General features: G+C 70.9%; 121 protein-coding genes and 4 pseudogenes (2 of these 125 only partly in view). 78 read left to right on the forward strand and 47 right to left on the reverse strand.

The features are described from left to right. Together nusA and rimP are read right to left on the reverse strand one after the other, a co-directional pair. Window positions 1-322 carry the start of a transcription termination factor NusA gene (nusA, locus tag FEF34_RS09700; RefSeq protein WP_138052799.1) on the reverse strand. The gene continues 674 nt to the left of window position 1, outside the view, so only the first 322 of its 996 coding nucleotides appear in the window; its start codon is at window positions 320-322; its stop codon lies beyond the left edge, outside the window. 2 nt (window positions 323-324) lie between these two features. Next, window positions 325-849, reverse strand: a complete 525-nt coding sequence (gene rimP, locus FEF34_RS09705) for a ribosome maturation factor RimP (protein WP_138052800.1) — start codon at window positions 847-849, stop codon at window positions 325-327. A 188-nt stretch (window positions 850-1,037) separates the two neighbouring features. Here rimP and FEF34_RS09710 point away from each other — a divergent pair, with 188 nt between their 5' ends. The 3 genes from FEF34_RS09710 to FEF34_RS09720 are packed head-to-tail and all read left to right on the forward strand — an operon-like array spanning window position 1,038 to window position 2,943. After that, window positions 1,038-1,625, forward strand: a complete 588-nt coding sequence (locus FEF34_RS09710) for a hypothetical protein (RefSeq protein WP_138052801.1) — start codon at window positions 1,038-1,040, stop codon at window positions 1,623-1,625. Further along, window positions 1,625-2,053, forward strand: a complete 429-nt coding sequence (locus tag FEF34_RS09715) for a DUF4439 domain-containing protein (RefSeq protein ID WP_138052802.1) — start codon at window positions 1,625-1,627, stop codon at window positions 2,051-2,053. Before FEF34_RS09710 ends, FEF34_RS09715 begins: the two co-directional genes overlap by 1 nt. Window positions 2,054-2,070: 17 nt before the next feature. Further along, a complete protein-coding gene (locus FEF34_RS09720; RefSeq protein WP_138052803.1) occupies window positions 2,071-2,943 on the forward strand; it encodes an aminoglycoside phosphotransferase family protein in 873 nt (290 codons plus the stop codon). Window positions 2,944-3,101: 158 nt separating this feature from the next. On the opposite strand, the gene FEF34_RS09725 is transcribed toward FEF34_RS09720, so the two are convergent. The 8 genes from FEF34_RS09725 to FEF34_RS09760 all read right to left on the reverse strand — a co-directional run bounded on the left by FEF34_RS09725 (window position 3,102) and on the right by FEF34_RS09760 (window position 13,759). After that, window positions 3,102-4,796, reverse strand: a complete 1,695-nt coding sequence (locus FEF34_RS09725) for a proline--tRNA ligase (RefSeq protein WP_138052804.1) — start codon at window positions 4,794-4,796, stop codon at window positions 3,102-3,104. Between the two features lie 125 nt (window positions 4,797-4,921). Further along, window positions 4,922-5,464 (reverse strand): GNAT family N-acetyltransferase, encoded by a 543-nt coding sequence (locus FEF34_RS09730; RefSeq protein WP_138052805.1) that lies wholly within the window; start codon window positions 5,462-5,464, stop codon window positions 4,922-4,924. 28 nt (window positions 5,465-5,492) lie between these two features. Continuing rightward, window positions 5,493-6,353 carry a GNAT family N-acetyltransferase gene (locus tag FEF34_RS09735; protein ID WP_138052806.1) on the reverse strand — a complete coding sequence of 287 codons (861 nt, stop codon included), beginning with the start codon at window positions 6,351-6,353 and terminating at the stop codon, window positions 5,493-5,495. A 167-nt stretch (window positions 6,354-6,520) separates the two neighbouring features. Beyond that, on the reverse strand, window positions 6,521-7,675 hold the full coding sequence (ispG, locus tag FEF34_RS09740; RefSeq protein WP_138052807.1) for a flavodoxin-dependent (E)-4-hydroxy-3-methylbut-2-enyl-diphosphate synthase: 1,155 nt from the start codon (window positions 7,673-7,675) through the stop codon (window positions 6,521-6,523). 194 nt (window positions 7,676-7,869) lie between these two features. Further along, a complete protein-coding gene (locus tag FEF34_RS09745) occupies window positions 7,870-9,171 on the reverse strand; it encodes a M50 family metallopeptidase (RefSeq protein WP_138052808.1) in 1,302 nt (433 codons plus the stop codon). Beyond that, the gene (gene dxr, locus FEF34_RS09750; RefSeq protein WP_138052809.1) at window positions 9,168-10,430 is read right to left on the reverse strand and encodes a 1-deoxy-D-xylulose-5-phosphate reductoisomerase; all 1,263 of its coding nucleotides are present in this window, start codon (window positions 10,428-10,430) and stop codon (window positions 9,168-9,170) included. Before dxr ends, FEF34_RS09745 begins: the two co-directional genes overlap by 4 nt. Window positions 10,431-10,549: 119 nt before the next feature. Then, entirely contained in the window at window positions 10,550-12,532 is a 1,983-nt protein-coding gene (locus tag FEF34_RS09755) for an acyl-CoA dehydrogenase family protein (protein WP_138052810.1), read from the reverse strand. 351 nt (window positions 12,533-12,883) lie between these two features. Further along, a complete protein-coding gene (locus tag FEF34_RS09760) occupies window positions 12,884-13,759 on the reverse strand; it encodes a LysR family transcriptional regulator (RefSeq protein ID WP_138052811.1) in 876 nt (291 codons plus the stop codon). A gap of 262 nt (window positions 13,760-14,021) precedes the next feature. Here FEF34_RS09760 and FEF34_RS09765 point away from each other — a divergent pair, with 262 nt between their 5' ends. Next, window positions 14,022-14,663 (forward strand): mycothiol-dependent nitroreductase Rv2466c family protein, encoded by a 642-nt coding sequence (locus FEF34_RS09765; protein WP_138052812.1) that lies wholly within the window; start codon window positions 14,022-14,024, stop codon window positions 14,661-14,663. A 58-nt stretch (window positions 14,664-14,721) separates the two neighbouring features. Beyond that, complete coding sequence (locus tag FEF34_RS09770) at window positions 14,722-15,729, forward strand: EamA family transporter (protein WP_138052813.1); 1,008 nt, start codon at window positions 14,722-14,724, stop codon at window positions 15,727-15,729. 126 nt (window positions 15,730-15,855) lie between these two features. Here FEF34_RS09770 and FEF34_RS09775 read toward each other — a convergent pair whose 3' ends face one another. The 4 genes from FEF34_RS09775 to FEF34_RS09790 form a co-directional block, all read right to left on the reverse strand. Beyond that, window positions 15,856-17,301 (reverse strand): aldehyde dehydrogenase family protein, encoded by a 1,446-nt coding sequence (locus FEF34_RS09775; protein ID WP_138052814.1) that lies wholly within the window; start codon window positions 17,299-17,301, stop codon window positions 15,856-15,858. Between the two features lie 300 nt (window positions 17,302-17,601). Next, window positions 17,602-18,762 carry an EamA family transporter gene (locus FEF34_RS09780; RefSeq protein WP_234042349.1) on the reverse strand — a complete coding sequence of 387 codons (1,161 nt, stop codon included), beginning with the start codon at window positions 18,760-18,762 and terminating at the stop codon, window positions 17,602-17,604. A gap of 459 nt (window positions 18,763-19,221) precedes the next feature. Continuing rightward, window positions 19,222-20,793 (reverse strand): PucR family transcriptional regulator, encoded by a 1,572-nt coding sequence (locus FEF34_RS09785; protein ID WP_138052815.1) that lies wholly within the window; start codon window positions 20,791-20,793, stop codon window positions 19,222-19,224. 102 nt (window positions 20,794-20,895) lie between these two features. After that, a complete protein-coding gene (locus FEF34_RS09790) occupies window positions 20,896-22,992 on the reverse strand; it encodes a type IV secretory system conjugative DNA transfer family protein (RefSeq protein ID WP_138052816.1) in 2,097 nt (698 codons plus the stop codon). A 540-nt stretch (window positions 22,993-23,532) separates the two neighbouring features. Between FEF34_RS09790 and gabT the strand changes: the two genes are divergently transcribed. Both gabT and FEF34_RS44195 read left to right on the forward strand, forming a co-directional pair. Further along, window positions 23,533-24,867, forward strand: coding sequence for a 4-aminobutyrate--2-oxoglutarate transaminase (gene gabT, locus FEF34_RS09795; protein ID WP_138052817.1), 1,335 nt, complete (start codon window positions 23,533-23,535; stop codon window positions 24,865-24,867). A gap of 448 nt (window positions 24,868-25,315) precedes the next feature. Next, window positions 25,316-25,852, forward strand: coding sequence for a phosphatase PAP2 family protein (locus tag FEF34_RS44195; protein ID WP_407698269.1), 537 nt, complete (start codon window positions 25,316-25,318; stop codon window positions 25,850-25,852). A gap of 173 nt (window positions 25,853-26,025) precedes the next feature. Here the strand turns inward: FEF34_RS44195 and FEF34_RS09810 are convergent, their stop codons facing one another. The 7 genes from FEF34_RS09810 to FEF34_RS09840 all read right to left on the reverse strand — a co-directional run bounded on the left by FEF34_RS09810 (window position 26,026) and on the right by FEF34_RS09840 (window position 33,971). Further along, complete coding sequence (locus FEF34_RS09810) at window positions 26,026-26,517, reverse strand: bifunctional DNA primase/polymerase (protein WP_138052819.1); 492 nt, start codon at window positions 26,515-26,517, stop codon at window positions 26,026-26,028. A gap of 259 nt (window positions 26,518-26,776) precedes the next feature. Continuing rightward, window positions 26,777-28,189: an NAD(P)/FAD-dependent oxidoreductase gene (locus FEF34_RS09815; protein WP_138052820.1), complete on the reverse strand. Its 1,413-nt coding sequence runs from the start codon at window positions 28,187-28,189 to the stop codon at window positions 26,777-26,779. A 20-nt stretch (window positions 28,190-28,209) separates the two neighbouring features. Then, on the reverse strand, window positions 28,210-29,022 hold the full coding sequence (locus FEF34_RS09820; RefSeq protein WP_138052821.1) for an ABC transporter permease: 813 nt from the start codon (window positions 29,020-29,022) through the stop codon (window positions 28,210-28,212). Continuing rightward, a complete protein-coding gene (locus FEF34_RS09825) occupies window positions 29,022-29,957 on the reverse strand; it encodes an ABC transporter permease (protein ID WP_138052822.1) in 936 nt (311 codons plus the stop codon). The genes FEF34_RS09820 and FEF34_RS09825 overlap by 1 nt, the downstream gene beginning before the upstream one ends. Then, window positions 29,954-31,105, reverse strand: coding sequence for an ABC transporter ATP-binding protein (locus FEF34_RS09830; RefSeq protein WP_138052823.1), 1,152 nt, complete (start codon window positions 31,103-31,105; stop codon window positions 29,954-29,956). Before FEF34_RS09830 ends, FEF34_RS09825 begins: the two co-directional genes overlap by 4 nt. A gap of 47 nt (window positions 31,106-31,152) precedes the next feature. Next, the gene (locus FEF34_RS09835) at window positions 31,153-32,403 is read right to left on the reverse strand and encodes an ABC transporter substrate-binding protein (RefSeq protein ID WP_138052824.1); all 1,251 of its coding nucleotides are present in this window, start codon (window positions 32,401-32,403) and stop codon (window positions 31,153-31,155) included. Between the two features lie 53 nt (window positions 32,404-32,456). Then, complete coding sequence (locus tag FEF34_RS09840; RefSeq protein WP_138052825.1) at window positions 32,457-33,971, reverse strand: gamma-aminobutyraldehyde dehydrogenase; 1,515 nt, start codon at window positions 33,969-33,971, stop codon at window positions 32,457-32,459. 175 nt (window positions 33,972-34,146) lie between these two features. Between FEF34_RS09840 and FEF34_RS09845 the strand changes: the two genes are divergently transcribed. Beyond that, a complete protein-coding gene (locus tag FEF34_RS09845; RefSeq protein WP_138052826.1) occupies window positions 34,147-34,719 on the forward strand; it encodes an NADAR family protein in 573 nt (190 codons plus the stop codon). A 95-nt stretch (window positions 34,720-34,814) separates the two neighbouring features. Here the strand turns inward: FEF34_RS09845 and FEF34_RS09850 are convergent, their stop codons facing one another. Continuing rightward, window positions 34,815-35,546: a DUF4190 domain-containing protein gene (locus tag FEF34_RS09850; protein WP_138052827.1), complete on the reverse strand. Its 732-nt coding sequence runs from the start codon at window positions 35,544-35,546 to the stop codon at window positions 34,815-34,817. A 106-nt stretch (window positions 35,547-35,652) separates the two neighbouring features. Here FEF34_RS09850 and FEF34_RS09855 point away from each other — a divergent pair, with 106 nt between their 5' ends. The 5 genes from FEF34_RS09855 to FEF34_RS09875 all read left to right on the forward strand — a co-directional run bounded on the left by FEF34_RS09855 (window position 35,653) and on the right by FEF34_RS09875 (window position 39,416). Next, window positions 35,653-36,678, forward strand: coding sequence for an adenosine deaminase (locus FEF34_RS09855; RefSeq protein WP_138052828.1), 1,026 nt, complete (start codon window positions 35,653-35,655; stop codon window positions 36,676-36,678). Window positions 36,679-36,688: 10 nt separating this feature from the next. Further along, a complete protein-coding gene (locus FEF34_RS09860; protein ID WP_138052829.1) occupies window positions 36,689-37,396 on the forward strand; it encodes a glycerophosphodiester phosphodiesterase in 708 nt (235 codons plus the stop codon). Continuing rightward, window positions 37,393-38,193 carry an SAM-dependent methyltransferase gene (locus FEF34_RS09865; protein ID WP_138052830.1) on the forward strand — a complete coding sequence of 267 codons (801 nt, stop codon included), beginning with the start codon at window positions 37,393-37,395 and terminating at the stop codon, window positions 38,191-38,193. The genes FEF34_RS09860 and FEF34_RS09865 overlap by 4 nt, the downstream gene beginning before the upstream one ends. A gap of 282 nt (window positions 38,194-38,475) precedes the next feature. Then, window positions 38,476-38,838 carry a DUF1304 domain-containing protein gene (locus FEF34_RS09870; RefSeq protein WP_138052831.1) on the forward strand — a complete coding sequence of 121 codons (363 nt, stop codon included), beginning with the start codon at window positions 38,476-38,478 and terminating at the stop codon, window positions 38,836-38,838. Next, entirely contained in the window at window positions 38,835-39,416 is a 582-nt protein-coding gene (locus FEF34_RS09875; protein ID WP_138052832.1) for a TetR/AcrR family transcriptional regulator, read from the forward strand. Before FEF34_RS09870 ends, FEF34_RS09875 begins: the two co-directional genes overlap by 4 nt. 132 nt (window positions 39,417-39,548) lie before the next feature. On the opposite strand, the gene FEF34_RS09880 is transcribed toward FEF34_RS09875, so the two are convergent. Beyond that, a complete protein-coding gene (locus FEF34_RS09880; RefSeq protein ID WP_138052833.1) occupies window positions 39,549-40,988 on the reverse strand; it encodes a gamma-aminobutyraldehyde dehydrogenase in 1,440 nt (479 codons plus the stop codon). A 190-nt stretch (window positions 40,989-41,178) separates the two neighbouring features. Here FEF34_RS09880 and FEF34_RS09885 point away from each other — a divergent pair, with 190 nt between their 5' ends. From FEF34_RS09885 to FEF34_RS09905, 5 genes and pseudogenes are all read left to right on the forward strand, one after another. Then, entirely contained in the window at window positions 41,179-41,673 is a 495-nt protein-coding gene (locus tag FEF34_RS09885) for an Lrp/AsnC family transcriptional regulator (RefSeq protein WP_171052889.1), read from the forward strand. Further along, window positions 41,658-43,046 carry an aspartate aminotransferase family protein gene (locus FEF34_RS09890; RefSeq protein ID WP_407698270.1) on the forward strand — a complete coding sequence of 463 codons (1,389 nt, stop codon included), beginning with the start codon at window positions 41,658-41,660 and terminating at the stop codon, window positions 43,044-43,046. Before FEF34_RS09885 ends, FEF34_RS09890 begins: the two co-directional genes overlap by 16 nt. 197 nt (window positions 43,047-43,243) lie before the next feature. Further along, window positions 43,244-43,972, forward strand: coding sequence for an ABC transporter ATP-binding protein (locus FEF34_RS09895; RefSeq protein ID WP_138052836.1), 729 nt, complete (start codon window positions 43,244-43,246; stop codon window positions 43,970-43,972). Continuing rightward, complete coding sequence (locus FEF34_RS42765; RefSeq protein WP_138052837.1) at window positions 43,954-45,090, forward strand: hypothetical protein; 1,137 nt, start codon at window positions 43,954-43,956, stop codon at window positions 45,088-45,090. The genes FEF34_RS09895 and FEF34_RS42765 overlap by 19 nt, the downstream gene beginning before the upstream one ends. A gap of 44 nt (window positions 45,091-45,134) precedes the next feature. Beyond that, a pseudogene (locus FEF34_RS09905) lies at window positions 45,135-46,258 on the forward strand (LOG family protein). Between the two features lie 161 nt (window positions 46,259-46,419). Here the strand turns inward: FEF34_RS09905 and FEF34_RS09910 are convergent. From FEF34_RS09910 to FEF34_RS09920, 3 genes are all read right to left on the reverse strand, one after another. After that, window positions 46,420-47,451, reverse strand: coding sequence for an ABC transporter ATP-binding protein (locus FEF34_RS09910; RefSeq protein ID WP_138052838.1), 1,032 nt, complete (start codon window positions 47,449-47,451; stop codon window positions 46,420-46,422). Beyond that, window positions 47,451-49,094 carry an ABC transporter permease gene (locus FEF34_RS09915; RefSeq protein WP_171052890.1) on the reverse strand — a complete coding sequence of 548 codons (1,644 nt, stop codon included), beginning with the start codon at window positions 49,092-49,094 and terminating at the stop codon, window positions 47,451-47,453. The genes FEF34_RS09910 and FEF34_RS09915 overlap by 1 nt, the downstream gene beginning before the upstream one ends. 92 nt (window positions 49,095-49,186) lie before the next feature. Further along, entirely contained in the window at window positions 49,187-50,284 is a 1,098-nt protein-coding gene (locus tag FEF34_RS09920; RefSeq protein WP_138052840.1) for a thiamine ABC transporter substrate-binding protein, read from the reverse strand. 356 nt (window positions 50,285-50,640) lie between these two features. Between FEF34_RS09920 and FEF34_RS09925 the strand changes: the two are divergent. Next, window positions 50,641-51,641: pseudogene (locus FEF34_RS09925) on the forward strand (IS5 family transposase). Window positions 51,642-51,969: 328 nt separating this feature from the next. After that, the gene (locus FEF34_RS09930; RefSeq protein WP_138052842.1) at window positions 51,970-52,923 is read left to right on the forward strand and encodes an IS481 family transposase; all 954 of its coding nucleotides are present in this window, start codon (window positions 51,970-51,972) and stop codon (window positions 52,921-52,923) included. On the opposite strand, the gene rlmN is transcribed toward FEF34_RS09930, so the two are convergent. The 3 genes from rlmN to FEF34_RS42770 form a co-directional block, all read right to left on the reverse strand. Beyond that, window positions 52,920-54,026, reverse strand: coding sequence for a 23S rRNA (adenine(2503)-C(2))-methyltransferase RlmN (gene rlmN, locus FEF34_RS09935; RefSeq protein WP_138052843.1), 1,107 nt, complete (start codon window positions 54,024-54,026; stop codon window positions 52,920-52,922). The genes FEF34_RS09930 and rlmN overlap by 4 nt on opposite strands. 125 nt (window positions 54,027-54,151) lie before the next feature. Then, window positions 54,152-54,469 carry a S1 domain-containing protein gene (locus tag FEF34_RS41985; RefSeq protein WP_199800654.1) on the reverse strand — a complete coding sequence of 106 codons (318 nt, stop codon included), beginning with the start codon at window positions 54,467-54,469 and terminating at the stop codon, window positions 54,152-54,154. 168 nt (window positions 54,470-54,637) lie between these two features. After that, window positions 54,638-55,180 carry a hypothetical protein gene (locus FEF34_RS42770; RefSeq protein WP_138052844.1) on the reverse strand — a complete coding sequence of 181 codons (543 nt, stop codon included), beginning with the start codon at window positions 55,178-55,180 and terminating at the stop codon, window positions 54,638-54,640. A 219-nt stretch (window positions 55,181-55,399) separates the two neighbouring features. Between FEF34_RS42770 and FEF34_RS09950 the strand changes: the two genes are divergently transcribed. After that, complete coding sequence (locus FEF34_RS09950; RefSeq protein ID WP_138052845.1) at window positions 55,400-56,356, forward strand: hypothetical protein; 957 nt, start codon at window positions 55,400-55,402, stop codon at window positions 56,354-56,356. A gap of 895 nt (window positions 56,357-57,251) precedes the next feature. Here the strand turns inward: FEF34_RS09950 and FEF34_RS09955 are convergent. The 4 genes from FEF34_RS09955 to FEF34_RS09970 all read right to left on the reverse strand — a co-directional run bounded on the left by FEF34_RS09955 (window position 57,252) and on the right by FEF34_RS09970 (window position 60,594). Further along, complete coding sequence (locus FEF34_RS09955; protein ID WP_138052846.1) at window positions 57,252-57,824, reverse strand: hypothetical protein; 573 nt, start codon at window positions 57,822-57,824, stop codon at window positions 57,252-57,254. Window positions 57,825-58,271: 447 nt separating this feature from the next. Continuing rightward, the gene (locus FEF34_RS09960; RefSeq protein WP_138052847.1) at window positions 58,272-58,757 is read right to left on the reverse strand and encodes an NUDIX domain-containing protein; all 486 of its coding nucleotides are present in this window, start codon (window positions 58,755-58,757) and stop codon (window positions 58,272-58,274) included. A gap of 19 nt (window positions 58,758-58,776) precedes the next feature. Further along, window positions 58,777-60,000: a helix-turn-helix domain-containing protein gene (locus FEF34_RS09965; RefSeq protein WP_171052891.1), complete on the reverse strand. Its 1,224-nt coding sequence runs from the start codon at window positions 59,998-60,000 to the stop codon at window positions 58,777-58,779. 225 nt (window positions 60,001-60,225) lie between these two features. Then, window positions 60,226-60,594, reverse strand: a complete 369-nt coding sequence (locus tag FEF34_RS09970; protein ID WP_138052849.1) for a winged helix-turn-helix domain-containing protein — start codon at window positions 60,592-60,594, stop codon at window positions 60,226-60,228. 144 nt (window positions 60,595-60,738) lie between these two features. Here FEF34_RS09970 and FEF34_RS09975 point away from each other — a divergent pair, with 144 nt between their 5' ends. From FEF34_RS09975 to FEF34_RS10025, 11 genes are all read left to right on the forward strand, one after another. Then, on the forward strand, window positions 60,739-61,095 hold the full coding sequence (locus tag FEF34_RS09975) for an SCO3933 family regulatory protein (protein WP_138052850.1): 357 nt from the start codon (window positions 60,739-60,741) through the stop codon (window positions 61,093-61,095). Between the two features lie 2 nt (window positions 61,096-61,097). Further along, window positions 61,098-62,456: an FtsK/SpoIIIE domain-containing protein gene (locus FEF34_RS09980; protein WP_138052851.1), complete on the forward strand. Its 1,359-nt coding sequence runs from the start codon at window positions 61,098-61,100 to the stop codon at window positions 62,454-62,456. 91 nt (window positions 62,457-62,547) lie between these two features. Continuing rightward, window positions 62,548-63,228, forward strand: a complete 681-nt coding sequence (locus FEF34_RS09985) for a DUF2637 domain-containing protein (protein WP_138052852.1) — start codon at window positions 62,548-62,550, stop codon at window positions 63,226-63,228. 18 nt (window positions 63,229-63,246) lie between these two features. Beyond that, complete coding sequence (locus FEF34_RS09990; protein WP_134407181.1) at window positions 63,247-63,441, forward strand: mobile element transfer protein; 195 nt, start codon at window positions 63,247-63,249, stop codon at window positions 63,439-63,441. A gap of 16 nt (window positions 63,442-63,457) precedes the next feature. Further along, window positions 63,458-63,616, forward strand: coding sequence for a hypothetical protein (locus FEF34_RS09995; protein ID WP_017947661.1), 159 nt, complete (start codon window positions 63,458-63,460; stop codon window positions 63,614-63,616). A 24-nt stretch (window positions 63,617-63,640) separates the two neighbouring features. After that, complete coding sequence (locus tag FEF34_RS10000) at window positions 63,641-63,958, forward strand: SpdD-like protein (protein ID WP_138052853.1); 318 nt, start codon at window positions 63,641-63,643, stop codon at window positions 63,956-63,958. Between the two features lie 91 nt (window positions 63,959-64,049). Continuing rightward, on the forward strand, window positions 64,050-64,238 hold the full coding sequence (locus tag FEF34_RS10005; protein ID WP_138052854.1) for a hypothetical protein: 189 nt from the start codon (window positions 64,050-64,052) through the stop codon (window positions 64,236-64,238). Beyond that, on the forward strand, window positions 64,235-64,465 hold the full coding sequence (locus tag FEF34_RS10010; RefSeq protein WP_138052855.1) for a hypothetical protein: 231 nt from the start codon (window positions 64,235-64,237) through the stop codon (window positions 64,463-64,465). The genes FEF34_RS10005 and FEF34_RS10010 overlap by 4 nt, the downstream gene beginning before the upstream one ends. After that, complete coding sequence (gene repSA, locus FEF34_RS10015) at window positions 64,462-65,838, forward strand: replication initiator protein RepSA (RefSeq protein ID WP_138052856.1); 1,377 nt, start codon at window positions 64,462-64,464, stop codon at window positions 65,836-65,838. The genes FEF34_RS10010 and repSA overlap by 4 nt, the downstream gene beginning before the upstream one ends. 2 nt (window positions 65,839-65,840) lie before the next feature. Further along, window positions 65,841-66,038: a helix-turn-helix transcriptional regulator gene (locus FEF34_RS10020; RefSeq protein WP_138052857.1), complete on the forward strand. Its 198-nt coding sequence runs from the start codon at window positions 65,841-65,843 to the stop codon at window positions 66,036-66,038. Continuing rightward, window positions 66,038-67,300 (forward strand): tyrosine-type recombinase/integrase, encoded by a 1,263-nt coding sequence (locus FEF34_RS10025; protein WP_138052858.1) that lies wholly within the window; start codon window positions 66,038-66,040, stop codon window positions 67,298-67,300. The genes FEF34_RS10020 and FEF34_RS10025 overlap by 1 nt, the downstream gene beginning before the upstream one ends. Window positions 67,301-67,534: 234 nt before the next feature. Here FEF34_RS10025 and FEF34_RS10030 read toward each other — a convergent pair whose 3' ends face one another. Both FEF34_RS10030 and FEF34_RS10035 read right to left on the reverse strand, forming a co-directional pair. Further along, a complete protein-coding gene (locus FEF34_RS10030; protein ID WP_138052859.1) occupies window positions 67,535-68,284 on the reverse strand; it encodes a hypothetical protein in 750 nt (249 codons plus the stop codon). Window positions 68,285-68,961: 677 nt separating this feature from the next. Continuing rightward, window positions 68,962-69,492 carry a hypothetical protein gene (locus tag FEF34_RS10035; RefSeq protein WP_138052860.1) on the reverse strand — a complete coding sequence of 177 codons (531 nt, stop codon included), beginning with the start codon at window positions 69,490-69,492 and terminating at the stop codon, window positions 68,962-68,964. A 179-nt stretch (window positions 69,493-69,671) separates the two neighbouring features. Here FEF34_RS10035 and FEF34_RS10040 point away from each other — a divergent pair, with 179 nt between their 5' ends. Further along, window positions 69,672-70,895, forward strand: a complete 1,224-nt coding sequence (locus tag FEF34_RS10040; RefSeq protein ID WP_138051393.1) for an IS30 family transposase — start codon at window positions 69,672-69,674, stop codon at window positions 70,893-70,895. A 106-nt stretch (window positions 70,896-71,001) separates the two neighbouring features. Here the strand turns inward: FEF34_RS10040 and FEF34_RS10045 are convergent, their stop codons facing one another. From FEF34_RS10045 to rpsB, 5 genes are all read right to left on the reverse strand, one after another. Continuing rightward, entirely contained in the window at window positions 71,002-72,114 is a 1,113-nt protein-coding gene (locus FEF34_RS10045; protein ID WP_138052861.1) for a phosphatidate cytidylyltransferase, read from the reverse strand. Further along, window positions 72,114-72,671, reverse strand: a complete 558-nt coding sequence (frr, locus tag FEF34_RS10050; RefSeq protein ID WP_026165253.1) for a ribosome recycling factor — start codon at window positions 72,669-72,671, stop codon at window positions 72,114-72,116. The genes FEF34_RS10045 and frr overlap by 1 nt, the downstream gene beginning before the upstream one ends. Before the next feature lie 184 nt (window positions 72,672-72,855). After that, window positions 72,856-73,638, reverse strand: a complete 783-nt coding sequence (gene pyrH / locus FEF34_RS10055) for a UMP kinase (RefSeq protein WP_138052862.1) — start codon at window positions 73,636-73,638, stop codon at window positions 72,856-72,858. Between the two features lie 158 nt (window positions 73,639-73,796). Then, window positions 73,797-74,633 (reverse strand): translation elongation factor Ts, encoded by an 837-nt coding sequence (gene tsf, locus FEF34_RS10060; RefSeq protein ID WP_138052863.1) that lies wholly within the window; start codon window positions 74,631-74,633, stop codon window positions 73,797-73,799. 102 nt (window positions 74,634-74,735) lie between these two features. Further along, on the reverse strand, window positions 74,736-75,632 hold the full coding sequence (gene rpsB / locus FEF34_RS10065; protein WP_138052864.1) for a 30S ribosomal protein S2: 897 nt from the start codon (window positions 75,630-75,632) through the stop codon (window positions 74,736-74,738). Window positions 75,633-75,850: 218 nt separating this feature from the next. Between rpsB and FEF34_RS41990 the strand changes: the two are divergent. Next, window positions 75,851-76,423, forward strand: a pseudogene (locus tag FEF34_RS41990) (murein hydrolase activator EnvC family protein); the annotation flags it as partial. Window positions 76,424-77,355: 932 nt separating this feature from the next. Here FEF34_RS41990 and FEF34_RS10075 read toward each other — a convergent pair. From FEF34_RS10075 to FEF34_RS10100, 6 genes and pseudogenes are all read right to left on the reverse strand, one after another. Then, window positions 77,356-77,916, reverse strand: a complete 561-nt coding sequence (locus FEF34_RS10075) for a TetR/AcrR family transcriptional regulator (RefSeq protein ID WP_138057389.1) — start codon at window positions 77,914-77,916, stop codon at window positions 77,356-77,358. 121 nt (window positions 77,917-78,037) lie between these two features. Beyond that, on the reverse strand, window positions 78,038-78,874 hold the full coding sequence (gene whiG / locus FEF34_RS10080; RefSeq protein ID WP_138052866.1) for an RNA polymerase sigma factor WhiG: 837 nt from the start codon (window positions 78,872-78,874) through the stop codon (window positions 78,038-78,040). Between the two features lie 255 nt (window positions 78,875-79,129). After that, entirely contained in the window at window positions 79,130-80,296 is a 1,167-nt protein-coding gene (dprA, locus tag FEF34_RS10085) for a DNA-processing protein DprA (RefSeq protein ID WP_138052867.1), read from the reverse strand. A 58-nt stretch (window positions 80,297-80,354) separates the two neighbouring features. Next, window positions 80,355-81,743, reverse strand: a pseudogene (locus FEF34_RS10090) (YifB family Mg chelatase-like AAA ATPase); the annotation flags it as partial. A gap of 47 nt (window positions 81,744-81,790) precedes the next feature. After that, window positions 81,791-82,246, reverse strand: coding sequence for a hypothetical protein (locus tag FEF34_RS10095; protein WP_138052868.1), 456 nt, complete (start codon window positions 82,244-82,246; stop codon window positions 81,791-81,793). Between the two features lie 168 nt (window positions 82,247-82,414). Continuing rightward, window positions 82,415-82,834 (reverse strand): XRE family transcriptional regulator, encoded by a 420-nt coding sequence (locus tag FEF34_RS10100; RefSeq protein WP_138052869.1) that lies wholly within the window; start codon window positions 82,832-82,834, stop codon window positions 82,415-82,417. A 263-nt stretch (window positions 82,835-83,097) separates the two neighbouring features. Between FEF34_RS10100 and FEF34_RS10105 the strand changes: the two genes are divergently transcribed. The 21 genes from FEF34_RS10105 to FEF34_RS10205 all read left to right on the forward strand — a co-directional run bounded on the left by FEF34_RS10105 (window position 83,098) and on the right by FEF34_RS10205 (window position 95,677). After that, a complete protein-coding gene (locus tag FEF34_RS10105; RefSeq protein ID WP_138052870.1) occupies window positions 83,098-83,391 on the forward strand; it encodes a helix-turn-helix domain-containing protein in 294 nt (97 codons plus the stop codon). 264 nt (window positions 83,392-83,655) lie between these two features. Next, window positions 83,656-84,045, forward strand: a complete 390-nt coding sequence (locus tag FEF34_RS10110) for a hypothetical protein (RefSeq protein WP_138052871.1) — start codon at window positions 83,656-83,658, stop codon at window positions 84,043-84,045. After that, on the forward strand, window positions 84,042-85,046 hold the full coding sequence (locus FEF34_RS10115; RefSeq protein WP_138052872.1) for a hypothetical protein: 1,005 nt from the start codon (window positions 84,042-84,044) through the stop codon (window positions 85,044-85,046). Before FEF34_RS10110 ends, FEF34_RS10115 begins: the two co-directional genes overlap by 4 nt. A gap of 78 nt (window positions 85,047-85,124) precedes the next feature. Further along, on the forward strand, window positions 85,125-85,481 hold the full coding sequence (locus FEF34_RS10120; protein ID WP_138052873.1) for a hypothetical protein: 357 nt from the start codon (window positions 85,125-85,127) through the stop codon (window positions 85,479-85,481). Beyond that, window positions 85,478-86,110: a hypothetical protein gene (locus FEF34_RS41995; protein ID WP_199800655.1), complete on the forward strand. Its 633-nt coding sequence runs from the start codon at window positions 85,478-85,480 to the stop codon at window positions 86,108-86,110. The genes FEF34_RS10120 and FEF34_RS41995 overlap by 4 nt, the downstream gene beginning before the upstream one ends. Further along, complete coding sequence (locus FEF34_RS10130) at window positions 86,107-87,147, forward strand: YqaJ viral recombinase family nuclease (protein ID WP_138052874.1); 1,041 nt, start codon at window positions 86,107-86,109, stop codon at window positions 87,145-87,147. The genes FEF34_RS41995 and FEF34_RS10130 overlap by 4 nt, the downstream gene beginning before the upstream one ends. A gap of 1 nt (window position 87,148) precedes the next feature. Next, a complete protein-coding gene (locus tag FEF34_RS10135) occupies window positions 87,149-87,925 on the forward strand; it encodes an ERF family protein (protein WP_138052875.1) in 777 nt (258 codons plus the stop codon). After that, on the forward strand, window positions 87,922-88,674 hold the full coding sequence (locus FEF34_RS10140) for an exonuclease domain-containing protein (protein WP_138052876.1): 753 nt from the start codon (window positions 87,922-87,924) through the stop codon (window positions 88,672-88,674). The genes FEF34_RS10135 and FEF34_RS10140 overlap by 4 nt, the downstream gene beginning before the upstream one ends. Further along, on the forward strand, window positions 88,671-89,063 hold the full coding sequence (locus FEF34_RS10145; RefSeq protein WP_138052877.1) for a hypothetical protein: 393 nt from the start codon (window positions 88,671-88,673) through the stop codon (window positions 89,061-89,063). Before FEF34_RS10140 ends, FEF34_RS10145 begins: the two co-directional genes overlap by 4 nt. Continuing rightward, on the forward strand, window positions 89,060-89,314 hold the full coding sequence (locus FEF34_RS10150; RefSeq protein ID WP_138052878.1) for a hypothetical protein: 255 nt from the start codon (window positions 89,060-89,062) through the stop codon (window positions 89,312-89,314). The genes FEF34_RS10145 and FEF34_RS10150 overlap by 4 nt, the downstream gene beginning before the upstream one ends. After that, window positions 89,311-89,880: a RuvC family protein gene (locus FEF34_RS10155; protein WP_234042351.1), complete on the forward strand. Its 570-nt coding sequence runs from the start codon at window positions 89,311-89,313 to the stop codon at window positions 89,878-89,880. Before FEF34_RS10150 ends, FEF34_RS10155 begins: the two co-directional genes overlap by 4 nt. After that, complete coding sequence (locus FEF34_RS10160; protein WP_138052879.1) at window positions 89,877-90,131, forward strand: WhiB family transcriptional regulator; 255 nt, start codon at window positions 89,877-89,879, stop codon at window positions 90,129-90,131. The genes FEF34_RS10155 and FEF34_RS10160 overlap by 4 nt, the downstream gene beginning before the upstream one ends. Beyond that, on the forward strand, window positions 90,128-90,391 hold the full coding sequence (locus FEF34_RS10165; protein ID WP_138052880.1) for a hypothetical protein: 264 nt from the start codon (window positions 90,128-90,130) through the stop codon (window positions 90,389-90,391). The genes FEF34_RS10160 and FEF34_RS10165 overlap by 4 nt, the downstream gene beginning before the upstream one ends. After that, on the forward strand, window positions 90,388-90,771 hold the full coding sequence (locus FEF34_RS10170) for a hypothetical protein (RefSeq protein ID WP_138052881.1): 384 nt from the start codon (window positions 90,388-90,390) through the stop codon (window positions 90,769-90,771). The genes FEF34_RS10165 and FEF34_RS10170 overlap by 4 nt, the downstream gene beginning before the upstream one ends. Next, window positions 90,771-91,073: a hypothetical protein gene (locus FEF34_RS10175; protein ID WP_138052882.1), complete on the forward strand. Its 303-nt coding sequence runs from the start codon at window positions 90,771-90,773 to the stop codon at window positions 91,071-91,073. The genes FEF34_RS10170 and FEF34_RS10175 overlap by 1 nt, the downstream gene beginning before the upstream one ends. Window positions 91,074-91,084: 11 nt before the next feature. Continuing rightward, the gene (locus tag FEF34_RS10180; RefSeq protein ID WP_138052883.1) at window positions 91,085-92,893 is read left to right on the forward strand and encodes an AAA family ATPase; all 1,809 of its coding nucleotides are present in this window, start codon (window positions 91,085-91,087) and stop codon (window positions 92,891-92,893) included. Between the two features lie 65 nt (window positions 92,894-92,958). Continuing rightward, on the forward strand, window positions 92,959-93,618 hold the full coding sequence (locus FEF34_RS42000) for a hypothetical protein (protein ID WP_199800656.1): 660 nt from the start codon (window positions 92,959-92,961) through the stop codon (window positions 93,616-93,618). Window positions 93,619-93,709: 91 nt separating this feature from the next. Next, window positions 93,710-94,057, forward strand: a complete 348-nt coding sequence (locus FEF34_RS10190; protein ID WP_138052884.1) for a hypothetical protein — start codon at window positions 93,710-93,712, stop codon at window positions 94,055-94,057. Then, window positions 94,050-94,412 (forward strand): hypothetical protein, encoded by a 363-nt coding sequence (locus FEF34_RS10195; protein ID WP_138052885.1) that lies wholly within the window; start codon window positions 94,050-94,052, stop codon window positions 94,410-94,412. The genes FEF34_RS10190 and FEF34_RS10195 overlap by 8 nt, the downstream gene beginning before the upstream one ends. A gap of 3 nt (window positions 94,413-94,415) precedes the next feature. Then, on the forward strand, window positions 94,416-94,835 hold the full coding sequence (locus FEF34_RS10200; RefSeq protein ID WP_138052886.1) for a hypothetical protein: 420 nt from the start codon (window positions 94,416-94,418) through the stop codon (window positions 94,833-94,835). A gap of 89 nt (window positions 94,836-94,924) precedes the next feature. Beyond that, window positions 94,925-95,677, forward strand: a complete 753-nt coding sequence (locus FEF34_RS10205; RefSeq protein ID WP_138052887.1) for a hypothetical protein — start codon at window positions 94,925-94,927, stop codon at window positions 95,675-95,677. 52 nt (window positions 95,678-95,729) lie between these two features. On the opposite strand, the gene FEF34_RS10210 is transcribed toward FEF34_RS10205, so the two are convergent. Further along, window positions 95,730-95,954: a hypothetical protein gene (locus tag FEF34_RS10210; RefSeq protein ID WP_138052888.1), complete on the reverse strand. Its 225-nt coding sequence runs from the start codon at window positions 95,952-95,954 to the stop codon at window positions 95,730-95,732. A 126-nt stretch (window positions 95,955-96,080) separates the two neighbouring features. On the opposite strand from FEF34_RS10210, the gene FEF34_RS10215 reads away from it, so the two are divergent. From FEF34_RS10215 to FEF34_RS10305, 23 genes are all read left to right on the forward strand, one after another. Further along, a complete protein-coding gene (locus FEF34_RS10215) occupies window positions 96,081-96,260 on the forward strand; it encodes a hypothetical protein (RefSeq protein WP_138052889.1) in 180 nt (59 codons plus the stop codon). Between the two features lie 153 nt (window positions 96,261-96,413). Continuing rightward, on the forward strand, window positions 96,414-96,728 hold the full coding sequence (locus tag FEF34_RS10220) for a hypothetical protein (protein ID WP_138052890.1): 315 nt from the start codon (window positions 96,414-96,416) through the stop codon (window positions 96,726-96,728). Further along, window positions 96,728-96,880: a hypothetical protein gene (locus FEF34_RS41155; protein WP_171052892.1), complete on the forward strand. Its 153-nt coding sequence runs from the start codon at window positions 96,728-96,730 to the stop codon at window positions 96,878-96,880. Before FEF34_RS10220 ends, FEF34_RS41155 begins: the two co-directional genes overlap by 1 nt. Window positions 96,881-96,950: 70 nt before the next feature. After that, a complete protein-coding gene (locus tag FEF34_RS10225; protein ID WP_138052891.1) occupies window positions 96,951-97,808 on the forward strand; it encodes a protein transporter Sec31 in 858 nt (285 codons plus the stop codon). Then, complete coding sequence (locus tag FEF34_RS41160) at window positions 97,808-97,981, forward strand: hypothetical protein (RefSeq protein ID WP_171052893.1); 174 nt, start codon at window positions 97,808-97,810, stop codon at window positions 97,979-97,981. The genes FEF34_RS10225 and FEF34_RS41160 overlap by 1 nt, the downstream gene beginning before the upstream one ends. Beyond that, window positions 97,978-98,478 (forward strand): hypothetical protein, encoded by a 501-nt coding sequence (locus FEF34_RS10230; RefSeq protein WP_138052892.1) that lies wholly within the window; start codon window positions 97,978-97,980, stop codon window positions 98,476-98,478. The genes FEF34_RS41160 and FEF34_RS10230 overlap by 4 nt, the downstream gene beginning before the upstream one ends. Next, window positions 98,475-99,080: a hypothetical protein gene (locus FEF34_RS10235; RefSeq protein WP_138052893.1), complete on the forward strand. Its 606-nt coding sequence runs from the start codon at window positions 98,475-98,477 to the stop codon at window positions 99,078-99,080. The genes FEF34_RS10230 and FEF34_RS10235 overlap by 4 nt, the downstream gene beginning before the upstream one ends. A gap of 79 nt (window positions 99,081-99,159) precedes the next feature. After that, window positions 99,160-99,297 (forward strand): hypothetical protein, encoded by a 138-nt coding sequence (locus FEF34_RS41165; RefSeq protein ID WP_171052894.1) that lies wholly within the window; start codon window positions 99,160-99,162, stop codon window positions 99,295-99,297. A gap of 298 nt (window positions 99,298-99,595) precedes the next feature. After that, entirely contained in the window at window positions 99,596-100,150 is a 555-nt protein-coding gene (locus FEF34_RS10240) for a helix-turn-helix domain-containing protein (protein WP_171052895.1), read from the forward strand. Next, window positions 100,140-101,435, forward strand: a complete 1,296-nt coding sequence (locus tag FEF34_RS10245; protein ID WP_138052895.1) for a PBSX family phage terminase large subunit — start codon at window positions 100,140-100,142, stop codon at window positions 101,433-101,435. Before FEF34_RS10240 ends, FEF34_RS10245 begins: the two co-directional genes overlap by 11 nt. Continuing rightward, window positions 101,422-102,984, forward strand: coding sequence for a phage capsid protein (locus FEF34_RS10250; protein WP_199800657.1), 1,563 nt, complete (start codon window positions 101,422-101,424; stop codon window positions 102,982-102,984). The genes FEF34_RS10245 and FEF34_RS10250 overlap by 14 nt, the downstream gene beginning before the upstream one ends. A gap of 3 nt (window positions 102,985-102,987) precedes the next feature. After that, window positions 102,988-104,130, forward strand: a complete 1,143-nt coding sequence (locus tag FEF34_RS10255; protein WP_138052896.1) for a phage minor capsid protein — start codon at window positions 102,988-102,990, stop codon at window positions 104,128-104,130. A gap of 16 nt (window positions 104,131-104,146) precedes the next feature. After that, entirely contained in the window at window positions 104,147-105,214 is a 1,068-nt protein-coding gene (locus FEF34_RS10260) for a hypothetical protein (protein WP_138052897.1), read from the forward strand. Window positions 105,215-105,227: 13 nt separating this feature from the next. Beyond that, window positions 105,228-105,386 (forward strand): Rmf/CrpP fold protein, encoded by a 159-nt coding sequence (locus FEF34_RS41170; RefSeq protein ID WP_171052896.1) that lies wholly within the window; start codon window positions 105,228-105,230, stop codon window positions 105,384-105,386. A gap of 99 nt (window positions 105,387-105,485) precedes the next feature. Then, window positions 105,486-106,286 (forward strand): hypothetical protein, encoded by an 801-nt coding sequence (locus FEF34_RS10265; protein ID WP_138052898.1) that lies wholly within the window; start codon window positions 105,486-105,488, stop codon window positions 106,284-106,286. 16 nt (window positions 106,287-106,302) lie between these two features. Next, entirely contained in the window at window positions 106,303-107,367 is a 1,065-nt protein-coding gene (locus tag FEF34_RS10270; RefSeq protein WP_138052899.1) for a major capsid protein, read from the forward strand. A gap of 2 nt (window positions 107,368-107,369) precedes the next feature. Beyond that, window positions 107,370-107,747: a hypothetical protein gene (locus FEF34_RS10275; protein WP_138052900.1), complete on the forward strand. Its 378-nt coding sequence runs from the start codon at window positions 107,370-107,372 to the stop codon at window positions 107,745-107,747. Continuing rightward, window positions 107,744-108,331 (forward strand): hypothetical protein, encoded by a 588-nt coding sequence (locus FEF34_RS10280; protein ID WP_138052901.1) that lies wholly within the window; start codon window positions 107,744-107,746, stop codon window positions 108,329-108,331. The genes FEF34_RS10275 and FEF34_RS10280 overlap by 4 nt, the downstream gene beginning before the upstream one ends. A gap of 10 nt (window positions 108,332-108,341) precedes the next feature. After that, complete coding sequence (locus tag FEF34_RS10285) at window positions 108,342-108,851, forward strand: hypothetical protein (RefSeq protein WP_138052902.1); 510 nt, start codon at window positions 108,342-108,344, stop codon at window positions 108,849-108,851. Window positions 108,852-108,865: 14 nt separating this feature from the next. Beyond that, window positions 108,866-109,270, forward strand: a complete 405-nt coding sequence (locus tag FEF34_RS10290) for a hypothetical protein (RefSeq protein ID WP_138052903.1) — start codon at window positions 108,866-108,868, stop codon at window positions 109,268-109,270. Next, a complete protein-coding gene (locus FEF34_RS10295; RefSeq protein ID WP_234042352.1) occupies window positions 109,267-109,581 on the forward strand; it encodes a hypothetical protein in 315 nt (104 codons plus the stop codon). The genes FEF34_RS10290 and FEF34_RS10295 overlap by 4 nt, the downstream gene beginning before the upstream one ends. Continuing rightward, a complete protein-coding gene (locus tag FEF34_RS10300; RefSeq protein ID WP_234042353.1) occupies window positions 109,578-109,928 on the forward strand; it encodes a minor capsid protein in 351 nt (116 codons plus the stop codon). Before FEF34_RS10295 ends, FEF34_RS10300 begins: the two co-directional genes overlap by 4 nt. A gap of 15 nt (window positions 109,929-109,943) precedes the next feature. Continuing rightward, window positions 109,944-110,259, forward strand: the 5' portion of a protein-coding gene (locus tag FEF34_RS10305; protein WP_234042354.1) for a minor capsid protein. 122 nt of this gene lie beyond the right edge of the window; the window shows 316 of its 438 coding nt (coding positions 1-316); its start codon is at window positions 109,944-109,946; its stop codon lies off the right edge, out of view.

The raw sequence follows: 110,259 nt of genomic DNA on the forward strand, positions 1-110,259 counted from the left end.
CGAAGGTGACGTCGTTCTCGGCGTCGCGCAGCCGCTGCTGGATGACCTGGCGGGCGGTGGACGCCGCGATCCTGCCGAAGTCGTGCGGGGTGTCGTCGAACTCCCGGGGCTCCTGGCCCTCGTCGAGTTCCGACGGGTCCTCCTTCGCCCACACCGTCACGTGCCCGGTCTGCCGGTTCAGCTCGACCCGGGCGTGCCGACGGCTGCCCTCGGTGCGGTGGTACGCGATGAGGAGGGCCGACTCGATGGCGTCGACCAGCAGGTCGAAGGCAATCTCCTTCTCCTGTGCCAAGCCCCTCAGGAGCTTCACGTCGATGTCCACGGCTACGCCTCCTCTTCTTTCTGAATGCCGTTCTTGTCCTTGCGGTTGAACTCGAGCTCCACACGCGCCTTGGCGATCTCGCCGAAGGCGAGCCTGCGGGCGGTGGGCCTGCGCCCCTTGACGCCCGGCACCTCCAGGTCGAGACCTTCGTCGTCGACGTCGAGGATCCGCGCGACCAGCTCCTCGCCCGGCTTCCCGTCCGGGGTGGTCAGCTGGAACCGGGCGAGCCGGCCCTTGGCGCGCACGTAGTGGCGGTGTTCGCTGAGCGGGCGCTCCGCTCCGGGGGAGGTCACTTCGAGCTGGTACTCGCCCTCGCCCATGGCGTCGCTCTCGTCGAGCCTGTCGGAGATGACACGGCTGAGCTCGGCACAGGCGTCGAGATCGACGCCTTCCTCCGAATCCACGACGACGCGGAGCACACGGCGGCGGCCGGCCCGGGACAGTTCGATCTCTTCCAGATCCAGGTCCGCGGCGCTGACGAGCGGTTCGAGCAGTCCGCGCAGCCTCTCGCTCTGGGTGGTGCTCATCCGGGTGACTCCTCGGCCGCGTGTGCTGTTGTGGGTTTCGTCGTGTGTCAGCACAAAGGGTATCCGGTCGCGGGGGGTGTTGCCGTCCACCCACCGATGACCCGCAGGTACGCTCGCCTGCGGTGATCACATCAAGGCGTCGTCCACCCGATCGGGTGAATACGTCCCAGGGCCCGAGGAGAGACCAGGTGGAGCGCACGGGAACGACGCGCAGACGTGCCCTCTTGGCCACCGGGGCGGCCGCCGCCGCGGTGCTGACCGGGTGCTCGACGGACGAGCCCCGGGCACGGCGCGCCACGCCCCGGAGCGAGTCGGCGGAGACCGTGCTGCGCCGGCGCAGCGCCGAGCTGAGCGGCGCCCTGCTGCTGCGGTACGACGCGGTGCTGACGGCTCATCCGGCACTGGCGGCCCGACTGTCGCCGCTGCGGGCCGAGGTGGTGCGGCATGTCGAGGCGCTGGCGCCCACCGGGTCACGGCCGCGGCCCGGGACCCCGCCGGCACCGTCGGTGTCCCGGCCTCCGTCGCCCTCCGCCCCCGCACCGTCCGCTTCCGGGCCCGCGCGGCCCGGCCCGTCGTCCACGGCGAGCCCCGCGGCGCCCCCGGTACCCGCCGACGCCGGGGCGGCCGTTCGCGAACTCGCCGCGGCCGAGCGGACCACCGCCGACGGGCACACCGCCGCGCTGAGCGGCGCCCCGCCGGAGTACGCACGGCTGCTGGCCTCGGTCGCCGCGGCAGGTGCGGTCCACGCCTATCTGCTGACGGAAGGGTCCCGTTGATGAGCGACGCGCTGGCCGCGGCACAGGCCGCCCTCGCGGCCGAGCACGCCGCCGTCTACGGCTACGGCGTGGTCGGCGGCCGGGTCGGCGAGGCCCGCCGGGCCGAGGCCGTCGCGGCGTACGCCGCGCACCGGGCCCGCCGAAACGCCCTGGAGCGCACGGTCCGTGATCTCGGCGGGAAGCCCCCCGCCGCGCAGGCCGCCTACGCACTGCCCTTCGCGGTACCCGACACGGCGGCCGCGGTCCGGCTGGCCGCCGTTCTGGAGGACCGGGTCGCGGGCGTCTACTCCGATCTGGTGCGGGCCGCCGGGGGCCCGCTGCGCCACGACGCCGCGGCCGCGCTGCGCGAGGCGGCGGTGCGGTCGGTGCGGTGGCGCGGTACCGGCGTAGCCTTTCCCGGGCTTGCCGAGCGAGCCGCGGCGCAGTGAAAGGGAACAACGCACGCATGGGTTTCGAACCGCCCCGGCGTCTGGTGCGGGCGCTCGGAGACAACGACTGGACCGGGCAGCTGCCGAAGCTCGTCGAGGAGACCGCCGTCCGCGACGGGCTGGAGATCGAGCGGGTGATGGTGCCCGGCGGCCGGAGCAGTCTCGTCGTCCTCGTGCGGCGGCGGGACGGCACGCCCGCCGCCCTCAAGCTCGTGCCGCCGTTCGCGGGGCCGGCCCTGGAGCGGGCGGCACTCGCGCACTGGAACGGATTCGGCGCGGTGCGGCTGCTGGGCGGTTCCGGAGGCGCGCTGCTGCTGGAGCGGCTGCATCCCGAGCTGTCCGTGCGCTCGCTCCCGGAGGCCAAGGCACTGCTCGAGGCCGCAGGCACGATGCGCCGGCTGTGGGTGGAGCCGCCGTCCGGCCATGGCTTTGAGACAGTGGCCGAGCGCACGGCCCGTCAGGTGTCCGCGCTGCCGGAACGCGCCGCCGCAGCACCGCAGTCGCTGGTGGACGAGGCGCTGGCCGCGCGTGCGGAACTGCTCGCGCACTCCCCCGAGTCGCTGCTGCTGCACGGGAACTTCCGCCAGAGCAAGGTGCTCGCGGGCGACCGCACGCCCTGGCTGGCGGTCGGGCCGGAGCCGTTGGTCGGCGAGCGGGCGTACGACCTGGCGCGGCTGGCCAGGGACCGGGTGGAGGACCTGGTCGCCGCGGCCGCCGGCGCTTCCGCGACCCGCCGCCGGGTGAACCGGCTCGCGGACTCGCTGGACGTCGACCGGGACCGGCTGCGCGGCTGGACGCTGTTCCGCGCGGTGGAGTCGGGCACGCGGGCGATCGCCGAGGGGCGGCACGCCGAGGGTGAGCTGTCGCTGGAGTTCGCCGGCTGGCTGTGAGCCCACGGCGCCTCGCCGGCGGTCGTGCGGGCGGGCCGGCGACCCGCCGCCGTCCACGCCGGGCACCAGAGGGCACAGCGGCGGACGAGGCCGGGGGGCCGGGCCGGTGCGCACCGGCCCGGCCCCCCGGCCTCGTCGTCGGCGCAAGCGCCGCCGCGTCAGTCGGTGAGGCGCGCGACGGCCTCCTCGACCGTCAGCTCCTCGCGCTCGCCCGTGCGGCGGTCCTTCAGCTCCACGACGCCCTCGCCGGAGCGGCGGCCCGCCACCAGGATCCTGGGGACGCCGATCAGCTCCGCGTCGGTGAACTTCACGCCCGGGGAGACACCGGCCCGGTCGTCCACGAGCACCCGCAGGCCCGCCGCGCCGAGCTTCCCGGCCACGTCGAGTGCGAGCTCGGTCTGCAGCGCCTTGCCTGCCGCGACGACGTGGACGTCCGCCGGGGCGATCTCGCCGGGCCAGCACAGGCCCTGCTCGTCGGCGTGCTGCTCGGCGAGGGCGGCCACGGCGCGGGAGACGCCGATGCCGTAGGAGCCCATGGTCACGCGGACCGGCTTGCCGTTCTGGCCCAGGACGTCGAGCTGGAAGGCGTCCGTGTACTTGCGGCCCAGCTGGAAGATGTGGCCGATCTCGATGGCGCGGTCGAGCTTCAGTCCGGTGCCGCAGGCAGGGCACGGGTCGCCGTCCTCGACGACGACCACGTCCAGGTAGTCGTCGACCTCGAAGTCACGGCCGGCGACGACGTCGCGGGCGTGCTTGTCCTGCTTGTTGGCGCCGGTGATCCAGGCGGTGCCCGGGGCGACGCGCGGGTCGGCGATGTAGCGGACCTTCTCCAGGCCCTGCGGGCCGACGTATCCACGCACCAGGTCGGGACGGCCGACGAAGTCCTCGGCGGTGACCAGCTCGACGGCCGCCGGGGCCAGGTGGTCCGTGAGCTTGCCGAGGTCGACCTCGCGGTCCCCGGGCACACCGACGGCGACGATCTCACCGTCGACCTTCACGAGGAGGTTCTTGAGCGTGGCGGAGGCGGGCACGCCGAGGTGGTCGGCGAGCGTCTCGATGGTCGGGGTGTCCGGGGTGTCCAGTTCCTCGACGGGGCCGTGCTCGCCGGTGACCGGCTTCAGGTCGAAGGTGACGGCCTCGGTGTTCGCCGCGTAGTCGCAGGAGGGGCAGTGGACGAAGGTGTCCTCACCGGCGGCGGCCGGGGCGAGGAACTCCTCGGAGGCCGAGCCGCCCATGGCGCCGGAGACGGCGGAGACGATGCGGTGCTCCAGACCGAGGCGCTGGAAGATCTTGATGTACGCCTCGCGGTGCAGCCGGTACGACTCCGCCAGCCCCTCGTCGGTGGTGTCGAAGGAGTACGAGTCCTTCATCTGGAACTCGCGGCCGCGCAGGATGCCGGAGCGCGGACGGGCCTCGTCGCGGTACTTCGTCTGGATCTGGTACAGGATGACCGGGAGGTCCTTGTACGAGGTGCACTGGTCCTTCACCAGCAGGGTGAAGATCTCCTCGTGGGTGGGCCCGAGCAGGTAGTCCGCACCCTTGCGGTCCTGGAGGCGGAACAGCTCGGCGCCGTACTCCTCCCAGCGCCCGGTAGCCTCGTACGGCTCCTTGGGCAGCAGCGCGGGCAGCAGCACCTCCTGGGCGCCGATGGCGTCCATCTCCTCGCGGACGACCCGGGCGACGTTCTCCAGGACTCGCATGCCGAGGGGCAGCCAGCTCCAGATGCCCGCCGCGTTCCGGCGGACGTAGCCGGCACGGACCAGCAGCTTGTGGCTGAGCGTCTCGGCGTCCGCCGGGTCGTCGCGCAGTGTCTTGACCATCAGACGGGACATGCGCTGGACCTGGGCTGCCATGGATTGTCTCCTGCGTACAAGTGCGTACAAGAAAGGGTGATGTCCAGGAGGTTAGCCGGGCGGTGCCAGCGGGCGGAAATCAGTCCCGTTCCGCACACCCGTCGCGCGTGCGTGCGGTACGGCCATCAGGCGCCGCGCAGCAGTGGCAGCGGGGCCCCCATCACCGCGTACGGCTTCGGAGCGCTGGGGAAGACGACCTGGCGCGCCAGGTCCTGGTAGCCGAGGGCGCGGTACAGGCCGCGTGCCCGGCTCTCGGTGTCGATCGCGGACAGGATGGAGCGGGGCTGGGCGGCGCCGTCGGTGATGGTGGTGATCAGCCGGCGGCCGATGCCCCTCCCCTGGTAGGCCGGGTGGACATGGAGCTCGGTGATCACGAAGGAATCGTCCAGCCAGTCGTCGGAACCGTTGCTGCGCAGATACGGCTCCACGACCGTGGACCACCAGTGGGTGCGGTCGTTTGGCATCCCGTACACGAACCCCACCAGTCGGCCCGCGGGAGTCGTCGCGCCGAGGGCGTGGGCCCCGGGGCTGAGCAGGTGCCGGAGCACGATGTGGCGGCGGATACCGATCTCCTCCGCGGTGAGGCCGAAGGCGAGGGCCTGCACGGAGAGGGCGTCGTCCACGCGTGCGGCGAGGTTGACCGGCGCGACCTCGACATCGTGTTCCATGCGGGAACCCTACTTCTCCGCCTGCCGCTCAGAACAGCACGCTCATGAACGCACCGACCTCGCGGAATCCCACCCGTCGGTACGCCGCGCGGGCCGCGGTGTTGTAGTCGTTCACGTACAGGCTGACGAGCGGTGCGACATCGGCGAGGGCGTAGCTGATCACGGCCGCCATCCCGGTCTCGGACAGGCCGCGTCCGCGGTACTCGGGGGCGACCCAGACGCCCTGGATCTGGCACGCCAGCGGTGTGGCGGCGCCGATCTCGGCCTTGAAGACGACCTTGCCGTCGTCGATCCTGGCGAAGGAGCGGCCCGTGCCCACGAGTTCGGCGATCCGGGCCTGGTAGAGCAGTCCGCCGTCACCGGCCATCGGGGAGACGCCGACCTCCTCGGTGAACATGGCCACGCACGCGGGCATGATCACCTCCATCTCGTCCTTGCGGATGCGCCGCACGTACGGGTCGGGCTCGATGTCCCGGGGCAGGGACTCGGTGACCATGAGCGGCTGGTGGGCGCGGACTTCGCGGGCCGGGCCCCAGCTGGGCTCCAGCAGCTTCCACAGCGCGGAGGTGGTCTCGGCCGGCCCCACGATGGACGAGCAGCGGCGGCCGGCCCTGCGGGCACGGTCGGCGAAGGCGCGGACGGCCTCGGGGGTGGCGCAGATGGGGACGAGATTGGCGCCGGAGTAGCAGAGCGAGCGGAGCCGTCCGTCCGCGTACCAGCCCCACATCTCGCCGCCGAGGCGCCAGGGGTCGAGTCCTGCGACCTGGACCCGGGCGGTGACGAACGCGTTGGCGACCGGGTCGCTCTCCAGGACCGCGAGGGTGGCCCCCAGGTCGTCGGGATCGAGGACCCGGGTGGTCGTCTGCGTCAACACGAGAGGGCCCTCCATCACTCCTTGAGGGCAACGACAGGTGCCGCTCGGTCGGCCGGCTCCTGGGCGTAAACGTGGTGGTGTACGGCCTGCCGGTCTGTGCACTGTACCCGGATACCCGGGAGCGGGCCCCTCACGCGAATGGGCCGGGCCGCCTGCGCGGACCCGGCCCTTGCGGCGGTCGGTCAGCCGACGGAGACCTCGGGCTCCCCGGAGGCCACGCCGTCCTTCTCCATCTGCTCGGCGATCTTCATCGCCTCCTCGATCAGGGTCTCGACGATCTTCGACTCCGGGACCGTCTTGATCACCTCGCCCTTGACGAAGATCTGGCCCTTGCCGTTGCCGGAGGCCACACCCAGGTCGGCTTCACGGGCCTCGCCGGGGCCGTTCACGACGCAGCCCATGACGGCGACGCGCAGGGGCACCTCCATGCCCTCGAGGCCCGCGGTGACCTGGTCGGCCAGCTTGTAGACGTCGACCTGGGCGCGGCCGCAGGACGGGCAGGAGACGATCTCCAGCCGGCGCTGGCGCAGGTTCAGCGACTCCAGGATCTGGATGCCGACCTTGACCTCCTCGGCCGGGGGCGCGGACAGCGACACGCGGATGGTGTCGCCGATGCCCTCGCTGAGCAGCGCGCCGAAGGCGACGGCGGACTTGATGGTGCCCTGGAAGGCCGGGCCGGCCTCCGTCACGCCGAGGTGGAGCGGGTAGTCGCACTGCGCGGCCAGCTGCCGGTAGGCGTTGACCATGACGACCGGGTCGTTGTGCTTGACCGAGATCTTGATGTCGCGGAAGTCGTGCTCCTCGAAGAGCGAGGCCTCCCACAGCGCCGACTCGACGAGCGCCTCGGGGGTGGCCTTGCCGTACTTCTGGAGCAGCCGCCGGTCGAGCGAGCCCGCGTTCACACCGATGCGGATGGGAGTGCCGGCGTCCCTGGCCGCCTTGGCGATCTCCTTGACCTTGTCGTCGAACTGCTTGATGTTGCCGGGGTTGACGCGGACCGCGGCACAGCCCGCGTCGATGGCCGCGAAGACGTACTTCGGCTGGAAGTGGATGTCCGCGATCACCGGGATCTGCGACTTCCGAGCGATGGTGGAGAGTGCGTCGGCGTCGTCCTGCGTAGGGCACGCGACGCGGACGATCTGGCAGCCGGACGCGGTGAGCTCGGCGATCTGCTGCAGCGTGGCACCGACGTCGGAGGTCCGCGTCGTCGTCATCGACTGCACCGACACGGGTGCGTCGCCACCGACGGCGACCGAGCCGACCTGGATCTTGCGGCTGGCCCTCCGGTCGGCGAGCTTGGTCGGAACGGACGGCATCCCGAGAGAAATCGCGGTCATCTGCTGTGCAACCCCAAGGTGTGGATCGAGGCCCCGACAGGGCGGGCTCCAGCCTTCGACATTACGCCACGGGTCCGCGGCCCAGCACACCGCGGCGGCAAACCACCCGAAGGGACGCGGCCGGACGCCATACGGTGTCCGGCCGCGGTTTCCGCCCGGGGTCCGGGTGGTGTCCCCCGGGCGAACACGAGCCCTCAGGAGATCTTCACCGGGTTCACGATGTCCGCCACCAGCACGAGCAGCGTGAAGCAGATGAAGATCCCCGCGACCACGTAGGCGACGGGCATCAGCTTCGCCACGTCGAAGGGGCCGGGGTCGGGCCGGCGGAACAGCCGGGCGGTGTTGCGGCGCACGGACTCCCACAGCGCTCCCGCGATGTGCCCGCCGTCCAGCGGCAGCAGCGGCAGCATGTTGAACAGGAACAGCGAGAGGTTGAAGCCGGCGAGCAGCATCAGGAACGTGGCGACGATGCTCTGGGTGGGGGCGTCGAGGTTGAGCACCTCGCCGCTGATCCGGGCCGCGCCGACCACCCCGACCGGGGAGTCGTCCTTGCGCTCGCCGTCACCGAAGGCCGCCGCCCAGAGGTCCGGCACCTTGGCCGGGAGCGAGACGATCGCCTGGGCGCCGTTCTCGAACATGTCGCCCATGCGGTCCAGGGACTGCCCGAAGGTCTGCGGCACGATCTCCGTCCTCGCCGCGAAGCCGAGGTAGCCGGCCGGCACGAACTCGCCGGGGACGACCTGACCGTCGGCGTCCTTCTTGGCCACCATGTTCTTCAGCAGGGTGGCCTGGAGGACCTTCTCCTCGCCGCCGCGGTCGACCGTGATGGTGGCGGGGCCGATGGTGTCGCGGATGCGGCTGGACAGCTCTCCCCAGTCGGTGACCGGCACCCCGTTGAAGGCGACGATCCGGTCGTCCTTGAGCAGTCCCGCGGCCGAGGCGGGGGATTCGGGGTCCGTGGACCTGCAGGTGCTGCGCTCCTCGCTCTGCGGGATGACGCACTGCTGGACACCGGCGACCTGGGTGGTCTGGGTGGCGAAGCCGAACGACATCGAGACGCCGAGGAAGATCGCCACGGCGAGCACCAGGTTCATAAAGGGGCCCGCGAACATCACGATGACGCGCTTCCACGGCTTGCGCGTGTAGAAGAGCCGGGTCTCGTCGCCGGGCTTGAGCTCCTCGAAGGCCGCCGTGCGGGCGTCCTCGATCATGCCCCGCCAGGGGGAGGTGGAGCGGGCCTCGACCCGGCCGTCCGGGCCCGGCGGGAACATCCCGATCATGCGGATGTAGCCGCCGGCCGGGATGGCCTTGATCCCGTACTCGGTCTCCCCCTTGTGGCGCGACCAGATCGTGGGGCCGAAGCCGACCATGTACTGGGGCACGCGGATACCGAAGAGCTTGGCGGTCGAGAGGTGGCCGAGCTCATGCCAGGCGATGGAGAAGAGCAGTCCGACGGCGAAGAGCGCTATGCCGAGGACCGTCAACAGAATCGTCATGCGCGAGCCTCCGCTGTCGCCTTCTCTTCCAGTGCGGCCAGTTCCCGGGCGCGGGCGCGCGCCCAGGTCTCCGCCTCCAGGACGTCCGTGACCGTCAGCGAGGTTCCCCTCCCGGGGGTGCCGTGCTCGCCGACGACTGCAGTGACCGTATCCATGATTCCGTTGAACGGCAGCCGTCCCGCCAGGAAAGCGTCCACGCACTCCTCGTTCGCGGCGTTGAACACCGCGGGGGCGGTGCCTCCTTGATCACCGACCTGCCGGGCGAGTGCCACGGACGGAAAGGCCTCGTCGTCGAGCGGGAAGAACTCCCAGGTGGAGGCCGTCGACCAGTCGAAGGCGGGAGCGGCGCCCGGCACCCGCTCCGGCCAGCCGATGCCGATGGCGATGGGGCCGCGCATGTCCGGCGGCGTGGCCTGGGCGAGCGTGGACCCGTCCGTGAACTCCACCATCGAGTGAACGTAGGACTGGGGGTGGACCACGACCTCGATGCGCTCGAACGGGATGTCGTAGAGGAGGTGGGCCTCGATGACCTCCAGGCCCTTGTTGACCAGGGTGGCGCTGTTGACCGTGATCACCGGCCCCATCGCCCAGGTGGGATGGGCGAGGGCGTCCTCGGGGGTGACCCGGGAGAGCTCGGCCCGGGTGCGGCCGCGGAAGGGGCCGCCGGAGGCGGTGACGACGAGCTTGCGGACGTCGGCGCGGGTGCCGGCGGCGAGGGCCTGGAACAGCGCGGCGTGCTCGGAGTCGACGGGGATGATCTGGCCGGGCTTCGCGAGCGCCTTCACCAGGGGACCGCCGACGATGAGCGACTCCTTGTTGGCCAGCGCGAGGGTGCGGCCCGCTTCGAGTGCGGCGAGGGTGGGGGCGAGGCCGATGGACCCGGTGATGCCGTTGAGGACGGTGTGGCACTCGGAGGCGGCGAGCTGGGTCGCCGCCTCCGGCCCGGCCAGGATCTCGGGGAGCGGCTCGCCCGTTCCGTACCGTGCCCGCAGGGCGTCCCGGAGCGCGGGGACGGCGTTCTCGCGGGCGACGGCGACCGCCCGCACCCGCAGGCGGTGCGCCTGCTCGGCGAGCAGGTCGACCCGCCCGCCGGCGGCGGAGAGCGCGGTGACGCGGAAGCGGCCGGGATTGCGCTGGACCAGGTCGATGGCCTGCGTGCCGATGGACCCGGTGGAGCCGAGGACGACGATGTCCCGGCGGCCTTCGGACGGATCGAAGGCGATGTGCGGGTCGGCGAGTGGGGCTGGGCTGTCGCTCATGCCCCCATTGTGTCCGCTGCCGACGCGGGCCCCGACAGCGCGTCCCCTGCGCGCCGCCGGTGCGGGCGCCGCCCGGAGGGGGCGGGCCCGCAGCGGCGGCCGCACGACGGCCCGGCCGGTCAGCGGAACGGGCGGTGGACGTTCTCCCGCGTCGCCGGGCCGGGGGTCGCGTCCGCGATCCAGGGACCGTCGCCGCTCGGGTCGAGGACGCCCTCCTCGAGCCAGGTGTAGGAGCCGGCGAGGACGTCCTTGACCACGGACCGGTCGACGTCGTCGGTGTTGGTCCACAACCGTCCGAAGAGCTCCTCGACCCGGATGCGGGACTGCCGGCAGAAGGCGTCCGCCAGCCGGTACGCCTCCCGGCCGTGCTCCCCGGTCCTGCGCAGCAGTTCGGCTCGTACGCAGGCGGCGCTCATCGCGAACAGCTCCGCGCCGATGTCGACGATCCGGCCGAGGAAGCCCTGCTTGGTCTCCATCCGGCCCTGCCAGCGGGACATGGCGTAGAACGTGGAGCGGGCGAGCTTGCGCGACGTGCGCTCCACGTACCGCAGGTGCACGGAGAGGTCCGTGTGCCCGCGCGGGTGGAACTCGGCGTACGAGCGGGGCAGCTGGCCCGGGCCCGCGACCAGCCTGGGCAGCCAGCGGGCGTAGAACGCCGTGGCCGCCGCGCCCGCCCTGGCCTTGTCGCCGAGCGACTTGTCGGGGTCGATGATGTCGCCCGCCACGGAGAGGTGCGCGTCCACCGCCTCGCGCGCGATCAGCAGATGCATGATCTCGGTGGAGCCCTCGAAGATGCGGTTGATGCGCAGGTCACGCAGCAACTGCTCGGTGGGGACGGCCCGTTCGCCACGGGCGGCGAGGGAATCCGCGGTCTCGAAGCCGCGTCCGCCGCGGATCTGGACGAGCTCGTCGGCGATGAGCCAGGACATCTCGGAGCCGTAGAGCTTGGCGAGGGCGGCCTCGATGCGGATGTCGTTGCGGTCCTCGTCGGCCATCTGGGACGCCAGGTCGACGACGGCCTCCATGGCGAAGGTGGTCGCCGCGATGAAGGAGATCTTCGCACCTACGGCCTCGTGCTTGGCGACCGGCTTGCCCCACTGCTCGCGGACCGCGGACCATTCGCGGGCGATCTTCAGGCACCACTTCCCGGCACCGACGCACATCGCGGGCAGTGACAGACGTCCGGTGTTCAGGGTGGTCAGGGCGATCTTCAGTCCGGCGCCCTCGGGGCCGATGCGGTTCGCGGCGGGCACCCGCACCTGGTGGAAGCGGGTCACGCCGTTCTCGATGCCGCGCAGGCCCATGAAGGCGTTGCGGTTCTCGACCGTGATTCCCTCGGCGCCCGCCTCGACGACGAAGGCGGTGATGCCGCCCTTGTGGCCCTCGGACTTGGGAACCCGGGCCATGACGACGAGGAGGTCGGCGACGACTCCGTTGGTCGTCCACAGCTTCACGCCGTCGAGCACGTAGTCGTCGCCGTCGGGCACGGCCGTGGTGGCCAGGCGCGCCGGGTCGGAGCCGACGTCCGGCTCGGTGAGCAGGAACGCCGAGATGTCGGTGCGGGCCAGGCGCGGCAGGAACGTCTCCTTCTGCTCCTGGGTGCCGAATATCTTCAGCGGCTGCGGTACGCCGATCGACTGATGCGCGGACAGCAGCGCGCCGATGGCGGGGCTCACGGAGCCGACCAGGGCCAGGGCCTTGTTGTAGTACACCTGGGTGATGCCGAGGCCCCCGTACTTGGTGTCGATCTTCATGCCGAGGGCGCCGAGCTCCTTGAGGCCCTCGATCACCTCGTCGGGAATCCGGGCCTGGCGTTCGATGAGCGCGCCGTCGATCTTCGTCTCGCAGAAGTCGCGCAGTCTGGCGAGGAACTCCTCGCCGCGCTGCACGTCCTCGGAGGCCGGCAGCGGATGGGGGTGGATCAGGTCGAGCCGGAAACGTCCGAGGAACAGCTCCTTGGCGAAGCTGGGCTTGCGCCAGCTCTGCTCGCGCGCGGCCTCGGCGACCTGGCGTGCCTCACGCTCGGTGACCTTTGGTGCCCCTGTGGCCTCGGGGGACACAGTGACCTTCGGGGTGTCCTGCGGAGTGGATGGTGCGGACATGAGGGACTCACCTCGCCGCTGTCGGAGGGCGGCCGGACCGGAATTACCGACCGGTGCTACTCGTCCGTATCTACCCGATTGCCGGCCACCCCACCAGTCCTGCGGGGCACCCGGGTGGATCGTGACCCGCTACCACAGATGGACGGCCGGAGCCTCCGCACCGTGAATTGCTCACAGTGGGCCTGACCTGCGGCTCCTCTCCGGTGCCGCGTCAGCCGAGGTTGAGCCGTCGAGGAGCGGCGTCCGGTGGACGGGATTCCCTCCGGCCCTCCGGGCCGGGGGGAAGGGTCGCAGGGCCAGGGTTCGACCTGGTGGTGGGGCTGCTCGGTCGATGCGGCAACGCCGCGTCGTTCACTCCCCCCCGATGCCCAACAACTCCAGGAAGGCCGCGGCCGCCGGGCTGCGACGCTCCCGGCCCCAGATCACGTACTCGACGCGGGCCGGTGCGTCCGTGACCTCGATAGTGGTCATCCCGGCCAGGCCCGCGACGTACGCCGGCGGGAGCAGGGCCACGCCAAGACCCGCGCCCACCAGACGCGCCAGGTAGTCCGCGTTGGTCACCTCGAAGGCGACCTCGCGGGTGAGGCCGGCGGCGCTGAAGGCCAGATCGGACTGGGCCCGGCCTGCGGTCTTCGCCGGGAGGTCCACGAACACCTCCGAGGACAGCCGATGGAGGTCGACCGAGGTCTCGCCTGCGAGCGGGTGGTCCGGGGAGACCACGGCGACCAGCCGCTCGCGGGCCATCTCCCGGGCCATGACGCCCCTGGGGCGGGCCGTGACCGGGACACCGAGGAAGGCCACCTCGATCTCGCCCTGCCTGACCTGCTCGACGAGCTCGTCGCTCGCTCCCACACCGAGACTGACCCGGGCCTTCGGATGGCGCCGGTGGAAGTCCTTGAGGACATTGGGAACATCCACGGCGGCGACGGTGGGGATCAGCCCCACCGCGAGGCGTCCGCGCACCTCCCCGACGGCTGCCGCGACTTCGGCGGCGGCCCGCTCCGCCGCGTCCACGCACTGGCGGGCGGCCGGCAGGAAGGCAGCGCCCGCCGGGGTCAACCGGACCCGGCGGCTGGTCCGTTCGAAGAGCCTCGCACCCAATTCCCTCTCCAGGCGCGCGATCTGGTGGCTGAGCGCGGACTGGACCACCAGGCAGCGTTGGGCGGCCCTCGTGAAGCTGTTGGTCTCGGCCACGGCGATCACGTACCGCATCTGCTGGAGCTCCATGGATCCATCGTGATACGCGATTCATCACGTGACAAGCATGTATTGGACTCATCGATGTCACCGGCCCGACACTGGTGACAACGCACACGGCAGGAACGCCCTCGGGCCAACTCCGCCGGGCGGGCCCTCGATCGGGACCCCCCGGCAAGCCCGGGATCCGCCTTCCGCCGCCTTCCCCGACCTCCCGCACCTGGGCGCGCACCGCCAAGGCGTGCTTTGGCGCGCGCTCGTGCCCGCAACACCGAAAGGACGAGCGACCGCCATGAGCACCGCGCCACCGCGTCCCGAGACGACCGTCGCCGACATCTGGGTGGACCCCCGCTGCCCCTGGGCGTGGATCACCTCACGCTGGATGCTGGAGGTGGAACAGGTCCGGCCGCTGGAGACTCGTTTCCACATCATGAGCCTGTCGGTCCTCAACCAGGGCCGCGAGGTACCCGAGAAGTACCGCCAGGGCATGATCGACGGCTGGGCCTGCGTGCGCGTGTGCGTCGTGGCACAGCAGCGGTACGGCAACGGGGTGCTGCGCCCCCTCTACAACGCCATGGGCCGTCTGATCCACCACGAGAAGGCCGGGCTCGGTCACGACATGATCCTCGCCGCCCTGGAGGAGGCGGGTCTGCCCGCCGACCTGATCGAGGCCGCTGAGGACACTTCCTGGGACGAGCCGTTGCGGGCCGAACACCACGAGGGGATGGACCCGGTCGGTTCCGAGGTCGGCACCCCAGTGATCCACGTGCCCGGCCCTGACGGGAAGCCGCTGGCGTTCTTCGGCCCCGTGCTCACCCCCGCCCCCCGCGGCGAAGCCGCCGGAACGCTCTGGGACGGCGTGCTTGCCGTGGCGAGCACCGACGGCTTCTTCGAGTTGAAGCGCGGCCGCGACCGCGACCCGGTCTTCGACTGAGCCGGGTGGGCGGACGGACGTTGCGAACCACGGTGATTCCCAAGGGATTCGAGGCAGGATGAAGAGCAGACGGAACGGACCCACGGCAGCCCTGACCGGCCTGGCTCCGGCCATTTGGGGCAGCACCTATCTGGTGACCACCGAGCTGTTGCCGCCGGACCGGCCACTCCTGGCGACCACTGTGCGGGCTCTGCCGGGCGGCCTGTTCCTGCTGGCCCTCGGCCGCAAGCTTCCTGTCGGCATCTGGTGGTGGCGCGCACTGGTGCTGGGCGTTCTGAACATCGGCGCTTTCAACTTCCTGCTCTTCGTCGCGGCCTACCGACTTCCGGGTGGCATCGCCGCCATGATCATGTCGGCACAGCCCATGTTCGTTGTGATCCTCGCCGCCCTCTTCCTCGGCGACAGGATCAGAGCCATCCATGCCCTGGCCTGCGTGATGGGCACCGGGGGCGTGGGGGTGCTCGTTTTCAAAGGCGCGGCGTCGCTCGACACCATCGGAGTCCTCGCCGCGGTCGGCGGAGCCCTGTGCATGGCCTCGGGCATCACACTGACCAAGCGGTGGGGACGGCCGGAGGGCGTCAGCCTGCTCACGTTCACCGGGTGGCAACTCACGGCGGGCGGTGTGGTCCTGCTGCCGTTCTGGCTGTCGCTGGAAGACCTTCCCGACGGTCTCACCGGCTCCAACGTCATCGGGTTCGCCTACCTCGTCACCCTGGGCGCGGTCCTGAGCTACATCGTCTGGTTCCGGGGCATCGAACACCTGCCAGCCGTGGCGGTCTCCTTCCTCGCGCTGGGCAGCCCGGTCGTGGCGACCCTGCTGGGCTACCTCGTCAAGGACCAGATGCTGTCCGCCCTGCAGATCGTCGGCATGGTCGTCATCTTCCTCGCGGTTTCGCTCGGCCAGCCGCGCCCGCCCGAACCGAAGTCCGAGGAGACTCCCTCGCCCCCCCACCCCGCACCACTGGCCCGCGCTGCCCGACCACCCCGCTCTGCAACAGGAACGCAGCGGACAACGGCGGGCGCACCACACGCCATGACCTCCCCCGCTGGATCCCAGCGGCCATGAGGCACGTGGGTACCACGCCTGTCCACGTCCGGAGAGACTTCGCATCGCGGCTGGTCAGACGGGATGAAAAGGAGGACGGCCGGAGCCCCCGCACAGTGGGCTCCGGCCGTCGGTCGGGAAACGTGTCTACAGGGCGAGTCCGGTGAGGACGAGCACCCGCTCGTACGTGTAGTCGTCCATCGCGAACTTCACGCCCTCGCGGCCCACGCCGGACTGCTTGGCACCGCCGTAGGGCATCTGGTCGGCGCGGTAGGACGGGACGTCGCCGACGATCACGCCACCGACCTCCAGCGCCCGGTGGGCGCGGAAGGCGGTCTGCAGGTCGTGGGTGAACACGCCTGCCTGGAGGCCGTACTTGGAGCTGTTGACCACCGCGAAGGCCTCGGCCTCGCCGTCGGCGCTCTGGACGGTGAGGACCGGCCCGAAGACCTCCTCGCAGGCGAGGGTGGCGTGCGCCGGAACACCGGTGAGCACGGTCGGGGCGTAGGAGGCGCCGTCGCGCTTGCCGCCGGTGTGGAGCTGGGCGCCGGCCTCGACCGCCTCGTCCACCCAGGACTCGACGCGCTTGGCGGCGTCCTCGCTGACCAGCGGGCCGACGTCGGTGGACGGGTCGGACGGGTCTCCGGTGTTCTGCGCCTCGACCGCGGCGACGATCCTCGGCAGCAGCCGGTCGTACACCGAGGCGTCGGCGATCACGCGCTGGACGGAGATGCAGGACTGGCCGCCCTGGTAGTTGGAGAAGGTGGCGATACGGGTCGCCGCCCAGTCGAGGTCCTCCTCGGAGGCGAAGTCGGCGAGGACGACGGCCGCGCCGTTGCCGCCGAGTTCCAGGGTGCAGTGCTTGCGCGGCACCGAGTCCATGATCGCGTAGCCGACCTTGTCGGAACCCGTGAAGGAGATGACCGGGAGGCGCTCGTCCTGGACGAGGGCGGGCATCTTGTCGTTGGGGACCGGCAGCACCGACCAGGAGCCGGCGGGCAGCTCGGTCTCGGCGAGCAGCTCGCCGAGGATCAGACCGGACAGCGGAGTGGCCGGAGCGGGCTTGAGGATGATCGGCGCGCCGACGGCGATGGCCGGGGCGATCTTGTGGGCGCACAGGTTCAGCGGGAAGTTGAACGGCGCGATCCCGAGGACGACGCCCTTCGGGAAGCGGCGGGTGAGGGCGAGGCGCCCCTGGCCGCCGGCGTCCGTGTCGAGGCGCTGGGCCTCGCCGCCGTTGAAGCGACGGGCCTCTTCGGCGGCGAACCGGAAGACGGAGACCGCACGGCCGACCTCGCCGCGGGCCCACTTGACGGGCTTGCCGTTCTCGGCGGAGATCAGCTGGGCGATCTCCTCGGTGCGCTCGACGAGGCGCCGGGAGACGTGCTCCAGGGCGGCGGCGCGGACATGGGCCGGGGTCGCGGCGAACTCGTCCACGACGGCGTGGGCGGCGACAACGGCCTCCTCGACCTGGGCGTCGGTCGGGACGGCGACCGTGCCGACGAGACGGCCGTCCCAGGGGGAGGTCACGTCGAAGGTCGTCTCGCCGGTGGCCTGGCGGCCGGCGAGCCAGAAGGCGTGGGTGGAAGTCATTTGGGGTCCCGGCCCTTCCGAAGTAGTGGGTTGCCTCTTCTCACACGTTAGGGCGGCCGGGCCGGAACATGGGTTGTCCGCGTTGGAGTGGTCGGCCGGATCGCCCTGCCGCTTTGGCGAGTGCGCGGACTCTGCTGCCCAATTCCGGGGCAACTCCGACACGCGGACCATGACCTGCGACAACGCGGTGACCGTCGCGGCCTTCCCGGCATGACTCTGCTGCTCAGCCGAATTGAGCAGCAGAGTCTGCGCGGGGCTCCCGTCGCCCGCCGCCCGGGGATGCGCGGGGCCCCGCAGGCGTCAGCGGCGGCGTTCAGTACTGACGATCAGGCAGACGCCGGCCACCACGACCGCGCCGCCGACGACGATCGGCCAGGTCAGCCGCTCCCCGAGGATCAGCGCGCCGAGGAGTACGGCGACCACCGGGTTGACGTAGGCGTAGGTGGCCACGAGCGAGAGCGGGGCGGAGTGCAGCAGCCAGGCGTACGCCGTGAACGCGATCAGCGAGCCGAAGACGACCAGATAGGCGAGGGCGGTCCAGGAGCGGCCGGAGACCTCGGCGAGCGCGAAGCCCCGCTGTTCACCGCGGCCCAGGCCGACGAGCAGACAGCCGATGCCGCCCGCGACCATCTCGTAGGCGCTCGCGGCGAACGGGTTGGCCGGCATGGGGACGCGGGAGGAGAAGAAGGAGCCCACCGACCACATGACGGTCCCGGCGATCACGGTCAGCACACCCCAGAGGCGGACGTCGCCGCTCAGCCCCGGCAGGGTCAGCACGGCGAGCCCCGCGAGCCCGAGGAGGACGCCGCCGTAGGCCCCGGTGCCGGGCCGCTCACCGGAGGCCCGCCGCAGGACGACCACCCAGGCCGGGACGACGGCGACCAGCAGCGCGGCGAGTCCGGAGGGGACGGCCGTCTCGGCGAGGACCACGAGCCCGTTGCCGCCGAGGAGCAGCAGCAACCCGACCACGGCGGCGGAGAGCAGTTGAGCGCGGGTGGCACGCAGCGCAGACGGCCCCTGGCGCCAGGCGACGATCGCGGCGAGGAGCAGCCCGGCGGCGACGAACCGCGCTCCGGCCGAGAGGAACGGCGGCATGGTCTCCACGGCCACGCGGATGCCGAGGTACGTGGACCCCCACACGACGTAGACGATGGCGAGCGCTGCCCAGACCGGCCCTGATATCCGGCGGCCGGACGCGGGCACGGACGCGGAGTCGACGGCGGATGCGGCTCCGGCTTCGGCTCCGGCTTCGGCTCCGGCTTCGGCTTCGGAGCGGAGGGCGGCAGCGGGGCCGGCTCCCGCTTCCGTGCCGGGTGGGGTGCCGGGTGAGATGCCCGCTTCCGCGCCGGGTGGGGTGCCCGCTTCGGAGGCGGGACGGGCAGGGGGTCTGCTCGCGCGGGGCGAGCCGGAAGTGGGGTTGCCGGGAGTGGGGTTGCCGGCGTCTGCCGCGGGTTGTGTCATCGGTCCTTCCCGTCTCGTGGACGGCCGGACGGATGTCTCCCCCGCCCGACTGGTGATCACGAGGGTGGACCTTAGGCAGTTCGGCGACCGAACACCATGTTTTCTGCCCGATTCCGGGCAGCAGAGAGGGAATTTATCTGCGGCGGATCACACAGAGCGGCGGTCTACCTGGCCGCGGCTCCTGACCGGGTGGCTCCACGGGACGGCGGTCGAGGCGGCCGGTGACCGAGGGCCAGCGGCCCCGGCCTCTGCCCCGGGCCGGCCCCATGGCCCGGGGGCGAGCCGTCGGCTCCGGGCAGGGGCAACACGGCTCCGAACCGTCAGCCCCGGACAGGGGCAACACGACCCCGAACCGTCAGCCCCGGACAGGGGCAACACGACCCCGAACCGTCAGCCCCGGACAGGCGCAACACGACCCCGAACCGTCAGCCCCGGACAGGCGCAACACGACCCCGAACCCTACTCCGGGGCCGGAGCCGGCAGCGGGGTCTCGGTCGCCTTGAGGGCCAGCCAGAGCTCCATGCGCACGTCCGGGTCGTCCAGGGAGCGGCCGAGGATCTCCTCGACGCGCCGCATGCGGTAGCGCAGGGTGTGGCGGTGGACGCCCAGGTCGGCCGCGGCCGCGTCCCACTGGCCGTGGCGGGAGAGCCAGGCGCGCAGGGAGGCCACGAGGTCGCCGCGGCCGGTCGCGTCGTGCTCCCGCAGGGCTCGCAGCATCCCGTCGGCGAAGGCGCGCACCGCGTCGTCCGCGAGCAGCGGCAGCACGGAGCCGGTCGCGAGCTCCTCGTGCTCGACGAGCGCCCGGCCCCGCCTGCGGGCGACGGAGAGGGCCTGCTCGGCCTGCTTGTACGCCGTGGCGGCTGCGATCGGGCCCGCCGGCGCGGACATCCCGACGACCACCCCCGCCTCCTCCGTCTCGCGTTCGGTGTACGGATCGCACGCGAGCGCGACCGCTCCCCCGTCGGCAGCGAGGACCACCAGCCTGCCGTCGCTCTCCCACACGGTCAGCACGGGCTCTCCGGCCCGGGCGGCGGTCGCCTCCAGCGCTTCGGCGAACGAGTGCAAGGGATGCTCGGCCGCCGGGTCCGGTTCGCCGGACAGTTCGGCGACGAGCAGCCGGAACGGGGCGTCCAGGAGCCCTCCGTACAGGTCCCCGGCGACCGTCCTGGCGTGGTCCGGCTGGCCGGAGAGCATCATCCTGAGCACCGCCGCGCCGAGCCGCTGCTCGGCGGCCTGCAGCGAACGCGACCGTTCCGTCGCGAGCGTCAGCAGGGCCACCGCGGAGTGCACGGCGTAGCGCTCGGCGGTGCCGAGCGGCGCTCCGGTGCCGACCGCGAGCGCGCCGCGGACCCGCCGCCCGGTGCCCAGCGACTGGAGTTCGACGCGGTCCTCCGTACCGCCGACGACCGCGCTGGCGGGAGCGGGGCGTTCCCGCAGGCGCTCCACGTCGCCCGTGATCCGGGCCGCGCGCCGGACGGCCCATTCGGGCGCGGCGGCGACGACGGCACCGGAGGCGTCGTAGAGCGCGGCCCAGCCGTCCACGTGTGCGGCGAGCCTGGTGAGCAGGGCCGCGGGCCCCTCGGCGAGCGCGGCCCGTGTCAGCTCCCGCTGGGCCTCGAAGCCGGCGGTGACGGCTCGGTACTGATCAGCCGCGATGGCCGCGGAAACCGCCTTGCTGATGGCCAGGAAAGGCGTGCGCCGGGGCACTTCGAGGAGGGGGAAGTCCTCGGCCGCGGCCGCCTCCAGCAACGCGTCCGGGATGTCGTCGTAGTTGACCCCGACGGCGAAGCCCAGCCCGGCGACACCCGCACCCGCGAGCCGCCGCACGTAGCGGCGCATCGCCTCCCGGTCGGCGGCGTCGAGGGTCATCGCGGTGACGAGCAGCAGCTCGCCGCCCTCCATGTACGGCACGGGGTCCGCCAGCTCGCTGGCGTGCACCCAGCGCACGGGGGTTCCCAGACGGTCCTCCCCGGCGCGTACGGCCAGCTTGAGCGCGGAGTGCTGGACGAGGGAAGCGAGGGTGACCGGCATGGGACCGCGGACTTTCGGCAGAGGTTGGATAGTTCTGGGCCTATTTCGCCGTCCCGTATGAACGGCATAGCTCGATTCTGCCACCGCGTACGGGTACTCGGCTCAGTTCCGCATATCCACCAGGAGCGGCGGGGTGTGCTCGCCTCGGACCGACGTCAGGGAGAGCACGGCGTGCCCGGCCGGCATGGAGTGCGCCAGCTCGGAGGCCGACCAGCGCTCCCTCTCGACCTCACGGACCGTCACCGCCTCGGCCGTCGCGGCCTTGCCCGTCACGACCCGGCGCATGAAGTGCAGGGCCTTGGTCAGCGGCTCGTCGGAGATGATCTGCCGGTTGGTCACGTCCTTGGTCTGCACCCATTCCTTGCCCCAGGACTCGGCGAACCGGCCGCCGTCCCAGGGCCCGATCCCGGCGAACGCCATCCGGCAGCCGACCGCGCCCAGCAGCGGTCCGCGCAACGCCTCCGGCACGTCCTCCAGGGTCCGCAGCGTCAGCACCACCCCGGCGTGCGCGGATCGCAGCCGCTGCACGGCCCTGACCGAGTCGGGCGTGACCGTGTGGGTGGCGTCGTCCAGAACCAGGCAGGCGAACAGCGAGCGGTCCGAGCGGCTGAGGGCGGCCTCGGTGAACTGGGCGAGGACGAGCCGGGCGATGATCCGTGACGCCTCGGCGTGGCCCCGTTCCGGGAGGTCGATCCGTACCCTCAGCGGGTGCTCGACGGCCCGCAACGAGAACTGCCGGCCAGGCGCGCCGGTACGGAAGAACCCGGCGAACGCAGGACGGTCGAGGTACCCGATCCGCTCCGCGAGCAGCACCCCGATGTCGTCCGCACGCTCCGACTGCCGTGCCCGCGCGTCCAGTTCCCTCAGCTGCGCCGCCTCGCCCACGGCCTGCAGGGCGGCACGCAGCCCGTCCAGCGCCCCGGGCACGCCACCGAGGAGGTCGCGCAGTTCGGGCACCGCCGGGAAACGGCCGTGGACGCCTCGGTACGGCCCGATGAGCTGCGCGAGGGCGGTGGCGGCCCGCCGGCCGTCGGCCGAAAGGTCCCCGACGAGCGCCTCGGCGAGGTTCCGGGCGGCCTCGTCGGGGTCGTCGCTGCCGCCGTAGAGGTCGAGGTCGTGCGTGGAATCCGGCCGGCCAGGGGCGATGACCAGGTCGAACGCGTCGTCGGGGGCCAGCGCCGTGCCGTGCGCGGTGACGGCGACGACGGCGGCACGGTTCGCCAGCGCCTGCAGGCACATGGCCTCCACCACGGGCCGCACGAGCCGCACGGTCTTCCCCGACCCGGACGGCCCGACGGCGAGCAGCGAGGTGCCGAGCAGCGCGGGTTCGAGGGCGACTCCGGTGGTGCGGCGGGCGTAGGGGTTGCGGGGGTGGTCGGCGGCGGTGCCGATCCTGACCTGGTTCGCGGCGAGGTCGTGCACGGCGGTGCGCACCGGCAGATCCCGTGCCCCGGAAGGATGCGCACAGGCCGCCGCGCCCTCGGCGCGGACCACGTCGGTGAAGGCCGCCAGCCGCTCGGGCCTGGCCCGCACCCCCTGCCAGGCGCGGCGGATCCGCGCGTAGTCGACGTCGCCGAGCGAGCCGCTGCGTGTCGCCTCGGCGAGGGTGCGGGCCGTGTCGTCCAGCCCCGAGGTGCGCAGGTCCGGCCAGTCGGCGGGGTCCTCCCGCGGCGGGGGTGGCGGGGCGGGCACGTCCCTCTTGCGCGAGTAGCGGCGCCAGATCTCCGGCACATGGCCGATCCGGGCGAAGAAGACGAGCAGCCCGCCGCCGACGAGGGCGTAGTACACGTAGCTCGCCGTCGCCCACAGGGACGGGTCGGCACGCCAGGAGTCCGGGGTGAGCACGAGCAGCGGCCAGAGCCAGTAGCGGCCGAGGTAGCCGTTCCACAGCAGTGACCAGAGCAGCCAGCCCGCGAGCAGGGCGATCAGCGCGCCCGCGAAGAGCCTCCTCGCCGGGACGGGCTCCGGCTCCTCCGTCGGGCGCGGCCGGTGCCCCAACCGCCAGACGCCCGGTTCGGCGTCGGGCCGCGGGGTGCGCAGCCAGTCGGCCACGGAGGCGCGGGCCGCCGGGGCGCGGGACGGCACCGGCGGGGCGGCGGACGGCATCGGTGGCGGGCCCGCGGGACGCGGGACGGGCCGTGCGCTGCCGGTGCCGCCCGATCGGGCTCCGCGTGCGTCGTACGTGCCTTCGGTCTCCATGAACCCCTGCCCCCTGACCAGCCAGGTCCGCGCGTCTGTGCCACCGTCAATCTAGTGCCCGTCGCCGGGGAGTTCAGCGATCCCGCACCGCGAGCGCGGCGGCCGGTGCGGGCACGGCCGGGAGCCGCGCCCACCGCCGCGGGCGGGGCCTGCGGGGAAGCGGTCACCGCCCGGCCCGCGCGTGGCCGGCACGGCGGGCCGGCGGCGGCCGGGACACGCCCGCTCCTCCGCGTCTCCCGGCCGGGTCCGCTCCTCGGCGGCACGCCTCTCCCGGCAGGGCGCCTCCCACCGACTGCGCCCGGGGCGGCCCGGCCGGCCGCTCTCCCCGGCCCCGCGCCGGAACCGCGCTCCAGGGCACCGCACGCCCGCACCACGCCGCCCCCGCACCGCACGCCCGCACCCCGCCGCCCCCGGCTCTATGTCCGTCACGGACAAGGACACACCCCCACCACTACCGAACGGAGCATGCCGGACCCCCTGACCCGGACCTAGCCTGCGAAGAAAGAAGAAGTGCGTCCGGAAACACCCCCAGGAGCCCTCATGAGCGCGATTCCGCAGGAGCGCCGCGTCGTCACCGCCATCCCCGGTCCCAAGTCGCAGGAGCTGCAGGCCCGCCGTCTCTCCGCGGTCGCGGGCGGCGTGGGCTCCGTGCTGCCGGTGTTCACCGCCCGCGCCGGCGGCGGCATCATCGAGGACGTCGACGGCAACCGTCTGATCGACTTCGGGTCCGGTATCGCCGTGACCACCGTGGGCGCCTCCGCCGAGGCCGTCGTACGCCGGGCTTCCGCGCAGCTCGCGGACTTCACCCACACCTGTTTCATGGTCACGCCCTACGAGGGCTACGTCGAGGTCTGCGAGGCGCTGGCCGAGCTCACCCCGGGCGACCACGCCAAGAAGTCGGCGCTGTTCAACTCCGGCGCCGAGGCCGTCGAGAACGCCGTCAAGATCGCGCGGTCCTACACCAAGCGCCAGGCCGTCGTCGTCTTCGACCACGGCTACCACGGCCGCACCAACCTCACCATGGCGCTGACCGCGAAGAACATGCCGTACAAGAACGGCTTCGGCCCCTTCGCCCCCGAGGTCTACCGCGTCCCGGTCGCCTACGGCTACCGCTGGCCCACCGGCCCGGACAACTGCGGCCCCGAGGCCGCCGCCCAGGCCATCGACCAGATCACCAAGCAGATCGGCGCGGACAACGTCGCCGCGGTCATCATCGAGCCGGTCCTCGGCGAGGGCGGCTTCATCGAGCCGGCCAAGGGCTTCCTCCCGGCGATCGCACAGTTCGCCAAGGACAACGGAATCGTCTTCGTCGCGGACGAGATCCAGTCCGGCTTCTGCCGCACCGGCCAGTGGTTCGCCTGCGAGGACGAGGGCATCGTCCCGGACCTGATCACGACCGCCAAGGGCATCGCCGGCGGTCTGCCGCTGTCCGCCGTCACCGGCCGCGCCGAGATCATGGACGCCGCGCACGCGGGCGGCCTCGGCGGCACCTACGGCGGAAACCCGGTCGCCTGCGCCGGAGCGCTCGGAGCCATCGAGACCATGCGCGAGCAGGACCTCAACGGCAAGGCCAAGCGCATCGAGGAGGTCATGAAGGGCCGCCTGTCCTCGATGGCGGAGAAGTTCGACATCATCGGCGACATCCGCGGCCGCGGCGCCATGATCGCCATCGAGCTGGTCAGGGACCGCGCCACCAAGGAGCCGAACCCGGAGGCCGCCGGCGCCCTCGCCAAGGCCTGTCACGCGGAGGGCGTCCTCGTGCTCACCTGCGGCACCTACGGCAACGTGCTCCGCTTCCTGCCCCCGCTGGTGATCGACGAGGACCTGCTGAACGAGGGTCTGGACGTCATCGAGTCGGCGCTCGCGGGGGTCTGAGCGGGTCGGGCGGGGTGTAACCGCCCGTAATCGCGCGCTCTCTGTGAAGAACGTGTGGGGGGCCAATGGCGGGATGGCATTCCGGCTGTCGGTCCCCCCTCCTGCTGCCGTACGGTTTCCGCAGATGAGAGAGACACCCCGCTCGCAGGGAACTGCGGGCGACTCCATGGCGTGGCCTCCCCAGCCCCGCCTTGGCCGTGCCCGCGCGCACACCACCGGAGCCTCGTGCTCCGGATCTCCTCTCCGATCGGATGGCCGCCCGCCCCAAACCCCCCGGGGCGCGCGGCAAACCGGTCCTCACGGCCGCCCCGGAACCACCCCCCCTGTTCCGGGGCGGCCGACCCCCCTCTTCGGCTTCCGCGGACTCGATCCCCTCGGCCCGCTCAGCCGCCCCGCCGTCGTCGCGGCCCTGTGCGCCGCCCTCTTCGGCCTGATCACCTGGCAGGTCGTGGGCCACGGGCCGCTGCGCGCACTGGACGAACGCATCGACCGCGCTCTCGTGGGCGAGGGCCCCGCGGGCCTCACCGAAGTCCTCGCCGATCTCGGCAACCTGCAGGTCGCTCTGCCGGTTCTGGCCGCGGCCGTCGGCCTGGCACTGTACCGGCGCCGACGGGTCCCCGCGGCGGCGGTCGCCGTCGCCATGGCTCTCGTACCGGCGCTGGTGGCGCCACTGAAGGAGCTGACCGACCGGCCCGGCCCGCTGACCCCGGAGACGGGCTACTTCCCGTCTGGCCACGCCGCGACCGCGATGGTGGCGTACGCCGGCGCCGCCCTCCTCGTCGGCCGACGGGCGATGCCCGCCGCCGTGCTGCTCACCGTGGCGACGGGCGTCGGTCTGGTGCTGCGCGGCTACCACTGGCCTCTGGACGTCCTCGGCAGCTGGTCTCTCTGCGGGGTGCTGCTGGCCGGTGCGGTCCTGGTCAGTTCCAGGGACGGACGTCGAAGTGGCGCCGGAACTCCCAGCCGCCGAACCGGTCCCGGTTGATCGACCAGGTCATCAGTCCCGCAGCGCGGGCCAGGTGCCGTGCGACTGGTAGGAGCCGCAGCACGCCCTAGGCGGACGATGTGCCCGTTTCCGGCCGTGGCGGTCGCTGGGAGGCCGGTGGCGACCCGGCCGGGGCGGAGGGGGGAGATCAAGGCCTCCCCCCTGCCCTCGACTCACTCCCGCGCGCGGCCGGCGGCGACGGCCGCGGCCTCGTGCATCGACAGCTCCAGCAGCGCCGGGTCGGTGAGGGTTCCCGAGCCGTCCGGGAGAACCACCCAGCGCACGCCCCCGGCGGTGCGCCCCGGATACGGCAGCACCACCCAGGCGCCGGGCCCCGCGGCGTGGGTGCCCGTGCCGACCCAGCGCTCCGAGGAGCCCGGCGGCACGAAGAAGCCCATGCGCGGCGCCGGGTTGCGGCCGCGCCGGGCGGCACCGAAGTGGGCGAGGACCGGTCCCGGCCGGTCCGTGAGCCGCGTCAGGACGTCCAGCGTCGGTCCGGCGATCCTGCCGGGCAGGACGAGCACGTCCCAGTGCCTGCCCGTAGGGAACAGGGCGACACCCCTCGGGTCGCTCTCCCACCGCCTGCGCCAGTCGTCGGGGTCGGGCGCCGCCGACACCAGCCAGTCCACGCCCGCGCCGACCCCCTGGCCCCCGGTTTCCTTCATCTCCCACAGCCTCCGTTCCGTGCGCCTCGCCGCGTGCGCGGTCCGTGCGTCCACCCGGTCAGAGCGGGGAGGGCCCGCGCCATGACGCGGGTTCGGGCAGCCGGTGGAGGGATTTCTCCGGGACCGGCCGGAGACACGGGACGGGGACACGGGAGGCGGACACGGGAGGGGACGCCGACCGAGGCGCGATCGGGACACGGCACCGGAATGGGACGCGGTACGGCCGGGCCCCTCGGGGCCCGGCCGTACGGCGGACGTGTCAGCTGTCGAAGCCCAGGCCGAGGCGGTCCATCGTCCTCAGCCACAGATTGCGCCGGCCGCCGTGGGCGTCGGCGCGGGCCAGCGACCACTTGGTGATGCCGATCCCCGCCCAGGCCACCGGCTCCGGCGGGAAGGGCAGCGGCTTCCTGCGGACCATCTCCAGCCCGGTGCGCTCGGTCTGCTCTCCGGCGAGCAGATCGAGCATCACGTCGGCGCCGAAGCGGGTGGCGCCGACGCCGAGTCCGGTGTAGCCGGCGGCGTAGGCGACCCTTCCGCCGTGCGCGGTGCCGAAGAACGCCGAGAAACGCGAGCAGGTGTCGATCGCGCCACCCCAGGCGTGGGTGAAGCGCAGGCCCTCCAGCTGCGGGAAGCACTCGAAGAACTGGCCCGCCAGTTTCAGGTACGTCTCCGGCCGGTGGTCCATCTCGGCGGAGACCTTCCCCCCGTACGGGTAGATGGCGTCGTAGCCGCCCCACAGGATCCGGTCGTCGGCGGTGATCCGGAAGTAGTGGAACTGGTTGGCGCTGTCGCCGAGGCCCTGCCGGTTGCGCCAGCCGATCGCGGCACGCTGCTCGGGCGAGAGCGGTTCGGTCATCAGGGCGTAGTCGTACACCGGGACGGTGTACGGGCGGATCCGCTTGACCAAGGACGGGAAGACGTTCGTGCCGAGGGCGACCCGGCGGGCGAGAACCCGGCCGTAGGACGTGCGCACGGCCATGCCGGCGCCGGCGGAGGAGAGGCCGAGGGCCCGGGTGTTCTCGTAGATCCTGACGCCGAGGCCGAGACAGGCCCGCTTGAGGCCCCAGGCCAGCTTGGCCGGGTGGAGCATGGCCACCCCCTCCCGGTCCCACAGGCCGCCGAGGAAGGTCGGGGAGTCCACCTCGGCACGCACGGCGTCGCGGTCGAGCAGTTCCAGACCGCCGAAGCCGAGCCGACCGGCCTCCTCGTGCATCTCGCGGAGCTCGTCGAGCTGGTGGGGCTCGGTCGCCACGTCGATCTCGCCGGTGCGCTCGAAGTCGCAGTCGATGCCGTGGCGGGCGACGGCGTCCTCGATGGCGTCGAGGTTCCGCGCGCCGAGTTCCTCCAGCCTGGCCATGTCGTCCGGCCAGCGGGCCAGGCCGTTGGCGAGCCCGTGGGTCAGGGAGGCGGCGCAGAAGCCGCCGTTGCGGCCCGAGGCGGCCCAGCCCACCTCGCGGCCCTCGATCAGGACGACGTCCCGCAGCGGGTCGCGCTCCTTGGCGAGGAGCGCGGTCCACAGTCCGCTGTAGCCGCCGCCGACGACGAGCAGATCGGTCTGCTCGTCGCCGGTGAGGGCGGGCAGCGGGGCGGGCTTGCCGGGGTCTTCCAGCCAGAAGGGGACGGGCTGGGCGTCGGAGAGTGATGAGGCAAAGGTCATGGCTGCTGGGGCCATGGTTTCCACTCCTTCGGGTGCTACTTGGGCAGTGCGGTCTTCCTCCGCCGGCCGCTGATGATCTGGCCGGCGACGACGACGATGACCGCCAGGGCGAACATGGCCGTACCGATGACGTTGATCTGGACGGGCGTGCCGCGCTGGGCCGAGCCCCAGACGAACATCGGGAAGGTGACGGTGTTGCCCGAGTTGAAGTTGGTGATGATGAAGTCGTCGAACGAGAGGGCGAAGGCGAGCATCGCGCCCGCGGCGATGCCGGGCGCGGCGATCGGCAGCGTGACCCTCAGGAAGGTCTGCACGGGCCCCGCGTAGAGGTCCTTGGCCGCCTCCTCCAGCTTCGGGTCCATCGACATCACCCGTGCCTTGACCGCCACCACGACGAAGCTGAGGCAGAACATGGTGTGCGCGATGAGGATGGTCGTCGGGCCCAGCTCCGCCCCCAGGTTGAGGAAGAGCGTCAGCAGGGAGGCCGCCATGACGACCTCGGGCATCGCCATGGGCAGGAAGATCAGGGAGTTGATCGCCCCGCGGGCCCGGAAGCGGTAGCGGACGAGCGCGAAGGCGATCATCGAGCCGAGGACCGTGGCGCCGATCGTCGCCCACAGCGCGATCCACAGGGACAGGCTGAGCGAGTCGCACACGCCGGCGACGCCGCACGGGTCCTGCCACGCGTCGGTGGAGAACTCCCGCCAGGAGTAGTTGAAACGCCCGGCCGGCTTGTTGAAGGAGAACACCATCACGATGACGTTCGGCAGGACCAGGTACGCGAGCGTGAGCACGCCCGCGATCACCACCAGGTTGCGCCGTATCCACGTCGTTGAGATTCGCAGCATCAGACGAGATCCTCCGTACCGGCCCGGCGGATGTAGACCGTCACCATGATCAGCACGATGGCCATGAGAATGAACGACAGCGCGGCCGCGGTCGGGTAGTCGAGCACCCGCAGGAACTGCGACTGGATGACGTTGCCGACCATCCGGGTGTCCGTGGAGCCGAGCAGTTCGGCGTTGACGTAGTCGCCGCTCGCCGGGATGAAGGTCAGCAGCGTCCCGGAGACGACGCCCGGCATCGACAGCGGGAAGGTCACCTTGCGGAAGACCGTCGACGGCCTCGCGTAGAGGTCCCCCGCCGCCTCGTGGAGCCGCGGGTCGATCCGCTCCAGCGAGGTGTAGAGCGGCAGGATCATGAACGGCAGGAAGTTGTACGTCAGACCGGTGACCACCGCGAGCGGGGTGGCCAGCACCCGGTTCCCCTCGGTCATCCCCAGCCAGCTGGTGACGTCGAGGAAGCCGACGGTGTTGAGGACGTCCACCACCGGGCCGCCGTCCGCGAGGATCGTCTTCCAGGCGAGCGTCCGGATCAGGAAGCTGGTGAAGAACGGCGCGATGACGAGCACGAGCAGCAGATTGCGCCACCGTCCCGCCCTGAACGCGATGAGGTACGCCAGCGGATAGCCGAGCAGCAGGCACAGGATCGTGGCCGTACCCGCGTACAGCACCGACCGCAGGAACTGCGGGTAGTACTCGCTCAGGGCGTCCCAGTACGTCTGGAAGTGCCAGGTGACCTGGTAGCCCTCCTCCAGGGAGCCGGTCTGCACGGACGTCGAGGCCTGGTAGACCAGCGGCAGGGCGAAGAAGACCAGAAGCCACAGGATGCCCGGCAGCAGCAGCCAGTAGGGCACGAGCTTCCGGCGCACCGGCTGCTTGCGCGGTACCGGCCCCGTCCCGGCCGGGGCGGGCGAGGCGGGGGGTGCCTCGGTGACGGTCATGCTGTCTCCTCCACCGTCTCCACGCCCGCGTCTATGTCCTGGGCGGCGTCGAGGCCGAACGTGTGCTCCGGGTTCCAGTGCAGGACGACCTCGGCACCGGGTACCAGGCGCGGGTCCCGCTCGACGTTCTGCACGTACACCTCCAGCTCGGGGCAGACCGGGCTGTCGATGACAAACTGGGTCGAGACGCCGATGAAGCTGGAGTCCGCGATCTTGCCGGTGAACCGGTTGCGGCCCTCGGTGATCTCACCGGCGTCGTCGGCGTGCGCCAGGGATATCTTCTCGGGCCGTACCCCCACGAGGAGCTTGCCCCCGGCACGGGGCAGGGTGGCGCAGCGCGCGGACGGCAGCCTCAGCTTGGCGTCGGCGGCGGTGACGACCACCTGGCCGCCTGCGGCCTCCGCGACCTCGGCCTCGATGAGGTTGGAGGTGCCGAGGAAGTTGGCCACGAACGTCGTCTGCGGGTTCTCGTAGAGGTCGGAGGGGGCGCCCAGCTGCTCGACCCGGCCCCCGTTCATCACCGCGACCGTGTCGGCCATGGTCATGGCCTCCTCCTGGTCGTGGGTGACGTGGACGAAGGTGATGCCGACCTCGGTCTGGATGCGCTTGAGCTCCAGCTGCATCTGGCGGCGCAGCTTGAGGTCGAGCGCGCCGAGCGGCTCGTCCAGCAGCAGCACCTGCGGGTGGTTGATGAGCGCGCGGGCGACGGCGACGCGCTGCTGCTGCCCGCCGGAGAGCTGATGGGGCTTGTGCTTGGCCTTGTCGCCGAGCTGGACGAGCTCCAGCATCTCGTCGACCTGCTTCTTCACGGACTTGATGCCGCGGCGGCGGAGCCCGAAGGCGACGTTCTCGTGGATGGTCAGGTGCGGGAAGAGGGCGTAGCTCTGGAAGACGGTGTTCACCGGCCGCTTGTACGGCGGGAGGTCGGTGACGTCCTTGTCGCCGAGGAAGACGGAACCGGTGGTCGGGTCCTCCAGGCCGGCGATCATCCGCAGAGTGGTGGTCTTGCCGCAGCCGGAGGCGCCGAGGAGGGCGAAGAACGAGCCCTCGGGGACGGTCAGGTCCAGCGGGTGCACGGCCGTGAACGAGCCGTAGGTCTTGCTGATCCCGGTGAGGCGGACGTCTCCGCCCGCTGTCTTGTCATTCATGGATCGCGGTCCCAGGTGTCGAGAGGGGAGCAGGGAAGCAGGAACGGTCAGGCGCCGATGAGCTTGGCGAACTTCTCTTCGTACGCCGTCTCTTCCTCGCTGCTGAGCGAGCGGAAGGCATGGGACTTCGCGGCCATGGCCTTGTCCGGGAGGATCAGCGTGTTCTTGGCGAGCTCCGGGTCGATCTTGGCGAGTTCGGGGCCGACGCCTTCGACCGGGCAGACGTAGTTGATGTAGGCGGCGAGCTCGGCCGCGACCGGGAGCTCGTAGTAGTAGTCGATGAGCTTCTCGGCGTTGGTCTTGTGCCGGGCCCTGGCCGGGACCAGCAGGTTGTCGCTGGAGGTCATGTAGCCGGCGTCGGGGATGACGAACTCGATGTCGGGGTTGTCCACCCGGAGCTGGACGAGGTCCCCGGCCCAGGCCAGACAGGCGGCGATGTCGCCCTTGTCCAGGTCAGAGGTGTAGTCGTTGCCGGTGAAGCGGCGGATCTGCTTGGTGTCGACGGCCCGCTGGAGCTTCGCGATCGCCGCGTTGTAGTCGTCGCCGGTGACCTTGCCCGGGTCCTTGCCCATGTCGAGGAGGGTCATCCCGACGGTGTCGCGCATCTCGGAGAGACAGGCGACCCGGCCGCGCAGCGACTTGTCCTCCAGCAGCTGGGAGACGCTCTCGATCTTCCGGCCGCCGGTCGCCTTGGAGTTGTAGGCGATGACGGTGGAGATGCCGGTCCAGGGGTACGAGTAGGCCCGCCCGGGGTCCCAGTCCGGGCTCCGGAACTGCGGCGACAGATGGGCGTACGCGTTCGGCAGGTTGGCGGGGTCGAGCTTCTGCGCCCAGCCGAGGCGGATGATGCGGGCCGCGAGCCAGTCGGTGACGTTGATCAGGTCGCGCCCGGTGTCCTGGCCGGCGGCGAGCTGCGGCTTGATCTTCCCGAAGAACTCGACGTTGTCGTTGATGTCCTCGGTGTACTTGACGCTGATCCCGGTGCGTTTGGTGAACGCGTCGAGCGTCGGGCGGCTCTTCTCGTCCTCGCTGATGTCGATGTACTGGGTCCAGTTGGAGAAGGTGATCCGCTTCTCCTCGGCCGAGTGGTCGTCGGAGGCCGCCGCTCCTGCGCCCTCGCGCTTGGCGGGCGGGATGCCGCAGGCGTTCAGCGCGCCCATGCCACCTATGGTGAGCGCGCCTACGCCCGTCGCTCGCAGCAGCGAGCGACGGGAGAGCGCGCCCCGGCCGTTCGTCAAGCTCCGCCGCATAGCGGCCAGCTGGGCCTCCGAGAGGCGCTCGGGCTGGTACTGCTTCATGCGCTGTGTTGCCTTTCGGGATGGGTCGCCGTCGGTCGTAACGGCTGTGGCTGCTATCGGTCCCCGAAGATCGTGCGGTGCCAGTCCTTCCTGGCTACCGCGGTGTTGTCGTACATCACATGCTTGACCTGCGTGTACTCCTCGAAGGAGTACACCGACATGTCCTTTCCGAACCCGCTGGCCTTGTAGCCGCCGTGGGGCATCTCACTGATGATCGGGATGTGGTCGTTGACCCATACGCAACCCGCCTTGATCTCGCGGGTGGCGCGGCCCGTCCGGTACACGTCACGGCTCCAGGCGGAGGCGGCGAGCCCGTACGGGGTGTCGTTGGCGAGCGCGATGCCCTCGTCGTCGGAGTCGAAGGGCAGGACCACCAGGACGGGGCCGAAGATCTCGGACTGGACGACCTCGCTGTCCTGGGCGGCGCCGGAGATCAGCGTGGGCAGGTAGTAGGCGCCCTTCGCCAGGTCGCCGCCGGGTGCCCTGCCGCCGGTGACCACGGTGGCGTACGAACGGGCGCGGTCGACGAAGCCGGCGACCCGGTCGCGCTGGGTGTGCGAGACGAGCGGGCCGAGGTCGGTGGACGGGTCGAAGGGGTCGCCGAGCCGGACGGTCGCCATCAGGTCGGCGACTCCGGCGACGAAGGCGTCGTGGAGCGGGCGCTGGACGTAGGCGCGGGTGGCCGCGGTGCAGTCCTGACCGCTGTTGATCAGCGCACCGGCGACCGCCCCGTGCACCGCGGCGTCGAGGTCCGCGTCGTCGAACACGACGAACGGGGCCTTGCCGCCGAGCTCCAGGTGGAGCCGCTTGACGGTGGCCGTGGCGACCTCGGCGACCCGCTTGCCGACGGGGGTCGAGCCGGTGAAGGAGGTCATGGCCACGTCCGGGTGCGCGACCAGGTGCTCGCCCGCTTCCCTGCCGGTGCCGGTGACGATGTTGAGGACGCCGTCGGGGATGCCCGCCTCGGTGGCGGCCGCGGCGAACATCAGCGAGGTCAGCGGGGTGATCTCGGCGGGCTTCAGGACGATGGTGTTGCCCGCGGCGATGGCCGGGAGCACCTTCCAGGCAGCCATCTGGAGCGGGTAGTTCCAGGGCGCGACGGAGCCGACGACACCGATCGGCTCCCGGCGTACGTAAGAGGTGTGGTCGCCGCTGTACTCGCCCGCGGACTGGCCCTGGAGGTGGCGCGCGGCCCCCGCGAAGAAGGCGGTGTTGTCGACGGTCCCGGGGACGTCGAACTCCCTGCTCAGCTTGATCGGCTTCCCGCACTGCAGCGATTCCGCCCGGGCGAGGTCCTCGGCCTGCTCGGCGAGCACGGACGCGAACCGGTGCAGGGCGTCGGAGCGCTCGCCGGGCGTCGCGCCGGCCCAGCCGGGGAACGCCGCACGGGCAGCGGCGACGGCCGCATCGACGTCGTCGGTGCCCGCAAGGTCGTAGACGAGCACCTGCTCCCCGGTGGCGGGATCGACGATTGCGTGGTTACGTCCCGATGTGCCGGGGCGCAGCTCTCCGTCGATGTACTGTGCGCCGCCCTTGAAGCGGTCCTGCACCTGGAAGCGGTTGCCCATGACGCTCTCCGTAGTTCCAGATCGAAGTGAGTGCCGATCCTGACAGAGTCAAGCCTCGCCAACAAGGGATTCCGTAGTTGCCTTTTGGTTACGCGACGGATTCGGTCGACCATGTGTCGCGTCAGGAGGTGAATACCCGTACGGAGTGTCAGTGGCGGATGCCAGACTCGCCTGCATGAGGATCACCGACGTATCCGTCGAAGGGCTGACGCAGCAGGTCGGGAATGGTGGACGGGTCAAATATCTGCACTTCTGGGGCCACCGGCCGCGGCCCGACGGCGCCATCGGCGCCGGTTGTCTGAGCCAGTGGTGGCCGGCGCCGTTCACGGTTGACGGAATCGAGTATGCGACCGCCGAGCACTGGATGATGGCCCGCAAGGCCCGCCTCTTCGATGACGCGGAGGCGGAGGTCAGGGCCGTGGCGGCCGCGAGCCCGGCCCAGGCGAAGAAGGAGGGCCGGCTCGTGCGCGGCTTCAGCGACGTGACCTGGGAGCGCGAGCGCTTCGGCATCGTCGTCGAGGGCAACGTCCACAAGTTCTCGCAGCACCCGGAGCTGTCCGCGTTCCTGCTGAACACGGGCGAGCGGGTGCTGGTGGAGGCGAGCCCGATGGACCGCATATGGGGCATCGGCCTGGCAGCCGACGACGAGCGGGCGAACGACCCGGCGCGCTGGCGCGGGCTGAATCTGCTGGGCTTCGCGCTGATGGAGGTGCGGGAGCGGCTGAGGACGGGCCGGACGACGGAGTGAGGCGTCCCGGGGCCGCGGGCACGTCTCCCGGTGAGGTGGGCGGCGGCCTCGGCCCCGCGACGGGCCGGACCGGGCGGCGCGGGGGGCCGCCCGGTTCAGCGCGTCGCCGTGGCCACGGTCAGCGTCGTCGCCCAGGGGTCTTCCTCGGACCGCTCGAGGAAGTCCGGATCGTTGGCGACCGCCCAGATGACGAGGCCGAGGAAGGCGGCACCGACCACGATGCCGATCGCACCGAGGATGATCCCGGCGAGTGCCGTCCCGCCGTTGTTCGCCTCTCCGCGCCGGGCACGGGCGCGGCCGATGAAGCCGAAGATCAGTGCCAGGACGCCGAGGACGATCCCGAGCCCATAGAGGCAGAACCCCACGACGGCGATGATGCCGAGCACCAGCGCGGTGATCCCCATGCCGTTCGCCGGGGCCGGTGCCCACCCGCCGGCGCCGTAGCCGGGATAGCCCGGGTAGCCGGCGTGCGCCCCGTAGGACGATCCGCCGAACGTGCCGCCCGGTGCTCCGCCCGGGTAGCCGTACGGGCCCGGAGCCGTCTGCCCGGGGCCGCCCGGGGCGATCGGCGGCGGGGGCACGGCATTCCCGTCGCCTCCGGCGCCCGTCCCGGCAGCGGGGGCGGCGAACGGGTCGCCGGTCGGCACGGAGGTGACCGTGGGGTGGTCGTGGACGCCCGGAGGACCGCCCGGCCCGGACCGGTCCTCCTTGCCCAGCTCCACCTTGTTCTGCGGGTCCTGCGGGTCCTGCGGCGAGCGGCGCTCCGGCGGAGCCCACGGGTCCTCGGGCCCGTTCCCGCCCGGCCGCTGGTCGCTCTGGTCTGACATGAGGCTCCCCCATCGTGGACTTGTCATGCTACGGGCCGCTCCGCGCGCGGCCCGCCCCGCCTACGATGATCCCTGACCGGCACGGACAGCACACACGGAGGACCCGGTGACCGATCTGCTTCCCTTCATCGAGGGCCTTCCCAAGGCCGAGCTCCACGTGCACCACGTGGGCTCGGCGTCGCCGCGGATCGTGTCCGAGCTGGCGGCCCGGCACCCGGACACCAAGGTTCCCCTCGACCCCGGGACCCTCGCCGAGTACTTCACCTTCACCGACTTCGCGCACTTCGTCGAGGTCTACCTGTCGGTCGTGGACCTGGTCCGCACGCCCGACGACGTCCGCCTGCTGACGTTCGAGGTCGCCCGGGACATGGCCCGGCAGAACATCCGGTACGCGGAACTCACCGTGACCCCGTTCAGCTCGACCCGCCGCGGCATCCCCGAGCAGGGGTTCATGGAGGCGATCGAGGACGCCCGCAAGGCCGCCGAGACCGAGCTCGGCGTCCTGCTGCGCTGGTGCTTCGACATCCCCGGCGAGGCGGGCCTGGACGCCGCCGAGGAGACGGCCCGGCTGGCCGTCGACCTGCGCCCCGAGGGCCTGGTGTCGTTCGGTCTCGGCGGGCCCGAGATCGGCGTGCCCCGGCCGCAGTTCAAGCCGTACTTCGACCGCGCCATAGCCGCCGGGCTGCGATCCGTTCCGCACGCCGGCGAGACCACCGGACCGCAGACCGTCTGGGACGCGCTGAACGACCTGCGGGCGGAGCGCATCGGCCACGGCACCAGCGCCCCGCAGGATCCGGAGCTGCTGGCGTACCTCGCCGAACACCGGATCCCCCTGGAGGTCTGCCCGACCTCCAACATCGCCACCCGGGCCGTCGCCACGCTCGACGAGCACCCCGTCAGGGAGATGGTCGCGGCCGGCGTGCTCGTCACCGTCAACAGCGACGACCCGCCGATGTTCGGCACCGACCTCAACAACGAGTACGCGGTGGCCGCCCGGCTGCTCGAGCTGGACGAGCGGGGCGTCGCCGCCCTCGCGAAGAACGCCGTGGAGGCGTCGTTCCTCGACCCGTCCGGAAAGGCTCGGATCGCGGGCGAGATCGACGCGTACACCGAGCAGTGGCTCGCGAAGTGAGGCCCGCCCCATGCGCCGTGTCACGGTCGTAGGACACCGCGGCGATCCGTACGTCGCGCGGGAGAACACCCTGCCCTCGCTGCGGGCCGCGATCGACCGGGGCGCGGACGCCGTGGAGGTCGACGTCCGGCTGACCCGCGACGGTGTGCCCGTGCTGCTCCACGACGACACCCTCGAGCGGCTCTGGGGACACGACCGGCCGCTGGCCCGGCTCTCCCACGCGCAGCTCGACGGGCTGACCTCCGGCGGGGTGCCGACCCTCGAGGAGGCACTGGCGGCGGTCGGCGGCCACCGGCTCATGCTGGACCTGCCCGGCGCGGACGAGGCGGCCGTGCGCACGATCATCGGCGCGGTGCACGGGAGTGGCGCCGCCGACCGGGTCTACTACACGGGAGGTCCCGTCGGCATGCTCGCGGTCCGGGACACCGACCCGGACGCGGAGATCGCGCTGACCTGGACGACGCTCGCCCCACCGCGTCCCGTACTGCTCGCGTCGCTGCGGCCGCGCTGGCTCAACTACCGCTTCGGGCTGGTGAGCCGGGAGCTGGCGGACCGAGTCCACGCGAGCGGTTATCTGCTTTCCGTGTGGACCGCGGACACCCGTGGGACGATGCGCAGGCTCGTGGGTCGCGGAGTCGACTCGATCACCACGAACCGCGTGGACGCGCTCACCCGTGTCCTGCGGGGTTCCCGGACCGGGAGAGGACGCACGCCGTGACAGGGCCCGAGGACACCGGCCAGGACAGGATCCGCACCGACATCGCCCACAACGCCCGCGTCTGGAACTACTGGCTGGGCGGCAAGGACAACTACCTGATCGACCGTCAAGTGGGCGACACGGTCACCGGGATGTATCCGAGCATCGGCCATGTGGCGCGCGCCGACCGGGCGTTCCTCGGCCGCGTCGTGACGCATCTCGCCGGTGACGCCGGGGTGCGCCAGTTCCTCGACATCGGCACCGGACTGCCGACCGTGGACAACACCCACGAGGTCGCCCAGCGCATCGCCCCGTCCGCGCGGATCGTGTACGTCGACAACGACCCGATCGTGCTCTCCCACGCCCGCGCCCTCCTCACGAGCACCCCCGAGGGCCGCACCGAGTACGTCGACGCCGACGCCCACCGGCCCGGCGACATCCTCAGCGCCGCGGAGGGGACGCTCGACCTGTCGCAGCCGGTGGCCGTGATGATGCTCGGCATCCTGAACTTCGTCCTCGATACGGACGAGGCCCGCTCGATCGTCCGGCACGTCATGGACGCCGTTCCGTCCGGCAGTTTCCTCGCGCTCACCCACCCGACGCTGGAGCTCGGCGGCGAGGGCAACGCGGAGGCGATGGCGTTCTGGAACAAGAACGCGACACCGCCCATCACGGCCCGGACGCGTGCCGAGTTCGCGGGCTTCTTCGAAGGACTGGACCTGCTGGAGCCCGGCATCGTCTCCTGCGCCCGCTGGCGCGACGGCGGGGCGACCACCGTCGAGGTCGCGCAGTTCGGCGCGGTGGGGCGCAAGCGCTGACGCCCGTACGGACCGGTCGGCGCGCGCTTCCCGCTACGCCTGCAGAAGCCTCCGCGTCGACCGCCGCACCCACAGAGCCACCGTCAGCCTCAACACCCTCTTGCCAGGACCGAACAGCCCTTGACCTCACGGCCTTGCGCCACAGCGTGGCGCCCCTGGCCAGGCCCTGATGGACGGTGCGTCGAGCGGAAGACCGGGCACCGACACCTTGTTATTCATGGACGGGTGTCTATAATTCCTGGACAGCTGTCCAGAAAATCCAAGAAATGGGAGGAGCCCGTCGTGACCGCGACCGCTCATGTCCTCGTGGCGCTGGTGGCCGTACTGCACCTGTACTTCCTGGTGCTGGAGATGTTCCTGTGGGAACGGCCGCCCGGCCGGCGCCTGTCCGGCTTCGACGCGGAGACCGCGCGGGCCACCGCGCCCCTGGCTGCCAACCAGGGGCTCTACAACGGCTTTCTGGCCGCCGGGCTGGTCTGGGGCCTGGCGGCCGCGCCCCCGACGGGCCACCGGGTCCAGGTGTTCTTCCTCGTCTGCGTCGTGATCGCCGGGCTGTACGGCGGGGCCACCGCCAACCGCCGTATCTACGTCGCCCAGGCGCTCCCCGGCGCCCTGGCGCTGGCGGCAGTGTCGGCGGCGGGATGAACGGGGACCCCAGGACGGGGACGGGCGGGGACCCCAGGGCCGATCGGACCCGCGCCCGGCTGCGCGCCGCCCTCCTCGACGAGTGCCGGGAGCGGCCGCTGGCGGAGGTGAGCGTAGCGGGGCTGGTCCGGCGGGCCGGCCTGGGCCGGGCCACGTTCTATCTGCACTACCCGGACCTGGACGCCCTCGCGGTGGACGCCTGCGCGGAGATCGTCCGGGACGCGGTGGAGGCGCTGCACGCCTGGCGCGGGGTGCCGGATCCCGAGGACCCGCCGTCCGCGCTGACGGAGTTCTTCAGCGGCGTCGTCCCGCACGCCGCCCTGTACCGCGCCCTCCTCCGCGAGGGCGGCGGCGGCCCGCTCGGCGACCTCCTGCACCGCGAGCTGAGGGAGCGGAGCCGCCGTGAACGGGAGCTGGTGGGCGCGCCCGCCCCCGACCTGGTCGCCTCGGTCGTCGCGTCCGCCTTCACGGGCCTGCTCGCCGACTGGCTGCACGGCAGTGTCGACGCCGGCCCCGAGGACATGGCGGCCCGGGTCTGGCGCCTGCTGCTGGCGCTGCACACGACGCCGCTGGGCTGACCGCACACCGGTGGAGCGCCGCCCCGGGCGGTCCGAGGCCCGGGGTGTGCGCGAGGCCACCGGCGCCGATGCCCCGGTGGCCTCGCACGGTGCCGCGGGAGGCTCGGCGCTCCGGCGGGACCCTCAGGACGTCTACGCGTCCAGGGACGTCATCACGTGCTTGATGCGCGTGTAGTCGTCGAAGCCGTACGCCGACAGGTCCTTGCCGTAGCCCGACTTCTTGAAGCCGCCGTGCGGCATCTCGGCGACCAGCGGGATGTGGGTGTTGATCCACACACAGCCGAAGTCCAGCACCTTGGACATGCGCATCGCGCGGGCGTGGTCCTTGGTCCACACCGAGGACGCGAGGGCGTACTCCACGCCGTTCGCGTACTCGACGGCCTGCGCCTCGTCGGTGAAGGACTGGACGGTGATGACCGGGCCGAAGACCTCGTTCTGGACGATCTCATCGTCCTGCTTGAGGCCGGAGACGACGGTCGGGGCGTAGAAGTAGCCCTTGTCGCCGACGCGCTGACCGCCGGCCTCGACCTTCGCGTGGGCCGGGAGCCGGTCGATGAAGCCGGAGACCTGCTTCAGCTGGTTCTCGTTGTTGAGGGGACCGAACAGCACGTCCTCGTCGTCGGGCATGCCGGTCTTGGTGTCCTGCGCGGCCTTGGCCAGCGCGCTCACGAACTCGTCGTGAATGGACTCGTGCACCAGCACGCGCGTCGCGGCCGTGCAGTCCTGGCCCGCGTTGAAGAAACCGGCGACCGAGATGTCCTCGACGGCCTTCGCGATGTCGGTGTCCTCGAACACGACGACCGGTGCCTTGCCGCCCAGTTCCAGGTGGACGCGCTTCAGGTCCTTCGACGCCGACTCGGCCACCTGCATGCCGGCCCGTACGGAACCGGTGATGGAGGCCATCGCCGGGACCGGGTGCTCGACCATCATCCGGCCGGTGTCGCGGTCGCCGCAGATGACGTTGAAGACGCCCTTCGGCACGATCGAGCCGATGATCTCGGCGATGAGGACCGTGGAGGCCGGGGTGGTGTCCGACGGCTTCAGCACCACGGTGTTGCCGGCGGCGAGGGCCGGGGCGAACTTCCAGACCGCCATCATCATCGGGTAGTTCCACGGGGCGACCTGCGCGCAGACGCCGACCGGCTCGCGGCGGACGATGGAGGTCAGCCCCTCCATGTACTCGCCCGCCGAGCGGCCCTCGAGCATCCGCGCCGCGCCCGCGAAGAAGCGGATCTGGTCGACCATGGGCGGGACCTCTTCGCTGCGGGTGAGCCCGAGCGGCTTGCCCGTGTTCTCCGACTCGGCCGCGATCAGCTCCTCGGCCCGCTCCTCGAAGGCGTCCGCGATCTTCAGCAGGGCCTTCTGGCGCTCGGCCGGGGTGGTGTCGCGCCAGGCCGGGAAGGCCGCGGCGGCGGCCGCCATGGCGGCGTCCACATCCGCCTGGCCGGACAACGGGGAGGTCGCGTACGCCTCGCCCGTGGCCGGGTTGACCACCTCGATGGTCCGCCCGTCAGCGGCGTCCCGGAACTCTCCGTCGATGTAATTGCGCAGACGACGCAGTTCGGTGGTCACAGCCACCCCTCCTCAGATGTCCGATGGGTGAGACACCCCCACACTACGCGGCCCAGGCTAGCCCGACGAGTGACGCTTTCGACAGACCCAACGCCGCTGTACTTCGAAATCGGTAACTTTTGAATGCCACAACAACGAATTTCATCGCTCACCGGTTGCAGAATCTACGACTCCAGTGCACAGTGTGCTCGTGGCCAGTCGAAGCACAGACTCCAGGACCGGGGGCGGCGGTACCTCCCCCACGATCGATGCCGTCTCCCTGGCGATCATCGAGCAACTGCAGGAGGACGGGCGCCGGCCCTACGCCGCGATAGGCAAGGCCGTCGGCCTTTCCGAGGCGGCGGTCCGGCAGCGCGTCCAGAAGCTGCTCGACCAAGGCGTGATGCAGATCGTCGCCGTCACGGACCCGCTCACCGTGGGACTGCGGCGCCAGGCGATGGTCGGGATCAACGTCGAGGGCGACCTGGACCCGGTGGCAGATGCGCTGACCGCGATGTCCGAGTGCGAGTACGTCGTCATAACGGCGGGTTCGTTCGACCTGATGGTGGAGATCGTCTGCGAGGACGACGACCACCTGCTGGAAGTGATCAACCGGCGCATCCGCACCCTCCCCGGCGTGCGCTCCACCGAGAGCTTCGTCTACCTCAAGCTCAAGAAGCAGACCTACATGTGGGGAACCCGATAGCCGTGAGCAAGGACCGCAGCGACCTCTCCAAGTCCGCCTACGACCACCTGTGGATGCACTTCACCCGCATGTCGTCGTACGAGAACTCCCCCGTGCCCACCATCGTGCGCGGTGAGGGCACCTACATCTACGACGACAAGGGCAAGCGCTACCTCGACGGCCTCGCCGGCCTGTTCGTGGTCCAGGCCGGGCACGGCCGCAGGGAGCTGGCCGAGGTGGCCGCCCGGCAGGCCGAGGAGCTGGCCTTCTTCCCGGTGTGGTCCTACGCCCACCCGAAGGCGGTCGAGCTCGCCGAGCGCCTCGCGGGCGAGGCCCCCGGCGACCTCAACAAGGTCTTCTTCACCACCGGCGGCGGCGAGGCGGTCGAGACCGCGTGGAAGCTCGCCAAGCAGTACTTCAAGCTCACCGGCAAGCCGACCAAGTACAAGGTGATCTCCCGCGCGGTCGCGTACCACGGCACCCCGCAGGGCGCCCTGTCCATCACCGGCCTGCCGGGGCTGAAGGCCCCGTTCGAGCCGCTGGTGCCCGGTGCGCACAAGGTCCCGAACACCAACATCTACCGCGCGCCGCTGCACGGCGACGACCCGGAGGCCTTCGGCCGCTGGGCCGCCGACCAGATCGAGCAGCAGATCCTGTTCGAGGGCCCGGACACCGTCGCCGCGGTGTTCCTGGAGCCCGTGCAGAACGCCGGCGGATGCTTCCCGCCGCCGCCCGGGTACTTCCAGCGGGTCCGGGAGATCTGCGACCAGTACGACGTACTGCTGGTCTCCGACGAGGTCATCTGTGCCTTCGGCCGCCTCGGCAAGACCTTCGCCTGCGACAAGTTCGGCTACGTGCCGGACATGATCACCTGCGCCAAGGGCATGACCTCGGGCTACTCCCCGATCGGCGCCTGCATCGTCTCCGACCGGCTCGCCGAGCCGTTCTACAAGGGCGACAACACCTTCCTGCACGGCTACACCTTCGGCGGCCACCCGGTCTCCGCGGCCGTCGGCCTCGCCAACCTCGACCTGTTCGAGCGCGAGAAGCTCAACCAGCACGTCCTGGACAACGAGGGCGCGTTCCTCTCGACGCTGCAGAAGCTGCACAACCTGCCGATCGTCGGCGACGTCCGCGGCAACGGGTACTTCTACGGCATCGAGCTCGTGAAGGACAAGCACACCAAGGAGTCCTTCAACGAGGAGGAGACCGAGCGGGTCCTCTACGGCTTCCTCTCCAAGGCGCTGTTCGACGCCGGCCTGTACTGCCGTGCCGACGACCGCGGCGACCCGGTCGTCCAGCTCGCCCCGCCGCTGATCTCCACCCAGGAGACCTTCGACGAGATCGAGCAGATCCTGCGCGGCGTCCTCACCGAGGCCTGGTCGAAGCTGTAGGTCCGGACCCCCGGCCGGCGCCGTCGGCCGGCGCACGCGGCCCGGACGCCTCCCTTCGGGTGAGAAGGAAGGCGTCCGGGCCGCGTGCCGTGCGTACACCCGGCTCCGAGTCCCTACGGTGCTGTGACCGATCGGCCTCGGGGTCGTTCGCCCGTGCGGGGGAACGGAACCCACGGATCTGAACCGAGGTGTACGCCATGGTGGTCCCGCCGGACAACGATGTGCTCTGGGCGCGGTCCCTGAACCACGCCTTCGGCGGCTCGCCCGCCCTCTGCGGAGTCTCCCTCGGAGTGCGCGAGGGGGAGATCCTCGCGGTGAACGGCCCGCGCGGCAGCGGGAAGACGACCCTGCTGCGCTGCCTCTCGGGGCAGATCGTGCCGCACCAGGGCGAGGTGTGGTTCAACAGCACACCCGTCCACACCATGGGGGCGCTGAACCGCGAGCGGCTGAGGCGCGAGCGCTTCGGCTGGATCGGGCCGGAACCCCAGCTCGTGCCCGAACTGACCGCCTGGGAGAACGCGGCGCTGCCGCTGCTGCTGCGCGGCTCCTCGCACCGCAAGGCCAGGACCGCCGCCCTGGAATGGATGGAACGACTCGACATCGGGCGGTGCGCCCGCAAGCGGCCCCGGGCGCTGCTGCAGTCGCAGCGGCAGCGGATCGCCCTCGCCCGTGCCCTGGTCACCACTCCCGCGGTGCTGTTCGCCGACGAGCCGACCGCCACACTGCACAGCTCCGACCGGGCCCAGGTGCTGCGCACCCTCACCACCGCCGCCCGGTCCCACCGCATCACCCTCGTACTCGCGACCCATGACGAGGAGGTCGCGACCCTTGCCGACCGTGGCGTGTCGCTGGTGGACGGCCGGCGTGTCACCCCGGTGCGGGACGCGGAGGCGGAAGGCCGGGCCGAGTGCTCGCTCTCCGTCTGAGCCGCGGCTCCCACCCCCTCGTCCTGCTGCGCCGCCTCCTGGTGGCGACGGCCTCGGCGGGAGTGGGCTTCCTCCTTCTGTGCACCCTGTCCTACGCGATGTCCGGCCCGCACCCCTCCGATCCGGCGCTGCAGCGGCTGGCGTGGTGTCTCGCCCCGCTGGCGGCCACGGTCCAGTTCGCCGTGGCGGTGGCCCGCACGGATCCGAGTACGCGATCCCGTCAGGGCCTGTCCGCCGTCGGACTCGGACCGGTGCGCATGAGCGCGCTGGCGGCCGCGTCCACGGCCGTGTCCTGCGTCCTCGGCAGCACGGTGGCCCTGCTGTTCTTCCTGCACCTGCGCGGGGACCTGAGCGGAACGCCGTTCGACGGCGACGCGGCGGAACTGCTCGCCGCGGGCGAGCCCTTGCCGCTGGGGGCGGTGGTCCTGCTGCTCGCACTCGTCCCGGTCCTCGGCGCCGGGGCGGCCGCACTCGCTCTGCGCCCGCGCCGCCGGAAGGACGGCGAACTCCCCGACGACGAGACCGAGCACGCCACGGGGACGCCGGGCGGCCTCCCCTGGGGCGTCGCGCTGACGGCCGTGGGCGTCGCGATCGAGGCGTACACGGGCCGGGGCGTGGAGGGCGCCGGCGGCACCTCCGGCGGGGTGCTCGCCGGATGGACGCTGACCGCGGTGGGGCTCGCGACGGCCGGCCCCGGCATCGTCCACGTGTGCGGGCGGGTGCTGCAGTCCCTGAGGCCCGGGGCGATGCGACTGCTCGCAGGGCGGGCGCTCATGGACGACGCACGCCGGATCGGGCGGCCCCTCGGCGTCGTGTGCGCCGTGGTGTCCGCCTTCGTCGCGGCCTCCGCGCTCGCCGGGGAACACCCGCAGCCCTTCGGGCCGCTGACCGCTCTCGGGGCGACCCTCGTCGTGGCCTGCACCCTGGCGACGCTGCTCACCTCGGCCGTCGAGGCACGGCAGGCCCGGGCGGGCACACGGGCCGGTCTGCTCGAACTGGGCGCCTCAGTGGCCCTGCTGCACGCCACCGCCATGCTGCGGGCCGTGGTCCTGCTGGCCGTCTTCGCTCCGCTCACCTGGGCGGTGGCGGAGCTTGCGGCCCTGCCACTGCGGCGCTGAGCCCCGGGCGAGGTCACCGACCCGGTCACGGACAGAGGCCGCGGCTGGGCTCGTCGTTCGACGACGACCGGGAGATCGAGACGCTCGATGAGTTCGACCGGGTCGTCGCGCGGCGGGGCAGCCTCGCGGGGCTCCACCTCCAGTCCGTCGACCTGAGCGGGCGCACGCTCGCTCTCCTCTCGTGCGACACCACGGCCGCCGCCTTCCTCGGCTGCGCCATGGAGCCGGACGCCACGGCCAAGGTCCGCGCGGACGGCGCCCTCGTCTTCCCTCTCCTGCCGGACCTCCCGTTCGACCCCTGCCGGGGGCGCCTCCACACCCCCGACGAGCTCTTCGACGGCCTCGCCGACGGCGGCTACGAGGTCACGCCCGACGCGCTCGCCCACGGTGGTTCCAGCTCACCAAGGCGGACCGGGACAACTACGCCTCGATGCTCAGGGCCCTGCACGACGACGCCGTCTCGGACGCTCTGGACGAACTCCTCGACGGGGTGCCGGTCGTGGGGGTGATGGGGGGCACGCGATGAGCCGCGGCACCGGCGAGTACGCCGGAGCGGCCCGGCTCGGCCGCACCCTCGCCCGCTCGTCCTGACCGTCGCCACCGGCGGCGGGCCCGGGGCGATGGAGGCGGCGAACCTCGGCGCCTACGCGGCTCCGCACCCCGACGAGATGCTGGACGAGTCCCTCGAACTCCTCGCCAAGGCACCGTCGTTCACCCCCTCCGTCAGCGACTGGGCGGCCGTAGCCCTCGAGGTCCGCTCGCGCCGGCCGGGGGCGGCGACTCGGTCGGCATCCCCACCTGGTTCTACGGGCACGAGCCGCCCAACCCGTTCGCCGGGCACATCGCCAAGTACTTCGCCAACGCCACCCGCGAGGACGGGCTGCTCGCCCGCCGTACCGCCGGTGTCGTCTTCCTCCCCGGCGCCGCGGGCACACTGCAGGAGATCTTCGACAACGCGACCCCGAACTACGACGAGTCGCGGGGCGAGCCGACTCCGATGGTCCTGGTCGACCGCGCCCACTGGACGGAGCGGCTCCCGGCCTGGCCGCTGCTGTGTTCCCTGGCGAAGAGCCGGGCGACGCAGACGCGTATCGCCCTGGTCGACTCGGTGGAGGAGGCCCCCGGGGCGCTGGCCCGGCTGACGGCCGCCGCACGGCCCGTCGGCTGATCGCGCCGAGGCACGTCGGGCGGGCCGCCCCGCGGCACGTTGAGCAGCTGCCCCGCAGTGCCCGTCGGCCGGTGACCGCCGCACGGCCGCCAGGAGCCGACGCCGCCCGGGGCGGCTGTCCCCCGGCACCCGCCGCGCGCGGCCGTGCCGCCCCGACCGGATCAGTCGCCGGTGTCGGGTCGCAGGACCACCACGTCCTCCGCGTCGAACGCGACCCCGACCTCGACGCCCGGCTCGGGCGCGTCCCTGAGCCCGCACTCGGCCTCCAGCGGCGGCGCGTCGTCCGGCCGCAGCCGTACGGCGACATGGTGGCCGCGGAAGGTCAGGGACTCCACCGCGCACGGCAGTCCCGTGCCGCGTGGCCGAAGCCGTACCGCGGACGGCCGTACCAGCAGCCTGCAGGCGCCCTGGGGTGAGCCCACGGGAACCGGGACACCGCCCCAGGGGGTCTCGGCCGTGTCCCCGGTCACCGTCGCGGGCACCACGTTGGCGAAGCCGAGGAACCGGGCGACGAACTCCGAGACGGGCCGCTGCCACACGTCCCTGGGTGTGCCCGACTGGGCGACGCGTCCGTCGCGCATGACCACGACCCGGTCGGCGAGCGCGAAGGCCTCCCCCTGGTCGTGGGTGACGGCCAGCACCGTGGTGCCCAGCCGGCGGAACACCGCACGCAGTTCGACGACGAGCCGTTCCCGGAGAGTGCGGTCGAGCTGGCCCAGGGGCTCGTCGAGCATCAGCAGCCGCGGGCTGGGCGCGAGTGCCCGGGCCAGGGCGACGCGCTGCTGCTCACCACCGGAGAGCGTGCCGACGGCCCGTCGCGCGGCGCCCGGGAGCCCGACCAGTTCCAGCAACTCCTCGACCCGCAGACGCCGCTCGGCCTTCGGCACGCCGTGCATCCGCAGCCCGAAGGCGACGTTGCCGCCGACGTCGCGCTGCGGGAAGAGCTGGTGGTCCTGGAACATCAGGCCCACCCCGCGGCGGTGCACCAGCACTCCGGTCTGGTCGCCGCCGCCGAGCAGCACCCGGCCGCCGTCCAGGGGCTGGAGCCCGGCGACGGCCCTCAGCAGGGTCGACTTGCCGCTGCCGCTCGGTCCGAGCACACACACGATCTCGTGGTCGGCGACCTCCAGGTCCACTCCGTCCAGCGCCACCCGCCGCCCGAAGCGTACGGTCGCGTCCTCCAGCGCCAGCATCAGAACTCCCCTGCGGAACGGTCGGGACGGAGCCGGTCGAGCAGCAGCAGGGCCACCGCGCAGACCAGCATGAGGATCGTCGAAAGCGCCATTGCCTGGCCGTAGTTGAGCTCGCCGGGACGGCCGAGGAGTCGGGCCACGGCGACCGGGAGCGTCGGGTTGTCCGGCCGGGCGATGAAGACGGTGGCACCGAACTCGCCGAGCGAGACGGCGAAGGCGAAACCGGCGGCGACGAGCAGCGCCCGGCGCACCAGCGGCAGGTCCACCTCGCGCCATGCCCGCAGGGGCGAGGCGCCCAGCACGGCCGCCGCCTCCCGAAGCCGTGCGTCGACGGCCCGCAGGACGGGCAGCATCGTCCGAACGACGAAGGGCACTCCCACGAGCGCCTGGGCCAGCGGCACGAGGATCCAGGAGGTGCGCAGGTCCAGCGGCGGCTCGTCGAGGGCGATGAGGAAACCGAAACCGACGGTGACGGCGGAGACCCCGAGCGGCAGCATCAACAGCGCGTCGAAGCCGCGGACGAGCCGGCCGGCCTTGGAGGATCCCCCGGACGACGTCCGGGGGAGAGTGAGCGCCGCGGCCGCGAGACCGCCGACGACGAGCGCGATCGCGGTGGCGGCGAGCGCGTACTGGAGGGAGTTCCACACGGCCTCGACCGGCGGGACGAGGAACGTGCCGCCGCTCGCCCCGGCCGACTGCAGGGCCCGGTAGAAGGTGAGACCGTACCCGCCCGGTCCGTCGAAGGACCGTTCGACCAGCACCGCGAGCGGTGTCACGATCAGCAGGACGACGGTGGCGAGCACCCCGCCCAGCAGAGCCCACTGCCCGGCGCCCCTCGGACGGTGCGCGGTGAGCGCCGGATCGACGAGTCGCAGCGCCGTCTCCCGTCGACGGACGGTCCGGGCGTGCACGGTGAGAACCGCGCCCACGGCGGCGAACTGCACCAGGGTCAGCACGGCGGCCGTGGAGAGGTCCAGCAACTGGGCCGTCTGCCGGTAGATCTCCACCTCGAGCGTGGAGTACGCCGGGCCGCCGAGGATCTGCACGACGCCGAACGAAGTGAAGGTGAAGAGGAACACCATCAGCGCGGCAGCGGCCACGGCCGGGGCCAGCGCGGGCAGGGTGACCCGCCGCCAGGCCCCGAAGCGGCTTGCGCCGAGAACCCGTGCGGCCTCCTCCTGGCGCGGGTCGAGCTGGGCCCACAGGCCGCCCACGGTGCGTACCACCACGGCGTAGTTGAAGAACACATGAGCGAGCAGGATCGCCCAGACCGTCGTGTCGAGCCGCACCCCCCACAGGTCGTCCAGCAACCCGCCCCGGCCCAGGAGCGCCAGGAACGCGGTGCCGACCACGACGGTGGGCAGCACGAACGGCACGGTGACGACCGCCCGCAGCAGCTGCTTCCCGGGGAAGTCGCAGCGGGCGAGGACATAGGCGCCGGGGAGCGCGATCAGCAGGGTCAGCCCCGTGGAGGCGAGCGCCTGCCAGAGGGTGAACCAGAGCACCTGGAGGATGTCCGGACGGCCCACGACCTCGGCGATCCCGCCGAACCGCCAGGAATCCCCCACCCGCAGTCCGCGGCCGACGATCGAGGCCACGGGGAGGGCGAAGAAGAGAGCGAAGAACGCGACGGGCAAAGCCATCAGGGCCGAGCGAGCGGCGGTGGCGCGCAGGGTCGCCGGGCCGCGCGAGGGGTTCCGCCCGCGCGGACCGGCGTTCCCGCCGGACCGCCCGGCTACTTCAGGACGAGCGAGGACCACGACTGGATCCACTGGTCACGGTTCTCGGCGATCCTCTCCGGAGCCATCGTCCGCGGCTCGGCGATCACCTCGCCGAACTCGGTGAACAGCGGGGGCAGCTTCGCGTCCTCGGCCACCGGGTTCACGAACATGTTGAGCGGCATGTCCTCCTGGAACTTCTTGCTGATCAGGAAGTCCAGCAGGGCCTTTCCGCCGGCCTCGTTCCGCGCGCCCCTGAGCAGGCCGGCGGCCTCGGTCTGGCGGAAGCAGGTGCCGGTGGAGACGCCGGTCGGCGCCGCCTTCGGCCGCGGCTCGGCGTACAGCACCTCGACCGGCGGGCTGGAGGCGTACGAGACGACGAGCGGCCGGTCGCCCTTGGCCGCCCTGCCGCCGGCGGAACCGGAGAACTCCTGGTTGTAGGCGATCTCCCAGCTGTCGACGACCTTGACGCCGTTCGCCCGCAGCTTCTTCCAGTAGTCCTGCCAGCCCTTGTCCCCGTACGCGGCAGCGGTGCCGAGCAGGAAGCCGAGGCCCGGTGAGGAGCGTTCGGCGTTCTCGACGACGAGGAGGTTCCGGTACGCGGGCTCGGCGAGGTCGTCGAAGGTCTGCGGCGGGGCGAGCTTCCTGTCGGCGAAGTACTTCTTGTCGTAGTTGACGCAGATGTCGCCGCTGTCGACCGGCGTGACCCGGTGCCCGTCCCCGTCGAGCCGGACGGCCTCGGGGACCCGCTCCAGGCCCTTGGCCTCGTACGGGGTGAACAGGTCGTTGTCGAGGGCCCGCGAGAGCGTGGTGTTGTCGACGCCGAAGAACACGTCCCCCTGCGGGGAGCCCTTCGTGAGGATCTCCTTGTTGAGCGCCTCGACGGCGTCTCCGCTCTTCAGCACTTTGACCGTGTACCCGGTCTCCTCGGTGAACTCCTTGAGCACGGCCGGCGAGGCGTTGAAGGAGTCGTGGCTGACGAGTGTCACGGTCTTGGAGCCGCTGCCGCCTGCTCCGGCGGAGTCGTCCCCGGACGACCCGCCGCAGGCCGCGAGCGTGCTCACACCGAGGGCCGCGGCCAGCGCGGTGACGGTGATCTTCTTGGTGGTGCTCACTGATTCCTCCTGGGCATGACCAGGAAGAGACGCGGCCCTGCCCGGCCGCGGGATCCTCGGGATCCGGCAGCCGGGCAGGGCGCAACAGCTTGAGTCTCGTCCGAACTTCCTACCCGGAATGACCCGGGCGAGGTTCAGAGGGTCTGCGGTCTGACGGTCACCGCACTCTCAGCGCTGTGGCGCTCCCCTGTCGGAATATGCAGATGTTCGGGCCAGCGTACAGGGGCGCGTCGGACGCTCCCGCAGGGACCGGGGCGGCCCTGTGCCGGCCACCCGGCACTAGGGGGCGTATTGCGTCGTGATCAATCTGCGAGATCTGCCTGCGCGGCAGGGTTTGGACCGGTAGACCTCTTTGGGTGACGCGAGCGCAACTGACGGATGTGGAGTGGGAGTTGATCGAGCCGTACCTGCCGATCGGCGAGTACGGCCCGTACCCCGAGCGGCTGCGGCAGCAGTTCGAGGGCGTGATCTGGAGGTTCAAGACAGGCGGGCAGTGGCGGGAGATGCCGACGGAGTTCGGCGCCTGGTCGACCGTCCACAACCGCTTCCGGCAGTGGCGTGACTCCGGCGTCTTCGAAGCCATCATGGAGGGCCTGGTCACGGAAGCCGCGAAGCGCGGCGAGGTGGACCTGTCCCTGGTCAGCATCGATTCCACCACCGCCCGGGCCCACCACGACGCTGCCGGGATGCACATGGACGAAGACGTCCTCACCGCTTTGGAGAAGGCTGCCGCCGAGACCGAGAAGGCCAGGTCAAAAGGGGCGACTGCGACGAACAAACCGGACAGGAGGCCGAAGGCGATCCCGTGCGGGAAGAGCGGCGGCGCATCCGGCGCCGACGAAAACTCCGGCTGAAGGCCGCCCTGCTCGGGCGTTCCAGGGGAGGGCAGACCAGCAAGATCCATGTCGTCGGCGACCGGAAGTGCCGCCCGCTGGCGTTCATACTGACCGCGGGCCAGGCCGCCGACAGCCCGCAGTTCATCCCCGTATTGGGGAAGGTGCGGGTGCGCATGCCCGTCGGCCGTCCGCGCACCCGGCCCGGCGCAGTCGCCGGGGACAAGGCGTACTCGTCCTGCGGCAACCGCGCCCACCTGCGCAAACGCCGTATCAAGGCGGTCATCCCGGAGAAGAAGGACCAGGCCGCCAACCGGAAGAAGAAGGGCTCCAGAGGCGGCCGGCCCGTCAGCCACGATGCCGACCTTTACAAGGAGCGGAACACCGTCGAGCGGCTGATCAACAAGCTGAAGGCCTGGCGAGGCATCGCCACGCGGTACGACAAGACCCCCGACAGCTACCTCGCCGGCCTCCACCTCCGCGCCTCGATGATCTGGCTCAGAGAGCTCACCCGGACCACCTGATGATCACAACCACATACGCTCCCTAGGCGACGTTCGCCCCGTCGCGGCGCCCGGCACGGCGACTCGCGGCGTTGCCGAATCAACCGAGTAGGCCCACTACGAGGTCGATCCGGCGCCTTGCGATCTTCCCCTTGGCCCGGAGGGCCCGGGGAGACCCCGTGCACCGGACGCCGCTCCTTGACGGGCAAACCTCACCTGACGCGGCACTAGCTGTTCTGTCCCGGGAGGTTGTGGACGGTGAGGCAGATCTCGGCTGAGGGATCTTGAACGGGTGAGGGCCTTCCGGTTCGGTGTGGATTGCGACGTCTACACCAACAGAAAGGCCCTCGTGCCCCACCGTAATGCACCCCTGACCGAGACCGGGCGGCTACGCCTGGCCCGCTGCGTGGTCGAGGACGGCTGGCCCCTGCGCCGGGCCGCCGAACGCTTCCAGGTCTCGCCCACAACCGCCCAGCGGTGGGCCGACCGCTACCGGGCCCTGGGAGAGGCCGGGATGGCCGACCACTCCTCCCGACCGCATCGCAGTCCCCGCCGGACACCGACCCGGACCGAACGCCGGATCATCAAGGTCCGCCTCGCCCGCCGGTGGGGCCCGGCCCGCATCGCGCACCTGCTGGGCCTCGTGCCCTCGACCGTGCACCGAGTCCTCGTCCGCTACCGCCTGGCCCGGCTCACCCACCTGGACCGGGCCACCGGCCGCGTCATACGCCGCTACGAACGGGACCGCCCGGGCGAGCTGGTCCACGTGGACATCAAAAAGCTCGGCAACATCCCCGACGGCGGCGGCCACAAAACCCTCGGCCGCCAAGCCGGACGCAAGAACCGCAAGAACGCCGGCTACAGCTACGTCCACACCGCGGTCGACGACCACTCCCGCCTCGCCTACAGCGAGATCCACCCGGACGAGAAGAAGGAGACCGCCACCGCCTTCTGGACCCGCGCCCACGCCTTCTTCACCAGCGTCGGGATCACCGTCGAGCGCGTACTGACCGACAACGGCGCCTGCTACAAGTCGCACACCTGGCGCGATGCACTCGCCGACGCAGGGATCACTCACAAGCGAACCCGGCCCTACCGGCCGCAGACCAACGGCAAGGTCGAACGCCTCAACCGCACCCTGCTCGACGAATGGGCCTACGCAAAGCCCTACCGATCAGAACAGGAACGACGCGACGCCTTCCCCACATGGCTGCACACCTACAATCACCACCGCGGACACACCGCGCTGAAGGGCCAGCCACCCGCCAGCCGCGTTCCTAACCTCTCAGGGCAATACAACTAGCGCTCGGAGGCGGCGAGCTGGCCGCAGGCCCCGTCGATCTCCTGACCACGGGTGTCCCGGACGGTGACCGGGACACCGTGGGCGGCGATGGCCTCGATGAAGGCCTTCTCGTCCTCGGGCCGGGAAGCCGTCCACTTGGAGCCCGGAGTCGGGTTCAGCGGGATCAGGTTGACGTGCACCCGCTTGCCCTTGAGGAGCCGCCCGAGCAGGTCACCGCGCCATGCCTGGTCGTTGATGTCCCGGATCAGGGCGTACTCGATCGAGATCCGGCGGCCGGACCTCTCCGCGTACTCCCAGGCCGCGTCCAGGACCTCCCGGACCTTCCAGCGGGTGTTGACGGGGACGAGGGTGTCGCGCAGTTCGTCGTCCGGCGCGTGCAGGGACACGGCGAGGCGGCACTTGAAGCCCTCGTCGGCGAAGCGCAGCATCGCCGGCACGAGGCCCACCGTGGAGACGGTGATCCCGCGCTGCGACAGGCCCAGGCCGTCGGGCTCCGGATCGGTGAGCCTGCGGATGGCGCCGACCACGCGGTTGTAGTTGGCGAGCGGCTCGCCCATGCCCATGAACACGATGTTGGACAGCCGGGCCGTGCCTCCGGGGACCTCGCCGTCGCGGAGGGCCCGCATGCCGTCCACGATCTGGTGCACGATCTCGGCGGTGGACAGGTTCCGGTCGAGACCGGCCTGGCCCGTGGCGCAGAACGGGCAGTTCATCCCGCAGCCGGCCTGCGAGGAGATGCACATCGTCACCCGGTCCGGGTAGCGCATCAGCACCGACTCCACGAGCGTGCCGTCGTGGAGCCGCCACAGCGTCTTACGGGTGGTGTCGTCGTCACAGGAGACGTGCCGGACCACGGACATCAGGTCGGGCAGCAACTCCGACGCGAGCCGCTCGCGCGCGGCGGCGGGGATGTCGGTCCACTGCTCCGGGTCGTGCGCGTAGCGCGCGAAGTAGTGCTGCGACAGCTGCTTCGCCCGGAACGGCTTCTCGCCGATCGCGGCGACGGCGTCCTTGCGCTCGGCGGGCGTGAGGTCGGCGAGGTGCCGCGGGGGCTTCTTGGCTCCGCGGGGGGCGACGAAAGTGAGTTCTCCGGGCTTAGGCATGGCCGTACCAGTGTCGCAGATCCAACCGGGTGGCCTGCGGCTGTCGCTCCCTACGGCTGTCGTTAGTAGTCGTCACCGGTCGTCACTGAGCGGCGTCGGACGGCCCAGGGACGGCCCAGGGGCGATCACTCGCCAGCCGCCCGCCACTCGTCGAGCCGAACCCTGACCTGGTGGTTGTGAGTGGCGTGCCAGAAGACCTCACCACTGACGAGGGCCCCTAGGCCCGGGAGGTTCATCCACTGCGGCATGGCCGTGATCTCCGCCAGCGCCACAGCGTCCGGCACACCATCTATGCGTATGAAGACCCCGAAGGGCTGGCGACCGATGACCTCTCCGGTGATCCGGGTCCCTACGGGCAGGGCAGCGACGGTTGCCGCCCAGCTCCGCCGCACCTCGTCCGAGGCCGGCACGTCAGGGCCCGTCGGCCACGCATACTCATCCATCGCTGGATCATGACATCTCGAGCGATCAGGAGCTTAGAAGAGGTGGCCAGCCCGGTCCCAGATCGCCTGCGCCACAGTACGTCTCTCTGGTGCAATCTTCTCGTGAGCGATTCACTCCTCACCGCAGCCATTGCGGCAGTCACCGCCCTCGTGGCTTCGGGTATGACCTCATGGTTGACGCTTCGGGGCGTCGTTCGACAAGTAGAGGTGCAACGAGAAGTCGCAGCGCAGGATCATGCCGAGCGACGGGCAGTAGAGAGCCGGTCGGCGCAAAAGGACGCATGTATCCAGTTCATAGAGACGGCCATCCGCTGCGCTGCGCTCGTCCAACAGACCAGATCGCCCGGCATGGCGGACGAGGTGCATCAAGATCGATTGGAGGCAGTGCGGGCGGGGCTGGCTGAGCTCATCCGAGCTCAAGCAGTCTTGAGTATCGAGGGACCCAGCAGCGTCGCAGTAGCCGCCACTGAGGCTCGCTGGAGTCTTGAGCGCGAGTTCGCGACGGCCCTCGACGAACGCACCGGTGCGGCCTCTACTGAGGCAGTGCGCGCTGCAGGCGATGCCAGGCGCCGGGCCGTCGGCCGCGTCGGGGGTGCAGCCAGGCGGGCGTTCGGCAACGATGACGGCCCATCCGTGGCTGCTCCATGCGTCGGGGGCGCTGCGCCACCAGGCTGAGGCAGACTCACCGGACAAGTCCAGCGTTGCCAGCAAGCACATCAACGTCGAACGGCCACTCACGGGCGGCGACCACCTTCCAGAGGGGCTCTGCCTTGGGCTGGTGTGCCCCTTGTCTGCGCTCGTTGGCGGCAGGCGACCCGCGCTCTACCGGATCGCCCAGAGGAAGGACGATCTTCCCTTTTGCTGGCAAGCGGACTGTTGAGGGGTCATACTGTCCCACCAGGATGCCAAATCTGTTGGGGGTGGCTTCAGTTGGGGAACGCGGGCCGCAAGAAGACCGTCGCCTTCTATGAGATTGTCAGGCCCAAAGAATCGGGAGACCCCAGGTTTGAGCACCTCGATTGGCCAAGAGTTCTAAGAAATCTTGGAATAATTGAAATGCGTCAGCGGCGGTATAAGCATGGCGCCGATGTTTACGTAGGTGACCCCATATCAGTGCAGGGTCGTCAACATCTCGTGCTGGCGAGGCTTCGGGATGGAGATATCCAACAGATCGATTGGGAGCATAGTCACATTTCCGACTTGAGACTTGATGGGGATCGCAGCGTGGTCGATACCACGATCATTTGCTTCCTTCCCTTCGGTAATGTGATCGGCGTAATCCAGGGAAGCGCTTCCGCTCCTCGACCGACAGCATTGCAGCGTTGGCTGAATGCTATGAATGTTGTCAATGAAGACTTGGCCGTCATGCCTTTGGTGGGGAAAAAGGCATGGGAGAAGTTGAGTAACGCCGAAGCAGTCAACCTTTTTGAGATGAGGCTTCGGCCGGGGCAGATGATGTTCCCTTCGGACGCTGAGGGGTTGGGAGATTTTTCGCGACAAGCGCACAAGCGAAACCCGGATGCGTTAATCACGCTCTCTATGAAGATTCCTAAGCGGCGTGGCTTCGGGCGTGACACGTCTCGCTCGCGCGGAGAACGACGACTGCGTGAGGATGTCCAGCATTTCATCTCAGACTTCGGCAGCCTGGTCGGGCCTGGCGGGGCAGTGGATAGAGCAATTGCGCATGTAACTCTGTCAGCTTCAGATGGATCACTTATAGAAGATCAAATCAACTTTGTATCTGACCACATTACTGCACAGAAGCCGGTTTTCCTGCGCCGGAGCGAAGGGCAGGCCCCCTGGTATGAGGCGGCCGTGCATGCGGTCCTCGACGTGGCTGCGGCCCACGAGGCCGAGCTCCGCGACGCTGTCAGACCCGTGCCCTAGGCTCTCACTAGCCGAAGGGGGCAGTGATGGTCAGCGGGTTCCGATTTACTCGGAGAGCTCACAACCTGTGGAGTGAACATCCCTCCGCGGACTGGATAGGCGCAATAATTTTCGTATCGGCGCTCGGTTTATGGCAGCGCAGTCACATTCTTAGTGATCACTCTGCTGATCAACGAATGAATGTTTACGCGACAGTCGCTTCCGTCGCGGCGATTATCGGCGGTTTTGGAACTGCTGCGATTAGCCAGTATGCGACTAGTTCCGGTCGGCGGATGACGTTCCTAAGGGAGCGTTTTGGTGAGAGTCTCCGTCGGAACTGGGTGAGTATCCTAACCTCGATGACCGCAGTATCCGCCGGCTGCCTGGCGACTATGTTAAGTGACACGGGGAAGGTAATCGGCTGGCAGGGGTGGACGGTTGAATTCTTGCTCTTTCTCGGGCTTTTCCGTGCGGTGCGATTGATCTGGCTCTTCCGCCTCCTTATCGACGTATCCGATCATGACGGTACAATCGCAGCGAGAAGTGAGCCGGTGAGAATTGTTGACCCGGGGAACGACTAGTTCGCGTTTAGCTTCGCGATGGTTCGCAGTCTCGCGTGGGTGACGAGGACTCAACGATTCAGTTAGCCTGCGTGGCGTCGCCTACCCGACGGCGACGCCACGCGTCGGCACATATGGTTTGCGGTTTGGCCTCATCCTTATCAGGTCGATGACGGATTCTTTGGTGCTTGGCGAAGGACAACCTGACGACGGTCTGGTTGACGCTGGGGACCGCTCCGGTCCGGCTCCGTTCGTCGCTGTTGGTGTCAGCTGTTGATGTCAGACATCAACTGGAGGCTTGACAACTCCCTACCGCTTGGACCTGCTGAATGATGTGGCTGTCCCACTAACAGCGATCATGTGCCGCGCTCGCCAAGGAGCGAGCCCACGGCTCGAACGAAGGAATCGTGGGCTAGGGCAGAGTTACGGCGTGCTTCGCGCGCTTCCTCGACAAGGCCCACAGCTAGCGGGTTGGCGTCGTGCAGCGCCTCGGCGAGCGCCATGAGTGCAGATCGGTAGCGCCACACCGCTTGTTCCAGCTCCACCGCCTTCACATGGATGGCATCGGGTCCCACCAACTTGACGCGCTGCCGTTCCTGCTGAATTACACCCGCCGTTGTGAACATCTCTTCGAATTCAGCATCGGGTAGGTCTTCGCCAGGTGACACGTCCGCGACCTTCTGACTGGCTCGATGCGCAACTGGCGCGTGTGCGTCGTAGGCCCCGAGGAGCATCGTGTACGCCTCAAGTCGCTGCTGTCGGAGCCAATGATCGTGATCGACGGATGCTTGGTCCTGAACCTGCTGCCGGACAGCCTCTGCAGCCTTCTCCGCGCCGATGCGAGCGCCTCGTACCGCCGCCACCCCACCAACCAATGCGCCACCCAGAGCCCCCACCATCCCGGCCATGCCGGCGATGAAAGCCGCCATCCCTTGATCCATACCGACGATTCTTCACTATCCACCCCCACGCCTCATCCTGTGTGTCTCGCCCGCCCCTCGGGTACCTACGAGCACGGTCGGCGGGAGCGGCTTTGGGCGGGAGCTGCCATGGGGCGAGAGATCGGGGCCCGTAAGCTTGCCGCGAGTCGGGCAGTCTGTGGACCTGCCCGCTAAAGCCCGATGTGGGCCCCGATCTTCGAGGCTCGCCCCATGGTGGCTGCCTAAAGCCGCGGAGCCGACCGCCCCACAGCGGGCCTCCTCCACCGTCAACCCTTCGCCGTTTCGGCGTGCGGCCGGCGGGCGGGTGGCCGTGGGGCGAAGACAGGAGCGGCGGCCCGTCCGACGGGCCGCGCGCTGCCGCGCCGTGCGCGGCAGAAGCGCCTTGATTGAGTAGAGAAACTCTTACCGCGTTCTGATCACGCTCGGCCGGTTCGTTCAGGCGGCTCGCGTATCGGGCTTCGCGCCGTGCTCGAGGTACACCGGTGCCGCTTCGGCTCGGGCCTCCATGGCCGCGAGGATGCGTCGGGCCAAGCGCGGGATGGTCCGCCCATTGATCTCATCGGCTGCGACGAACGCGAAGCTCTTCAGCTCGTCAGCCTGCAAGGTGATCTTCGCCAGAACTTCAGGCGGGAGCTGGCCGCCGTCGAAGAGGTAGAGGACCTTGTCGCCCTCTGTCTCGCTCGGTGCCCAGTCGACAGCCAGCAAGCGTCCGAGTGGCGGGGTGACCCCCAGTTCTTCCTGGACCTCGCGGATAGCTGCGTGCAATGGCGATTCGCCGGTCTCGACGTAACCGCCGGGGATCTCCCAGTAGTCCTTGTAGGTCGGCTCCACCATGAGGACCCGTCCCGCGTCATCAAAGAAGAGCGCACCTGCGGCCATGCGCGGATGCGCCATCTTCGCTTCGTGTGCGTTCGGTGCCATGAAGCCGAGCGTACCCAGCTCAGACCACGTGCAGCCGGGTGGCCAGGTCGGCCAGAGTGCGGCTCGGCCGGCCGCGCTGGTTCCGCACCCAGGTGAGTACAAGCTCGCGCGCGAGGTAGTGGCTACGTACCTGCTCTGGCGCCCAGCTCTCCGCTTCGAGGATCTTGATGAGAGCGTCGTCCATTCGGTTGTGCGCGCTGAGCGCCCGGGCTATTTCGAGGTTGTGGCGCGTACGGCGCTCGGTCGGCAGGGCGCTGGTGTCGATCTGTGGGCCCAGGTCTATCGCAACCTGCATGTCTCCCAGCTCCGCTGCGGTGGCGACCCGGTGAATCGCCACGTTCGTCGGTCCGAAGGCGGTCCAGACGTGGTTGGCGTCCTGCCCGAGCTGGCGCGCCATCTGGTCGGCCTCGCTGAGGAAAGTCTGAGTCGTGGACCGGTCTTCCGCGCGGGCTGCAGCCATCGATCCTGCGAGGAACAGCGTCCCGTAGATCGAAAGAAGCTCAGGGGTCGCTCGTCCGAGTCCCGGCCGCAGGTACTCCCCTGCATCTCCGACGAGCTGCACGGCGGCATCGAACCTGCCGTTCGATAGCAGGCAGTGGGCCACGGACCGGAAGAGTGAGCCGGTCACGACGGTGTTGCCGGACTGCTGCGCCGCCGCCAGGCCGCGGTCGGCAGCGATCCATGCGAGATCGGTTTCACCGAGCTTGGTGAGGACCATGGCAGCGCTCTGATAGGTCATGGCCGTCAGCTCGTGGGCTTGTTCTCGCTCTTGGCCTTCGTACGCCTGGACAGCGATGAGTGCGTCGGCCAGGAGCAGGGGCAGCCGACGGGTAGCGAATCCGTACCGCGAGTCCTGGTAGGCGTCCCAGACTTCGGCGACGTTGCTGCGCAACTCGTTGATCGGCGTCGGCTCGCCTTCGGTCGTGACCCCCAATAGGGGAGTGAGCTGGCGGTAGTTCATCAGCGCTGAGCGCAGTGCCGGCACGGTTCGGGTGCCGCTGTCGGCGGTCCAGTCCATGAGAGTCGGCTCGGCGAGCAGGTCGCCAAGAGGGACGTCCAGTGCATCGGCGAGCGACTTGATGACCGAGAGCCTGTCCAGCTCCAACCGGTTGTTCTCGGCCTTGCTCAGCCAGTCGACGGTGCGGCCGACGAGTCCGGCCAGCACTTCTTGAGACATCCCGCGCCTCCGGCGGTACCACGCGACTCGTTCGCCGATCGTCAGGTTCGTCGTCATTCCTCGCATGGGAAGAGCGTCCACCCGTCTCTCAATGCGACCCCGGAGAGATTTTCCGGGGTGTTGCGCCGGTCCGGTCCTAGCGTTGCTGACAACCCGAGGGGCTGGCAGATCGAACTACGACGAGGGGGCCCACGATGGCGCTGACCCCGGCCGAAGTGGTGGAACTGATCCGTGATGTCAGGGCACTTGGAGAGGAGGTAGCCGATCTCGCGCGGCGCGCTGATGCGGTGGTCAGCCGTCTTGCGGATGCTTCCGAACCAGCTGCTCAAGCTGGTCCATCCGATCTGCGAGGCGGCGTACGTCCCGACGAACTTCCGCCAGGTAAGCGGTGATCTGCTCGAACTCCGGACTGTGCTTAGTCGGGCGGTCCTCGCCGGGGAGAGTCACAAAGCTGCCCTTGCCCTGGTGGGAGTACGCGTAGCCGTCCTCACGGAGGCGAGAGATCGCCTGGCGGGCCACCGTGCGCGAAACTCCGTGATCGGCCATCAGCTCTGTCTCGGACGGCAACTTGTCCCCCGGGGATAGCACCCCGTCTCGGATACGCCGCTTGAAGTCGTCGGCGATCTCCAAGTACCTCGCACGCCCGGTGAAGTCGGCCATAGCCCCTCTCAGTGGTTGACGCACTAAGTGGAGCACACACGGCAGACAAGAGTCGAGAAGCACTTGACGTACTAAGTGGGTTAGGTGCACTCTCGTTACTAGCCGACGTACTAAGTACGTCAAGTTCATCGAAGGAGCGCACTCATGCGTCAGATTCCTGTCGACACCTCCTCGGCCTCCGTGATGGTGGCGCAGGCCCCGCAGCCCAAGGTGAAGGACCGTCGTACCGGTGAGCGTGCGATGGACGCGGAGACCGGTGCCGCGCTGTCGACCGTGGACGTGATGTTCGCGGCGAACGGTGAGGTGGAGATCCTTTCCGTGACCGTCCCGGAGACCGGCGTCTCCAGCGATCTGGTCATGGGTACTCCGGTCGCGATCACAGGCCTGGTCGCCCGGCCGTGGGAGAACGAGTTCAACGGGCAGCGCCGACACGGCATCGCTTTCCGCGCGGTGGCGGTCACGTCGCTGGTCGAGAACGCCGCGAAGCCGAAGGCGGCCTGAGCATGTCCCGGCTGTTCGTCGTCCTGGTGCTGGTCGTCGCCGCCGCGGGTCTCCTGCGGTGGCGGCGCCCCGCCTGGTACTGGCTGACCTTCGGCATCGCCCTCGCGACACTGCGGGTCCTGGTCCGCTACGCCTCGGTCATGGAGGCGTGCGGGCTGACCGTCCCGCCGCCGCGCTGGCGGCTCGCCCTCGCCCGGATGGCCAACCGACCCGCCCCGGCCTCACGAGCCCCGCGCATCCTGCGGCTCCGCCCGACCCGTACCGGCCTGGTCCTACGGCTGGGGCTTCGGCCCGGTCAGGACGCCTTCGACGTGGCCGCCTCGTGCGACCGGCTGCGGCACTCGTTCGCGATGTACGGCGTCACCTCGCGAGAGATCCGCTCCGGCGTGGTCGAGCTGCGGATGACCGGCTACGACGTCCTTGCCCAGGTGCAGATGCCGGTCAAGGTCGACCGCACACCGATGCGCGTTCCAGTCGCTCTGCGCGAGGACGGGGCCGTCCACTATCGCGACTACCGCACCTGCCCGCACGCCCTGACCGTCGGTGCCACGAAGTCCGGCAAGTCCGTCTACCAGCGCAACCTGGTCGCCGAACTCGCCACTCAGGACGTGGCCTTGGTCGGCATCGACTGCAAGCAAGGGGTGGAGCTGTTCCCGCTGGCCCGCCGGTTCTCCGCGCTGGCCGACAACCCCGACACCGCCGCCGACCTCCTGGACGCGCTCGTCACGCACATGGAGGGCGTCTACCAACTGATCCGCGCCAACCAGCGCATCACTGCCGACATCCCCGACGCCGAGATCGCAGCCGACATCTGGGACCTGCCGGAGACCCTGCGCCCGACCCCGATCGTCCTGCTCGTTGACGAGGTCGCCGAACTCGCCCTGTTCGCCACGAAGGAAGAGGAGAAGCGCCGGGACCGCATCATCACCGCGCTCGCCCGCCTCGCACAGCTCGGCCGCGCTGCCGGCATCTATCTGGAGATCTGCGGGCAGCGCTTCGGCTCCGAACTCGGCAAGGGCATCACCATGCTCCGCGCCCAGCTCACCGCCCGCACCGCCCACCGCGTCAACGATGAGACCAGCGCGAACATGGCCTTCGGTGACATCGCCCCCGACGCCGTCCTGGCAGCGATCAGCATCCCGACCGACACTCCCGGCCTCGCCGTCACCGGCGACTCGACCGGCGGCTGGGCCCGCATCCGCACCCCGCACACCTCGATGCGCCAGGCCGTCAACGCCTGCAACCGGCACGCCCACCGCACTGCCGAGCTGCCCGGCCTCGCCGCCTTCCGGCCCGAGCTGCCGCCCACGGTGTCGCTCGTCAAGATCCCGGCCCCGACCGAGGCACCCGCCTCCGCCTGAGACCCGCCCTCGCATCCCGGTCGGCGCGACCGCCTCGCGCCAGCTCCCTACCCCCGCCATGCCCAAAACGCCCTGTGAAGGAGGTGAAGACATGACCCGCTCACTCCGCGTCGACGCCGTCCTGGTGCAAGCCGTGATCGCCGGGGCCCTGTCCTTCGCCCACCTGCACGACCTCGCCGCCGCTGCCGGACAGACCGGCTGGAAGGCATGGGCCTACCCGGTCTCAGTCGACCTGCTCCTGGTCGCCGCCTGGCGACGGCTCCGCAACGACGGCCCGTCCCGGCTCGCCTGGTGCTGGTTCCTGATCGCCCTGGTCGCCTCGCTCGGCGCGAACGTCGCAACCGCCGGATTCCTCGACCTCCAGCATCCGCCCGCCTGGCTGCGCTTCGGCATCGCCGGATGGCCCGCCCTCGCCTTCCTCGGCGGCACACTCCTCGCCCACTCACCCGCCGCGACCGACCCCGCACCTGAGTCGAAGCCTCAGCCGGTCGAGCATGTGCCGGCCGAATCACAGGCCGCCCCCGAGCCGGTTCCCGTCGCCGAACCGGAGACCGCCCCCGAGCTGCCCCCGGCCGCGCCCGCAGCGCCCGCAGCGCCCGAGCCCAATCCGGCCCCGGCTCAGCCCATCCCGGCCGCCCTGGTCGACCACGCCCGCAAGGTCGCCGACGACCACCACGCCCGCACCGGCACACCAATCGACACCGACACCCTGCGCACCCGCCTCGGCGTCCCGGCCCCGATGGCCGACGCCATCGCCGCCCAACTCGCCTGAGCAGAAAGGACGACCGCGATGCCCGCCCGCGACCACTTTCACTCCGTGATGCGGATCGGCCCCGTGCAGATCGGCACTCACCGCGACCGGCACGGCCGCACCAAGCACGCCGCCGTGTGCACCGCCGACCGCTGTGGCTGGTCCGCGGACTTCTCCAGCTCCTCGGCCGCCCAGCTCGCCGCCCGTACCCACCGCTGCCGCATCACCGACTGAACGGGAGACCACCGTCATGGACGTTCCGCTCTGGCTCGCGCTGATCGTCGTCGGCGCCCTCGGCATCAAGCTCATTCGCCCGCCCTGGTGGCTCGTCGCTGTGCTCCTCCTCGGCGGCTTCCTCCTCGCCGACAGCCTCCTGGCCCCCGTCATCGACACCGCCATCAGCAAGTAGCCCACCGCAGAAAGGAGACCTGCAATGTTCCGACCGAAGATCCCCACCATGCCGACCCCGACCGGCATCGTCACCCCGCCCGCCGTCGAGCCGACCGCGATCGTCCAGCACACCCCGGCCCCCGTCCCGGGCTCTGTCGCCCCGGCGGCACCGGCCCGGCCCACGGTCCAGCTCACGCCCGGCACCGCGCTCGCCCTCGTCGGTGGCGGCACCGCCGTCGTCCTGGTCGTCGGCGCGGTCCTGGTCTCGATGCTCCTGGCGGTCGCCGTCACCGCGGCCTCGGTCGCCGTGTGCGCACTCGTCGTCCGCTCGCTCATCGCCTCCGAGCACAAGCGCCGCTGACCGGCCCCCGGGGCGGTCTCAACCGCCAAGTCTCGCCCGCCCCGGAAGCCGTGCCCCAACCCATCGCAAAGGACAAGAAGGGACACTCATCATGGCCCAGCCCACCACCACGCCCGCGCGGGTCTGCTCGAACTGCGACGGCTTCCCCACCGTCCGCGTCACCCTCGGCGGCCGCGACCGACACGGCAACCTGCGCACCATCACCGTCCACTGCCCGGCCTGCCACGGCACCGGCACCCGCCCCGCCCGCACCGCCCAGCTTGTTGGGGGCCGGGCATGAACGACATCACCGTCACCGCGCACCTGACCCCCGACACCCGCACCCGCTTCGTCCTCTTCGCCGACCACGAGTTCGTGAACGTGCGTATCGGCGGCGGTCCCGTCGACGTCGTGCTCATCGCCCCCGCCGGCACCGCCGACGTCCTGCGTGCCATCTCCGCCGCCGCCGACCAGGCCGCCCGCGAACTCGACGACCTGACCACCACACCCGCCGAGGAGAGCGCGTGACGAACACCGCCACTGCGGCGGGCCTGGACCCGGCCACCCTGGACGATGTCCTCCGGGTGGCCGGGTCCCCCGGCTTCGACCGCTGGAAAGACCAGGTGCACCGCACCGGCGGCTGCTCCGACCCCATCCACCTGACCGGCTGGACCCTCGCCAAAGACAAGACCACCGGCGAGACGCTGCGCCGCTACTCCACCGAGCACGAGCCGGACGGACGACTCCGCGTCGCCTGCGGCAACCGCCGCGCCTCCCGCTGCCCCACCTGCGCCTACACCTACGCCGGAGACACCTACCACCTCATCCGCGCGGGCCTGTCCGGAGACGAGTCCAAGGACATCCCGGCGACCGTCCGGGATCACCCCCGCGTCTTCGCCACCCTCACCGCGCCCTCGTTCGGCCCCGTGCACAACCGGCCCGACCGTGGCGTCTGCCGCTGCGGCACCCGCCACCCCGAAGACGACCCCGCCCTGGGCACCGCCCTCGACCCGGCCACCTACGACTACGCGGGCACGGTCCTGTTCAACAACCACGCCGGGCAACTCTGGCAGCGCTTCACCACCCGGCTCCGCCGTGAGATCGCCGCCCGCGCCGGACTCACCCAACGCGAACTCAAAGACGTGCTGCGGGTCTCCTACGGCAAGGTCGCCGAGTTCCAGAAGCGCGGGGCGATCCACTTCCATGCCGTGATCCGCCTCGACGGACCGGACGGCCCCGACTCGGCGCCGCCCTCCTGGGCCACCGTGCAGCTGCTCACCGACTCCATCCGCGCCGCCGTCGCCCACTCCTACACCTCGATCACCGTCCCGGCCGCCGGAGACCAGCCGTGCCGGCCTTTCCGCTGGGGCTCCCAGCTCGACATCCGCCCCGTCAAAGCCTTCGGCGATGGGACCGACATCACTGAACAGGCTGTCGCCTCCTACGTCGCCAAGTACGCCACCAAGGCGGCCGAGTCGACGGGCAGCCTGGACCGCCGGATCGGGAACCGGGAGGTGCTCGACCTCCTGGACCTGCCCGACCACGCCCGCCGTCTCATCGAAGCCTGCCTCGACCTCGCCCCCCTCTATCCGGACCGCAAGCTGGGCGCCTGGGCTCACATGCTCGGCTTCCGCGGCCACTTCTCCACCAAGTCCCGCCGCTACTCCACCACCCTCGGAGCCCTGCGTCAGATCCGCGCCGACTACCGCGCCGCCCAGGAACACGACGCTCTCGGCGACCCGGACACCGTCCTCGTCCTCGCCTCCTGGGAGTACGCCGGGCACGGCCACACCCCCGGCGAATCCGCCCTCGCCGCCACCATCGCCCGCGACATCCAACTCAACCGCGAAACCGCCCGCGAAGCCCTACGCGACCAACTCGCCGACGAAAGGGAGTGCTGACCATGGCCTCAGAGCTGCCGAACCGGTTCCTGACCCCTGAGGACCTGGTCGAGATGTTCGAGCTGCCCAGCGTCGAGACGGTCTACCAGTGGCGCCGCAAGCGCACCGGCCCCCGCGGCTTCCGCGTCGGCCGGCACCTCCGCTTCGACCCCATCGACGTACGGACCTGGGTCGACTCCCAGATCGGGGAAGCTGCCTGATGGCCGGACACATCCAAGACCGCTGGTACCGGGCAGAGGTCGGACCGGACGGCAAGACCTGCAAGGTCAAGACCGACCGCCACGGTTCGGGACTGCGCTACCGGGCCCGGTACGTCGGCCCGGACGGAACCGAGAAGTCCAAGAGCTTCCCGGATCGGCACAAGCGGCTCGCCGAGCAGTGGCTGACCGAGATCGCCTCGGACATGTCCCGCGGTCGCTACATCGATCCGCGCGCAGCTCGGATCACCTTCAAGAGCTACGCCGAGAAGTGGCTCAAGACGCACGGCATCGACCCGGCCAGTCAGGTCGTGGTCGAGCAGCGGTTACGCCTGCACGCGTTCCGACTGATCGGCTCTCGCCCCTTGGATTCATTCCGCCCGGAACACATCCGGGGCTTGGTGAGCGCGCTGGAGAGCGACCCGGCCGTGAGTGGCGGCTATGCGAAAAACATCTACGGCGACGTACGGGCGGTACTCAGTGCGGCGGTTGACGATGGGTTGCTGCCCCGCAATCCGTGCTCCGCGAAGTCCGTCCGCCCGCCGGCCGCCGAGCAACGCCGTGTTGTGCCGTGGCTGCCTGCCCAGGTTCAGGCGGTGCGTGCGGCACTCCCCCAGCGCTACCGGCCCATGGCGGACGTGGGCGCCGGGTGCGGGCTCCGTCAGGGCGAGATCGTGGGACTGGCGGAGGATGCGCTCGACTTCGACGGCGGCATCATCCGGGTCGTCCGGCAGGTGAAGCTGATCCGGGGCAAGGCCGTGTTCGCTCCTCCGAAGTGCAACAAGGAGCGGGACGTACCATTGCCGCCGTCGGTTGCCGAGGCTCTGCGGGCCCACATGGACGCCTTCAAGCCGGTGGAGATCACCTTGCCCTGGCGCAAGCCGGACGGCCCGAAGGTGTCTGCTCGCCTTCTGTTCACAAACACCGCGAGCGGTCTCGTCTGGCGCAGCAACTTCAACATCCAGGAGTGGAAACCCGCTCTCGCGGAGGCTGGCCTGATCGCGGAAGCCGGTGATGACGGCAAGTACCCGTCGGCTCGCGAGCACGGCATGCACGCGCTGAGGCACTTCTACGCCTCGGTACTGCTGGACGCCGGGGAGAGCATCAAGGCCGTGAGCGAGTACCTGGGGCACGCCGACCCCGGGCTGACGCTGCGGGTGTACGCGCACCTGATGCCGTCGAGCCAGGAGCGTACGAGGAAGGCCGTGGATCGGGTGCTCCTCCCGGCCCCGCGCGAGCCTGACGGCCCAGAGACGGCCCAGTGACCCGCACCAGGCCCCCTATCCGCGCCAAACGCGCTGGTAGGGGGCTTATCGCTGCCCGCTGACCGCCAGTTCTCCGGGCTTAGGCATGGCCGTACCAGTGTCGCAGATCGAATCGTGTGACCTGCGGCGGTAGCTCGCTACGACTGTCGTCAGTGGTCACCACCGGTCGCTGCCGAGCAGCCTCGGACGGCCCAGATACTGCCCAGCGGGGGGAACTCGCCGCCTACCAGCCACTCATCGAGCCGGACCTTGACCTGGTGGTTGTGGGCGGCGTCCCCCCGCGGGGTCGGCATCCTGGGCGAGGTGGCGCAGGGCGCGCATCACCGTGTCCGCCTCCTCGCCGTGCAATTCCCGGCTGGGTCCCTCGAGGGCGGCACCCCGGGCGGCGATGTCACGCAGGGCCCGCAGCGCGGTGTCCGCCTCCCCGACCTGCAGTCGCCGGCTGGGCACCGCTGCCTGGAGATCGCTCCCCATGGCAACGGAGATCGCTTCCCGGGCCGGGAGGAACGCGACCGGGGCCGAGTACGCGGCCAGGTCGTTCACTCGGACCAGGCGCAGCTCGCCGGGTTCCGTCTCGGAGCCGGACAGGACCACTTCGGTGTTCTCGACACGGCCCCGGGCGACCCAGTAAGGGCTGCTGCCGTTCCGCCAGAGTTCGAACGTCACCGGTTTCCCCTCTGCGGTGATGGTGATGGGTTCGGAGGCCGGCAGGCCGTCAGGAAGTCCCTCAACGGGGTGGCAGTAGTCCTCCAAGGCGTCCTCCAGGGCCTCGCCGGCCTTTGCGCTGCCGGAGGAGGCGCTGAAGACCATGACGTGCTCGACCTGTGGGTCACAGGACGCCGAGCCGAACCACAGGCACACATGAATGTCGCCGGTGACTTGGTTGCCGCCGCCACCCATGAACTGCCGTGATTCCGGCCAGTCGGCATCAACTGCGACGGCCCTGAAGCCATCTGCCGAATCAGGGGTGCCTTGATCGTTCACGGGATCTCCTTGTGCTCGTCCGTGATCAGGCATCGTGCCATCACGTGACCGGGGCCGACGGGCTGGGCCCGGGCTGGTCGGTGCACCACCACTCTCACGGGACCGGTCTCACCGGGTTCTGACAGCGGAGCGCATGGGGCGCCTCATTGGGACAGTGCTTGCGCCCTCGACACCCGCTCCGGGAGCGAGAGGTGGGGCGGCTTGGGGCCTGACCTGGGCACGCCGGCCTCGGCTGACATGGGTGCGGAGCACGGTCGGCGACCGCAGTTCCGCGTGGCTCCCCGCGCCATCTGGGGTTGCGTCCTCGGAGCCGGCCCCGCGCTCGCAACAGATGCAAGCCAAAACCGCCGCCGTGGACTCCTGAGGAGATCTTCACTGCGTCGGGCTCCTCCACCGTGGGAGCGCACGATGGGCGGTAGCCGCGCATCGTGCGCATTGCCGCCCCAGCGACGGCCCAGCAAAGATCGGCAACGGGCCCGGACCGACCACAGGCGCCGGGCGGGGATGCTGAGGACCGCCGACGGCCGCTGGGCGGGGGCCAGCCCCCGTGACGCCGTTCGCAGCATGCAGGCGGCATGGCGGCGGTCACGACCGCCGTGGTCGTGACCACGGTGATGAGACCGGCCAGCCCCCTCCCCCGGCCCGTACGGATCCGGGCGCCGGTGGCCCGGTCGGCGTCAGCTGAGCGGCGGCAGCGCGTCGTACACCGCGGCGAGGTCGGCGGGGATGTCCGTGCCGTCGTCGACGGAGGTGCGGCCGTCGTGGACCAGCACCCGGGTGAGCCCGTCCATGACCGGCGGCCCGGTGGGCCGGGTCGGCAGCCGGGAGAAGTCGACCTCGTCGAGGGCTGTCCGCAGTTCGGCGAGGGCCGCCGGGGCCATCCGCCCGGGGCGGTTCTCCTTCCCCGGTGCGACCAGGAGGTACGTACCGTCGTCGTACACGACGATCGAACGGTGCCGCCCGTCGATACCGCCGCTCTCGGTGAGGGTGACGAGCGCGGACGCCCGGTCGGGCGTCGTCGCGGACGGGGTGGTGGCGGGCGCGCCGCTGGTCGCCGGGGGCACGGGAGCACTCGGCGCGGGCTGCTCCGGGCGGGCCGGGGCGGCCGTCCCGTCCGGACGGGAGTCGGCCCCGTCGTCCACTCCCCCGCACCCGGTGACGCACACGAGTACGAGCAGCAGAGCCGCTCCGCCGGACTTCCTCCTCATGTCCCCATCCTCGCCGCCCGGGCTCCCGCGTCCCGGGCCCAGCATGCAGGCTCCGGGGCCCGCTGGACAGACCGCGGAACGGACAGGGGCTCGCGGCGCCGGCCCGGACACGGCGGAAGGGCCCGCCCCCCTGGCTTAGGTTCTAGTGGTCGTCGCAACACCCCAGCTCAAGGGGTGCGATGGACTTCGAGATCCGCAAGGTGCGGACCGCGCAGGGGCCTGTGAAGCTGCGCCGGGAGCGGGAGGCATACTCCCGGCTCGTGCAGCAGGGATACAGCAACACGGAAGCCTGCCGGATCGTCGGTGTTGACCGGCGAACCGGCAACAAGTGGCGTAACGGCCGCAGCGCCGACCGTCGGCAGAAGGCGGCACCACCGATTTCCGCGGTGGCGCCGCCTTCCGGCACGTCCAGGTACCTGCGCGAGGAGGAGCGGATCCACATCGCCGACCGGTTGCGGGAGAAGGCCACGGTGCGGGCGATCGCCGCGGAGCTGGGCCGCAGCCCGTCCACGGTCAGCCGGGAGATCCGCCGCAACCGAACGGACGGCGCACGCGGCCGGTGGCACTACCGCCCTCACGCAGCCCAGGCCCGCGCCGATGCACGCCGGCCCCGCCCCAAGAGCCGCAAGATCAGCGAGAACCCCGAGCTTCGGGCCGCTGTCCAGGCAATGCTGGACGAGAAGTGGAGCCCGGAGCAGATATGCCACGCTCTGCGGGCACAGTTCCCCGACCGGCCGGAGATGCACGTGGTCCACGAGACCGTCTACCAGGCCCTCTACGTCCAGGGCAGAGGCCAGCTGCGGCGCGAGCTCGCAGGCGCCCTGCGCTCCGGGCGGGCCCGCCGCAGGCCGCAGAGGCAGGCGAACTGCCGCCAGCCGCGTTTCACCACCCCGATGGTCATGATCAGCGAACGGCCCGCTGAGATCGAGGACCGGGCCGTGCCCGGTCACTGGGAGGGCGACCTGATCATCGGCAAGGACGGCAAGTCCGCGATCGGCACCCTGGTCGAACGCGCCACCCGCTACGTCATGCTCCTGCACCTGCCCGGCGACCACGGCGCCGAGAGCGTCCTGACCTCCCTGACATCCACCGTCCAGACCCTGCCCGCCCACCTGAAGCGGTCCCTGACCTGGGACCAGGGCAGTGAGATGGCCCGGCACGGCGAGTTCACCCTCGCCACCGACATCCCGGTCTACTTCTGCGACCCCGCCAGCCCCTGGCAGCGCGGCTCGAACGAGAACACCAACGGCCTGCTGCGGCAGTACTTCCCCAAGGGCACCGACCTGTCGGTCCACACCCCCGCGCACCTGGCCGCCGTCGCCGACCAGCTCAACCGCCGCCCACGCAAAACACTCGGCTGGGAAACCCCAGCCGAGCGCCTGCATAAACTGCTCACGGCCTGATCAACACAACCACGTGTTGCGACGACCGCTAGAAACCGCCTGGAAACCGCCGGGACGACGAGCCCTTCCGACCGGAACTCCCCGGACTCCCGACCGGGACCCCGGGTCAGCCGGCGCCGACGAACACAACGAACAGCAGCCACACCACCGGCGCCGTGGGCAGCAGCGAGTCCAGCCGGTCCATGATGCCCCCATGGCCCGGCAGCAGCGTTCCCATGTCCTTGATGCCGAGGTCACGCTTGATCATCGACTCGCCGAGGTCGCCCAGCGTCGCGCTGACCGCGACCGCGAGGCCGAGGATCAGGCCCTGCCACCAGGTGCCGCCGTCGATCAGCAGCGGCACGCAGAGGGCGCCCGCCGCCATGCCGAACGCCACGGCCCCGAACAGGCCCTCGCGGGTCTTCCCGGGGCTGATGCGCGGCGCGAGCTTGTGCTTGCCGAAGCGCCAGCCGATCGCGTACGCGCCGGTGTCGCTCACGACCGTGAGCAGGAGGAACGTGAAGACCCGCTGCGGGCCGTCCTCCGCGGTCAGCATCATCGCGACGAACGTGGCGAGGAACGGGACGTAGAACGCGGCGAAGAGCCCGGCCGTCACGTCCTTGAGGTAGCCCTCGGGCGGCTCGGTCATCCGCCAGACCAGCACCGCCAGGGCGGTGAAGGCGGTGGCGACCCAGGCGCCCTCGGCACCCCGTACGTAGCCGGCCACGACCATCGCCGCTCCGCCCACCGCCAGCGGCACCAGGGGCGCCTTGATGCCCTTGCGTTCCTGGAGGCGGGAGGTGAGCTCCCACAGGCCGACGACCACGGCGACGGCGATCACGCCGACGAACACGGCCTTGACGACGAACAGTGCCGCGACGATCACCGCACCGAGCCCGACGCCGACCCCTATGGCAGCACGAAGATCGCGGCCTGCGCGCTTCTTCTGCGGCGGCTGCGGCTCCGACGGCTGGGAGGCCGCAGACGGCGGAGGGGTGGGCATGGGCTCCTGCGGCATCTCGTCGCGGACCGGGGGGCCACTCAGCCGAGCGGCCCCCCGGTCACGGTCGTCGCGGTCTGCGGCGTCTCTACCTGCGTCGGGATCGTCCGGCACGATGGGCATGGGCCGAGTCTGCTGGGCGTCAAGCTCATCGTATGCGGGACCCGCCGGGGCAGCCCCCTGGTGGGGCGGGCCCCAGTAGCCGGCACTCGTCGGGGCCCCCCAGGAAGAGTCGTTCATCAGACCTCGAGCAGCTCGGCTTCCTTGTGCTTGAGCAACTCGTCCACCTGCGCGACGTACTTCGCGGTGGTGTCATCGAGCTCCTTCTCCGCACGACGGCCCTCGTCCTCGCCGACCTCGCCGTCCTTGATCAGCTTGTCGATGGCCTCCTTGGCCTTGCGGCGCACGGAGCGGATCGAGATCCGGGAGTCCTCGGCCTTGCCCTTGGCGACCTTGATGAACTCGCGGCGGCGCTCCTCGGTGAGCTCCGGGAACACCACCCGGATGATGTTTCCGTCGTTGCTGGGGTTGACGCCGAGGTCGGAGTCGCGGATCGCCTGCTCGATGTTGCGCAGCGCGCTCTTGTCGAACGGGGTCACCACGGCCATGCGCGGCTCCGGCACCGAGAACGAGGCGAGCTGGTTGATCGGCGTCAGCGCACCGTAGTAGTCGGCCACGATCTTGTTGAACATCGCCGGGTGCGCACGCCCGGTGCGGATCGCGGCGAAGTCCTCCTTGGCGACCACGACGGCCTTCTCCATCTTCTCCTCGGCCTCGAGGAGGGTCTCTTCGATCACCACTTGCTCCTGCGTGTCTTGGTAGTACCGGCGAGTACGAGCGGCGACCCGGTACGCGACCCGTGGTGCGGGTCCGCGGACCGGTCCGTGTCACGCGTACGAGACCGGCGAACTTGGCGGCGCGTCCTCCCTGCACGGTGTCCGACCGGCAGGGCTTTGTCCATCCCGGGGCGGTGCCCCCGGGTCAGGCCCGGGTGCCCTGGTCGCTCACGAGCGTGCCGATCTTCTCACCCCGGACGGCCCGCGCGATATTGCCCGCGGCGAGCAGTTCGAAGACGAGGATCGGCAGCGCGTTGTCGCGGCAGAGGGTGATGGCGGTGGCGTCGGCGACCTTGAGGTCCCGGGCGAGTACCTCGCCGTACTCCAGCGCGTCGAACTTCACCGCGTCCGGGTTGGTCTTGGGGTCGGAGTCGTAGACGCCGTCGACACCGTTCTTGCCCATGAGCAGGGCCTCGGCGTCGATCTCCAGGGCACGCTGGGCCGCGGTGGTGTCGGTGGAGAAGTAGGGCATGCCCATACCGGCGCCGAAGATCACGACGCGCCCCTTCTCGAGGTGGCGCACCGCCCTCAGCGGGATGTAGGGCTCCGCGACCTGGCCCATGGTGATTGCGGTCTGGACGCGGGAGTCGATCCCCTCCTTCTCCAGGAAGTCCTGGAGGGCGAGGCAGTTCATGACCGTGCCGAGCATGCCCATGTAGTCGGAGCGCGCCCGGTCCATGCCGCGCACCTGGAGCTCGGCTCCGCGGAAGAAGTTGCCACCGCCGATGACCACCGCGATCTGTGCGCCGTCACGGACGACCGCGGCGATCTCCCGCGCGATGGCGTGTACGACGTCGGGGTCGACGCCCAGGCCGGTACCGCCGGAGAACGCTTCCCCGGACAGCTTCAGCATGAAGCGGCCGGCTTTCGTGCCGGTGTGGTCGCTCTTGTCGTCGGCAGCCGGATTGGCGTCCGCGCCCTTGTTCATGGAGATCTCCTCGTGCACATACGAAGAAGGCCATTGCCTGTGGGTGCTGGTGTCCCTGTGGCAATGACCTCCTCGTCAGATCTGCGGTCGTCCGGCGTTCACGCGGCCGACGACTGCTGGAAGACCCTATCGGGCTCCCGTGTCGATCGCGTACCGGCTCAGATGCCGACCTTGATGCGCGCGAAGCGCTTCAGGGCGACACCGGCCTCGTCCAGGATCTGCTGGACGGACTTCTTGTTGTCCAGCGCGTACGGCTGGCCCAGGAGGGTGGCGTCCTTGAAGAAGCCGTTGAGGCGACCCTCGACGATCTTCGGCAGGGCGGCCTCGGGCTTGCCCTCGGCGCGGGTGGTCTCCTCGGCGACGCGGCGCTCGGACTCGACGACCTCGGCCGGAACGTCCTCGCGGGACAGGTACTTCGGCGCGAAGGCGGCGATGTGCTGGGCGACGCCCTTGGCTACCTCGGCGTTCGCCTTGTCGAGCTCGACGAGGACACCGATCTGCGGAGGCAGGTCGGGCATCGTGCGGTGCATGTACGCGGCCACGTAGGCACCGGAGAACTGGGCGAAGCGGTCCAGGACGATCTTCTCGCCGAGGTTGGCGTTGGCCTCGTCGACGTACGCCTGCACGGTCTTGCCGGGCTCGATCTCGGAGGCGAGCAGGGCCTCGATGTCGGCCGGGGCGGTGGCGGCGACATGGGCGGCGAGGGCGCCCGCGACGGCCTGGAACTTGTCGCCCTTGGCGACGAAGTCCGTCTCGCACTTCAGCTCGACGATGACACCGGAGGTGTTGTCGTCGGCGATGAGGGAGACGACGGCGCCGTTCTCGGCGGAGCGGCCCTCGCGCTTGGCGACGCCCTTCTGGCCCTTGATGCGCAGGGCCTCGACGGCCTTGTCGACGTTGCCGTCGGCCTCGTCGAGCGCCTTCTTGCAGTCCATCATGCCCGCGCCGGTGAGCTCGCGGAGCTTCTTAACGTCAGCGGCGGTGTAGTTCGCCATGTCTGTGAATCTCTCTGAAGTCGAAGAGCTGAGGTCGAACGATCTACGGGCCGACGGCGGGGGCTTCATGGGCCCCCGCCGCCGGCTACCGGAACCTGGGTGTCAGGCCTTGTCGGCGTCCGCGGCCGGAGCCTCGGCGGCGTCCTCGGCCGGCTTCTCGGCCTCGGCGGCGTCCTCGGCCGGCTTCTCGGCCTCGGCGGCCGGGGTCTCGTCGGCCTTCTTCTCACCCTCGAGCAGGTCGCGCTCCCACTCGGCCAGCGGCTCGCCGGCGGCCTTGTCGCCCGGCTTCGAGTCACCGGTCGCGACGCCGGAACGGGCGATGAGGCCCTCGGCGACGGCGTCGGCGATCACGCGGGTGAGCAGGGTGACGGAGCGGATCGCGTCGTCGTTGCCCGGGATCTTGTAGTCGACCTCGTCCGGGTCGCAGTTGGTGTCGAGGATCGCGACGACCGGGATGTGGAGCTTGCGCGCCTCACCGACGGCGATGTGCTCCTTCTTGGTGTCGACGATCCAGACGGCGCTCGGCACCTTCTGCATCTCGCGGATGCCACCGAGGGTCTTCTCCAGCTTGGCCTTCTCGCGGGAGAGGACCAGGAGCTCCTTCTTGGTGAGACCGGAGGCGGCCACGTCCTCGAAGTCGATCGCCTCGAGCTCCTTCAGACGCTGAAGGCGCTTGTAGACGGTGGAGAAGTTGGTGAGCATGCCGCCGAGCCAGCGCTGGTTGACGTAGGGCATGCCGACGCGGGTCGCCTGCTCGGCGATGGCCTCCTGCGCCTGCTTCTTCGTGCCGACGAACATGATGGAGCCGCCGTGAGCGACGGTCTCCTTGACGAACTCGTAGGCGCGGTCGATGTATGACAGCGACTGGAGCAGGTCGATGATGTAGATGCCGTTGCGCTCGGTGAAGATGAAGCGCTTCATCTTCGGGTTCCAGCGACGGGTCTGGTGACCGAAGTGGACGCCGCTCTCCAGCAGCTCCCGCATCGTGACGACGGCCATGGCCGTATCTCCTTGGGTTTTCTCGGTTGTGTCCTGACGCCCCGACGCGCCGTGCCGCAAGGGACCGAGAGGCGCGGCCACCGACCGAGGATGAGGTGGTGGCGGGGCGTGCGAAGTCGACCCGGGTGACCCGGATCGCCAGAAGAAGTGTACGGGACCGCCGAGGTGCCGGGTGACGACGATGTCCACAACGGGCCGGCCGTCCACAGATCCGGACCATGATCAGCGCGGAGGCGGCCGGCTGGGGGACCGTCGGCGTCATGAATCGCGGACGACGAGTCGTGACGACGGCGCTGGCAGCGGTGCTGCTGGTGGCGCTGGCCCCGGTGGCGGCCCGGGCGGCGGTCTGGCCGGTGGGCCCGCCCCGCCCCGCGGTGGTACGGGGCTGGGAACCGCCGCCCTCCCCGTACGGGCGGGGCCACCGCGGGGTGGACCTGGCGGCTCCCCCCGGCACCGAGGTGCGCGCCGCCGCGCCGGGGCGGGTGTCCTTCGCGGGACCCGTGGCGGGACGCGGTGTGCTGTCGATCGAGCTGACGGGGACGGGCGACTTCCCGCTGCGCACGACATACGAGCCGGTGCGACCCCTGGTCCCACCGGGCGCCGTGGTGGCCGAGGGGCAGGTCGTGGCGGTGGTGGCGGCGGGTTCCTCGCACTGTCCGGGCGGGTGTCTGCACTGGGGGCTCCGGCAGGGCGAGGTGTACCTCGATCCGCTCTCCCTCCTGCCCGCGTCTGCCTTGCGACGGGGCCCGTCCCGACTGCTCCCGGTCTTCGGAGTGCCCCTGCCGCCGAGGGCTCCGGGGGTGGCCGCACCGGGGCTCGCCGAGGCGTCGGCGGCACCGTCCCGGGCCGGTGCGGACACGGTCATGGCCCTGGTACTGACAGTGGTGGCGTTCTTCTCGCACCGTGCGCTTCGCCTTGGGCGCCGGTCTGATCGGCGGGGCGGGGACGTGGGGCACGGCCCCGGAGAGGGGGTAGGGGTCGCAGCCGGGCCGGGGTGGCGCCGACGCTGCGGAGCCGGGCGGAGGCCCGGAGCACGGCGCAGGCGGGCGGAGGCACCTGTGGTTTCCGGGGCCGAGGTTCAGGGCGGTGCCGTACCGGACGGCGCAGGCGCCTCGGGGACGCCGATACGGGACCGGGCGGGAGCGCCGTGGAGGTGGGGGCGCGGGTGCCGGGGGCGCGGGGGTGGCCGGCGCGCACCGGTCCGGGGCCGACGGTCGCGAGGCCGGTTCAGGACCCGCCGAGGGCGTGTTTCGGAAGTAGCGTCGTCCGCCCCTGCCCAGACGGGGCCTTCGAAACACGGCCCAGCTGTATTGCCCTGTGAGGTCGGCGACCTCCGGGGAGGCTTTGTCCCCGTGGCGCATTCGGAACAGTCCGGGCCGCACCGGGCGGCTCACCTGTCGAATGGGCCGTCCCAGCCCCGGCGGAAAGGGCGAGGCGCGCCCGGGGGCGGGGACGAGGATCCCGGCGGAACCGAGTCAGAGGTCCCCGAGTCCCGGAATTCCCGCTGGGCTCGAAGCTCCCGGAGGGCACGGAGATCCCAGGAGGCTCGGAGGTGCCGGAGGTGCCAGGAGGCACGGAGGTGCCGGAGGCCTCGGGTGATGAGATGCGCGACAGGCCCGGGCCGGCAGTGCCCGGCGAGCACGGGCCCGAACCGACCAGAGCGCGGTCGGGCCGAACTCTGACGAGGGCCCGAACCGATCCGAGCAGGGTCCGGAGCGGGGGCTCAGTCCCCCAGCACCCCGTGGAGCGCCATCGAGACCGCGGCCTCGGCGATGGAGGAGGGGTCCTCGGCTGCGCCCAGCTCGATACGGCGCACCGCCGCGTCCACGACCCCCTGGAGGAGCATGGCCGCCAGGCGGGGCTGCCGGTGTCCCAGGTCCCCGAGCGCCTCCACGATCATGGCGATCAGCCCACCGTGCGCGGCGCGGATCTTCTCCCGGGCGCCGTCGTCCAGCTCGCTCGCCGAGATCGCGACGACCGCCCGGTGGCGCCGGTCGCCGACGAGTTCCAGCTGACGGCGCACATACGCCTCGACCTTGCCCTCGGGCGTGTCCGAGGCCGCCATGGCGGCCTCGACCTCCGCCGCCCAGACCGGGAAGTCGACAGCACACAGCTCTTCGACCACCGCGGCGCGGGAGCGGAAGTACTCGTACACGGAGGACCTGGCCAGGCCCGTGCGCTCGGCGAGGGCGGGGAAGGTCAGCGACTCCGTCCCGCCTTCGGACAGCAGGGAACGCGCGGCGTCCAGCAGGGCGGCACGCTGCATGGTCCGGTGCTCGGCCACGGAGGCCGCTCGAATCCTTGGCACGGGACCACTTTACGGCGACGGCGGCGCGCACGGGCGGACAGTGACGGTTCGGCACCGCGGCCTGCCCGCTTCCCCGGGCCGCCCCGACCCGTGGGGCTCATCGGGCGACATCCGCCAGCTTCGCCCTGAGCTGCAGCACGGACTTGGTGTGGATCTGGCTGACCCGGCTCTCGGTGACGCCCAGGACGTTGCCGATCTCGGCCAGGGTCAGGCCCTCGTAGTAGTAGAGAGTGACGACGGTCTTCTCCCGGTCGGGAAGCGTGTTGATCGCGCGGGCGAGGAGGCGCCGCAGCTCGCGGTCCTCGGCCACCTCGACCGGGTCGTCGGCGGCGGTGTCCTCCAGGGTGTCCATGAGGCTGAGCCGGTCGCCGCCCTCACCCCCGACGTGGAGAAGTTCCTCCAGGGCGACGACGTTCGCCAGCGACAACTGGCTGAAGACGGAATGAAGGTCCTCGAGCGAGATACCCATCTCCGCGGCGACCTCACTCTCGGAGGGGGTGCGCCGCAGTTGCGCCTCCAGCGTGGCGTACGCCCGCTCGACGTTGCGGGCCTTCTGCCGCACCGAGCGCGGGATCCAGTCCAGCGCCCTCAACTCGTCGATCATGGCGCCCCGGATGCGGGTGATCGCATACGTCTCGAACTTGATCGAGCGCTCGATGTCGAACTTCTCGATCGCGTCGATGAGTCCGAAGACGCCGGAGGAGACGAAGTCGGCCTGCTCGACGTTGGACGGCAGTCCGACGCTCACCCGGCCCGCGACGTACTTCACCAACGGCGAGTAGTGCAGGATCAGCTGCTCCCGCAACCGGTCGTCGCCGGTGGCCTTGTACGACCGCCACAGCTCTTCGAGCGACGAGGGCGCGGGCGGCCGCACGGAACCACGGGCAGCGGGGGGAACTGCCGCGTGGTCAGACCCGGAGGTGTGCTGGGGCATGCGTTGCCTTTGAGCCGTTCTGCTGTGGGGCGTGTCGGGACGGGTTGTCTTGGCCGGTGGCTGGGCTGTGAACCTGGCGAGCGTAGCGTGACTGGGGGATTGCGGTGCGCGAACGGCGGCGGATCGCGCTTCGGTGGGTGTGTACCGTCGGCCACATCTTCGAACGAGGGCCGGAGCAACGGGCGCCGGGCCTCGCGGTCCCGCTGAAGTGCCGCCGGGGCCATCAGGCTCACCCTTTCACCCGAATGCCCCGGATCAAGCACCGCCTCGCCGGGCGTTCGAGCCCGTTGTCGCGGCTGCGGCCAACTGCCAGCGGTCCCCGCGGCGTTCGACGAAGCCCAGGGAGTGCAGCTCGTACAGCCTCGCGAGGGCGTCGTCGGGCGTGGTCCCGGCCCGCTCGGCGACGTTCCGGCCGTCGAGGGCGCCGTTGGCCGGGAGGGCCTCCAGGACCCGTGCACAGCCGGGCCCGAGCAGATCCCGCGGGAGGACAGGACCGCGGCGCGCGGGGGCGAGATCGCCGATGTCGCCGACCAGTTCGACCACTTCGTCGGCGTCGGTGACCAGCACCGCACCGGTGCGCAGCAGTTCGTGCACCCCTGCGGAGAGTCCGCTCGTCACCGGGCCGGGAACGCCCATGGTGAACCGGCCGAGGCGCTCCGCGGCACGTGCCGTGGCGAGTGAACCGCTCCGGTACTCGGCCTCCACGACGACCGTGCCCCGGGACAGGGCGGCGATGACCCGGTTCCGCAGCACGAACCTGCTGCGGGTGGGGTGGGCTCCTGGCGGCAACTCCGCCACCACCAAGCCCTGTTCGACCACACGGCGGAGCAACTCGGCATGGCCGCTGGGATAGACGGCGTCCACCCCGCAGGCCAGTACCGCGACCGTCGCGCCCTCCGCGGACAGTGCGCCTCGGTGGGCTGCGGCGTCGATCCCGTAGGCGGCGCCGGAGACGACGACCCAGCCGCGCTCGGCGAGACCCGAGGCGACACGCCCCGAAACGTGGGCCCCGTACGGGGTGCACGCTCTCGCACCCACCACGGCCACCGAGCGCAGGGCCCACATCCGCAGGTCGGGGCGGCCCCGCACCCAGAGCCCGACCGGCCTTGCGTCTCCGAGGTCGTCCAGTTGCCCCGGCCACTCCTGATCCCCCGGACACAGGAAGCGCCCGCCCAGTTCGGCCACCCGCTCGAGATCGCACTCCGGACGTGCCGCCGCGGCCCGCATCCGGTAGCCCCCGATCCGCCGCTTCCCCGCACCTGGAAGGGCGCCCTCATCCAGGGCGGGCGCCGTGAGGCGGGCCAGCAGCTCCACCGGGCCGTGCCGGCGCAGCCATCTCCCCGCGTGTTCATCACCCGGTTCGACGACCCTCGTCAACGCGGCACGCGCCCTGCGCTCCTCCTCGCCGACGCCGGCGGTCACGACCCGGCTCCCCTCACCGCGCCCGGGCACCGGTCCGGGCCGTGCCCACGCACGGGGCTCACCGCTCGGCTCCGATCCCCGCCGGGACACCCCGTGCGATGCCCGTGCGCAGTTGGAGTGCCAGGTCCACGTCCCGGGTGCCGGGCCGGTCGCGGCCCGCGAGATCGGCGATCGTCCAGGCGACCCGGAGCACACGGTCCATGCCCCGCGCGGTGAGCAGTCCCCGCTCCATGTCCCGCTCGGCCGCGGCGAGCGCGCCGGGAGCGGTGTGCCAGCGGGTACGCAGCTCATGCCCGGGAACCTCGCTGTTCGCGCGCCACGGGGTCCCATCCAGCCGGGCGGACGCTCTGTCCCGTGCCTCGCCGACCCGGGCCGCGACGACCGCGGACGGCTCTCCCCGGCCGCCCCTGCCCAGCAGGTCGGCCCGGTTGACCGGCTCCACCTCGACTCGCAGGTCGACCCGGTCGAGCAGGGGTCCCGAGAGCCGCGCCTGGTACCGCCGGATCAGCGAGGCGGGGCAGTCGCATCCCGCGCCGTGCAGGGTGTGGCGGCCGCACGGGCAGGGGTTGGCAGCCAGAACCATGAGGAACCGGGCGGGCAGCCGGAGCACCCCCGCGCTCCTCGCGACGACCACATGACCCGATTCAAGGGGCTGGCGAAGGGCGTCGAGCGCCTTGGCGGAGAACTCCGGGGCCTCGTCCAGGAACAGGACGCCCCGGTGCGCCAGGGACACGGCGCCGGGTCTCGGCATGCCCTGACCACCGCCCACGAGGGACTGCATCGTCGCCGAATGGTGCGGAGCGCAGTAGGGCGGCATGCGCACCAGGGGCTCGCCGGGCGGGAGGATGCCCGCGACCGAATGGACGGCGGTGACCTCGAGGGACTCCCTGCGGGTGAGCGGCGGGAGCACGGACGCGAGCCGCTCCGCCAGCATCGTCTTCCCCGCGCCCGGAGGGCCCTGGAGCAGCAGGTGGTGCCCCCCGGCCGCGGCGACCTCGACGGCGGTTCGCGCCCCGTGCTGCCCGGCCACGTCGGCCAGGTCCGGAAGGGAGCCCTCGCCCTGCCCCGGACCGGCGGCGAGCCCCGTGCCCACGCCGGCACCGGGGACCGTGAGTCCGGCGAGCATGGCGTCGGGCCGGCCGTCACCGTCCGGCTGCTCCTCCGGCACCGGCTCGTCGTTCAGCACCGCGATGAGCTGACGCAGGCTGCGCACCCCGAGGACCGAGACGCCCGGGACGAGCGAGGCCTCTCCCGCGGTCCGCTCGGGTACGACGACCTGCCGGTACCCTGCCTCCGCCGCGGCGAGCACCGCGGGAAGGACGCCCCGCACGGGGCGCACCCTCCCGTCGAGACCCAACTCGCCGAGGAGTACGAGATCCGCGATGGCCCTGGGATCGACCCGCTCGGCGGCGCCGAGGACGGCGCAGGCGACGGCGAGATCGAAGCCTAATGAAAGACAGGTCTAACGCAGCAGCTCAGAGGGTTGCCAGGGGGTCAGCAGGGCTCGTCGAGGTCAGCGTCACCAGTCCCCCGCGTGATCCAGATTTCATTGCGGACCATCTTGGTGAGGATCCACGTCATCTCGGCCTCAAGACGCGGACTGGCGTGCCCCTCACAGATGAGCCAGACATGCCCCGATGGCCGTTCGATCGATAGGAGCAGGCTGCCGGCAGGAAAGGTGCCGACGGGCGCGAGTTGCCAGCCAGCTTGGAGGATGCGGCGGGGGTGGACGCGATTCTCGGGCGTGTCGGGCAGTCGGTACCACTGCCCCGTCGCCATCCTGGATGCCTGCTGGGCGGTGAAGTCGTCGAGGATCTGCTGGCTGGCGTGTCCTGGTTCGATGATGACGTGGATGCCGCCGTCAGGGCCTGGTCGGATGTCGGCGATGCGGCCGATGGGCAGTTCGCCTGGCTCGGCGAACCTGAAGAGGACTTCGATGACCTTGTACATGATGCTCCTCCCCGCCCCGGCGCATCCTAATCCGCACGCCAGTTCGAACCGGCATGTGGCCGGAGCCATTGCTTCCGCCCCCCAGGCGGAGAACCATCATGCACGGGATCTTCGCACTTTCAACAGACCAAAACCGAAAGTTACAAGCCGTCAGCTTTCGGTCGAAGTTCAGCCCCGCTGGAACCTCTCCACCAGCTCCAACACCTTGCGCTGATCTTCGGGCGACAGGTCATTGAAGCCGGGGACCGTCGCCCGAACTTTTCGATCACGGCTGTACACCGAATCCATGCCGAAGAACTGCGCAGCGGCAGCGTCCTGAACCCTATGAAGCGGCACCCTCAGGCCCGCAGCCAGTGCCCGCAGCTCGGGGATTCGTGGCGGCTTGACCCGCTCGCCGGCCAAAAGGTTACCGAGAGTGCTTCGCGTCCAGAGAGGCCCAGCCTCTGGCTCCTTCGCGTCGATGCACGCCGCCGCGAGTGCGCGGACACTGATCCCGAGCTCGGCAGTGCGGTCCCGCACGAGGTCGGCAAGGTCCGTTCTCTCCTCGGACGAGTCGGTGGGGGGTGGCGTCTCGTCGATCATCAGCATGTTCCCGTCTCCAGGTCGCTATGGGCTGCCCGATGTCCATGTGACCACTGATACGCGAGCGGGATAGTCCCTGCTCAGCACATCCGCGCGACTCACTTACTGGCCACAGTGTCCAGGTTCTTAGGCAAGCCTGGCCACCCCACCCCGGGACTTTGACCAAATCCGCACGAACAATGTGCCCAGAAATCTGGACACTCCGACCAACTTTCTGGCACGCTGTGAGTGTCCAAATTTTTGGTCACTCCAGCTCTTGAGGTCGCCCTATGCACCTTGCACAGCGATACCGCCTGGTCAGCCCCACCCTGCTCCGCACCCTCATGGAACGGACCGGCGCCGGCTCCAGAGTCTCCGGCCGCGAACTCGCCACCCGAGTGGGCGTCTCCCACGGCCTGATTACCAACCTGCTCAACGGCATCACCAAGACCACCCGCGCGGAGGTCGCGCAGGGAATCTGCCGCGTCATCGGCGTCGACCTGCTGATCCTGTGGGCCCCCACAGGGCGTTCCGTCCCGGCTGATGACATCGACAACCAGCCAACGACTGTGGTGCTGGCGTGAGCGCCCCCGAGCCGTTCGATGCCGACGCTGCCAGGCGCCGATTCGGACAGGGCGCAATCGAGGCGCTCCGTCGGCTTGTAGACGCCGCGCCCCCGCTCTGCCCCGAACAGCGCGCACATCTGCGGGCCGTGTTCGAGTCCGCTCGACCGAGTCCCTCCGCATCAGCGCCTCGTCGAGCTGCATAGCCCATGAATCGGGGCCGCCCGGACGGCCAGGTCCGAGGGCCCCTCAGCTCACCCCACCACACAAGAAATGAGGCTCACCGTGAACACCAAGCCTACCGACCTTCCAGGTCGCACCGGGTTCACCGGTCACCGCGACATCCCGTTCGCCACCCGCTATGTGATGCGGGAGAAGAACGAGGCCCGCGTTGAGATCGACGCAAACGAGCACTGGCTGCCCACCCCGAACATGCAGGCCCGCCACGACGGCGTGCGGATCCTCACCACAAACATCGAGGACCTCGGCCGCTGGCTGGAGGCCCACGGCGGCGAGATCACGACCAGCGAGGCCGGTGACGGCATCCAGGTGTGGACCCTGCGCACGGCCACCGACGTGTGGCCGGACGGGTCGCGGGTGCCGGTGCTGGTGTCAGTGCTGGTGCCGGACGACTTCCCGATGATGCCGGAGATCCGCGCGGCGGTGGCGGCATGAACACGAAGCGCGTGAACGCCGCGGCGGATGTCATCCACGCCGCGATGCAGCAGGGGCAGACGCTGCCCGCGACGATCGCCGAGGTGCTGGAGTTGGCGTGCCTGCTCCAGTCGCCTGAGACAGCGAACGAAATGGAGCGACTGCGGTCGCTGACGAACGCGCAGCCCGCCCATCTCACCGAGGCGCAGCTCGACGCGCTGAGCGAAGCGGGCAACCGGGCGCTCAACGATCACTACCACACCGACCTGTGCCACTGCGGGGACTGGCCGGCCAGCTGCGCGAGCAGCGGCGACTACTTCATGGGCACGTGGGACACGGGAGCGTTTCACATCAGTCTCGGTGCGGTGCTCGGTCTGTGGGAGTCGATGCGGGCTGATGCAGCTGCTGCCGAGTTGGCGCGGCTGCGTGAGGAGCGGGACGCTTTCCGGGCGCAGCGGAACGCGGTCTTCGCTACGAACGATGAGTTGCTGGCCCGCGTAGAGCGGGTCGGGCTGGAGCGTCTTCAGACGCAGAGCGAGTTCTTCAAGGTCGCCCGGGATGCGGACCGGCTGCGGGCCCGTGTGGCCGAGTTGGAGGCTGCCGCTGGTGACGGACACACGCGGCCCGTGGATGAGGACCCGGTGCCGGTCCGGCTGACGCCGCTGGCCACGGAGGTCCTGGCGGAGTTGGCGGAGTACGGGGTGCGGAGCGCTGGTCCGTTGGCGGAGGCGGTCGCTGAGATGGGTGCGCTGCCGGTGCCGGTGGGTGACCCGATCCCGTACGAGCTGACAGACAAGGCCACCGCCCCGCTGTCCGGGGTGACGAACTGCCTCGCCTGCGGCGAGGGCCTGGACGACGAGAACATCACCGACTTCTGCTCGGCTCGCTGCGAGTCGATCGGGCGTCTGCGCGGCCTGCTGTCCCGTCAGCGGCGTGCGTGGGAGGACCCGCACGAGTCGCCGCTGGCGCGCGGCCCGCACCCGGTCCCGCACGACCTGCCGGAGACGGAGGCGCGGCCGTGACCGTCATTGCCTGGCTTCTGCTCTTCGCGGCTGTTGCTGCCGCTTTCCTCGCCCTTCAGATCCTGCTTGGAGGCACCCATGTCTGACCGTATCGACGGGCCAACCCCGTTCTACCTGCGCCCCATCCCGGGCGGTGCGCGCCTGGAGATGGACGGGCTGCGCCGCCAGGTCGTGGAGGACGTCCTCTCTCTCCTCCTCGACACCGACGACGTGTCGTTCTGGGACCGCCTCACCGAGTTGGCGAACCCGGAGGAGGGTGCGACGCCGGACGACATGCGGCTCCCGTACGAGGAGCTGGTGTCGGACCTCGCCGAGCGCTGTTCGTACCGGGTGCCGATCTACGGCCGGGAGCGGCTGATCGAGTTGTCGCGTCGGTTGCGGGAGATCGCGGCGCCGAAGTCGCTGCCGGGGCAGCAGGGCCGGAGGGCGTCATGAGCGACCTGACGACCACCCGCACGTTCGCCCGCGAGCTGCTCCAGACCCTAAACGGCGAGCCGCAGCCCGAGTGGCGCGCCTGCTTCAGCACCGACGGCAGCGAGGAGCCCACCGGCATCGCCCCGGTGTGCCCCGACGAGGACCACGAGCGCGCCGACGGCAGTGTCTACGGCTGTTGCCCGCTCCCGGTCATCGAGTGCGACTCGTACCCGATGGCGGCGTATCTGGCGGCGCTGTTGAACGCGGACCGGCAGGAGAAGGACACCCGCAAGGGCGAGTCCACTCCACAGCCTCTCGGCACGTGCGGCCGCGCTCTGTCGACGGGCAAGCCGTGCCCCGAACACCCCACGCCGCAGCCGCCCGCGCTGACTGTGTACCGCGCCTCCCACGACTCCATCGTGATGGGCCTCTACACCACCGCCACCGAAGCCCGCGCCCACTGCGTAGCTGAGGAACGGCACTCATGGGCGAAACACGAGACCCCCCTCTTCGACTGGATCGAGGACGAAGAGGACGGCGTCGCCGAGCTGGTCACCGTGGACAAGGGCGGCGAGACCGAGTCCGAGACGGGCTACGTCGTCACGGCCATTGAGGTCGCCTCCACGTACGACGAGGAGGCCGACGAGTGACGACAGCCGCGCAGGCCGGGGCTAGCACCGCCCCGGCCGCCGGCCGCCGGGTCACCCCCACCGGCCGGCTCATCCTCCCCGCCACCGCCGACCGAGACGCGTGGCTCACCGCCCGCCGCTCCGGCATCGGCTCCTCCAACGTCCCCGCGATCCTCGGGCTTGTCGAGAAAAAGCCGCCGTTGACCGTCTACTACGACAAGACCGGCCACGACGTGGACGACGCAGGCGAGCCCGCCTACTGGGGCAACGTCAACGAAGAGCCCGTGGCCCGCACCTGGGCCATGCGGAACCGGTCCGTGATCCGCCGCATCGGGCTCGTCGCCCACGTCGACCACCCGCACTGGATGACCACCCTGGACCGGCGCGTCACCGAGTGCCCGCTCTCCGAGGACGAGCAGGCGCCGTGCGCCCTGGAGGTCAAGACCCGCTCCGCGTTCAAGAGCGCGCAGTGGCACTCCGGAGCCCCCGACGACGTCACCGCCCAAGTGCTGTGGCAGATCATCGTCAACGGCTACGAGCACATGCACTACGCCGTGCTGATCGGCGGCAACGAATACCACCAGGGCACCATCCGCGCCGACCAGTACACCGACGTCATGGCGGACATCACGACCGCCGTGGACCGGTTCTGGTTCGAGCACGTGCAGGCGCAGGTACCGCCGGAGCCGACCGGCGACGGCGACGCGCTGACGAGCCTGTTCCGCCGCCTGCACCCGACCCGGTCGGGGACGGTGGACATCGCCCGGCATGACGACGCCCTCGACGCGCTCGCCGACTACAACCGGCACCAGCGCGCGGAGTCGGCCGCGAAGAAGGCCAAGAGCGCCGCGAAAGCCCGCATGATCGCCGCTCTCGACGGCGCGCAAGAGGCGCAGATCGCTGGTGAGCGCGCGTACTCGCTGGAGCCGTCGAACGCCGCCCCGCGCGTGGATCTGGAGCTCCTCGCCGAACGCTGGCCCGCCGCCTACGAGGCGTGCGTGAAGGCCAACCCGACCGAACGAATCGCCATCGCGGCGCAGTACAAGGGGGATTTCTAACATGGGCCTGCGCGAGAACGCCGCAGCCGCGGCCGGCCGCACCCTGACGGAAGGGGAGCAGGCCGCCGATGAGACGGCGCCCGAGCAGTTCGCCCCGGCGCCGGACCCGATGGCTGACTACGAGCCCGGCGACGACGACCCGGAGATGGTCCCGGTCCACGTCGCGTGGCTGCGGGTCCGCCGGGAGATTCGGGCGATCGCCAAGGGCGAGCTCTACAACCAGTCCGGCACCCGCTTCAACTTCCGCGGCGTCGACACGGTCGTGAACGTGTTCGGCCCGGTGACGCTGAAGCACGGCGTGCACGTGATGCCGACCGAGGTCACCGCCACCTACGGCGAGAAGACCACCAAGAACGGCGGCAAAATGCGGGAGTGCTCCGTCCTCGTCACCTGGACGATCATGGGGCCCAAGGGTGACACGCTCACCCTCCAGACGATGGGCGAGGCCCTCGACACCGCCGACAAGAGCACCACCAAGGCGCAGTCCGTCGCCCTACGGACGCTGCTCCTCTCCTTCGGCCTGACGCCGACGCACGACACGGACCCGGACGCCGACCGGCACGAGCGCGGCGCTGACCCGATCCGGCCGGCCGTTTCGTACGTGGACGAGGTGTGCGACCCGCGCACCAGCGCCGGGCGTCTGCGGCAGATCCACCACGAGTTGAAAACCACGCGCCAGCTCGGTGCGCTGGTCACCAACGAGGTCGGCGAAGAGGAGCCGATCGGGGACCTGGTCGTCCGTCTCGGCAAGGAGCGCGCTGCCGGGGGTGGCCAGTGAGCGCCTTCCTCACCGTCCGCCGCATCGGCTGGGACACCGAGACCACCGCTCCCGACCCGACCGAGGCCCGCATCGTCACCGCGGCCCTCGTCGCCCGGGGCGGGGCAAGCCCGGACAACGCCCAGGCGTGGCTGATCAACCCCGGCGTCCCGATCCCGCCCGAGACCACCGAGATCCACGGCATCGACGACGCCCGCGCCCAGTCCGAAGGCCAGGACCCGAAGACCGCGCTCGAAGAGATCGCCACGACCATGGCCCATGCCATCGCCTACGGCATCCCACTCGTCGCGTTCAACACCTCGTACGACTGGTCGGTCCTGCACTACGAGCTGACCCGCCACGGCCTGGCCACCATGTACGACCGCGTCGGCCCCGGCCCGCTGCCGCTCGTCGACCCGCACGTCATCGACAAGCAGTGCGACAAGTACGTCAAGGGCACCGGCATGCGGAAGCTCCAGCCCACCGCCGAACGGTACGGCGTCGAGTTCACCGACTGGCACACCGCCGAGGCCGACGCGCTCGCCGCGCTGCTGATCGCCGAGGCCCAGTTCGCCCGGTACCCGCAGCTCCAGGCGTACGGGCCGCAGCAGTTGTTCGCCGCGCAGCGCGCGTGGCGCGCCGAGCAACAGGCTGGCCTCCAGCAGTGGTTCCGCACCAAGGCCACCCCGGAGCAGGGCGGCGACCCGAACAAGGTCATCGACGGGTCGTGGCCCCTCATCCCACCGCAGCAGAACGGAGGAGCCTCATGAGCTGGCTCACCGAGATCGTGTTCCGTTCCCGGACGTCCCGCGAGGCCGAGCTCCTCGCCCGTATCGACCACTACCGGGGCCGTGCTGAGGAGGCTGAGGGGACCGCGCGTGCTGCGGTCGGCAACCAGCGGCGCATGGCCACAGACCTCGACGCGCGTGAGCGTGCCCTAGAGCAGGCGCACCGCATCATCGGCGACCTGCGCGCACAGCTCACCGCCCGGCCGGCCGAGCCCGCCACCGTGACGGCGCTCTGCGAGGAGCTCGCCGCGCAGAAGCGGGTGAACCAGCGGCTGGCGGATCAGTTGCTGGACGCGGTCGGTCACAACGCTCAGGAGCTCACGCCGACTCAGCGTCGCACCCTCGGCCTCCCCATCGGAGGTGTGAAGTGACGCTCACCGAAGCGGAGTTGGACCGGCTCATCAAGGACATCGGCCTCAAGAAGCCCCGCGGCGGCAGCCAGCGCAAGCCGATCGCGCACGGCACCTACAAGGGCGCTCGCCAGCACCGCTACCGTGAAGAGCCCCTGTGCGAGCCGTGCCGCATCGCGGAGAACGCCTATCAGAACGAGCGGTACGCGGCACGCCGCGGCTACCTCACCGAGGAGCAGTGGCAGGCCCGCCAGGCAGGGGGGTCCCTGTGACGCAGCTCGCCCTCGACACCCCCGCGCCCGGGCTGACCCCCCGCCCCCTCGTGGTCGGCCTGGACCTCTCCCTCACCTCCACCGGCGTCGCGGGCGAAGGCTGGACCGACCGCATCCGCACCAAACTCCGCGGAGACGAACGGCTCCGCCACCTCGTCGGCGCCGTCGCCCCGTTCGTCAAGGCCGCCGATCTGGTCGTGATGGAGGGACCGTCGTACGGACACGCGGCCCTCGCCGGGCACGAGGACCTCGCCGGGCTCCGCGTCCTGGTCCGCCAGTTCTGCTACCGGCAGTCCATCCCGTACGCCGTCATCCCGCCCTCCACGCTGAAGCTGTACGCCACCGGCTATGGCAAGGCGAGCAAGGGCGAGGTACGGTCCGCGGTCGCCGACCTATACGGCGTCTACACCGAGGGCGCCGCCCGCTACGACGAGGCAGACGCGTACGTGGCGATGGCCGCCGGGATGGCGTGGCTCGGGTACCCGCTCGCCGCGGTCCCGGAGCGGAACGGGAAGGCCCTCGCGGGTTGCGCGTGGCCGACGACGCCCGTGGCGGTGGCCCGATGATCCTGCCGCTCGTCCCCGCCTGGCACGACGACGCGCTCTGCGCCCAGACCGACCCTGACGCGTTCTTCCCCGAGGTCGGCAGCACGTCCGCCACCGCGAAAAGCGTGTGTACGGGGTGCCCCGTCCGCCGCGAATGCCTGGAACACGCCATCGAGCACGGCGGGAACGTCGGCGTCTGGGGCGGGACAACCCCCAACCAACGCAGGGCCATCCGGCGGGCCCGGGACGAACGCAGAGAGCTCGCCGCATGACCCCGGCAGTGGAGATCACCGGCGCCCTGTTCATCGACGGCGGCGACGGCCACGAGATCCGCAAGGGCGACCGGGCCGGCCAGATCGTCTACCGACGCGAGCCGCGGGCCCGGTTCGAGTGCCTCCGCTGCCGCACCACCGAGGGCCCCGTGTCCGGGCCCGACGACGTACGCGAGTTCGTCGCCAACGTCCGCGCCGACCACCAGACCCGCTGCCACCCCGCACCGACCGAGCACCACCAACCCAGAAAGGCCGCATGATGCCCCGACTCCCCAAGGACCAGATCCCCGAGGTCAAGCTGGACGGCTTCGGAGGCGCCATCGAAGAGTCGCTCACCCGCAACCAGCGCCGCGAACTGTTCGAGAACCCCGACAGCACCGTCATGGTCATCGCCGAACTCACCGCAAAGCAGTACACCGGCAACGCCACCAGCGAAGACAAGAAGCCCTCCGTGAAGGTCCGCGTCACCTTCGCCGAAGCCGCCCGCGGCGCCGAGATGGAGAACGTCCTCCGCGACGTCCAGCAGCGCATGTACAAGGCCCGCACCAGCGAGGGCACGTTCGATGAAGTCGGCCACGAGACGGCCGGCTCGGTGCTGCGGCACGGCGTCGGGCTCCACCTCGGCTCGGACGTGGACTGATGACCCGGTCTCGCACGACGGGCGCCGCCGACTCCCGGTGCCCGTCGTGCGGGGCCGCCGTCCACCGGCAGTGGGTCGGCCGGGTCGCAGCTCTCCGCGTCACCGCGGACCTCACGCCCCTGACCCCCGAGCAGCAGCAGGCCGTGCGCACCCCCAACCGCCTCATCTGGTGCCTCCGCCAGGGCGGCCCGCACGTCCCGCCGCAACTCCGCTCCATCAGCCACTTCCACCCGGCCGACTGCCCACACCCGCACGTCACCGACCACCAGTGCCCGCCCGCCGAGCCCACCACTCTCTTCTGAGGAGCCGCCCCGTGGAGAACGTCCGCCACCTGGAACCCCGCAACGAGGCGGACCCGCACGGCCCCGAGTACCTGGACGCCGAGCGGTACATCCTCGGTGACTGCATGTACGACGGCCGGAACGTCGACACCCTCCGCGCCGCAGGCTTCCAGCGCCATGACTTCTCCCAGCCTGCCCACGAACTCATCTGGGACGTGCTGTGCGCCCTCCACGACAAGGGCGAGCCCACCGGCGCCACCGCCGTCGTCATCGCCCTCGACAAGCGCAAGGAACTCCAGCGCGCCGGCACCGCAAACTACGTCTCCCACCTCTCCAACTTCATCAGCGGAGATCCCACCTACTACGCCCTGGAGGTCCGCAAGCGCGCCGAGCTTCGCGCCGAGGCCGACCTCGGGCGCCGCCTCGTCCAGCAGGCCACCGCCCCCGACGCCGAACCCGGCGCGGCCGTCACCTTCATTGACGACTATCTCCAGCGGCAGAAGGAACGCGCCGCCGGCCGCTCCGGCGACCCCGCAGACGCACTCCTCGCCGAACTTCTCGACGCCAGCGCCCTGGACAACATGCCCACGCTGGAACCCCTCGTCGGCGACCTGCTGCACCTCGACACCCTCGCCCGGATCATCGGCCCCTCCGGGCACATGAAGTCGTTCGTCACCATCGACCTCGCCGGGCACGTCGGCACCGGCATGCGCTGGCACGGCCACTACGTCCGTCAGGGCACCGTCGTCTACCTCGTCGCCGAGGGCGCCCGCGGCATCCGCCAACGCGTCCGCGCGTGGGAGAACCACTACGGCGTGAAGATGGACAACGTCCTCTTCCTGCCCCGCCCCGTGCAGGCCCGCGGCGCAGAGTGGGACGTCCTGATCGAGGCCATGCGGCGCCTCGGCCCGCAGCTCATCGTCATCGACACACAGGCCCGCGTCTCGGTCGGCGTGGAGGAGAACTCCAACACCGAACTCGGCATCGTCATCGAGCGCATGGACGACCTCCGCCGCGCCACCGAAGCGTGCGTCCTCCTGATCCATCACACCGGCCACGTGGGCGAGCACGGCCGCGGCGCGTCGGCCGCGAAGGGCGCCCTCCAGTCCGAGATGCACGTGTCGAAGAAGGGCGACAACGCCCGGAACATCGTCGTCACGATGAAGGTCGGCAAGCAGAAGGACAGCGAGGAAGGCGCCGACCTCCAGTTCGGGTTGAAGGTCGTCACCCTCGACGGCGAGTACAAGCCCGACGGCCGGCCCGTGACGTCCGTGGTGCTGGAGTCCCTCGACCTGCGCGGCCCGGCCGAACCGGTCAAGGGCACCCCCGAGTGGCTCGTCACCGTCCTCGACAAGGCCGACATTCCCATGCGCTGGGGCAGCCCCCGCGTCATCAAGTGGTGCTCCGAGTACGGCATCCAAATGCGCAAGGACAAGATCGAAGAGGCGGTCCGTCAGCGCAAGCGCCGGGACTCCCTCGATGAGGCCCAGGAGGCCCCCGAAGACCTCCCCCCGAACCTCCCCCGCGATCTTGAACGCGAAACTCCCCCGGATCTTGGGGGGACCTCGGGGGAGTTTGAACAAAACCGCAGGTCAAACATCCCCCCAAACCCGGGGGGAGGTCGGGGGGATGGCCCATCAAAACCTCCCTCCCCCCGCTCCCCCTCTAGGGAGGGGGGAGGTGTGGGGGAGGACGAGAAAACCACCACCCCCGACACCCCTCTCTGCACCATCTGCACCCAGCCCATGAACACCGACTGGGCCAACCGCGGCTACGACACCCACATCGGCTGCGACCCCCACACCGGCAGCCACCCAGACACCGGACACGGCGCCGCCTGACCGGCCGCTGATCCGGTTCCCGCCCGCCCCGCGCATAGCGCGCGCGTACACGTACGGAGACCCCGATGTACCCGACCCTGTTCACCGCCCCCGGCCTCAAGCGCTTCGCCGAGGCCGTCGACACCGAGCGGCAAGCCCAGTTGGCCAAGTGGGGCGACCAGAAGCACCGCGACGGCACCTGCGCGGAGTACTACGTCGGCATGGCCGACCAGGCCCGCAACGACGTCGAACACGCCGCTGAGTCCCTCAACGGCCCCCGCTGGTCCCTGATCCTGCTGGAGGAGGTCTACGAGGCACTCGCCGAGACCGACCCGGCGAAGCTGCGCGCGGAGCTGATCCAGGTCGCCGCCGTCTGCGCCGCATGGATCCACGACCTCGACACCCGCCCCCACTCGATGATCTGCGCCCACTGCGGCGAGCAGATCCCCACCAGCGACGTCGGCTACACGTGGAGCGCCCCGCTCGTACCGCCCGGCACGCCCGAGAACCTCGCCCCCCGCTTCCACATCGACCGCCCCGAGTGCCAGGCCGCGTGCCACGCCCTGTCCGACGCGGCCCGCGCCGAACGCCTCAACGCCTCGCCCACCGCCGCGCTCCTCGCCACCCCATGCGACGCCTGCCAGCACACCCTCAACTGGCACCGCAACTACGAGGGGTGCACCGTCCCGCTGTGCTCCTGCGGCCGCTTCCAGTCGCCCGCTGACGAGGGGAGCAGCGCCCCGTGACGTTCCTCCTCGCCCTCGCCTACATCGCCCTCGTCACCATCACCACCGGCATCCCCCTCGCCCACTGGGCCGACCAACCCTGGAGAAACCGATGAGCGACGTCACCCTCCGCGCCGCCGGCCTCATCTACCCCGGGCTACTGCTCTTCGCCGTCGCCGTCCTCGTCGTGCAGCTCGTCGCCGAGGGCCGCCGCCAGCGCCGCACTGCCGCGCGCCTGGCCGAGCGCGCCGCGCGCCCGCACTCCGTGAACGCTGGCACCGCGCAGCAGGACGCTGCCGCGCTCACCCTCCAGGCCATCCGGGAGCAGTGCGAGGACTGGGCGCGGCCCACCACTGCCGTCACGTACACCAGCCGCGTACGGGACAACGCCGTCGCCGGGGCCGCGGGCCTTCTCCTCGACCTGATCCACCGCCACGACAGGGAGCAGCGCCGTGCCTGACCTCGGACCCATCGGAGCCGCCCGCCGCGCCGCCGCCGAACGCGAACAGCGCGCCGCCGACACATGCCGCCCCGTAGAGGTCGACGGCGAGACCATCCGCGTACGCGGTGCGCAGGAAATGACCGACGAGGACCGAGCCGCGTTCGCTGAGGTGGTCCGCGCAGCGAAGCGCAAGTACGCGGCCGAGCACCCGCCCCGCCACACCGTCGACACGATCACCAGCGACGCACTCGACGCCCTGTACGCCGAACGCGACCGGCTCCGCGCCGAGCTCGACCGGCTGTATCGGAGCCGTGACTCTGCCGACGCCCTTCGCTACGCCTTCCCCGCCATCGATGAGCCCAAGGAGACGTGACCCATGGACAAGCTTCGGCCGCGCTTCGTGCTGAGCCGACCGCACGGCTCAGCACGACACAGGGCGCTGGAGAGAGGCGAGACCGTGCGAGAGCGCACCATGGGCATGGTTGCGATCTACACGCCAGTTCGCGTCAAACCCCGCTACTGGACAAGTCAGACGCTCTTGGGGTCCGTCATCCACATCGCGACCGGCCGAGGGCTCCTCACGCAGGGGACCGTGGCGACCCACGGGCAGATCGATGTTGAGCCCTACTGCAATGGCCATCTTGAGTGGCCCCGCGCGCTCTCTTCGCCTGCGGACTATCCAGAACGGCGCTTGTGTCAGCTGTGCCTGGACAAGGCACACGCCTCGGAGTCGCCCGAGCTCTCCCCCGCGCTGTTGCCGCTCCGCACGATCACCGTGCACATCACCACGACCTGACATGCGCGAGGGGCGCACCTCATGTCTTCCCGGACCAGGCGCGCCCCCTGGTGCGATCACCGTACCGCCCCAGCCCCACGGAGCACACGATGACCACCACCGCCACGCACCTCCGCACCATCGCCACCCTGTGGACCGACCTCCGCGACGCCCTCGCCACACCCACCACCCCCGCCGGCTTCGGCATCGGCCTCCGCGGCTACCTCGCCACGCTCGAGGAGCACGACCTCGAGGAAGCTCGAGCACTGCGCGCGCTCGAGCGTGACCCCGCACAGATCGGCCAACGCCCCGTCCCCATCAACCTCCACATCCACGACACCCTCCACGCCGTCGAAGCCGCCCTCATCGACACCGCCGACCGCATCGCCCGCGACAACCAGCGCACACCCGTCCAACCGCTACGACCGCACAGCGGCTTCTACGCCACCGCGAAGGAGGCCCGCATCGCAGCCGAGGACCGCGCCCGCCGCGCCCGCCTCGCCGCCGCCGACGCGATCCACCCCCAACGCTGGCGCTTCACCGGCCGCCGCACCGGCCCATACGCCGCACTGTGGCTGTGCGCACGCGTCCACGGCATCACCTGGCCCGGGCGGGCGCTCACCGAGCAGCAGCACCAGCACGTGGCGTCCGTCGCCGCCGGGGCGCTCCTCCGCATGGAGACGGCGCTCGACCTCGCCGACCAGCGCCGCGAACTGACCGCGCAGCACCCGTGCCAGTGTGGGGGCACGATCGAGGTGTACGGCGGGGCCGGCGCCGCCCCGGTCGCACGGTGCAAGGGGTGCGGGGCGCTGTGGACGGAGCGCGGGATCATCGCGTCGCGGGGTGCGGTCGCGGCAGCCTGAGACGTGACGGAGCCCCCGGGCCGGGATGGTCCGGGGGCTCTGCTGTGCGCGGCTACTCGTCGGCGGCCGGGGGCGTCTCGTCGGCGCGCTGCATGATCTGCCGGATCTGCTCCCGGGACCACCCGGTACGCCGCGCCGCTTCTGCCTGTACGCCCCGTTCGTCTGTGGACCGGAGTAGGGCGACCACTTCCGCCGTGAGTTCGGCGCGCGCCTTGCCTAGTGCTGCCTCGGCACGCCGGTAGCGCTTCGCGGCTGCGTCAAGAGCGGTGGTGTCCATTCGGACATGATGCCACGCGATCAGCCAACCCGATAGGCCAACCCACTTGACAATGGCCAAGCGCATTGGCCAAGCTGGTTGACGAAGCGGGAGACATCGAGACGGAACACGGCAGAGGGAGCGGAAATGACGAGTGCGCAGGCAGTCCGCTTGCAGAAGCAGGGATACCGGATCACGGTGCAGGCCGCATGGCACAAGAAGTGCCCGGAGGTCACGCACTCGCCCCGCGGAAAGGGGGACGTGTTCGCCTGGGTGACCGAGTCCGGCAAGCGCTACCGCCTGTCCCAGCTCAATACCTGGAACTGATCAACCCTGCACCGCAGCCCCGCCCGGATCTCGGGTCGGGGCTTGCGGCAGTAGAAGACAGCAGGACTGCACCAAACGGCCCCGGCCGGCGCTACGAACGCCACATGGCCGGGGCCAGGCCTACCCCGAAGCGATCGAAAGAGCAGGCCCGACATGGAGCGTACCGACCGCCCCGACCTCGACGCATTACTCGCGCGCATCCTCACCGAGCCCACCCGCGCCGCCCGACTCCTCACCGAGACCGCGCAGCAGCTCGAACACGAGTGGCCGCACCTCGCCATCACCGAGCAGCAACTCAACGCCGCCGGCCGCGAAGCAACCCGCACCGTCCTCGACGGCCTGCCGAAGGTCGTCGCCGACGAGGCCAACGAGCGCGCCCGGGCCGTCTGCCCGCGGGCACAGTTCCACGGCGGCGAGACGGCCGGCGAGTACGCGCTCCGCCTCCGCGACGCAGCGAAGGCCCTGTGATGGCGCCCGAGCACGACGCCCCCGAGCAGCGCACCCAGGTCACGCAGCCGCAGCCGAACCGCATCCTCGCCGAACCGGCCACGCCGCAGAACTGCGCCGCCGACTACGAGGACGCCGCCGACGTCCGCGCCCGCCTCGCACAGGGCCGCTGACACCACCAGCCGGCCGGGCCCCGACCACTCCCCCCGGGGCCCGGCCCCCTCTTCGCTCCCGGAGGAGCACGTGAAGACCCGCACCGTCTACGAAACCCGCCTCGTGCCCCACACCGTGGGCGGCCGCACCCGCCTCGTCCCCGACGAGGTCGCCATCGAGCTCCCCGCGCCCCCGCGCGACTGGGACCGCACCGTCCTCACCGGCGTGACCGCCGTCGCCGTCCTCGTCCTCACCGCGTGCGTGGTGTGGTCCACCGCGTCCGTCGGCGGGCTCCTCTCCCGCGTCGTCATCGAGCCCGCCGCGTACGGCGCAGCGATCGTGTTCGACCTCGCGTGGATCGCATGCATGGCCGTCGAATGGCTCGCCCGCTACGACCCCGACCGCGCCCGACTCCCCCGCGCCGCCGGCCACGTCGCCCTCCTCGTCGCCATGCTCGCCGTCGGCGCGCACGGCTGGATCGCCGGCTACCCGGAAATCGGGATCGTCGGCGCCGCCGTGTCCGGGCTCGCGAAGGGCCTGTGGACCGTCGTCCTCCGCCACCAGACGCCGCCCCTGGACGCACGCACCCGCGAGTTCCTCCGCCAGGAACTCGCCGAAGCGGGCGCGTCGCTCGCGCTCATCCCGGTACAGCGTCAGGTCCTGCGCGCCCGCGGGCTCGTGGCCGCCGAGCAGGCCGCGCTGCCCGCCGGTCCGGACACTCCGGACGCCGATCCGGACCAGTCCGGACAGGACACGGACCGTCCGGACCAGTCCGACGAGCAGCCCCCCGGCCCGCCCATGACCATCAAGGACGCAGTCCGGACCGCCGTGGACTCCGGCCTCACCGAACCGGATCGCGTCCTCGCCTACGTCCGCAAGCGGGCCGACGCCAACGCCCGCCCGGACACCGTGGACCGGTACATCCGCCTCGCCCGGATGGCCGGCTGATGGCCGCCCTCGTCGTGATCGGGCTCGGGATGCTCGCGCTCCTCGCCGGGGCCGCGCTCGTCGCCCTCGCCCCGCCCCTCCAGCGCGCCGCCTACGTCCTCCCCGCGGTGCGCACCGTCGCCGTCCTCACCGCCGCCATCGCCTACGTCGCAGCCCTCTGGAGCCACCCATGACCCCCACCCTCGGAGCCGTCCTCGTCGGCATGGCCCTCCTCGTCTGGGAGGTCTGGGTCTGGTTCCCCAGCATCAAGGCCCTCCAGACCAACGCCGTCAACTACCTCGCCGGCCTGCTCCCGTTCCTCGCCTGCTGGTGCGTCGGCGCCCTCACCGTGATGGTCGTCGGCGGCATCGTCGGATGGATCGGCGACACCGCCCTGTGGGGCCTCGGAACGTTCGGGGACGGCCTGCTCGTGTACGGCGTCGGCGCGCAGACCGGCACCGCACCCGGCAGCACCAGCGCCCCCCTCACCGAGGGCGGCCTGTTCATGACCGTGCTGGTCCTGGTCGCGTTCCTCGCCCGCCGGAAGCGCGGCGCGACCGGCTCGAAGTGGCGCGGCTGGCTGTCCGGGATCGGCCTCGGGCTGTCCGCCGGCGTCGCCCGGTACGCGGCCGTGCCGCTCGCATCCTCGGTGAACGTCGCCGGGGCGTGGATCACGGGAGCGTGGACGTGAGCGCCGACGCGCCCGCGGGGGAGGAGCAGGGGAGCCGCCTTGCGGGCGGTTGCGTCGCTGTCGTCCTCGTCGGCGGCTCGCTGTTCACCCTGGTGCAGGCCGTGCCCGAGTCGGCGTACGTCCTCATCGGCGCCGCCGGCACGGTCGGCGTACAGCGCGCCCGCGCGTGGAATGCCCGCCGCCGGGAGCCGGCTGCCGAGGAGGAGCAGCCGGAGCCCGTCGACATCGTCGCGACGCTCCACGAGGCCGCCGACCCGGGCCGGTCCGTACTCCTGACGCAGATCCAGAAGGTGGCCGGGCTCCCCAACACCCGGGCTGTGCGGGCCCTCCTCGGCGAGGCAGGCATCCGCACTCGCGGCGTCCGTACGCCCGCGGGAAACGGCCCGGGCGTGCACCACGAGGACATCCCGCCGCCCCTCTCCCCCGAGTCGGACACCCCTTCCGAGGGTTGTTTGTGCAGCTCAGGCGCCAACGCCAACACCAACAACGAGTCCGGAGAGGGGGCCCGAGAGGGGTTGCGTGTAGAGCTCATCGGCCAGGCCGGGGCTCGGATCATCGACCCGAACGAGGCGCGCCGCCGGCACGAGGTGCGCGCCCGCTGAACCCCGGGGCGGCCGACCAGCTGCCAGGCGAGCGACCGCCCCGGTCCCCATCCCGAACAACGAGACAGGACCGCCCATCATGACACTGAAGAAGACGATGCCCGCCGCCCCGCAGACCCGCCCCGACCCGAAGCACGAGACGACGTACAGCGCGAGCAGGGGCGGCCACTACCCGACCGGCCAGAAGCCGGTGCCCGGCGCCCCGAAGAACCGCTGAACGAGGGGTTCCGCTAGAGCGGGGCCCGGCGTAGCGTCATTGATCCGAGGGGCAGCCTGGGCCCATGCGCGGGTGGTACCCGCGTCCGGAGCACCGGTCGGGCTGCCCTCCGGGGCTGCGGCCCTCCCACTTCAGGCCGCCCGGCCCCTGCCGCCTCCACCCGGCAGGGGCTTCACTACGCCCGTAGTTGCATCCCGCGTGATCGTGCCCCATCATGGGCGGCAGATCCGGCGTGCCCGGATACAGCCACTCAGGCCCCGCCCCACGCGGGGCCTTTTGCGTGCCCGGAGGTGACCACGTGGGCGGCAACCAGCACACCAACCCGGTCACCGACGAGACCCGCGCCGACATCCGCCGCCTCCACGCCGAAGGGTGCGGCCGTAACGAGATCGCTCGCCGACTCGTACGGAGCCCGCGCACGATCAGCGTGGAAGCCGCCGCCATGGGCCTCACGTTCGACCGCACGGCGACCGAGGAGGCCACCCGCGCCCGGGTCGCCGACCTTGCCGACAAGCGCTCCATCCTCGCCGAGGCGCTCACCGACGATGCGCTGAGACTCACCGCGCAGCAGTGGCTCCCCGCGAAGGTGTTCAACATCGGCGGCAAGGACAACACGTACACCGAAGAGGACGTCCCGGAGCCACCGGCGCTCGACAAAAAGAACCTGATGTCAGCGGCCGGTATCGCGATCGAGAAGTCCCTCCGGCTCGTGCCGCTCCAGGACGACGGCGGGCACGAGGCCGCCCGGTCCATGGTCGGTCAGCTCATGACCGGACTGGCGGCCGTCTACCGGGAGCAGCAGGACACCGAGCAGGCGCCACCCGATGACGAGGGGGACGGTGATGCTCCGTGACGTGCCCCTCCCCCTGTCAGGCCGGCAGGTAGCGAGCATCGTTGAGGCGCAGGACGCGCCGATCGCCCTCTGGTCCGGGGCCGTATCGTCCGGCAAGACGATCGCGTCTCTGATCGCGTTCCTGATCCGACTGACGCTCGCCCCCGACCACGGCCTCATCGTCATCGTGGGCAGGACGTTGCAGACCATCGAGCGGAACATCCTCGACCCGCTCCAGTCCACCCACCTGTTCGGGCCCCTCGCGCGCCACGTCAAGCACACCAACGGCTCCACCACCGCCGTGATCCTCGGGCGCACCGTGCACCTGATCGGCGCGAGCGACGCCCGCGCGGAGGGCCGGATCCGCGGCGCTACGATCGCCCTCGCCTACGTGGACGAGGCCACCCTCGTGCCGCATGCGTTCTGGATGATGCTGCTCTCGCGTCTGCGTGTGGGCAGCGAGTCGCGGCTCCTCGCGACGACCAACCCCGACGGGCCGTTCCATTGGCTCCGGAAGGAGTTCATCCTCCGCGGCGCGGAGGTCGGGCTGACGAACTGGCACTTCACCCTGGACGACAATCCCAGCTTGGACCCGGGGTTCGTCCGCCGGCTGAAAGCCCAGTACATCGGCCTGTGGTACCGGCGGTTCATCCTCGGTGAGTGGTGCCTCGCGTCGGGCGCGGTGTACGACATGTTCGATGAGGCCCGCAACGTCGTGGACCTCATGCCCTACATGCGGCGATGGACGGCCGTGGGCGTGGACTATGGCACGGTCAATCCGTTCTCCGCGGTGCTCATCGGGCACGGCGAGGACGACCACCTGTACGCCGTGTCGGAGTACCGGCACGACTCGGTGGCCGCGCACCGGCAGTTGACCGACGCGGAGTACAGCCTGAACGTCCGGCGGTGGCTCGCGGACGTACGCCGCCCTGGGGAGCAGGGCGCAGCGCGCGGCGTACGCCCAGAATGGATCTTCGTGGACCCGTCGGCCGCGTCGTTCATGAACCAACTGTGGACCGAACGCGTCCCCGGGATCGCGCCCGCGATCAATGACGTCATCGACGGCATCCGGTCCGTCGGGGTCGCCCTCGGCTCGGGGCTGCTCCGCATCCACCGCTCCTGCGAGGGCCTGCTTGGGGAGCTCCCCGGCTACGCGTGGGACGAGAAAGCCGCCGAGCGCGGCGAGGACAAGCCCTTGAAGGTGGACGACCACAGTGCGGACGCCCTGCGCTACGCGCTCCACTCCACGGCGCACGAGTGGCGCCCCCTGATCGACTACGAGGAGGTGTCCGGTGCCGCTGCCTGAGAACAACACGGCATGGCCGCCGCCCCAGTACGCCGCGGAGCTCCAGGACATGCGCATCGATGACGCTTGGTACTCCGGCGACCGCACCAAGCTGCGCACCGTCTACGCCCTCCAGGGCTACGACCACGCCGCCGCGTCCAACGGCATCCGTGACGACCGCGGCCGGCCGTGGCGGTTCTGGGAGCGGCCCCGCCCGGTCGGTGCGCGGGACGGCCGGCTCCATGTGCCGCTCGCGGAGGACATTGCCGCCACGTCCGCGGCGCTCCTCTTCAGCGAGCCGCCGACGTTCACGTTCGAGTTGACCGAGACGCAGGACCGGTGGCAGGAGATCGCCGACGAGAGCGGGTTGAACAACATCCTCCGCGAGGCTGCGGAGGTGTCCGCCGCGCTCGGTGGCGTGTGCCTGCGTACGACGTGGAACAAGGACCTCGCGAAGCGGCCCCTGCCGACCGCCGTGCACGCTGACGGGGTGCTCCCCGAGTATCAGTTCGGGGTGCTCACGGGGATCACCCTGTGGCGGGAGGTGGCCCGCAACGGCGGCACCGTGCTGCGGCACCTGGAGCGCCACGAACCCGGCGTCGTCCTCCACGGCCTGTATGAGGGCACCCTCGACAACCTCGGCCAGCGCGTGCCGCTCACCGAGGACACCACGACGGAGCCGATCGCCGCCGAGCTCGACGCGGACGGGCCCGGCGACACGATCACCACCGGGGTGAAGGGCCTCGCCTGCGTCTACATCCCGAACATCCGCCCCAACCGGAAGCACCGGGGCAGCATGCTGGGACGTTCCGACTGGCAGTCCGACGGCATCCGCGACCACTTCATGTCCCTCGATGAGGTCTACACGTCGTGGATGCGGGACATCCGCCTCGCGAAGTCCCGGATCATCGCCCCGGAGCAGTTCCTGACCGACCTCGGGCCCGGGAAGGGCGCCCACTTCGATGACGACCAGGACGTGTGGACGGGCATCAAGGCCCCACCGACCGGCGGCGAGGGCCTGACCCTCAACCAGTTCACGATCCGCGTGGACGAGCACGAGCGGTCGTGGAACGCGCTCACCCGGCAGGCCGTCCAGGCGGCCGGCTACAGCGCTCAGTCCTTCGGGCTCGGGGACACCACCGCGGTCACGGCGACCGAGGTGGTCGCCCGGGAGCGCAAGAGCATGATCCTGCGGGACCAGAAGAGCGGCTATTGGCTGCCGGAGTTGGGGGCGTTCGCGGAGGCCATGCTCCAGATGGACACCGTGCTCGGGTTCTCGCGGGTGACGGTGGAGCGGCCGCGGATCCAGTTCGGTGACTCGGTGTCGGAGGACCCGAAGAGCGTCGCGGAGACGATCTCGCTGCTCGCTCAGGCGCAGGCCATCAGCACGGAGGCGAAGGTCCGCATGCGGAACCCCGAGCTGGACGACACCGCGGTCCGCGAGGAGACCGACCGGATCCTGAAGGAGACCGGGCAGATGGTCAACGACCCGACCGAGACCGGGGCCGAAGGGCCCGGCGCGCCCGGCTTCGGCCGCAAGGCAGGCGGGGAGCAGCCGAAGGGGGCGTGACCGATGCCGGTGTCCCCCGCGATGGCGGAAGACCTCGCAACGGAGGTGCGGCGCCTCTACGAGGACACTGAGCGGGCGCTCCTCGAACGCCTCGCCGCGGCGCTGGAGGCCGACATCGAGTCGCCGCGGTGGGCGGAGCTCAAGCTCGCCGCGGTCGGCAACCTCCGCACCGCCGTGGAGGCCGTCGCCGACGCGCTCCAGCGCGACTCGGACGGGGCCGTGCGGCGCGCCCTGATCGAGGCGTACAACCGGGGCCGTCAGGCCGCCGCAGCGGAGCTCGGGGCCCTGGACATCGGCCGCGCTCTCGTCGCCCGGGACACCCTGCCGAACGCGCCCGCCGTGGACCGGCTGGCCGCGTCCATGGCGGAAGACACCCGCCCGCTGTACGTGCGCATCACCCGGGCCGTGGTCGACACCTATCGGCGGATCGTCGCGAACGCCTCCGGCGGGGTGCTCCTCGGTGCGAACACCCGCAGACAGGCCGCGCAGCGCGCGTTGGACCAGTTCGCGAACCAGGGGATCACGGGGTTTGTGGATCGGGCGGGCCGGTCGTGGGACATGGCGAGCTATGCGGAGATGGCCGTCCGGTCCGTCACCGCCCGCGCCGCCGTAGAGGGCCACATCGACGCCCTCGGGGAGATCGGCGTCGGGCTCGTCATCGTCTCCGATGCGCCGCTGGAATGCCCCCTGTGCCGGCCGTGGGAGGGCGAGACGCTGACCCTGTCCGGACAGTCCGGACCGCACACCGTGCGCGCGGAGCACGCCACCGAGAACGTCGGTCGGATCCGCCGACGGCCGCGGATCATCCCCGTGCACGTCGCCGGCAGCCTCACGGAGGCCCGCGCGGCTGGCCTGTTCCACCCGAACTGCCGCCACTCCCTCGCGGCGTACCTGCCCGGGGTGACGACGCGGCCGTCGCACCATCCCACCCCGGGGACGACGTACGAGGACACTCAGCGGCAACGCGAGATCGAGCGCCACATCAGGCGGTGGAAGCGTCGCGCCGCAGCGTCCGTGGACGACAACGCGCGGCGGTCGGCGAACGCGAAGGTCCGGGCGTGGCAAGCCGCCATGCGCGAGCACATCGACGCACGCGAGCACCTGCGCCGCAAGCCGCAGAGGGAGCAAATCGACGCCGCACGCTGACCCGAGGGGAGACAGCATGGGACGGGCGTTCGTCGCCAAACTCGCCCGGCAAGGAGCGCGCGATCCGCAGGCCCTCGCGGCATGGATCGGCCGCCGGAAGCTGGGCAAGGCTGCATTCCAGCGGATCGCCAAGCAGGGCCGGGACGACGCCGAGGAGCAGCGCGAGTTCATGGGCCGCATACGGCCCGGCGGGCGCCTCTCCCGGGACCTGACCGGCTTCTCCGACACCGAACTAGGGCGCGCCCTCAGCGAGCTGAACCCCGAGGAAGCGCAGCGCGTAGCGGGCGAGATGGACCGCCGCGACACCGCCGCCCGCCTGCCCGGCGCCCGGCCCGACCTGATCGGCCTGTCCGATGCCGAGCTGGGCCGCCGAGTCGGCACGGCCACGAGGCCGGAGCTCGCCGCCATCGCCGATGAGGCAGACCGGCGGCAGAAGGTCGGCGAAGTGTTCCCCGGAGGCAGCCTCGCCGAGGACCTGTCAGGGGTGGACGAGAACACCCTCGGATGGTCCCTGGCCTACGCGCGGCCCGACGAGGCCGAACGGATCGCCGCGGAGATGGACCGCCGACACCCGCCCGCACCCCTCCCGCAAGCATCCGGCGCGGGCACCATGGACGGGCAGCTCGCCGACCGGGCCGCGATCGATGAGCTGTTGGGTTCCAGCCCGGACGGATGGGCGCACCTCGCCGACGACCGTCCGGACCCGCGCGAGGGCATGTCGTCAACGGAACGATGGCTCGCCGACCGGGAGCAGGAGCAGGAGTCGGCGCGGAGTGCGTACTCGCGCGCGCGGGTGCAGGAGATGTACCGCGAGCACGTGTACGCCCAGTACATGGCCGCCGAGGACGAGCTCCGCGGCGTGCTGCTGTCCCGCGACGCGGACCGGCAGGGCATCGACCCCATGTCGCTCTTCACGGGCCCGTCACACGTCGCCTACGCCCGCGCATCGGAGGAGCTCAAGCGCTGGTGGCAGGCGAACCCGCGCACTACGCTCACCGAGTATCAGGAGCAAGTGACCGGGCAGCGCACCGCGGCCGGCGACACGGCCCGCAAGTCGCGCGGCGACCAGCAGAACCGACTGTGAGCAGGGGGCCAAGATGGGACCGGGTGAGCAGGTGGTGAGGGCGCTCAACGAGGGAGCCGAGGCCGGGCGCCGCGGCGACCGACCGAACGCGTGCCCCTACCCGTCTGGCGACCTCCGCCGCTCCGCATGGCTGCGCGGCTACGCGAAGAACCGGCCGCTCCCGGGCGAGTAGACCTCCAACCGCTTCACCCCTTGGGCCCGCCATCGTGCGGGCCCTTTTGCATGCCCACCGCCCGCCAGGAGCGGGCCTCCACTGCCCCAGGAGGGCACCATGCACCGCAGCACCCTCGCCCGCACACGCCTGGACGGCGCAGGATGGGCACACCCCTACGGACACGGCCCTTTCTCCCCGATCGTCTACGCCGACGGAGGGGACGGCGCAGGCTCCGGATCCGGCAGCGGAGGCGCCGGTGACGGATCCGGCGGGAACGGCGCCGGCCAGGGCGGACAGGGATCCGGACAGCCCGGATCGCAGTCCGGACAGGGCGGATCCGTCACGGACCCGTGGGCCGGATACCAGTGGGACGGCAAGGTCGACTCCCTCCCGGAACCGGTCGCCAAGGCCATCCGCGACGCACGCGCGGAGGCCGGCAAGGAGCGCACGACCGCGAAGGCCAACTCCGCGGCCGAGGCCCGCAACGAGCTCCTCGGCACGATCAGCAAGGCCCTCGGGCTGGAGGCCGGTGACAAGCCGCCGACCGCGGAGCAGTTGACGCAGCAGCTCACCGAGTCGCACGGGAAGCTGACCGCCGCGGAGGAGCGGGCCGCGTCCGCGACCCTCGAACTCCACGTCTACAAGACCGCAGCGCGGCTCGGGGCGAACGCTGACGCACTCCTCGACTCCCGCGCGTTCTGCGACACGATCGACAACATCGACCCCTCGGACATGACGCCCGAGGCGTTCAACACCGCGGTAGAGCAGGCCATCAACGAGGCCCTCGGCCGCAATCCTCAGCTCCGCGTTGGCCAGGCGCCGCGGCGGGGCGGGGGCGAGTTCCCCGGCGGGCCCGGGACCACAGGTCGCCCCACCTCCCTCGGACAAGCCGTTGCCGGCGCGCTGAACGCCGGCTGACCATCAAGGAGCCCTCATGCCTGTGACTCTGGCTCAGGCCCAGCTCAACACGGCGGTCGACGTCGACTATGCCGTGATCGACAACCTGCGCCGCTACAGCTGGCTGCTCGACCGGATCGTCTTCGATGACACCGTGACCCCGGGCACCGGCGGCGGCACCCTCACCTACGGCTACACGCGGCTGAAGACCGTGCGCACCGCGGCGTTCCGCGCGTACAACACCGAGTACAGCCCCAGCGAGGCGGAGCGCGAGCGGGTCACCGTCGAGCTCCACCCGCACGGTGGCGCGTTCAACGTGGACCGTGTCCTGTCCCGGCTCGGCCCGGGCACGTCGAACGAGATCACGTTCCAGATGCAGCAGCTGCTCACCGCCACGCAGCAGAAGTGGCAGGAGGAGCTCATCACCGGGGACACCGCCGTCGACAGCAACGGGTTCGACGGACTCGACAAGTCCCTGACGGGCACGGCGACGGAGTACGACCCGCTCGACAACGGCACCACCGCCGGATACCTCGACTGGCGGGCGGCGACCGTCATCACCCAGCCACTGGCCATGGCCGCGCTGGATCAGCTGGACGAGTTCCTGTCCCTGATCACCCCGTCAAAGACCGGCGGCGGCGACGCGGGCGCCCCCGGGGCGCTCCCGCCCGGGGAGCGGGCGATCCTCGGCAACCGCAAGAGCATCACTCGCATCCGCGCCCTGGCACGGTGGGCCGGGCTGTTCACCGCCGACAAGGACTCCCTTGGCCGACGGATCGAACGCTACGGGGACTGGGCCCTCGTGGACATCGGCGACGGGCAGGCCGGCGCCAACCCGATCATTCCGATCTACTCGGAGGACGCGGACGAGGGCGGCGGCGGCAGCACCATCACGGGCCTGACGGACATCTACGCCGTCACGTTCGGTCTGGACGCTCTCCACGGCGCGTCGGTGGCGGGTATCCCGCTGGTCCAGACGTGGATGCCCGACTTCATGCACGCGGGCGCGGTCAAGTCCGGCGAGATCGAGATGGGCCCGTCCGCGATGGTGCTGAAGAACACCAAGGCGTGCGGCGTGCTGCGGAAGGTCAAGGTGCAGTGACCATGGCTGAGATCCAAGTGACCGCTCCGCAGCCCGTGACCGCCGACATCGCCGGAGTGTCCTTCCGGAAGGGTGAGGCGACCGCCGACAGCGTCCGCGACCGGCGGGCGCTGTCCTACTTCCGCCGCCACGGCTACACCGTAGAGACCGTCCGGCCGGAGCCGAAGACCAAGGCGAAGGCCAAGGCGGACCCGAAGCCGCCGCAGGACCCGAACGGCTCGTTCGACCCATCCGGGCATGACGTGCCCGAGGTCCTCGCTTACCTCGACTCGCTGAGCGAGGACGAGGCCGGCCAGGCGGAGCGGGAGCGTGTCCTCGCCGCCGAGGCCGAGGGCAAGAACCGCAAGACGATCACAGAGAAGGGCGGTGCGTCGTCGTGACGCAGCTCGGCCGATACACCGGCAACGTGCGGGACGAACTCTCGTACGCCTCGGACCACTACCGGCAGGCGTCGGCGGGCGGTTCGACCGCGACCCGCTCGAACATGCGCCGCCTCGACGCGGTCGCCGACACCGGGGCGCTGACCACGCAGGTCATGACCAGCGTGGCGCTGTACCTCCGGAAGGGCGACGTCGTCACCAACCTGACGTTCCGGTCCGGGGCGACCGCAGCCGGCACGCCCACGAACTACTGGTTCGCGCTCTACTCCTCCGCATCGACTCCGGCGCTGCTGGCGCAGACCGCGGACCAGCTCACGGCAGCGTGGGCGGCGACCACGAACAAGACACTGGCGCTGTCCTCCCCGGTCACGATCACCGAGGATGGCGTGTACTGGGCAGCGGTGATGGTGAAGGCCACCACCCCGCCCAGCCTGGTCGGCGTCTCCACGACCGCCTCCGCCGGGATCATCAGCGGGGAGAAGCCGCTCGCGCAGACGTCGGGCAGCTCGCTGACGACGACCGCTCCGGCGACCATCGCGAGCCCGACGACCGTGGCCACCGTGCCGCTGGTCGTCGCGACGTGAGGGGGCGGCTGTGGGACTCGTCTCCTCTCTGTCGGTGGCCGCTACGGCGGACCTGACGAGCGCGCTGGACCTGGCGACCGGCACGGTGCCGCTCCAGGTCCGGCACGCCGTCAACCTCTCCTCCGGCACCGGCGCCGGGCAGGCCGACAAGGTGTTCTCCGACCGGCGCACCCTCGCCGCGTCGGCGACGGAGGATCTCGACCTCGCGGGCGTCCTGCTGGACGCCTTCGGGGCCGCGATTACCTTCGCCCGCATCAAGGGCCTGATCATCAAGGCCGCCGTCGGGAACACGAACAACGTCGTCGTCGGCGCCGCAGCCACGAACACGTGGGCCACGCTCCTCGGAGCCACCCACACGATCACGCTGCGCCCCGGCGCCGCCCTGTGCGTCATGGCCGACGCCACGGACGCCACCGGCTACGCCGTGACCGCCGGCTCCGGTGACCTGCTGAAGGTCGCCAACTCGGGTGCCGGCACGTCGGTGACGTACGACATCGTCCTCATCGGCGCGAGCGCGTAAGGGGGTGCTGCCTGGTGGGCAGGGTCTACGCCACCACAGAGCAGTACGAGGCGTTCACCGGGCAGCCCGCCCCCGCGAACATCGCCCGGCTACTCGCCCGGGCTTCGCGGCTCGTGGATCGGGAGATGATCGCCGCGATCTACGACACGGACTCGGCCGGGTTCCCGTCCGACACGGACGTCCGGGACGCGTTCCGGGACGCGGTGTCGGCGCAGGCGGGCGAGTGGGCGAAGCGGGACGCGGCGGCCGCCGGGGACAGTGACGACCCGACGGCCAGCCCGTGGACGTCGGTCAGCGCCGGGGGGCTGTCGTTCTCGCGGCAGTCCGCGCCGGTGGCGACCGCCGACGACACCGACCTGACCCCGGAGGCGAGGGAGATCCTCGAATCCCTCGCGCTGGAGGGGGTGATCCTGTCGTGACCCTCCCGGGGTTCCTGCGGCAGCACACGGTCACGGTGGAGCCGCTCCTCGGCACCAGCCCCACGGGCACCGTGTACGGGGCGCCGGTGGAGGTCCGCGGACTGCTGCGGCAGTCCACGCGCCTGGTACGGAACCCGGCGGGCGAAGAGGTCACGTCCTCCAGCACGTTCTACGCGCCGCTGGACACGGTGGCGCCGGCCCGCTCACGGGTGACCCTGCCCGGCGGCCGGACCACCACCGTGATCGCGTCGGTGCCGCAGGACGGCGGGAAACTTCCCGTCCCGTCGCATCTGGAGGTGCAGCTCCAGTGACGCAGTACGCGCGCATGTCGTGGACGGGGCAGCGTCTGTGGACCGGCCGGGGCCGGCGCGCGGCGTCGAAGGGGCTTCAGAAGGCGTTGGAGCACACCCTCGGGGTCGCGAACCGGCTGGTGCCGTTGGAGGAGGGCACCCTCGAACGCTCCGGCCGGGTGAACGTGGACGGCCTGAACGGGGCGATCTCGTACGACGCAGTGTACGCCGTCCGTCAGCACGAAGAGCTGACGTGGCGACACCTGCCGGGCCGCCAGGCGAAGTACCTGGAGCAGCCCATGAACACGGAGCGGGACACCATGCTCCGCCTGATGCACGTCTCGCTGCGGGACTGGCTCCGCGGCTGACCCAGGGGGGTGACCGTGGCTCACACGCGCGCCCTCCTCGAAGGGCTGGCGGGGCTCCTCGCGGACGCGGGGCTCGGGGTGTACCGACCGAACCCCGGAGAGGTCTACGCGGCCGATGAGACGGCACTCGGGTTCGGCGCCATGCCGGACAGCCCGGACCGGGTGATCTGGCTCAACACCTACCCGGTGGAAGACACCGACCAGCCGGACGCGATCACGGGCGTCCAGTTCCGCATCCGCGTCGGACCGGATCCGCTCGAAGCGGGCGACATCGCCGACGCCGTGTTCGCCCAGCTCCACAACCGGCAGGCCCTCACCTTCGGCTCCCTGC

The organism is Streptomyces marianii (assembly GCF_005795905.1).
Taxonomy (GTDB): domain Bacteria; phylum Actinomycetota; class Actinomycetes; order Streptomycetales; family Streptomycetaceae; genus Streptomyces; species Streptomyces marianii.

Bases quoted from the DNA above. Each gene is read 5' to 3' on its own strand.
- FEF34_RS10040 (WP_138051393.1), top strand. From the start codon at position 69,672: ATGGACTTCGAGATCCGCAAGGTGCGGACCGCGCAGGGGCCTGTGAAG.
- FEF34_RS10260 (WP_138052897.1), top strand. From the start codon at position 104,147: ATGGGACGGGCGTTCGTCGCCAAACTCGCCCGGCAAGGAGCGCGCGAT.
- FEF34_RS10025 (WP_138052858.1), top strand. From the start codon at position 66,038: ATGGCCGGACACATCCAAGACCGCTGGTACCGGGCAGAGGTCGGACCG.
- FEF34_RS41160 (WP_171052893.1), top strand. From the start codon at position 97,808: ATGGCCGCCCTCGTCGTGATCGGGCTCGGGATGCTCGCGCTCCTCGCC.
- FEF34_RS09970 (WP_138052849.1), bottom strand. From the start codon at position 60,594: ATGGCCGACTTCACCGGGCGTGCGAGGTACTTGGAGATCGCCGACGAC.
- FEF34_RS10205 (WP_138052887.1), top strand. From the start codon at position 94,925: ATGACCACCACCGCCACGCACCTCCGCACCATCGCCACCCTGTGGACC.
- whiG (WP_138052866.1), bottom strand. From the start codon at position 78,874: ATGCCCCAGCACACCTCCGGGTCTGACCACGCGGCAGTTCCCCCCGCT.
- FEF34_RS10210 (WP_138052888.1), bottom strand. From the start codon at position 95,954: ATGGACACCACCGCTCTTGACGCAGCCGCGAAGCGCTACCGGCGTGCC.
- FEF34_RS09830 (WP_138052823.1), bottom strand. From the start codon at position 31,105: ATGAATGACAAGACAGCGGGCGGAGACGTCCGCCTCACCGGGATCAGC.
- FEF34_RS10220 (WP_138052890.1), top strand. From the start codon at position 96,414: ATGGAGCGTACCGACCGCCCCGACCTCGACGCATTACTCGCGCGCATC.
- FEF34_RS09735 (WP_138052806.1), bottom strand. From the start codon at position 6,353: ATGGAGGGCCCTCTCGTGTTGACGCAGACGACCACCCGGGTCCTCGAT.
- FEF34_RS09780 (WP_234042349.1), bottom strand. From the start codon at position 18,762: ATGACACAACCCGCGGCAGACGCCGGCAACCCCACTCCCGGCAACCCC.
- FEF34_RS10135 (WP_138052875.1), top strand. From the start codon at position 87,149: ATGGGCCTGCGCGAGAACGCCGCAGCCGCGGCCGGCCGCACCCTGACG.
- FEF34_RS09790 (WP_138052816.1), bottom strand. From the start codon at position 22,992: ATGGAGACCGAAGGCACGTACGACGCACGCGGAGCCCGATCGGGCGGC.
- FEF34_RS09765 (WP_138052812.1), top strand. From the start codon at position 14,022: ATGAGCACCGCGCCACCGCGTCCCGAGACGACCGTCGCCGACATCTGG.
- rpsB (WP_138052864.1), bottom strand. From the start codon at position 75,632: ATGGCCGTCGTCACGATGCGGGAGCTGCTGGAGAGCGGCGTCCACTTC.
- FEF34_RS09995 (WP_017947661.1), top strand. From the start codon at position 63,458: ATGGACGTTCCGCTCTGGCTCGCGCTGATCGTCGTCGGCGCCCTCGGC.
- FEF34_RS10035 (WP_138052860.1), bottom strand. From the start codon at position 69,492: ATGAGGAGGAAGTCCGGCGGAGCGGCTCTGCTGCTCGTACTCGTGTGC.
- FEF34_RS41985 (WP_199800654.1), bottom strand. From the start codon at position 54,469: ATGGATGAGTATGCGTGGCCGACGGGCCCTGACGTGCCGGCCTCGGAC.
- FEF34_RS09850 (WP_138052827.1), bottom strand. From the start codon at position 35,546: ATGTCAGACCAGAGCGACCAGCGGCCGGGCGGGAACGGGCCCGAGGAC.
- rimP (WP_138052800.1), bottom strand. From the start codon at position 849: ATGAGCACCACCCAGAGCGAGAGGCTGCGCGGACTGCTCGAACCGCTC.
- FEF34_RS10245 (WP_138052895.1), top strand. From the start codon at position 100,140: ATGCTCCGTGACGTGCCCCTCCCCCTGTCAGGCCGGCAGGTAGCGAGC.
- FEF34_RS09820 (WP_138052821.1), bottom strand. From the start codon at position 29,022: ATGCTGCGAATCTCAACGACGTGGATACGGCGCAACCTGGTGGTGATC.
- FEF34_RS09810 (WP_138052819.1), bottom strand. From the start codon at position 26,517: ATGAAGGAAACCGGGGGCCAGGGGGTCGGCGCGGGCGTGGACTGGCTG.
- pyrH (WP_138052862.1), bottom strand. From the start codon at position 73,638: ATGAACAAGGGCGCGGACGCCAATCCGGCTGCCGACGACAAGAGCGAC.
- FEF34_RS10170 (WP_138052881.1), top strand. From the start codon at position 90,388: ATGATGCCCCGACTCCCCAAGGACCAGATCCCCGAGGTCAAGCTGGAC.
- ispG (WP_138052807.1), bottom strand. From the start codon at position 7,675: ATGACCGCGATTTCTCTCGGGATGCCGTCCGTTCCGACCAAGCTCGCC.
- FEF34_RS09965 (WP_171052891.1), bottom strand. From the start codon at position 60,000: ATGCGAGGAATGACGACGAACCTGACGATCGGCGAACGAGTCGCGTGG.
- FEF34_RS10275 (WP_138052900.1), top strand. From the start codon at position 107,370: ATGGCTGAGATCCAAGTGACCGCTCCGCAGCCCGTGACCGCCGACATC.
- FEF34_RS10145 (WP_138052877.1), top strand. From the start codon at position 88,671: ATGAGCTGGCTCACCGAGATCGTGTTCCGTTCCCGGACGTCCCGCGAG.
- FEF34_RS10120 (WP_138052873.1), top strand. From the start codon at position 85,125: ATGTCTGACCGTATCGACGGGCCAACCCCGTTCTACCTGCGCCCCATC.
- FEF34_RS10000 (WP_138052853.1), top strand. From the start codon at position 63,641: ATGTTCCGACCGAAGATCCCCACCATGCCGACCCCGACCGGCATCGTC.
- FEF34_RS41995 (WP_199800655.1), top strand. From the start codon at position 85,478: ATGAGCGACCTGACGACCACCCGCACGTTCGCCCGCGAGCTGCTCCAG.
- FEF34_RS10230 (WP_138052892.1), top strand. From the start codon at position 97,978: ATGACCCCCACCCTCGGAGCCGTCCTCGTCGGCATGGCCCTCCTCGTC.
- FEF34_RS09860 (WP_138052829.1), top strand. From the start codon at position 36,689: ATGCGCCGTGTCACGGTCGTAGGACACCGCGGCGATCCGTACGTCGCG.
- tsf (WP_138052863.1), bottom strand. From the start codon at position 74,633: ATGGCGAACTACACCGCCGCTGACGTTAAGAAGCTCCGCGAGCTCACC.
- FEF34_RS09770 (WP_138052813.1), top strand. From the start codon at position 14,722: ATGAAGAGCAGACGGAACGGACCCACGGCAGCCCTGACCGGCCTGGCT.
- FEF34_RS09755 (WP_138052810.1), bottom strand. From the start codon at position 12,532: ATGTCCGCACCATCCACTCCGCAGGACACCCCGAAGGTCACTGTGTCC.
- FEF34_RS10175 (WP_138052882.1), top strand. From the start codon at position 90,771: ATGACCCGGTCTCGCACGACGGGCGCCGCCGACTCCCGGTGCCCGTCG.
- FEF34_RS41165 (WP_171052894.1), top strand. From the start codon at position 99,160: ATGACACTGAAGAAGACGATGCCCGCCGCCCCGCAGACCCGCCCCGAC.
- FEF34_RS10045 (WP_138052861.1), bottom strand. From the start codon at position 72,114: ATGAACGACTCTTCCTGGGGGGCCCCGACGAGTGCCGGCTACTGGGGC.
- FEF34_RS10010 (WP_138052855.1), top strand. From the start codon at position 64,235: ATGAACGACATCACCGTCACCGCGCACCTGACCCCCGACACCCGCACC.
- FEF34_RS10095 (WP_138052868.1), bottom strand. From the start codon at position 82,246: ATGTACAAGGTCATCGAAGTCCTCTTCAGGTTCGCCGAGCCAGGCGAA.
- FEF34_RS09730 (WP_138052805.1), bottom strand. From the start codon at position 5,464: ATGGAACACGATGTCGAGGTCGCGCCGGTCAACCTCGCCGCACGCGTG.
- FEF34_RS10200 (WP_138052886.1), top strand. From the start codon at position 94,416: ATGGACAAGCTTCGGCCGCGCTTCGTGCTGAGCCGACCGCACGGCTCA.
- FEF34_RS09895 (WP_138052836.1), top strand. From the start codon at position 43,244: ATGGTGGTCCCGCCGGACAACGATGTGCTCTGGGCGCGGTCCCTGAAC.
- FEF34_RS10115 (WP_138052872.1), top strand. From the start codon at position 84,042: ATGAACACGAAGCGCGTGAACGCCGCGGCGGATGTCATCCACGCCGCG.
- FEF34_RS09720 (WP_138052803.1), top strand. From the start codon at position 2,071: ATGGGTTTCGAACCGCCCCGGCGTCTGGTGCGGGCGCTCGGAGACAAC.
- FEF34_RS09975 (WP_138052850.1), top strand. From the start codon at position 60,739: ATGCGTCAGATTCCTGTCGACACCTCCTCGGCCTCCGTGATGGTGGCG.
- FEF34_RS41155 (WP_171052892.1), top strand. From the start codon at position 96,728: ATGGCGCCCGAGCACGACGCCCCCGAGCAGCGCACCCAGGTCACGCAG.
- FEF34_RS09715 (WP_138052802.1), top strand. From the start codon at position 1,625: ATGAGCGACGCGCTGGCCGCGGCACAGGCCGCCCTCGCGGCCGAGCAC.
- FEF34_RS09915 (WP_171052890.1), bottom strand. From the start codon at position 49,094: ATGGCTTTGCCCGTCGCGTTCTTCGCTCTCTTCTTCGCCCTCCCCGTG.
- FEF34_RS09985 (WP_138052852.1), top strand. From the start codon at position 62,548: ATGACCCGCTCACTCCGCGTCGACGCCGTCCTGGTGCAAGCCGTGATC.
- FEF34_RS42000 (WP_199800656.1), top strand. From the start codon at position 92,959: ATGTACCCGACCCTGTTCACCGCCCCCGGCCTCAAGCGCTTCGCCGAG.
- FEF34_RS09760 (WP_138052811.1), bottom strand. From the start codon at position 13,759: ATGGAGCTCCAGCAGATGCGGTACGTGATCGCCGTGGCCGAGACCAAC.
- FEF34_RS10165 (WP_138052880.1), top strand. From the start codon at position 90,128: ATGACCCCGGCAGTGGAGATCACCGGCGCCCTGTTCATCGACGGCGGC.
- FEF34_RS10020 (WP_138052857.1), top strand. From the start codon at position 65,841: ATGGCCTCAGAGCTGCCGAACCGGTTCCTGACCCCTGAGGACCTGGTC.
- FEF34_RS09775 (WP_138052814.1), bottom strand. From the start codon at position 17,301: ATGACTTCCACCCACGCCTTCTGGCTCGCCGGCCGCCAGGCCACCGGC.
- FEF34_RS09910 (WP_138052838.1), bottom strand. From the start codon at position 47,451: ATGCTGGCGCTGGAGGACGCGACCGTACGCTTCGGGCGGCGGGTGGCG.
- gabT (WP_138052817.1), top strand. From the start codon at position 23,533: ATGAGCGCGATTCCGCAGGAGCGCCGCGTCGTCACCGCCATCCCCGGT.
- FEF34_RS09875 (WP_138052832.1), top strand. From the start codon at position 38,835: ATGAACGGGGACCCCAGGACGGGGACGGGCGGGGACCCCAGGGCCGAT.
- FEF34_RS10265 (WP_138052898.1), top strand. From the start codon at position 105,486: ATGCACCGCAGCACCCTCGCCCGCACACGCCTGGACGGCGCAGGATGG.
- FEF34_RS10105 (WP_138052870.1), top strand. From the start codon at position 83,098: ATGCACCTTGCACAGCGATACCGCCTGGTCAGCCCCACCCTGCTCCGC.
- FEF34_RS09845 (WP_138052826.1), top strand. From the start codon at position 34,147: ATGAGGATCACCGACGTATCCGTCGAAGGGCTGACGCAGCAGGTCGGG.
- FEF34_RS09990 (WP_134407181.1), top strand. From the start codon at position 63,247: ATGCCCGCCCGCGACCACTTTCACTCCGTGATGCGGATCGGCCCCGTG.
- FEF34_RS10160 (WP_138052879.1), top strand. From the start codon at position 89,877: ATGATCCTGCCGCTCGTCCCCGCCTGGCACGACGACGCGCTCTGCGCC.
- FEF34_RS09785 (WP_138052815.1), bottom strand. From the start codon at position 20,793: ATGCCGGTCACCCTCGCTTCCCTCGTCCAGCACTCCGCGCTCAAGCTG.
- FEF34_RS10005 (WP_138052854.1), top strand. From the start codon at position 64,050: ATGGCCCAGCCCACCACCACGCCCGCGCGGGTCTGCTCGAACTGCGAC.
- FEF34_RS09840 (WP_138052825.1), bottom strand. From the start codon at position 33,971: ATGGGCAACCGCTTCCAGGTGCAGGACCGCTTCAAGGGCGGCGCACAG.
- FEF34_RS10100 (WP_138052869.1), bottom strand. From the start codon at position 82,834: ATGCTGATGATCGACGAGACGCCACCCCCCACCGACTCGTCCGAGGAG.
- FEF34_RS41170 (WP_171052896.1), top strand. From the start codon at position 105,228: ATGGGACCGGGTGAGCAGGTGGTGAGGGCGCTCAACGAGGGAGCCGAG.
- FEF34_RS09980 (WP_138052851.1), top strand. From the start codon at position 61,098: ATGTCCCGGCTGTTCGTCGTCCTGGTGCTGGTCGTCGCCGCCGCGGGT.
- FEF34_RS10190 (WP_138052884.1), top strand. From the start codon at position 93,710: ATGAGCGACGTCACCCTCCGCGCCGCCGGCCTCATCTACCCCGGGCTA.
- FEF34_RS09960 (WP_138052847.1), bottom strand. From the start codon at position 58,757: ATGGCACCGAACGCACACGAAGCGAAGATGGCGCATCCGCGCATGGCC.
- FEF34_RS10215 (WP_138052889.1), top strand. From the start codon at position 96,081: ATGACGAGTGCGCAGGCAGTCCGCTTGCAGAAGCAGGGATACCGGATC.
- rlmN (WP_138052843.1), bottom strand. From the start codon at position 54,026: ATGCCTAAGCCCGGAGAACTCACTTTCGTCGCCCCCCGCGGAGCCAAG.
- FEF34_RS09745 (WP_138052808.1), bottom strand. From the start codon at position 9,171: ATGACGATTCTGTTGACGGTCCTCGGCATAGCGCTCTTCGCCGTCGGA.
- FEF34_RS10255 (WP_138052896.1), top strand. From the start codon at position 102,988: ATGCCGGTGTCCCCCGCGATGGCGGAAGACCTCGCAACGGAGGTGCGG.
- FEF34_RS09825 (WP_138052822.1), bottom strand. From the start codon at position 29,957: ATGACCGTCACCGAGGCACCCCCCGCCTCGCCCGCCCCGGCCGGGACG.
- FEF34_RS09725 (WP_138052804.1), bottom strand. From the start codon at position 4,796: ATGGCAGCCCAGGTCCAGCGCATGTCCCGTCTGATGGTCAAGACACTG.
- FEF34_RS09955 (WP_138052846.1), bottom strand. From the start codon at position 57,824: ATGGCGGCTTTCATCGCCGGCATGGCCGGGATGGTGGGGGCTCTGGGT.
- FEF34_RS09835 (WP_138052824.1), bottom strand. From the start codon at position 32,403: ATGAAGCAGTACCAGCCCGAGCGCCTCTCGGAGGCCCAGCTGGCCGCT.
- dxr (WP_138052809.1), bottom strand. From the start codon at position 10,430: ATGAGCGACAGCCCAGCCCCACTCGCCGACCCGCACATCGCCTTCGAT.
- FEF34_RS09815 (WP_138052820.1), bottom strand. From the start codon at position 28,189: ATGGCCCCAGCAGCCATGACCTTTGCCTCATCACTCTCCGACGCCCAG.
- FEF34_RS10270 (WP_138052899.1), top strand. From the start codon at position 106,303: ATGCCTGTGACTCTGGCTCAGGCCCAGCTCAACACGGCGGTCGACGTC.